The following is a 105,532-nucleotide window of genomic DNA, read 5'->3' on the forward strand; positions in this document are numbered from 1 at the left end:
GACCGCCACCCTCACATGGTGGGCCTCCTCCAGGGCACGGTGGACCGCCACCCTCACATGGTGGGCCTCCTCCAGGGCACGGTGGTCCACCGCCCCAACATGGTGGACCGCCCCCAGGGCATGGTGGACCACCTCAGGGGCATGGTGGTGGTGGACATCCCTCCGGACCACCGCCCTCACATGGCGGTGGCGGCGGTGGTGGTCATTCCGGACAGCCGCCTCCCCATTAAGTACGCCAGGTAACCGGCCGCTCCCGCGTCATCCGCGGGAGCATGCGTTACAGGACCCGAAACCCGTTCAACCGGAATCGGGCAAACCGGGAAAAAGACTCGATCCGTCTTTCTCTTCCACGTCGGAGAGGTTGTATTCAGCGCGAACTGCCTTGAGCACCGTTTCGATGTCGCGTTCGTAGCCGATCGCGCCGCCGAAGTGTTTCATGGTCCAGTTGCAGCCGGACGCATCGGGCTCCGTCTTCTGCGGACGCGGCACGCGGATCTTCACGCCGTCCTCGACGATTTCATGAATGCGATGAATGCGCCGGCTCACTTCCGTCTGCAGGCGCGACGCATTGAGCAGCTTGCGTATCACGACACCCTCCTTCCGGTTTCACCCAGGTTCGGTTCAGTACTCGTTCAACGGCGGAAGCGGTGGTTTCCCCGCACGCTTCTTGCGGGCCTTTTTCGTCTCGGGACGCAGCCCCAATGCCGTCTCGTTCCGTTGCAGCGAAGCGACCGCGACGCATGGCAACGCGATATCGGCAACGTCATGCATGCGGACCCGGATAATCCTTACTATCGCTGGTTCGTCGGCGGCGCCGGCTGACGGTTGTAACGATAACAGCACACATGCGGTGGTGTTACTACGATAAAGTATCGCAGCGCAGCACCAACCTGTTCGGGAGGATAACTTGAACCAGCGCGATCAGATCGACATTGCCCGCACACTGCTTGTGATCGTTATCCTGGTTGCACTGACGGTCGGAAGTATCTACGTACTGAGTCCGTTCATTCCAGGCCTGATCTGGGCGACCACGATCGTGGTCGCCACGTGGCCGTTGATGCTCGCCATCCAGCGACGCTGCGGCAACCGGCGGTGGATCGCCACCTTCGTGATGCTGCTCTGTCTGCTGATCGTGATCGTGCTGCCGTTGTACCAGGCCATCTCGACGCTTGCGTTGCACGGCGGCGAGATCATGGCGGCCATCAAGAGCCTGCCCGACTACGCCCTGGCGCCGCCGCCCGACTGGATCAAGGACATTCCGCTGATTGGCGCGCGCATCGACACGGAATGGCAGGTGCTTTCGGATGCGGGCCCGGGCGGCCTGCTGGCCAAGGTTGAACCGTATGTGAGCATCGGTGCGCGCTGGATGCTCGGCCATGCGGCCGTCGTCGGCGTGTTCGTGATTCACATGTTCATCACGATCATCATCTCCGGCATTCTCTACATGAACGGCGAACAGGCAGCGGCATTCATGATGCGCTTTGCCGGCCGCATCGCCGCGCAACGCGGCGAAGGCGCGATCAAGCTCGCGGGCCTCGCGGTTCGCGCCGTGGCGCTCGGCATCGTGGTCACCGCGGTGACGCAATCCGCGCTCGGCGGCATCGGTCTGTGGGTTGCCGGCGTGCCCGGCGCGGGCATCCTGACGGCCCTGATGCTGATGCTGTGTCTCGCGCAGATCGGGCCGCTTCTGCCGCTGCTCGGTTCGGTCGCGTGGCTCTTCTTCCATTCGTCGCATCTGGTCGCGATTCTGCTGCTTGTCTGGTCGATCATGATCGCGATGCTCGACAACGTGCTGCGCCCGATGCTGATCAAGCGCGGCGTGAACCTCTCGATGCTGCTGATCCTGTCGGGCGTGCTGGGCGGGATGTTCGCGTTCGGCATCGTCGGCCTGTTCATGGGGCCGGTGATTCTCGCCGTCACGTCGACGCTGCTGAACGCGTGGATCAACGAAAAGCCGGTGCCGCCAGGCGTTCAGGCCACCGACGATCCGGCTCACGTCAAGGGAGAAATCTAGCGCGCGACAGCTGTGCGCCTGTCACGCTCGCTGCATCGAATCAGGACGACCCTTACGCGTAACGCAGGTGTTCGTCCTTGAGCGCGGGCGAAGCGGCGATCGCCGCTTCCAGTTTCCTGCATAGTTCGTCGGCGTGGCGGATGCCTGGCAGGCGACGCATCGGGCGCCGTCCGTCACCCGTATCGAGCACGATCGAACCCGTGCCGAACGCGCGCTGCCACCGCGGATAAACCACCGTCACATTACGGATGCGCGCGAGTTCGAGACTCGAGGTGCGCCGGTTGAAAATGCCCTGCGTCCAGGTAATCCGCTCGGTATCGATCACGATTTCGGTTGACGCCGTCTTGAGGAATGGCAACGCGACGCCGATCATGATCGCCGCGGCCTGCACCAGCACGAGCGACCACTGGAATGGAAAATCGCCCGCCGTGACAAGATCGATCGCGCCCACCAGTGCCATGACAACGCCGCCCTTCAGAAAGGCCGGAATATTGATGACCTGTGAAGGCGCGCCGCGGTAAATCACCTGCCTTGTCATCACGTCTGTCCTGTTGGTGATCGCTGTTGATCAACTGCCGTGGTTTTCTGCCGAAAACGGCAACTCGCCCTGAACCGGAGCCGGTGCGACAGGCTCGCTGCCCGCGGGGGACAACGCCGAAACGCGCACACCGAGCAGACGCAATCTTCGATCGAGCGGCACACGCCTCAGACATTCTGTTGCAGCGCGGCGAATTTCGGTTGCATCCGCCGTTGGGTGCGGAATGGTCAGATCGCGCGTGACGGTCTTGAAGTCGTCGTACCGCAACTTGATGCCTACGGTCCTTCCAGTATAGCCTTTGCGCCGCAGGTCGTCCGCGACCCGCACGCACAGCCCGGTGAACGCCTCGGAGAGCGCAGCCCTGTCGCGGCGAGGGTGCAGGTCGCGCTCGAACGTCGTTTCGCGGCTCATCGAGCGCGGCTCGGAACTCACCACCACCTGCCGCGTGTCGATCCCCTGCGCGACGTCGGCGAGCCACGCGGAATAGCTCCGGCCGAAGTGCGACTGCAGCAGTTCCGGCGCGGCCGCCGCCAGATCGCCGACCGTCGCGATGCCGATGGACGCGAGTTTTTCGCTCGCTTTCGGGCCGATGCCGTTCACCTTGCGCGCCGGCAACGGCCAGATCCGCTTTGGCACATCGTCCATGGTCAGCAGCGTGAGGCCGTCCGGCTTGTCGAGTTCAGAGCCGATTTTCGCCAGCAGCTTGTTCGGTGCAATGCAGATCGAACACGTGAGACCCGTCGCCTCTCTAACCGCCGCCTTGATGCGCGTGCCGACGTCGGCCGGCTCGCCCGGCACGTCAGTGAGGTCGATGTAGATTTCGTCGATGCCGCGATCCTCGATCTGCGATGTAAAAGCAGCCACGGCCGTCTTGAAGAGGCGCGAGTAATGGCGGTAGGAATCGAAATCGGTGGGCAGCAGGATCGCGTCGGGCGCCAGTTGCGCCGCCTTCATCATCCCCATCGCGGAGAACACGCCCAGCGCGCGCGCTTCGTACGTCGAGGTCGTCACGACGCCACGCCCCGCGTAGTCGCGCAGCTTTCGAAAGCGCCGGGTGCCGTCTTCGAGCATTTCGGGCATGGCATTGCGCCCACCGCCGATCACGACCGCCTGACCGCGCAGCTCGGGATAGCGCAACAGTTCCACGGACGCGTAAAACGCATCCATGTCCAGATGCGCGATACGGCGCGTGCCAGAAGAGGCGGGAACGGAAGCGTCAACAGAAACGGAATTCATCGTCCGGATATCGTACCTGAAGCCGCGAGCGCAGGCGCCCCGGCGCGCCTGCGACCCGGCCGGGCGCCCACCACCGGATCAGACGTTGCTCAGGGCTGGTCGCCCGACGCTGTGCCGGAGGTTTCGCCTGTGCCCGGGGATGGCGCATCGGGCGTCGGCGTCGGTGATGAGGCAGGCTCGCCGGTGTCGAATCCGCCGGTTTCCTGAGGCGCGCTGGCGATGATCGGCGGCAGAAGCGGCGGTAGCGCCCTCGGTGCCGCCACCGTCGCCGATGCGGACACCGAAGCTGAAGCCGAAGCCGGCGGCGACGCTGTAATCACCGGACGCGGACGTGGCCTGTGACGCGTGCCGCTCGCCACTTCAGGTTTCGGCTTCGCGGAAAAAAGCTGTCCGGCCCATTCGCGCGCCTTGGCAAACCACACGGAAACCGTGCCCGGCTCTTCCTTCGGGAAACGCGCCTGCGGATCGATCACGCGTGAGCGCAACGCACGCTGGTAGAAATCGCCGACGATCGGCAACGCGCTGTGCGCACCCTGCCCCCAGTAATCGCTGCGCAACGTCACGCGGCTGTCGTTGAACCCGACCCACGCGCCCGCGACCAGTTGCGGATGCATCAGGATGAACCAGCCATCGGCGTTGTCCTGCGTCGTGCCGGTCTTGCCCGCGACGTCCGCGCGAATGCCGAAGCGCGAGCGGATCGTCGAACCGGTGCCGCGATTGACGACGTCACGCATGACGTCGAGCAGCGTCTGGTCTGCATCGGCCGACAACGCCTGGCTGCCGGCAACCGGCGCGAAATCAGCCAGCACGTCGCCGTTGCGGTCCTCGATGCGCGTCACCATCACCGGCTCGATGTAAGCGCCGCGATTGGCGATCGTCGCATAGGCGGAGACCATTTCCTTCAGCGTGACGGGGCTCGTGCCAAGGCCGAGCGACGGCACGGCGTCGAGCCTGCTGTCGCGCACGCCCATCGCGCGCGCGAGACGCGCGACCTTCGAAGGCCCGACTTCCTGCATCAGCTGCGCGGTGATCCGGTTGCGCGAATACGCGAGCGCATCGCGCAGGGTCATCGGGCGGCCGGTGGGCGCTTCGGCATCGGAAGGTTTCCAGATCTCGCCGCCCGCCAGTGAAATTTCCACGGGCTGGTCGATGAACGTGTCGTCGGGTGTCGCGCCGTCTTCGAACGCCGCGCCGTACACGAACGGCTTGAACGTCGAGCCTGGCTGGCGACGCGCCTGCTGCACGTGATCGAACGGATCCTGGCCGAAATCGCGGCTGCCGACCCACGCCCGGATCTGGCCGTTGCGCGGATCGATGGCGAGAAAGTCGGCCTGCACACGGGTCTTGCTGTCGCACAGCGCCTGCATGAAGTGCCGGTCGGACGCGAGATGTTTGAGCGCGTCCCCATCGTCCAGTCCTGAGCCTCTCGCCGCGCGATAATCGGGCGTTTCACGCACGAACGTCTGCATCAGGTCGCGCCCGTTCGCGCATCCCGCACGCGTACCCCACGCCGAATTCGCGATGCCCTGCAGCGAATTGCCCTGCAGCACGACGGCCTGGGTCGCCATGGTCTGAAGCCGCGAATCGATGGTCGTACGCACGACGAGGCCGTCGGAATACACGTTGTAATCGTTACGATCGGCCCACGAAATCAGCCATTTTCGCAGCTGCTGTGCGAAATGCGGCGCCGGGCCGGGCGACTCGATCTGGCGTTCGAAATCGATCCGCAACGGGCGTTTGACGAGCGACGTATAAGACGCCTGCGAAAGACGCCCGTATTTCACCATTTGGGCGAGCACGATATTGCGTCGCTGCAGCGCGCGCTCGGGATTGATGACCGGATTGTAGTAGCTGTTGCCTTTCAGCATGCCGGTGAGCGTCGCGCTTTGCAGCACGTCGAGATCATGGGCGGATTTGTCGAAGTAGGTGCGCGCCGCCATCTCGATGCCGTACGCGTTGTAGAGAAACGGCACCGTGTTGAGGTACGTCTCGAGAATTTCGGGCTTCGTGTAGACCGCTTCGATCTTGAACGCGGTGATCGCTTCCTTGAGCTTGCGCGTGAGCGTGGGCGCGCGGCCTATTTCGTCGGGGTACAGATTGCGCGCGAGCTGCTGCGTGATCGTCGAGCCGCCCTGGCGGTCGCCCGAGAACGTATGCAGCGCGGCCGAAGCCGTGCGCCGCCAGTCGAGGCCGTGGTGCTCGTAGAAGCGGTGGTCTTCTGTCGCGATCAGCGCATCCACCACGTGCGGCGAGATGTCGGCGAGTTTGACCCATTCGCGGTTGCTCGGCTTGAACTCGGCGAGCAGCTTGCCGTCCGCGGAAAACACGCGCGCCGGCTGCTCGACCTTCGCCTTGCGGATGTCGCCGATACCCGGCGTGAACGGAATCAGCACCAGCACATACAGCAGCATGAGGGCCGGGAATGCGGCGAGCGTGAGCGCGACGCCGCGCAGCGTCGGATGACGCATGCGTTGCAGCCGGTCCGTCACGACCGGCTTGATCCGGGCGAATTGAGCCAGGCAATAGTCACGAACGAATGACGTGTTTCTACGGTCCACGCGGGCCTGCCATCAGCTTGAAAAGGCTGAATCGTACCAAATGCCGTGCGAAGTCAAGGCTCAAGGCCGAAAATGGCGTGGTGAGGAAGGTGCTGCGGTTCGTCTGCTATAACAAAAAACCAGGCATTCCAGCGATGAGAAAAACCATCGGCCAGGAACCCCGGGGAGACCATGTCGCACTGGCGATGGCATTTGCAACAGCTGTCATGGCACTCAGTCTCCTGCGCTCCTGCGTCGTTAGCGGACGGGTCGTTCCTTTGCTACATCGTTCGACGCGACGAGTTCACGATCGATCAGATCGAGCTTGAGCGGTGCATCGGCTGAAAGGTTCTTCTTTGCAATCACGCGTCGCCATCCTCCGTCGGTGCCTGGATCGCGATAGAACGCGACGATGGCGACGTATCGTGGATCGGGTTGCATCGGTTGCGACAGGCTTGCGGACGCGCCCGGATTCACCACGGTGGCGATGCTGGTCTGCAGGTCCTGCGCCAGTACGGTTTTGTCGTTCTTTATCGGATCGCCGTAGGACGCGGCGTCAAAGAGCTTGCGGCCCTTGAGCTGATACACACGCACCGCGACCGAGGTCGAGCGGTTTGTCTCGTCTGGATTGAGGGATGCACGCGCCGTCAGGTCGACGTTCAGCGTCTTGACCTGTTTGTAGAAGACAGCGCGATACGCACTGGAAGTGCCGTCGGACACAGCCTGCCAGGCGCCGCAGGCAGAAAGCAGCAGGCCGGATGCGAGGGCGGTCTGTTGTGTGCCGGCCTTCTTTTCGCCGGTCCCTGCCGGTTCGCCTGCAGCGGGCCTGCTTTTTCTGTAACTCGCGGACCAGCGTTCTGCCGCGTCCCATGACCGGGCTCCACCATGACCATGCGTGACGACCATCGGAAATCCCCGAGGAATTCCACTCATCTGCTTCGCAAGCTCAACCCGCATTGCTCGGTCGCCCTCGAGGCGGCTGCGAACCTGTTGCAGGCGATCACGGATGCACCGCATCTGCTGCGCGCGGCTAACGCCTGGCCGCTGCTGTCGGTCAGCGCGATCACATCGGAGAATCCGGTCATCTCGCAGGCCGAACTGCTCGAAGCCATTCATCCGACACTCGTTGCACACTTCCAGCCGGCGCTGCTCGCGCGCCTCCAGACGCTCGTCTACCGGTCGCTCGACGCCGCCGCGCTCGCGTCGCTTGTGCGTCTGAAGCTTGCGAAGGTCGCCGAACGTCTGCGCCATCAGTACGACATCGCGCTCACCCTGGATGACGCGTTGACAGACTCGCTCGCGCAGTTGTGCCTTGCACGCGGGTCTGGCGCACGCAGTGTCGACGCGTTCCTGAACCAGCGCATCCTGCCGGCTGTGTCGCGTGAACTGCTCTCGCGAATGGCGAAGGGTTCCACGTCCGAAGGAAGTCCCCGCGGGATACCTGCTGGAATTCCCCTGTCGATGTCCCCCAAGGGGACTTCCTTCGACCAACGGAAGTCCCTGTGGGACGGCGCGCCCCTGGAAGGCAGCCTCGTAATCGATTTGGTCGATCACGACGTGCGGGCAGCCGCCAGCGCGACCACCGGCCATCCGGTTTCAGTCGGCATCTAAGGGACCAGACGATGCCCGCTGGCCCTTCCCTGTATGACATGTTGCTCGGCCACATCGATGGTGAGCCGCTCAGCGCCCACGACGACAAAACTCTCGAGGTCCTGAGCGTCCAGCAGAATATCCGCCGCATCCTCAATACGCGCGCGGGAGCGCTCAAGCACCCGCCCGATTTCGGTCTGCCAGATCTCACGAACATCTTCAAGGCCCTGCCTGCGTCGTCGCATCTGCTGAAAAAGGAGATGGAGGCCACGCTGCTGAAATACGAGCCACGCGTTCGTGCGATCGATGTCGACATCATCGACAACGACGATCCCGGCGTCACCGTGAGCTACGTGATGACCTGTCATCTGAAGAAGGCGGGGCTCGTGCGGTTCGGTACGTATTTCGAGCCGCCGGGCCGCATGCGCATCGAGCGGCGAACGGAAACGAAGTAGCACCTTCAGGCGTGGCGATCTGCGCGGACGCACCCGGTATTTCCGTCGGTGCCCGCGCAGACCTGCGACATCGCTTTGAAGGCTCACGGCCGCGAGTTACTCGACCGTCTCAATGGAGGTTGACCCTCCGCTTAACGTTCAGTTCGAACGTGGCAATTGTGCGCCCGTCTGCTAATGCGCCGAACCACGCGCATCGGCATAGGTATCGCCGACCATCAGGCGCACGATCTCGTCGCCATTCGTGCCTGCGACGAGCCGTTCGCCCGCCACCTCGCCACGCCGCAGCACGACGATGCGATCGGCAATCGCGAAGATATCGTGCAGATTGTGCGAGATCAGGATGACGGCCACGCCCTCTGCCTTCAGCGCGGCGATCAGCTCCATGACCTTGCGCTGCTCGGGAACGCCGAGCGCCGCTGTGGGTTCGTCCATGATCAGCACGTGCGCGTTCCAGTAGATCGCGCGTCCGATCGCGATGGCCTGGCGTTGCCCGCCGGAGAGCATCTTCACCGGGCCGCCCAGCTTGCGCTCGGGGATCACGATATCGAGGCGTTCCAGCACTTCGCGCGCGACCTGCGCCATGCGTTCCCGGTCGATCACCTGGATGCCGAATTGCCGGCGCACCGGTTCGCGTCCGAGAAAGATGTTGCTGCCGACGTCGAGATTGTCGGCAAGCGCGAGATCCTGGTAGATCGTCTCGATGCCCTGCGCGCGTGCGTCCTGCGGATCGCGTAACTGCATCGGCGTGCCGTTGAACAGCAACTGGCCCGCGTCGGCATGATAGACGCCCGAGATGATCTTGATGAGCGTCGATTTGCCCGCGCCGTTGTCTCCGGCAAGTGCCAGCACTTCACCCGGCATGACGTGCAGCGAAACGCGCTTGAGCGCCTCGACGCCGCCGAAGCGGATCGAGATGTCGCGCGCCTCGAGAATCGGCGTGCTCATTGCGCGCCTCCGAGCCGTTCCTTGTACTGGTCGATCAGCACCGACATGATGATCACGATGCCCACCACGATGAACTGCCAGAACGCGTTGACGTCGATGAACACCAGCCCGAATTCGATTACCGCGATGATCAGCGCACCGATCAGCGTGCCGATCACATTGCCCGTGCCGCCAAAGAGACTCGCGCCGCCGATCACCACCGCCGCGATCGAATCGAGCAGCATCGGCTCGCCGGCGTTCGCGGCACCTGCGGCAAAGCGTGACGTATAGACAATGCCGCCCACCGCGGCAAACGCCGCGGCGATCAGATAGATCACGACCAGATGCCGGCGCACATTGATCCCCGCGCGAACCGCCGACTGCGGATTGCCGCCGATCGCGTACGTGTACTGCCCGAAGCGCGTTTTCGACAGAATGAAATGCATGACGAGCAACAGGATCAGGGTGAGCACGACTGGTGTCCAGCCGTGCCCGAGCCACGCGAGACCCGCATTGTTCACCGCGACCGTCATGCCGCTGCCCGCCGCGAGAAACCCCACGCCGCGCGCGACGCCATACATGCCGAGCGTGCCGATAAACGCCGGCACGCCAAGCCGCGCGATCAGCACACCGTTGACGAACCCCGGCACGAGACACACGACGATCGTCGCCGGAATCGAGAGCAGCACGATCCACGGCGCGTTGCCGCCGGGAATCGTGAACTGCGCGATGCAAACGGCCGCGAGCCCCATGACAAAGCCGACCGACAGATCGATGCCCGCCGTGATGATCACGAACGTCTGCCCGATGGCAAGCAGCAGCGGCGCACTGGCAGCGAGCCCGATCGACTGCAGGTTGTACGCGTTGAAAATGAACGAACGGTGATCCGATATCCTCGCCCAGACTTCGAAGAACACCAGCAGCGCGCACAGGAAGAGCCAGGGCCAGATCTTGCTGATCAGCGCGAGCCGGTCGAGACGTGAATTGTCCATGAGTTGTCCGGTGGTCCGGGATGGCGAAAGCGGCACCTGTACGCGTGTTGACGCGCACGGGACGTACGATCTGATTCGCTGGCGCTTCGCCAGTCCGGCTAGTTCGAATAGATGTACTGCTTCATCTCCGGCTTGTCGATGTTGCTTTTGTCCAGCACGATGAACCCCGTGCTCTTGAACACCGGAATCTTCTTGCCGCGAATCGCGTCGGCGGCGAACTTCACGCCGTAGTAGCCGATTTCATCCGGACGCTGTGCGATCGCGATATCCACGAGGCCGCTGCGGATCTGTTCGTCGATGCCGGGCACGGCGTCGAACACGACAACCTTCACTACACCCTGCTTGCCTGCCGCCTTGACGCCCTGCGCCGCGCCGCTGCCCGAGAACGTGTTGGCGCCGAACACGCCAGCAAGATCGGGATTGCGTGCAAGCACGGCGGCCACGTGCGATGCAGCCCGGTTCGCGTCGTCCTCGTTGTATTGCGTTTGCAGCACGGTGATGTTCGGATGCTTCTTCATTTCTTCCGCGAAGCCTTCGGCGCGTGCATCGGTGCTCGAGATGCCCGGCTTGTTGTTCTCGCAGTACACGGTGCCCTTGTCGCCGATCGCTTTCGCGAGCGCGCGTGCCGCGACGCGTCCGCCTTCGAGGTTATCGGAAGCGATATAGGAAAGCGGGAAATCCGCATCGCCCTTGCCGGTCTGGTAATGACCGTCGCCGATGTAGGTATCGACGGTAATCACCTTGATACCCGCATCGGCGGCTTCCTTGAGCGGTCCGATCATCTGCTGCTTGTCGACGGGCGAAACCAGCAGGACGTCCGGGTGTTTCGCGATAAACGCCTTGAGAATAGGCACCTGCTCCGTGGTGTTCCATGCCTTGGGCACCTGAAACAGCAACTGGATGTGCTCTTCCTTCGCGGCACGCTCAGCGCCACGGTGCATCGTGAAGTAGAAAGGATCGGTGACGCCGGGCAGCAGCGCGACGACCGGATGAGCGGCATCCGCGTGCGCGAGACCGGTGAATGAACAGCCAACGACGGTTGAAAGGGCAACCAGATAGCGGGATACGATGCGCTTCATACCTGTCTTCCTCCTGTTGAGTCCGACTGACGGTGCCTGGCCATCCTCATCTTCCCCAAGGCTTTTGACGCCGGGCAGTGGGCCAGTATACCCACGCACGCTTCAAGCGGCCCTGGTGTTTTCCTGCATCGATTTCGCATGAAGGCTTTCACTTTCCGACAGACGCGCCGCCGCACCGCGATAACCTTCGTTATCGCGGTGCAGCGTTCAAATCGTGGGATGCGCTAAAGCGCCTAGAAAATAAAGCCCGTATTCACGAACTTCGACTGATGGTCGTTCACGATGGCGTCGAGCAACGCCTTGCTGTCATCGGTCTGCTTCGCGGCGACCATCGAACGGATCGAGAACGCGCGCAACGCATCGGTCACCGAGAGCGTACCCTCCGCCGAATCCTTGCGGCCGGCAAACGGAAATACATCGGGCCCACGCTGGCACTGACAGTTCAGATTCACGCGACACACCTGGTTGACGAGCGGATCGACCAGCTCGCCGATCTGCGCCGGGTTCGAACCAAAGATGCTGACCTGCTGGCCGTGATCGGAGGTGATCACGTATTCCAGCGCGGTTTCGACGTCGCTGAACGTCGTCACTGGTATGAGCGGGCCGAACTGCTCCTCGCGATAGAGCTTCATGCCTTCCGTGACGGGATAAACGACCGCCGGGTAAAACAGCGTCTGGCAGAACGTGCCGCCGCCATCGTTGACGATATGCGCGCCCTTTGCCTTCGCATCGTCGATGGCGTCGGTCATATAGGCGGTTCTGTGCAGGCCGGGCAGCGGTGTGATGTTCACGCCTGCTTCCCATGGCATGCCGACCTTCAGCTTGCCTAGCGCTTCGGTGAAACGCGCAAGGAACGTGTCGACAATCGATTCGTGGACGATCAGCATCTTGAGCGCCGTGCAACGCTGACCGTTAAACGACAATGCGCCTAGCAGGCATTCCTTCACAGTCAGGTCAAGATCCGCATCGGGCAGGATGATCGCGGCATTCTTTGCGTCGAGACCCAGAATCGCGCGCAGACGATGTGACTTCGGATGTTGCTTCTTCAGATGATCGGCGACCTTGCTCGAACCGATCAGCGCGAGCACGTTGATCTTGCCGGTGGCCAGCATGTGCGGCACGACCACGGCGCCAGGCGCATAGATCGTGTTGATCACGCCTTCAGGGAACGCATCGCGGAACGCTTCAAGCAGCGGATAGAACAGCAACGTCCCATATTGGGGCGGCTTGAATACCACCGTGTTGCCCATCAGAAGCGCCGGGATCAGCGTGGCGAACGTCTCGTTCAGCGGATAGTTGTAAGGCCCCATGCACAGCACGACGCCAAGCGGCGTGCGACGGATCTGGCCGATGGTGCCTTCCGCGATGACAAAGCGCGAATTGCTGTTGTCCTGCTCCTTGAGCGCCTCGATGGTGGCCGCCATGTATTCGACGGTGCGGTCGAATACATGGCGCGAATCGGCAAGGCTCTTGCCGATTTCCCACATGATGAGGTTAACAATCAGCTGACGCTGCGCAACCATCCGTTTGATGAAATCCTGCATGCACGCGATGCGCTGCGCGACGGCCATCGTCGGCCATTCGCCGCGACCGGAATCGTACGCCTTGACCGCTGCATCCAGCGCGGCCTCGCTTTCGGTGTCGCCCATTACCGGATAGCTGCCGATCTCGACCTGTTGCACCGAGCCGTCCGGCTGTTTCACGCAAATCGGTGACAGTACGGTCTTGCATGTGCCGTCCCATTTGACGAACTCACCGTCGACGAGCGAAATGCGCTGATGGATCGGCGCCGCGAGACGAAACTCCTCAGGAATATCGCCGGACACGGGGAAGCGTTGCTTCAGCGTTTCGAAATCGATGGTGGACATGGCCTTACTCTCCGTTCGTTCGCGTGAACGGCCATTATCACGTCAAAGATCGATTATTTGCTGTCTCGACAGGCAGGAAATGACGGCCTCTCTCTGCTGCAGAAGTGTCGAAGCACGAGCCGGGCCCGCGTAACCGACGCAATGTTATGATCGGCAACACATTTCGCCTAAGAGCGCGCTTTCTGCATCGTTACATGGATACCCACACTCTCAAGCCGGCCGAATCGCCCACCTCCGATCTCGGACGGCGCGTCCGTGCCGCGCGGGTCGCACACGACCTGACGCTGGAGAACGCGAGTCGCCTGTGCGGCGTCTCGCGCTCGACACTGTCGAAAGTCGAAAACGGCCTGATGTCGCCGACGTTCGACGTGCTGCAGAAAATCGTGAACGGCCTGAAGATCGATCTGGGTGAACTGTTCGGCTCGACGCCGAAAGTCAGCGCGAGCGGGCGGCGCGCACTCACGCGCAAGGATGCGGGGCAACGTCACGCATATCGCGGCTATCAGATGGAACTGCTCGCCACCGATCTCGCGCACAAGGCGATGCTGCCTTTTCGTATCCGCATTTCCGCGCACACGCTGGACGCGTTCGACGACTGGGGTCGTCACGAAGGCGAGGAATTCCTGTATGTGATCAGCGGTAGCGTGTGCCTTTATTCCGAACTGTATGCACCCACGCATCTGAACGCTGGCGACAGTCTTTACTTCGATAGCCGCACAGGGCACGCAGCGGTGTCGACCAGCGAGGAAGATGCCGAAGTGCTATGGATGGCAACGGGATCGGATGTCCCGCAACCGCCCATCGAAGCCGCGGCAAGGAAATAAGGCGCCGCGCTTTAAGCCACCTTAAGGGTCCTGGCGCGCTTCGGCAAGCGCCTTAAGATTGCCTTCACCGAAACCGTGATGGCCACGCCGCTGCACGATTTCAAAGAAAATCTCACCCGCGTTGCGCCGGACAAAGGTCTGGAAGAAAAGCAGCGGCACGCCATCGGCACCGATCTCGCCATCGACGAGAATGCGGCCGCGCCGCAGCCGTCCGATATCGAGTCCATGGCCAGGAAGCCGCGCGTCGACCTGCTCGTAGTAGCGCGGCGGCGGCTCGACGAACGTCAGACCGTTCGCGCTCAGCGCCTCGACACACCCGAAAATATCGTCGGTGGCGAGCGCGATGTGCTGCACGCCTTCACCCGGATGATCGGGCAGGTAGTCGTGCATCAGGTTCGTACGCGGTGTGCCTTCCTCATAGAGCGGAATGCGGATCGCGCCGCATGGCGACACCATCACGCGCGAATCCGCCGAAACGTGCCAGTTCGCGTGCAATTCGTGAATCTCGCGGAAGTTGAGCAGCCCGCGATAGAAGTCGAGCCATTCCTGCATGCGGCCTGCGCCGACGGTCTGCGTCAGATGGTCGACCGCGACGAGCCCGGTTCCCGCGTGGCTCAGATCGGCATGCGCGGTGTCGACGTCGACGGGACGAAAGTCGATATCGAAGATCGAGATATCGCCAAGGCCGCCCTGCTGGCCACCCCGACCGCGCCAGCGGTCGACGAAATAAATGTGTGAATCGCCGATGCCCTGAATGGCGGGAATCCACAGTTCGTTTCTGCCGACGCTCTCGCCTTCGAATTCCCACGCACCGAACTCGATCGCGCGATCGAACGCCTGCTGCGCGTTCGCCACGCGAATGCCGATCGCGCACACGCCCGTGCCGTATTCCTCCGCGTAGCGCGAAGCGAACGAATCCGGCTCGGCGTTCAGCAGGAAATTCATCTCGCCCTGCCGGAACAGCGTGACATCCTTGCTGACGTGGCGGGCAATGGCCTTGAAGCCGAGTTGCGTGAACGTGCGGCCAAGCGCCTGCGGATCGCGCGCGGCGAATTCCACGAACTCGAGGCCGGCCGTGCCGAGCGGATTGTGTTCGACGTCGGCGATGGCGCGCCTGGCAGCGGTCGGACTGGGCAGATCGCTGGACATGGTTTTCTCCTTGACTGATACGGTAACGCCTGACTCTCGTGCGCGCCGGTGACCCATCACGCCCGGCGCCTTGTGAACCGTGTTTGTACACCGTTCGCGTGATCTCCCGCAACCCGCATTTTGTACCGGACGGTTCACGCCCGTCCAGATTCGCCAACGCCGTGCTGTTATGACAATCAAAAGCGATCAGCGCGCCGGACCGCCGCGTTTGCGCGCCCGCGGCGGCGTGGCGGCTGGCGCGATGCGCTGCCGCGTGACGGCGCGCACGGCGTCGATCAGCGCGCGCGCAACCGGCGAAGGCTGCGTATCCGTGCGCAGGACCAGTCCGACCGGCTCTTCTGTTCCCGTGAACGGCAACGCGAGGCGCACCAGCTCACCGCGCGACAGATCGTATTCGACCGCGCTGACGGGCACGAACCAGACCGCGTCGTTCTGGAGCGTCAACGCCCGCCCGACGGACACCGACAGCACCTCCACAAACGATTTTAGCGGCGGCACGCCCCACGCCGCGAGCAGGCTTTCCGCCGATTGCCGGATCAGCGTGCCGTACTGCGGCAACACGACCGGAAAGCCGTCGAGCAGCCCGGCGGGCGGCGCCGTGCGCGTCGCGAGCGGATGACCGGCGCGCACGACCGCGATCAGCGGCTCGCGATACAACTGCTCGAAGCTCAGACCGACCATCCGCTCCGGATCGGCGAGGCGCCCGATCGCGCATTCGATCGCACCCGCCTTCAGCCGAGCAAGCAAATCCGCGTTCGATGCCGTCATGAGCCGTACCACGACCTGCGGCCACTGCATCGCAAAGCGTTTCAGAACCGGTGGCACGAGTGCGTTTGCAACGGTCGGAAGAATACCGACGTCGAGCGTGGCGGGCGCCGCGCCCTCCTCGCGCGCCAGCAAATCAACGCCCTGACGCAGCGCGCTGACGCAGGCGCTCGCGTGCGGCATGAAAAGCTGCCCTTCGCGCGTGGGCACCGCGCCATGCCGGCCCCGCTCGAAGAGCCGTACGCCGAGAATCGATTCCAGTTCGGCGACCGTCTTCGAGACGGCGGGCTGCGTAATCGACAGGCTCTCCGCGGCCTTCTGCACGCCGCCAGACTGCGCGACGGCAAGAAAGCACTGGAGATGACGGAATTTGACGCGGCTGTCCGCGAGACTGCGTTGCATAACGACAGGTTATACGAAAGACGAGAAAACGTCATTTTGCATAACCGCTCAGGTTAGATAAAGTCGCAAACATCCCTAGTCATTAAATCAACATCAGGAGACACCCGATGGACGAGTCCCTCCTTTTAGCGCCGCGCGACTTCGCGTCCCATCCGGCGTATGTTTATCCCGGTTATGGATCTTCCGTTAAGCGTGGGCCGACCCGCCCGCTGATTCCGTTGAAGGAACGGCTACGCGACCAGCACGTTCCCGTCTATGGCGCCGAAGACCTTGGCGCGCTCGACAACGATCTCACCCGCAATGCAGCAAAAAACGGTGCACCGCTTGGCGAGCGCATCATCGTGACGGGCCGCGTGCTCGACGAAGGCGGCCGGCCGGTGCGCAACACGCTGGTCGAAGTGTGGCAGGCGAACGCCGCGGGCCGCTACGTCCACAAGACAGACCAGCACGACGCACCGCTCGATCCGAATTTCCTGGGCGCAGGACGCTGCCTGACCGACAACGACGGCCGCTATCGCTTCATGACGATCAAACCGGGCGCGTATCCGTGGGGTAACCATCCGAACGCGTGGCGTCCGAATCACATTCACTTCTCGCTCTTTGGCGACCACTTCGGTTCGCGCCTTGTGACGCAGATGTATTTCCCCGGCGACCCGTTGCTAGCGTTCGATCCGATTTTCCAGGGCACGCCGGAGCAGGCACGCGAGCGGCTGATTTCGCGCTTCTCGCTGGATGTGACTGAAGAAGGCTTCGCGCTGGGCTACGAATTCGATATCGTGCTGCGCGGCCGCGACGAAACACCGATGGAGCGTTGATCATGACACTCAAACAGACGCCTTCACAAACGGTCGGCCCGTACTTCGCTTATGGCCTGTGCCCGGAGCAATACAACTTCGATCTGAAGAGCCTGTTCGCCACAGCGCTCGTGGACCACGAAACGCCGGGCGAACACATCACGATCGTCGGGCAGGTATTCGACGGCGACGGCAAGCCGATCGGCGACGCGATGATCGAACTGTCGCAACTGGATGCCGCCGGAAACTACCCGAAATCGCAGGCCGATATCGAGCGCACGGGCTTTCGCGGCTTCGCGCGGGTGGGCACGGGAACGGACCCGGAAAAGCGCTTTATCGTGCAGACGGTGAAACCGGGTACGACGGGCAGCGATGACGCTCCGCATGTGAACGTGATCGTGCTGATGCGCGGGATGCTGCTGCACACGTTCACGCGACTCTATTTCGAGGACGAAGTGGAAGCGAACAAAACGGATGCCGTGCTGGCATCAGTACCGGCGGACCGTCGGCATACGCTGGTCGCGCGACGGGAGACCGGCGCGGGCAATACGGTGTACCGCTTTGACATCCACATGCAGGGCGAGAACGAGACCGTATTCTTCGACCTGTGATGAACGTAGCGGCGAGCGGTCAATAAAAACAGGCCGCGAACGCATTCACGAAAATTTCACACGCGCGCATCAGAATGCGGGTGCGAAAACTTCGCGAAACTCCAACGTAACCTTTAGCCCGCCGCGAGCGGGCTTTTTTTCGGGTCTTTGCGCGACCGGCAAAGAAGAACACCTAGCCCCGGTAATCCACCGCCGCGTGATCGACAAGCCGCAACGCCGCCTGCCAGGCAAGCGCGGCGATCCCATCGGAGTCGTCGCGCTGAAACTGGTCGGCGGTAAGCCTGCAAACCGCTTCGGAAGGAAAGCTCAACTCAGCGCCGCCTGCAAGCGCCTGCACCTGGATCTGACATGCCCGCTCGAGAAAATGAATTTCCTGGAACGCGAGCGCGGCGGAACGTCCGCCCACCAGCAACCCATGGTTTCTCAGAATCATCGCGTTACAGGAACCCAGATCGGCAACCAGCCGCTCACGCTCGGCAAGATCCAGCGCGATGCCTTCATAGTCGTGATACGCGAGACATCCGTAAAACTTGAGCGCGTGCTGACTGATCGGCAGCAAACCCTGCTTCTGTGCGGAGACAGCCGAACCGGCAGCCGTATGCGTATGAATCACGAAATGAAGATCGGGCCGCGCGGCATGTACGGCGGAGTGAATCGTAAAACCCGCGGCATTCACGCGATATAAAGCGGGATCGCGCGCGGCGCTGTCCGCATCCACGACGCGCCCTTCGGCATCGATCTTCACCAGATCGGACGCACGCATTTCGTCGAACAGCACGCCATAGCGGTTAATCAGAAAGTGATGCCCGGGGCCCGGCACGCGCGCGGTGATATGCGTGTCGATGAGGTCCGTCATACGAAAATGGGCAATCAGGCGATAAAGCGCTGCAAGCTCACAGCGGGTAGCCCATTCTTCAGCGCTGAAAGCGTGCGAAGGCGCGACCGTTGCCATTTTGTCTCTCCGTTAATCGCGCACTGCCGGCGCGTTTAATTCAGCACCTGAAATGATCGATATTCTGTCCGGCGTGAATGGCGCGCGTCAGCCATTCCGGCCTGTCGCCTTCACCGTCCCAGGTATTTCCGTACGCATCCCGATACATCGGCGCCTTTAATGCGGCTGCGTCGGCTTCAATGGCCGCTGCGAGATCCGTCATTGTGATGCCGTACTCTTCCATGCGGCGGCGTATCCACACGATCAATCGATCGCGCGCTTCTCCGTCGGCGTCGAACATCCGCTGTTCCTCCCGCTCCATCATGATGCACCGCTTTCCTTGCAGAAAAGCGTGCGCTTGAAAGACAAAGGCCTCGCAATTGCCAGCGAAGCCTTTTGTTGGTGTTGACGCGGCCCCGGTGAATTCGATTCACGCGGCTATTCCGGCGAAACCGGGTTCCGGAGCCTCCGGAACGGTAGTGGGCCAGTCAGCATGTCAGAAAAAATCCGGTCGGCGTGGCGGAACCGGATGACCCCAGCGCTGCAATTGTAAAGCAACGCGCGCCGCGCCGCCGTTTCCGGCGTCACTATCGTTCCGGCGCGCGCCGCGCGGCACGCTTTCGTTCGATATAGCCGCGAATCGCGCGCGCCATCCGCGAATAATGGTACCCCGGCACCGCGAACAGCACGAGCGCGCCCAGCGCCAGCAGCCCGCAAAACACAAACGTGCCGCGATAACCGAACGTTCCGACGAGCAGCCCCGACAATACGCCCGACAAAATCGACCCCAACCGCGCCGCATTGAAGAACAGCGCAGTCGCCTTGCCCGGCGAGGCGGGCATCAGATCCTGCACGTAGGTCATGCCAAGACACGACGTGACGGCGACGACAAACGCGTTGAGCAGTTGCATCGGGATCAGCACGTTCACGTTGCCCGCGAGCGCCATCGCGACGAAATACACCGCATGCACCGCCGCGCACGCAGCCAGCCAGTTCAGCTTGTGCAACGTGGACGAGCGTGCGCCGAGCGCGAGCATCATTGGAATTTCGCTCAGCGCGCCGAGCCCGAGCATGATCGACACATCCAGCCGCGAGCCGTTCAGACCGTGCACGATATAGAGCGGCAGCACGATCATGGTCGCGTTCGCAGCGAGCCCGATCAGCGTCAGCGCGACGACCGCGCGCCAGATATCGTTCTGCGAGGCGACGGCGATTCCCGCTTCGTGGGCATCGTCGGCGGGCGCCTTCAGCGGTGGCACGGTAATCGAAGAGGCCGGCTCGGCCGCCGTATCCTCGACCGTATGATCGCCGAGGTGCCCGGTCGGCTCCTTCGTGCGCGAGACGATCGCCGCACAGGCCGCGAAGCTCGCGGCGGCGAACAGAAAGAGCCCGTAAAAGCCGGTGCCCGCCAGCACGAGCGCGCCCACGGCTGGCCCGAACACCCATGCGGCCGACAGGATCGTCCGTAACGACGCGCTCGCGAATGCCCGCCCGGCGTCGTCGGCCACGGGTAGCGCGGCGCGGCTGAACGAGAACACCAGCGAAATCGCCGAGCTGCCCGCGCCGATAAACACGACGCCCACCACCAGCAGCAGCCGGTAGTCCCGCACCACGCACAGGCACAGGTAACCGAGCGTCGCCGCGGCGAGCGAGGCCAGCAAAAGTGGCCGGTGGCGCCCGCTTGCATCGCTCCAGCGGCCCGCGAGCGTGCTCGCCAGCACGCCGCTTGCCGCGATCAGCGTCATGAAAAGACCGAGGCGAAGCGGCGTCATACCTGCACGTTCGATACCGAACAGCGACAGATACGGGGCGGTAAACGACATCGCCACGCCGAGCATCAAGGTTGCGCCCGCAAGCGGTTTGAAACCGGGGATGCGCAACAGATCGAAAAAACGTGAGTTCTTCAGCACGGCGCGAAGGTCAGGTGAAGGCACAACAAAGGGCTCGGCATGGGGGCGACCGTCTGGAATACAGCGTCGACATGATCATCGCGGCACGGTGGCCACGCTCGATGACGAAGCATTATCGGGTGTACCGGTCCGATCGGTAAACCCGTATTCAATGCTCCCAACATGCGCGGTTGCGCGATGAATACATGTCGCGTCGAAGCGTCAGCGGGCTCGCCCGGCTGCACGCAGGCAACGGGCGGGTGCGTCATAATCCCGTGGGACGTTGCAGGCGCCCCGGATGGCGGCCGACTGGCACAGATTCCGCGGCACGGCCTCGATCATCGAACCTCAACCGGACTCACCATCATGCCAACATCATCTGTCAGCCGCCGCGCTGCGTTCCGACGCAGCGTGAATGAACGCCGGGGCCTCCTCGTACCCGGCGCGTTCAATGCGATGAGCGCACGCATCATCGAGGACGCCGGCTTCGAGGCCCTCTACCTCACGGGCGCGGGCGTCACGAACATGTCGCTCGGGTTGCCCGATCTGGGCTTCGTCGGACTGAACGAAATCGCCGAACACACGGCACGGGTGCGCGATGCGGTCTCGTTGCCGCTGATCGTCGATGCCGATACGGGCTTCGGCAACGCATTGAACGTGCGGCACACAGTGCGCACGCTGGAGCGCAGCGGCGCCGACGCGATCCAGTTCGAAGACCAGGTGATGCCGAAGAAATGCGGCCACTTCTCCGGCAAGGAAGTCGTCCCGACGGGCGAGATGACCGGCAAGATCCGCGCGGCCGTCGATGCGCGCGAAGACGGCAACCTGCAGATCATCGCGCGCACGGACGCAGCCGCGGTGGAAGGTATCGAAGCGGCGATCGAGCGCGGCCACCGGTTTATCGAAGCCGGTGCGGACATCCTCTTTATCGAGGCCACCGAATCGCTCGCCGACATCGAACGTCTGCCGGGTCTCTTCACGAACACGCCACAGCTCGTCAACATCGTGATCGGCGGCAAGACGCCGGTGCAGTCGCGCGAGGTGCTCGGCAAGCTCGGCTACGGCATCGTGCTGTACGCGAACGCCGCGCTTCAGGGCGCGGTGCTCGGCATGCAGCGCGCGCTCGGCGCGCTCAGGGAAAACGGCCGGCTCGATGAGGATCCTTCGCTCGTCGTGCCGTTCAACGAGCGCCAGCGGCTCGTCAACAAACCGCTCTACGACCAGCTCGACAAGCAGTACGCCGCCGACGACAAATAAGACTCGCTTCACGACATGACCCACACGACCCCACCCGCTTCACCGGTTTCGCACGTTGGCTGGCTGCCGTACATCGTCGCGGCGACGTTCTTCATGGAGTACCTCGACACGACGGTGATCGCCACGGCGCTGCCGCAGATGGCGCACTCGTTCGGCGTCGGGCCGAACAGCCTGAGTCTCGGCATGACGGCCTACATGCTCGCGCTCGCGATCTTCATTCCCGCGAGCGGCTGGGTGGCGGACCGGTGCGGCTCGCGCACCGTGTTCTTCAGCGCGATCGTCGTGTTCACGCTGGCTTCGGTGCTGTGCGGGGTATCGCAAAACGTGGTGCAGTTCACCGCGGCGCGCGTGTTGCAGGGTATCGGCGGCGCGATGATGGTGCCGGTCGGCCGGCTGATCGTCGTGCGCAGCACTGAGAAAAGCCGCCTCATGCAGGCGATTTCGACGATCACGTGGCCCGCGATCGTCGCACCCGTGGTCGGGCCGCCAATCGGCGGCTTCATCACGACTTACGCATCGTGGCGCTGGATCTTTCTGCTCAACGTGCCGTTCGGTCTTGCGGTACTGGCCGCCGTGGTCGCGCTCGTGCCGAACCTGCGTGGCGGCGAGAGGCGTCCGCTGGACGTCGTCGGGCTCGTGCTGAGCGGCACGGCGCTCACCGCGATCCTGTATGGCGCCGAGCTTGCGAGCCAGCCCGGCGACAACGCGTGGCAAGCCGCGGGGCTTGTCGTCGCGGGGGTCGTACTGGGATGGATCGCATTCCGGCACGCGCGCAATCATCCGCATCCGCTCATCGACGTGTCGACGCTGAAAATCCCGACGTTCTCCGTGACGATCGTGACGGGTTCGCTCACGCGTATCGGCATCGGCGCGGTGCCCTATCTGATGCCGCTGCTGTTCCAGATCGGCTTTGGGCTCTCCGCGTTCAAATCCGGGCTGCTGCTGCTTGCAAGCGCACTGGGCAATCTCACCATGAAGGCGCTCACGACGCGCATCCTGCGACGCTTCGGCTTTCGCTACGTGTCGATTGTCGACGTCGCGGCGGCGGGTCTTTTCGTCATCGCGATCGGCCTGCTCACGCCCGCTACGCCGCTCGCGCTGGTGCTGATCGTTATCTTTGTCTATGGCGTCGGGCGTTCGATGCAGTTTTCGCTGCTCGCGACGCTAGCCTATGCCGACGTCCCGCAACCGCAGATGAACGCAGCGAGCACGCTGTGGAGCGCGGCCGCGCAGATGACCATCGGTCTCGGCATCGCGTTTGGCGCGGTGTCGCTACGGGTCGGTGCGTTGTTGAACGGCGAAGCGAGCGGGCATGCGTTCACGCTCGACGACTTCCGCCTCGCCTTCCTGTTTGCCGGTGTCGTGACGCTCGTTTCCGTCATTGGCTATATGCGCATGGCACACGATGCAGGCCAAAGCGTCGGTGGCGGTACGCTCCGGCAGAACGCGTCATGATCGCGATAGCATGGCGACCGGCGCGGCGACAACCAGGAATAAGCGAATGGCGTTCGATGAGCGGGTGCTGAACGGAATGGGCGTGTTGACAGCGATCGTCGACACCGGCAGTTTTGCCGCGGCGGCCGAAACGCTCGATATGTCGCAGTCCGGCGTCAGCCGTTCCATCGCGCGGCTCGAAGCGCGGCTCGGTATCCGTCTCTTCGATCGCACGACGCGCGCGGTCACGCTCACCGACGAAGGCCGGCGCTTCTACCAGCAGATCATGCCGCTGCTGTCGGGTCTCGAAGAAGCCGCGGCATCGGCGGCGCTCGGTGCGACTGCCGTGCGCGGCCGTTTGCGTATCAACGTTGATCCGTTTTTCTCGCGGCTCTTTCTTGGACCGCGTCTCGGTGCGTTCATGGAACGCTATCCGGATCTGCACGTCGATCTCGTGACACGCGATCAGCTCGGCGATATGGTGGCGGACGGTTTCGATCTCGCGATCCGTTTCGGCGAGCCGCGTGCGTCGACACTGATTGCCCGCAAGTTGCTCGACACACGTATCGTCACGGTCGCATCGCCCACATACATCAAACGACACGGACGTCCGCTAGCGCCCACGGATCTCGAACGCGAACCGCATGTCTGCATCAAGTTTCGCGAGCCTGAAACGGGACGGCCGTTCCCGTGGGAGTTTCATCGCGGCAAGAGGAAGGTAGTTATCGAAGCACGCGGACATCTCACGATGAACGATGGCGGCACGCTGCACAGCGTGTGTCTCGCGGGCTATGGCATCGCGCAGATTTTCGCGCTGGGTGCGGAACAGCTGATAGCGAGCGGCAAGCTCGTCGACCTGTTTCCCGACTGGGCCGACGAATCGTATCCGCTCCATGCGATCTATCCTTCGCGTCAGCACGCGCCCGCCAGGGTGCGGGCGTTCTTCGAATTCATTTCCTCGCTGACGGGCGGCCCTTTCGATACGCCCGCGACGTAAACCCGGTGTGATTCACGTCGCGCGCGCCGCGGGTCAGTTCGTGCTCTTCGCAGCGGAAGCACCCGAGGGCGCGGTTCCGTCGGCCGTCAACTGCGCATACACATCATGCGACAGTTCAAGCAGCGTCTTGCGGTCGATCGCGCCCGACACCGCATAGCCGAAGTCGCCATCCACCCAGTAGAACACGTTCACCGATCCGTCCTGATAGAGCTTGAACGCGGTCGTATCGGCGCTCACCTTGCGGTGCGAAATGCACAGCGTGATGCGCTCGCCCTTCGCGTCGTGATACATGAACTGCGCAACCGGGCCATCGGCGCCCGGCAGCAGACGCCCGCCCATCAACTCGAAGCCAGTCCGCGTGAGAACCGGCGGGCGCACGTTCGTGCCTATCCGGTTCGACAGCCACGTCACCAGTTCCTGTTCACGGTCCGCGCCCACTTCCACCGGCCGCGTCACTTCGGGCGCGTACAGCACATGCGCGATCGCGGACTGCCGCGCGAACGATTCCGCGCCGTCCATACTCACCCGATGTCCGGCCACATTGCCGGCGTCGCCGGTCACGACGATGGCGGCCTGCCGGCCCATATTCGTCCCCACGCCGATGCCGACGCCAAGAATCAGCGCAGCGGCCATGCCGGCGAACTGCGGCCAGTTCAATGCGTCGCGCCAGCGCCGCTTCACTGCCAGACGCAGTCGCGCCGGCACCGGTTCGCTGAGCACGCGGTCATAGCGCTCATGAAACATGTTGTTCAGCGAGAAATAGTCGCTGACGCGCGCGGCCAGTTCGTCGTTCGTTTCGAGCAGCCGGTCGATTTCCTCGCGACGATGTGCGGCCAGCGATCCGTCGACGTAAGCGTGCAGTTCTTCTTCGCTGATCTGACGTGGATCGTTCATCGCACCACCTTCAATTTCGCACCCGGCTGTTTGCCCGACATCAGCGCACGCAACCGCTCGCGTCCCCGCGAAAGGCGCGACATCACGGTGCCGATCGGCACGCCGAGCGCCAGCGCCACATCGGCATAGCTCATTTCTTCCAGCCCTACCAGCAGCACGACTTCGCGCTGATCGTCCGGCAGGCGCTGCAATGCGAAGTCGAGATCGCGCACCTCCAGCGACTGCGACTGGTTGCCCGTCACTGCGAATTCGCTTTCCGGCAGTACGTCATCGTCGACCGACACATGGACCGCGCGTGCGCCAGCCTTGCGGACCTGGTTGATGAACACGTTGTGCATGATCGTGAAAAGCCACGCGCGCAGGTCCGATCCGGGCCGGAATTGTCCCGCATTGCGCAGCGCGCGCTCCAGCGTGTCCTGCACCAGATCGTCGGCCAGCTCGCGATTGTTGATCAGCGCGCGCGCGTAACGACGCAGCCGCGGCACCTGATCCATCAAACCATCACGGACGCTCATCGCGCTTCCTTTTCCTTTCAGTCCCGGCGCTGCGGGCTCGAACGCAAGATCCACACAGAGCAAACAGCGTATTCAGCACTTTATTCCGGCACGTTGCATTTTTTCTTCCCGATGCCTGCGCGCCTCATCGCGAAACCAGCAGATCGGCTGCGCGCATCAGACCGTGCGTCCTCGCGCCACCTGCAAGCGCGTACCGCCGGTGCCCCACGCTCCACTCCAGCACGCGGTTTTCGCCCACCCGGCGCGCCCGCCACTGCGGTTGCGCAGCCGCGGTCATATCGTGCACCGAAAGCAGTACCGCCCGCTCGCCCGCTGCATTGCAATAGACAAAGCCACGTGCCTCCACAAACCCGCCGACCGGCAACGTCGTGACCGCGACCGGCCGGAAACCGGCGCGGGAAAGATCGGGCGCCACGCCCAGTAACCGCGCGTCGCTTCGACCGTCGACGGACATATGCACGACGTTTGCCTGTTCGAGCGCCATGATCGCACCCGCTTCCAGTGCCGCGTCCGGCACGTGCATCGCGCACAGCACACCCGTTGCAACGACGCCAGCCAGAAGCAGACCCACTGCGATCCTGCGGGCGTGCTGCCGCAACCACCCGCTAAACGAGGCCCGGTACAGCGTGAACCTGGCGCGCCGCGAACGACCGCTCTCGTCACCCGCCTGAAACGTCGAATGCATGCGCCAGTTGAGTTTTCCGTAAAACGCCACGCGGCGCGCTTCGTCCGGCCGCTCCTCAAGATAGCGCCGGATTTGTGCGGCACGATCCGGCGCGAGCAGGCCATCGACGAACGCCTGAATGTCGGCTTCGGACACGACAGCATCGGAGGAATGTTGAACGGAGTACATACGGATTTCGAAAGAGGCATGGAGTCTTCAACGCACGAACACGCACGGGTGCCGTTTTATTCCATCGGCAAGCTGCTTTTTTTCGAGGCGCGGCGCGCTGGATATCGTCCAGGCCGCAGAGCGCTAACACCCGCTCCATCAGGTTTATTTCCAGTCAGTTCGACATCCTCTACAGATTCTTATTTTTTCTATTCGACGCGTTTTACCGCGCTTTTTCGGGAATTTTCGAAAGAGTATGCGTGTTATCCCGAGTGCATCCCGCACAACCCACTCAGGAGTTGAACATGAAAACGCTTGTCATGATGTCTTTCTCGCTGGCCCTGCTCGCATCGTCGAGCGCATTTGCCGAAGGCAAGACGCGCGCCGAGGTTTACCAGGAACTGATCGAAGCACAACAGAATGGTCTTGCCTTCGTCACCGATGCATCGTATCCCGATGTCAGTCCCGTCTTTGCAGCGACCGTCGAGCGGATGAAGGCCGGGCGTCTCGCGAAACACGGAAAGACGACGGATATGGCGAGTAGCACCAGTGCCGTGCCCGGCGTGCAGTGAGCGTCGGGAGCACCCGACCGGCACGCTAACTGCAGGCGTTGCCCTTCCAGCCAGAAGGGCGATCTGTTCACTATGTGGTCAAGTCGCGACTGCAACAACAGGACGATATGTTCAGCCACGTGGCATTGCGCCATGAACCGTGGCATTGCGCGGCAGTCCGGTGCGGGTTTTCGCGCCGTCTGCCCCCGCACCTGCGCCTAACGTCCGCCGCCGGGCGGATGGCGCAGGTTATCGCGCACGCGTTTCGCGACGAGGACCGGAAGAAAGTCGCGAATCCGTGCGCCATCGTCGTACTGTGCCCACGTATCGGCGAACATCTTCGAGACGGTTTCGGGCGGCGTGCGGGTCTCTTCAGCGATTGCGTTTACAACTTCCTCGACGTTGGGTTGGGCCATGATCAGTGCGCGCTCCGGAACAGTGACGGAAGAAGGGAGAAGACAGGCAGAGCGTCCATTACAGGACGCTGCCGTGAATGTTGCAAATTGAATCCCTCTATCAACCGGCCGGTTGGCTTTTTGTGTTCCATCTGATGAAACAGACCTTACGAATACGCAAGACTTACATCTGCGGCGCTGCCGGAAAGTCGCGCCCGGCGAGCACGTCCTTCGCGGCGAGCGCGGCGTTGATCGCACGTGGAAATCCGGCATACACGGCGATCTGCGTGATCACTTCGACGAGCTGTTCGCGCGTTCCACCGACGTTGAGCAGGCCGTGCATATGGACCTTCAGTTGAGGCGTCGCCGAACCGGTTGCCGCGAGTGCAGCGACAGTCGCGAGTTCGCGCGACAGCAGGTCGAGACCCGGCCGCGTGTAGATGTCGCCGAATCCGAACTCGATGATGAAACGCCCCAGATCCGGCGCGATATCGCGCAGCGAATCGATCACGTGTTCACCTGCCGCGCCGTCGATTTCCCGCAGTCTCGTGAGACCGTCGTCATAACGCGACGTGCCTGGCGCGGCCCGTGTAGTGTCCGCGACGACGCCCTTTTCGCCGAACACGGCCTTTGCCGCGAACACGCCGTTAAGCGCTGCGGGGAAGCCCGCATAAACGGCAAGATGCGTCATCAGTTCGATGACTTCTTCGGGCGAGGCGCCCGCGTTCAACGCACCTGCAATGTGGAACTTCAGTTGCGGTTCCGCGCCGCCCATCGATGCGAGCGCCGCGACCGTCACGAGCTGGCGCTGACGCAAATCGAGGCCCGGTCGCGAATAAACCTGGCCATACGCGAAGCTGATCGTCAGGCCTGCGAGATCGGGCGCGATATCCCCGAGTGCATCGATGATAGAAGGATGCGATGCACCTTCGATCATCGCGAGATAGTGAAGACCGACAGCCGTCGTGGAAAGTGCGTGGTTCATGGTGTCCTCGGAGCAAGAGGCCGAGCGTGATTGCCGGCCCGCTGAACACACGATATCGATCGCGCTTTCATCGCGCCAATTCATTCGGCGTGATACCTTTGGCGTATCAGAACGGGCAACGGACTTCACGAATGCAGACACGCGTCGAACTCTGGCAGTTGCAATACTTCGTCGCCGTCGCGGAAGAGTTGAGTTTTCGCCGCGCGGCAGAGTGTCTTTCGATCACGCAGCCGCCCCTCACGCGGCAGATCCAGGCGCTGGAGGAAACGGTCGGCGCGCGGCTGTTCGAGCGTGACCGCAGCGGCGTGATGCTGACGGCAACAGGCACGCATCTGCTGAAGGAAGCGCGCAAGCTGCTGGGCGACGCCGACGCGATGCTCACCCGCATACGGCAGCGCGCGGAGCAACGGCTTGAACTCCGGCTCGGCATCACGACCGTGCTCGATCCCGCGCTCTTCACGTGGCTCGAAGGCGAGCTGAAGAGCCGCGATCCCGCGTTGCAACTGGCGCAAAAGCGCCAGTACTCGAAGCAGTCGGTAGCGGACCTGCGACGCGGCGCACTGGACGCGGCCCTGATCGGCCTGCCTTCCGAAGTCGCGGACCTGAAAGTGCAGCGTCTTTTCGTCGATCCACTCGTGGCGGCGTTACCGCGTGGACACGCGCTCGCCCGGAAAAAACGCATTTCGCTCCTCGACCTCTCCGCCGACACGCTCTTCTGGCCGCAGCGCCGCGCCAATCCCGCCTGGTTCGATCACTACGAGAAGCTGTTCAAGGCGTGGCAATTCGATCCTCCGCGCGCGGCGGAACCCGCCGATCATCATGTGCTGCTCAGCCTGATCGCCGCTGGCGAGGGTGTCGCGTTGATTCCGGCGTCGCTCAAGTCGATGGCGCGCGAGGGTGTCGTGTATTGCGAGCTGAAAGAGCAGGCGGATCTGCGCATCGATGTCGCGCTCGCGACGCTGCCGGATGCGGTGAACCCGGCGCTGTCTTTATTGATGACGGTCCTGCGGGCGCATTACGGCCAGGCGGCAAAACCGGCTTCCGGCAGGCGCTGATTTCAAAGCACCAGCCGTGTCGCGAGAAAATCGAGGAATGCACGCGCTCGTCCCGACATCGCCGCGCTCTGATAAAACACCGCGCTCACCGGCTGACGCACATCGACGAGCACGTCGTCCAGTATCGTCCGCAACCTGCCCTCGCGCACATCCGTGGCGGTCATGAACCCGGCCAGACACGCAATGCCACCGCCCGCAACCGCCAGTTGCCGGATCGTTTCGCCACTGGACGCCTCGATTGCCGGTTCGATCTTGATGAAGCCGCGGCCCGCTTCCCGGAGCGGCCAGTCGTTCAGGCTTTCCGGCGCTGTAAAGCCGATCAGCCGGTGACCCGCCAGTTCCTGAATCGTGCGCGGTTCGCCGGATTGCGCGAGATACGCGGGGCTCGCCATCACGCGCAACCGGCTGCTGCCAAGCGAGCGCGCATGCAGCGTCGAATCCTGCAGCGCGCCGATGCGGATCGCGATGTCCACACGCTGTTCGAGCAGATCGACGATCCGCTCGTTACTGCTCAATTCAAGGGATATTTCCGGATACAGCGTGGCGAACTCCACCACGTGCGGCACGATGCAATGAAGCATGAACGGTGAAGCCGCGTCTACCCGTAACCGGCCGGCAGGCCGCTGACGCTGGCGAACGATCAGCTCTTCGGCGTCTTCCATCGCGGCGAGAATCGCACGCGCGCGCAGCAGGAACAGTTCACCCTCGTCGGTGAGCTGAAGGCGGCGTGTCGTGCGATGTATCAAGGTCGCGTCGAGCTTCTTTTCCAGACGCGTCAGCGCGCGGCTCACGCCCGAGACGGTCTGCTGCAACGTCTCCGCAGCCGCGGTAATCGAGCCGGCATCGATCACCGAGACAAACGCCAGCAGTTCTTCCGTGGTGGTTTTCATTGTCGATGCGCGATTCGCGACAGTCGTTTTATTGATGCGTCGCTGGAAAGCTGGCGCTGTAAGAGCAGACTATAAATGAATGTCTGCTGGGTTTACGCGTGTCCTTCTGATCCGCTGGCGCCGTGGCACCCGGGATTGTTCGGTCTTTGTGGCACACTCTCACAAGAAAGATGGGAGTTTCATTTTGAAACCACGCTCCGGCGAAGGTTCACAATCGTGCCGATTGTTGCCACTGGAGCATTCCCAACCGGCGTGGCTCGACGGCTGGTCCATGCCGAAACCTGCGGACAGGTAACGGGACCTCTCGGCCGATGCCGTTGCAGGTGGCTTTCGTCAGAATCTGTTTTCGATTCTTCTATTCGTCTATTACCGGAGGCGAACGTGCCAGGTTTACTCCCCCATGTCGACCGCGAGGGACTCCTCGAATATTCGGTCGTGTACACCGACCGATCAATCAATCACATGTCGCAGCGCTTTCAAGGAGTCATACGCGATATTTCCGGCGCCCTGAAAAAGGTCTACAACGCGAAGTCGGCGGTAATCGTCCCGGGCAGCGGGACTTTCGGCATGGAAGCCGTCGCCCGGCAGTTCGCGACGAACAGGAAGTGTCTCGTCATCCGCAATGGCTGGTTCAGTTTTCGATGGTCGCAGATTTTCGACATGGGCAGCATTCCGTCTGAATCGATGGTGTTGAAGGCGCGCCCGGTCGAACAAGGAAGGCAGGCCGCGTGGGCACCGGCTCCGATCGAAGAAGTGGTCGCTGCAATCAAGGAGAACAAGCCGGATCTGGTCTTTGCGCCGCATGTCGAAACCGCATCCGGAATGATGCTGCCCGATGCCTGGCTGCGTGCCGTGGCCGACGCTGTTCACGCCGTCGGCGGCATGTTCGTACTGGATTGCATCGCCTCCGGTACGATCTGGGTGGACATGCAGGCCAGTGGCATCGATGTCCTGATCAGCGCACCGCAAAAGGGATGGAGCGCGTCACCCTGCTGCGCACTGGTCATGCTCAGCCCTCTCGCTCGCGAAAGAATCGACGCAACAACCAGCACCAGTTTCGCCTGCGATCTCCGCAAGTGGCTGCAGATCATGGAAGCCTACGAGAACGGTGGGTTCGCGTACCACGCCACGATGCCCACGGACAGTCTCGCGACGCTGCGCGACGTCATGAAGGAAACCGGGGCATATGGCTTCGACAAAGTGAAAGCAGAGCAGCTTGAACTCGGCACGCGCGTTCGCTCACTCCTGGTTGCCAGGGGTTTCAAAAGCGTGGCGGCCGAAGGTTTTCAGGCTCCGGGCGTCGTGGTCAGCTACACGGACGATGACGGCATACGATCCGGCAAGAAATTCGCCGATGCCGGCTTGCAGATCGCGGCCGGCGTTCCCCTCCAATGCGACGAGCCTGAAGACTTCAAGACCTTCCGCGTCGGATTATTTGGTCTGGAAAAACTGCATGACGTCGAAGGCGCGGTCGCCAGACTCGCCAGGGCGTTGGACAGTATCCTTTAGGGCGCTTTTCCGGGGCATGTGCGCATGGCTCGCCCCCGCAACCGCATCGGCAGGAGGGTCCTGGGAACCTGCCGGAATAGCGATGCGCACGCTTCGGCCTTTGAGGACACTGGATGACTCCGGGCTTTATTGAGCGTCGCTGGACGCTACACAACATCGGTCCGGTCTGTTAGCGGTTCGGGTCAGGGCTCGTGGCCTGACGTTTGTCCACGGCGGTTTGACCATTTAACCGTTGCCCAATGACGATGGGAAAAACCCGTGATATCTGAAAGTTTTATCTGTGATGGACTGGTCGGGGCAAGCAACCGCGCCCACGGATGCGAGCGTCTCCATAGTGGTGGAACGATTGGAAACGAACGTCCATTGCGTCGGTTCGTCATCCGGCAGCGGTGACGCATGGCACCGCTCCAGGGCAGCTAGCAGGGCTTCGCGGTCCGGTGTATGAATCACGAACCCCTCGTTCGCCAGCGCCGCATGGTCGAGTCCGAGCTCGCGGCAAATCTGCATCCGCAAGGGCGTTTCCGACTGACTGGCAAGCCGCGACCGCTGGACGAGTTGATAGATCGTCGCATCGACAAGGACGCCTTGCTGTTGTAGTGGCGTCGTTTGCCACGCCTCCGGTGGACAGGCCTTGTTTTCCGGCACCCATGGTACGAAGGGGTTGATTTCAGCCGGATAGATCCTGCAGACCAACGGACGTTCATCGTAAATACCGCACAGCATGTCGGCGCGCAGGTTGGGACACGCGCCAGCGAACGCCGCAGTGAGAATGACCGAGACGCGCACCGGTAACGTTCCGCTCAAGACGGCTGACGAACGCGCCCGTTTGTACGCCGCCTGGACATTGCTGGCTTCTGGCTCGACCGGCCACGGAATTGCTTCGCAGAGGATCTCCAGTTGTCCGCCACGTTTTAGCCAGTCGATCGACTCGGCGATTGTTAGCGGCAGGCGCAAATCGTGGCAGCACTGGCCACATGTCGTACAGGCGAAATTGATATCGTTCACGCTGTTTGTCCCTTCAGGTTCGGTTGTGTCGTGCCTGGTCGGGCCAGCGCCGAAATTCTTACAGGGACACAAGAGAAATAGGTGAGGCGTTGTCGTGATCCAGTGGGCCGTGTGCGCTACGTCGGTTCTGTGGGTGATATAGCGTCCGCGCCTGGATCGAACCGCGCGTATTTCCGTCGAACAGGCCGGGGCTCGGGCCTCTTGTGAGACCTCGCTCGAAACCCTACAAATCCATGACGCAAAACCTTCCTGAAAGATCCCGTTTCTTGACTCCGGTGAATTGTGCTGGCTCCTTGTGCTATCCGAAGGCGGATTTTCAGTTTTCGGGGCAAAAATGGCCAGGATCAAACACTTCAAGACCAACGGCTTCCGGGACTCCACCTGGAGTTACCGCGGGCTAGCATCTATCCTTTGTCTTACCCCTTTGGTTGCCAGTGGCGCCGACGATATCTTCCGCATTCGTCGATGGTGGCTACCGTCCAGCAAGGGCAAACCCAAAAAGGAGAAAATCAGATGTCACGATCCATCTCGCGGCGCGCTTTCATGGTATTCGCTGGCCTGGCCCTGATGGGCACGTTGAGCCTGGCGCAAGCTGCGCCGGTTTCATTTACGGTGCCGTTGACGGGCGCCCAACAGGTCCCGCCGGTGCAGACCTCAGGCACTGGCAGCGCTGACCTCACATACGACCCCAGCACGCGGGTCGTAACCTGGAACATCAGCTTCAGCGGATTGTCGAGCCAGGCCACGATGGCGCATTTCCACGGCCCCGCCCCGGCCGGCAAAAACGCCGGCGTGAAAGTCTGGCTCTCCCGGAAAGGCAGCATGGAGATGACGAGCCCGATCAGCGGCCAGGCCACGCTGTCCCCGGACGACGTCAAGATGTTCGAAGCCGGTGATATGTACATCAACGTTCACACAAAGAACAATCCGAACGGCGAAATCCGCGGCCAGGTCGTGCCGCCGAAGAGCAACTGACGCAACCCGTGAAGCGGCGCCCTGAGTTCACGTTCGCGGCAAGCTCAGAGATAAGCCGCGAGCAGCATCACCACGGCAGCGCCGACGCCGAGCGGCAGCAGCGCCAGCAGCGCTGGCGTCTGCCGCGGCGCGTCGATGGATGACGGCAACAGCTTGTAGCCGGTCAGCATCGGACGCAGCAGGTCGTGTCCCTTCGCTATCGCGTAGAGCGCGATCACGAGCACGTGCAGCGCCACCGCGGCGAGCAGCATATCCCAGACAAGCCCGTGCAGCGTCGAGATAGCGTTGGCGAGCCACGCGGGCACCACTTCGCTCAACGGCCCTTCGTCGGCGATGTCGTTGTTGATGTAGATCCCGCTCAGCGTCTCGACCAGCAGCAAGGCAAGCAGCAGCAGGACCATCCAGCCGCCGGCCGCATTGTGGCCCACCTGCACATCCGGCTCGCGGCGAAACAGGTGCCGCAGATGACGAAGTGCCGCCGCGGGCGACGCCACGAAACTTCGAAACCGCGCGGTCTCACTGCCAAAACAGCCCCACAGCAGCCGGAAAATAACCAGCGCGAGCAGCGTCTCACCGACCCGGATGTGCCAGTCAATCCGGTTCAGCTTCAAGGTGACATAGGCCGCCGTGACCAGCATGACCACCAGCCAGTGAAACAGTCGCACCGACGCATCCCAGACCAGCACGGGGCGGCGGACAGGCTGTGTCGGCGGCGTGACCGGTTCGTGAGCGTCCATGTGTCGAGCCTCCGTCCACAAGCGGCCAGGCAGGCCCGCGATGAGCACCACGCCCGGGAATAGCAAAGCGATGACGCAATAGCCCAGTGTTCGGCCGAGCTGGATTGAAGCGGCCAGGAGGGTCCTTCACCAGCATGACGTCCATATAAAGGGAACATCACCCTCTTTTCCCCAACCGGCACGCCAGGCGTCATCTGGTACCCGGAACTTTGTCATGGCCTGCCGGGTGGCTCTTTACATGATCGATGAAGGCGCGCAGCTTCGGCATGACCTGCCGGCGGCCTGGATAGTAGAGAAACACTCCCGGTATCACCGGCGCGAACGGCTCCAGCACGTGCACCAGTTTTCCCGCTCGCAACCCTTCGACGACCATCGGTTCAGGTAGCTGTGCAAGCCCTGTGCCTTCGACTGCCGCGCCCAGCATGGTGGGAAAATCATGGGCGATGAGAGGACCCGATACGGCGATCTCGATCGCACGGCCGTCGTCGTTGAATGACCATGACGCGAGCGCGCCGCTGGATCGCCGCCATCGCAAGCATGCGTGCTGGCGCAGATCGTCCGTGCATCTGGGCCGGCTGCGCCCTGCGAAGTAGGCTGGGCTGCCGACGACGACGAGACGAAACGGTGGCGTCAACGGTACGGCGACCATGTCGGCATCGACGAACTGGCCCAGCCGGATACCGGCGTCGAACCCTTCCGCTGCAAGATCGATCAGCTCCTTGCTTGTGGCGATCTCCAGTTCGACCTCGGGATAAGCCTGGCAAAAGGATGCGATCAGTGGTTCCAGCAGGATTGGCACTACCGCGCGCGGCACTGAAAGACGCAACAATCCGGAGGGCCGCTGGCCGAGTCCACGCGCAACCTCACTCGCGGCGACAAGCTCCTCGAAGGCTGGCTTTGCGTGCGAAAGAAACCGTTCGCCAGCTTCGGTCAGGCCGACACTACGCGTGGTGCGTATGAAAAGCGCTGCGCCAATGCGCGCTTCAAGTACACGCACCGTCTGACTGATGGCCGACGGCGTGACCCCGAGTTCCGCGGCTGCCCGGCGAAAACTGCGATGCTGGGCAACGCTCAGGAACACCTCCACGCCATCGAGCGCGCCCTGCCTGACTGTGAAGTTCTGCTTCATAGCCCGTCAACATTGTGATGAATAGTCGCTCGCGAGAGGCCATGGTACATCTACGCCTGCAGATGAGGCGTCACGCCGACGTCGACTCGCAAGCCCTGAACAATCCGCCAGGACCGTGGAGGAACCGCCGATGACCGCCGCCCCTGTTCCTGCTGGTATCGCCTCGCCGCGTCCCGCCTGGCGCGGCCTGCTCTGGATTGTCCCGCTGACGGTCCTGTGGATTGTGTTGATCTACTGGCAACCGGTTATCCCGGCTAGCGGCGTTCCAACCACGGTCCACCAACTGGCGGCCCATGGGCTTATCGCGGTCGGGTTGTGGCTGGGCCTCGAAAGCACCGACCTGACGCGGGACCAACGCCGCACGACCTGGCTGGCGGTCATGATCCCGGACACGCTCTGGTTCGCTGTCGCCTGGAGCGCAGCGATCAATGGCGTCTTCCGCTCGGGCGTCTCACCCTTGCCGTTGTTGCCGCTGGCGATCTTCCTGCCGGTGATGACCGGCGCGCCGCTGTTGCTGCTGTCGAGACGGATGGGGCAGGTACTCGATGCGATGCCGGCGACATGGCTTGTCGCTCTTCAGCTTTACCGGGTATTCGGCAGCTGGGCTCTCGCAGCCTGGCTGCATGGGGCGCTGCCCACCGTGTTCGCGTTACCGGCGGGAATTGCCGATGTGTTGACCGGCCTGTTCGCCGTGCCGGCGGCAATCGCCGTGGCGAGCGGTACGGATCAGGGGCGGAAGGCGGCGATAGCCTGGAACATCTTTGGCCTCGCCGACTCCGCCGTCGCGATTACCTTGGGGATGATCACTTCGACCGGCCGGTTCCAGTTGATCGTTCCGGGCGTGCCGGGCATCGGCGCCGGCGCTTATCCGGATGTGCTGACTCCTGCTTTCGTGGTGCCGGGCTCGATCCTGCTGCACGCGCTGTCGCTGCGCCAGCTGATCCGACGACGCGCCGGCTGATCTCGTTCCTGTCCTTCAATGCGCCAGACCACACGTAACAGGAGGCAACATGTCAACGGAACGTCTCTTCCAGGTGCATCTCGTTCTGGGGTATCTCGCGTGGCTGCTTTGCCTGCGCGTATATGTCTGGCCCAGGCTCAAATCGATGGACCCGTTCGAAGCACAACGCGCCATCGCCACCTTGCACAGCTTCCGTTTCTTCGGGCTGGTCTTCATCCTGCCGGGCGTCGTCAGTCCCCATCTGCCTGCCAGCTTCGCCGTGTTCGCCGCATACGGTGACTTCGCAACGGGAGTTCTGGCGATGCTGGCGCTACTCACAGCACGGATACGCCCACTCTTCTGGTTGTTCGTCGTAGCCTTCAATCTTGTGGGAGCGACCGACCTCATCCTCGACTACTACCACGCTATCCAGTCCGGTCTTCCCGCGCGTGCGGGAGAGTTCGGCGCCACGTACGCGATTCCGGTCATCTACGTGCCTGTGCTGATGATCACGCATATTGCCGCCTTCTATCTGCTGCTGCGCCCTCAGCCCAGGCCGGCCCGGAGCTATTTATCCTTCCGCAAGCCATGACATGACCAAAACGTGGCTTGCTGCCAGCAGGCGGCGATGACCGAAAGACGTTTCTGCATGCTCTTGAGCATGTTGAGCGCGGGCAGCGTTCAATCCGGTGATGCTGCCCGGGCGGAATGCCGGGCGTCGCGATATCGGCCAGCCCCGCACGGATCGTCAGCGCGACTCACAGGCATGCGAGTGCGTGACCATCCAGCGGATGCGATGATGTTATGTCCGATGGACCGCAATGGCCGATGAGCGGAAGACCTGGGGCGTACGCGAATGGCGAATCGACTGTGCGGATTCAGCCGGTCGATGCAACACACTTGAGGCTGCGGCCTCGTGGGCGGTAGTGTGTCGGGTTGGGGCAATGATCCAGTTCAGTACACCGGCAACGAGTCAAAAAGAAGCGGGCGGCATGTCTGATCGACACGCCGCCCGCGCTCTTTCACCGCCCGGCTTCCAGGAGATGGTTCACCCGGACCGGCTTTGTATCACTGCCACCAACTTGACAGAACAACTGCTATTGCATGCCAGACGACTCGTAACTCACATCAGTGACTAATCCATTCGGATCGACCGTCACGATCAAATCACGCCTGGAGAATTTCAGGCTAAACGCCGACCCGCTTGTCGTATGGTATGAATACACCAATGCCTGTCCATTCTTGTCCTTGATGACTGGGTAAATAGCGTAGCCCGCTGGTCTCCCCAACAGCTCGATGACTTGTGCACGGGTCGTCTTGCCTTTGACGATTGCCGTGCGCTTCGATGCATCGAAGGCACTGGCATCGTCCTTGAATGAAGAGTTAAAAACGTTAGACACCAGAGCGTCCTTCCAGAAGGCCAGTTCCAAAGATCGAGCTGGTATGGCGCCAGTGTCTAGTGGCGTGCCGCCCGTCGATGCGTAAGCGTAAGACAACAGCTTTACGTCCTCATCGTTCCTGGTGACGTTGCTCTCGCGAAACGGGTCGCCGTATTTCACCCGGACCTCAGCGAGGGTGGTCTTGCCATTTTGCAAATCCGCATCATTCGGACGTACGAAGTTCGTGCCCGCGCAGCCGCTCAAAACTCCGACTAGCACAGCACCAAGGAATATTGCTGCAATCTTGTTCATCAGATCCCCATATACACAAAATCAGTTCGGTTCCGCGTTTCCTGCAAAATCTGTTTGCGACGCGTTCGGTTTCCATATCCCTTTGAATGGTTAATATCGGCAGCATCGCGAAAATCCTTAGAAAATTTTTCGGTGCGGATTGGCGCGGCGCAATAAATCGCCCGAGACAGTCGCCAACTTCAACATAACCTTCCATGCCGCCAACTCGATGTGACGTGCGCGCTGAAGGTCCGCTTTTACGCCGCACGGTTGTCTGCGCGGTTGCCTCCTTCGGGTCGAGCCCGGCCAGGCCAGCTACCAGCGGACCGTTGGCAACCAACCTCGAACGGGCACCGTCATAACAGCCGCAAGCCGCCGTCGCACTCGATCACCGCGCCCGTCATGAAGGTGTTCTCCATCAGGAACTGCAGCGCATGCGCGATGTCCTCGGCATGGCCGACGCGTCGCACCGGCAGGGTTTCGGCCTGCTGGCGGAACAGGTCCTCCTTGACGTCGGTGGGGAATCTGTCCCACCAGGCGGTATCGACCACGCCGGGTGAAACGGCGTTGACGCGCAGCGGCGACAGTTCGCGCGCAAGCGTGCCGATCATGCTTTCGAGCGCGCCGTTGATCGCGCCCAGTCCCGCAGTGCCGGGATTGGCAATACGCGCGGACATGGCGGTCAGGAATGTCAAACTGCCGTCGCGGCGCAGGGCCGGCAGGCCAGCTTGCGCGGCTTCGATCTGCGGCCAGAACTTGGCCTCGAAGCCGCGACGCAAGGAAGCCAGATCGAGTGCGTTGAACTGGCCTGCGCCCTCGCCGCCGGAGAGCGTTAGCACCAGATGATCGATGCGACCCAGGCGGTCGAAGAAACGGTCGAGCGCAGCGCGGTCGGTGCAGTCGAGCGCTTCGCCGGTGACACGCCCACTTCCCTGAAGGCCGGCGAGCACCTTGTCCAGTTTGACCCGGTCGCGGCCGACCGCCACGACGTGCGCACCCGCTTCCTTCAGCCGCGCCACCGTCGCCAGCCCCATGCCCGACGACCCACCCAATACGACGACTTTCTGATCTTGCCAATCCATGTCGTTGCTCCTGTCGATGAAAGGAGGGGCGTCTGTCAATGTGCCGTCACATGTCTTGCAGCGCACCTCATGGCGATAGAATGCGTGTCAGACTCATATCATTCAAATCGTTTATATCGATGCCAAACATCATTGAAAATGATTTCAGGCGCTTCGACCTGAACCTGCTGCTGGCCTTTCGCGCGCTGCTGGAGGAGCGCAGCGTCACGCGCGCCGCGCAGCGGCTCTTCCTCGGCCAGCCGGCGGTGAGTGGCGCGCTCAAGCGGCTGCGAGAGGCATTCGGCGACGAACTGTTCGTGCGCACCCCGCACGGCATTACGCCGACGTCCCGCGCACTCGAACTGGCGCGACAGATCGAGCCCTTCCTTCAATCGCTGCATCAGGCGCTCACGCAGCCACCGGCGTTCGATCCGGCATACGCGCAGCGTGTGTTTCGCATTGGCTTGAGCGATTCGCTTGAGGTCCTGTTGACGCCGGAAATCATGGACCGCCTGGCCACCACGGCGCCCGGCGTGAAGCTGATCGCGCGCTCCACCGACTCAACGCGCGCGGCAGCGATGCTCGACGAGGGCACGATCGAACTGGCGATCGGTGTGTTCCCGGAATGCGTGCAGTGGCAGCGGCGCCAGCCGTTGTTTCAGTGGCGCTTTGTGAGCGTCTACAATCCGCGCCTCGTCAAGACCCGCCGCAAGCACCTGTCAATGGATGAATTCCTGCGATACCGGCACGTGCTGACTTCGTTCAGCGCGGGCCTGCACGGCTTTATCGACGAGCAGCTGGCAATACAGGGCCTCAAGCGCGATGTGGTGTTCTCCAGCTCGAATTTCGCGACCAGCCCGTTCATCGTGCGGCGCACGCCGGCGATCGCCACGGTCCCCGACTTCATCGGCCGCGTCTGGCGCGACACATTGGACCTGGCGATGAGTCCACTGCCATTCGATGTGCCGCGCTATGAGGTCTCGCTGATGTGGGCTGCCGCGCGGGACCAGGATCCGGGACTCGCGTGGCTGGCGGCGGAGTTCATGAACGCGTTTGGTGTGGACAGAGCAAGAGCGGCCCATTCTTGATGCAGGCGTTATGCGACAGCGCACAGCGTTCCCCGGAATTCCGCGATGAACTTTTTCGCGAATGGCCGTTTTAAGTCGACAGGGAAGCTCGTCGTCGGATCGCGTTCGGCCATCTTCGGTCCCTGGTCACTGCATCTGCACCGACATTCGAACGTCGACTATGCGTTGCACTGCGGACATCAACTTGTCTATCGTGTTTGCAGTCTCGTTGGGTTCCTGTGAAGAAGGGGAGTTACAAGAGACAATCGCCCACCCAATTGGACATCACCTGATAGACGCGCATTTAGTCCAGAGCTGCTCGCACCTCACGAAGAATCTCTTCCGAAAGTTCAGGGTCATCAACCGCGCGAGCCAGAATGATGGCTCCGACGATGCTCGAAAGCGTATGAATCGCATCGCGACGGGCATTTTTCTTTTTTGCCTTTGCAAGTGGCTCGGCTAGACCTCTGAGCGTACCCTCCACATGCCGCGTGAATGCGGGTTGAGCCGCAGGCTCGCGCGCAATCTCGCTCCCCAATGCTGCGATCAGGCATCCGTTTCCCCTCTCGTCGCGGTGTTGTTCAGTGAGATATCCGTCGACATATTGAGTCATTGACCCACCAGAGGCCGCACTTTCCTTCATGAAGTCGAGCGCTTTGGCCGATGCATCTTCAATGCTCTCCGAAATCAGATTCTCCTTCGACTCGAAGTGATTGTAGAAGGCGCCGTGTGTAAGCCCCGTCGCCTTCATGATCTCGCTGAGGCTGACCCCGGAAAATCCGCGCTCGCGAAAGAGAATGGAAGCTTGTTCGAGGATGCGGGCATGCTTCTCCGCGGTCTCCTCTGGTGGGTAACGCATACGTCCTCCGGAAAAATGGCAAGAAAGGTGTTGACGACAAACAGTATATCCATCATGCTTCATTATCGAAAGCATGATGGTTGTCATGTTTGAGTGTTGCCCTTTCGGACGGACCGTCGATCGTGCGCTTTATAACATGATGACCATACTGCTTGAGTGGCAATTGCGGCATACAGGCTTTGGCCAGGTTCCTTAAACTTTCGAGGTCTATATGAAGAAATTTCTCGTCACGGGTTCCACTGGCGCTACGGGCGCTCCCACCGTTCGCTTCCTGCTGGAGAACGGCCACCAGGTCGTCGCTCTTGTTCGCCGCGAAGACAACCGCTCGAAGGCACTGAAGGAACTGGGCGCGGAAATCGTGCTCGGTGACATGCTGAAGATCGAAGATGTCCGTGGCACGATGAAGGGTGTCGACGGCGCGTACTTCTGCTATCCGCTGACCCAGGGCGCAGTCGAAGCAACGGCGATCTTTGCTCAGGCTGCCAGCGAGCACAATGTGAAGCAGATCGTGTACATGTCGCACCGGCAGTCGCGCTCGCACGCACGCAGTCCGGCAACGATGAATCACTGGCTCTCCGAGCAGATCCTCGACCGCTCGGGCGTTCCGACCGCGCATCTGCGAGTCAACTTCTTCTCCGAATGGATGCTGTACACGGCGGCTGAAATCCGTGCCGGCCGTTATCTGACGCCGTTTGACCCGGAAAGCCGCTTCGTGCCCATCGCCGCTGTCGACATCGCACGTGTCGTTGTAAAGATTCTCGAGAATCCCGACGCGTTCGGTAGCAAGGTCATCCCGGTCACGGGCTCGCGTGAAGTGAGCCACATCGAACTGGCAGGCATCCTCGCGACCACGCTTGGAAAGGACGTGCGCTTCGAGCAGGTCACGCCGGACGAATTCGTCAAGATCCTCGGCTGGGATGGCGATCCTTCATTTGCGATCCATTTCAAGGCGATCAAGGTCGATCAGCAGGAACAGTTGCTGGCGGGCGTCGACAACAGCGCGGCTGAAATCGTTGGTCAGCCGCTGACGACGCCGGAACAGTTCATCGAACAGCATCGTCAACTCCTGGCGTAAAGGGTGATACGCCGTCAGTCTCGGGTGGGCATCGCGTCGTAAAGAGCGGGACGAGCGCCTCGTATCGGGAGGATTCTCCCTTTTGCGGAAGCGTGTGTCTTTGCACTCGCAACGACGGATCAGGGAATGTCGCCGTTCCTCTCGCCGCATTGGGCATGTCCGGAACAGGAACAGGACGGCCAGATATGGCCGTCGCCACAATCATGTCGATTCTCACCCTAAACTCCTCTGTCGAAGTCTTTCGTCACGCGAACGCTGAACCGGGGACCGCTGCTCGCCACGACGTGACGGTCCGCCAGAAGACTCCTGACCGCCGAGCATCGTCTTCAAGTCGTTCGATATTTTCTGGATCCAGATTGTCTACGTCTCCATTGATCCATGCGGCAGCACCCCAGCAGTCGTGACTATCGCGCCGGATGACCCGTGACACTGGCACCCGCCTGTCTGCGCCGGTAGCCGCTGTCCCGCGACGCAAGCCAGTAATACAGCGGCGACGTCAGAAGCAGCCCGATGACCCACGAGAGATCCGCGCCATCGAGATACTTCGGCACGGGACCTGCATACATCGGCGTGTTCATGAACGGAATCTGCACGACGATGCCGATCCCATAGGCAATCAGCGCCTGTGGATTGAAGCGGCCGTAGATGCCGCCGTCTGCCAGGAAGATCGACCGGATGTCGTATTTCCCCTTGTGAATCACGTAGAAGTCGATCAGGTTGATCGCGGTCCACGGCACGAGCACGACCAGCAGCGCAAGCACGAGATCGACCAGATTGCCCACGAAATTGGTCGAAGCGCCGATCGCTCCGTAGCAGCACGCGAAGAGTATCGCGATCGACAGCACGGCACGCGCCCTGGCAGTGGGAATCCAGCGCCAGGCGAATGTCTGCAGCGACGTGATGGCCGCGAGTACCGCGCCGTAGAGATTCAGTGCGTTATGGCTGATCACGCTCAGCAGGAAGAGGACAAGCATCGGCAGTCCGAGCGGTCCGGTGGCCTGCCTGACGGCGTCCATCGAGTCGGCGCCGGGCGGGACCGCGAGCACGGCCACCGCACCGAAGACGAACGCGAGCGTAGAGCCGATCGTGCAGCCGAGGTAGGTCGCCCAGAACGTCGATGCGACACCCACGTTCTCCGGCAGATAGCGCGAATAGTCGGAAACGTACGGGGCAAAAGCAATTTGCCAGAGGGCCGACAGCGAAACGGTCGCGAGCCAGCCGGCGACGTTGAATCCGCCCCGGGTCAGGAAATCGTCCGTGGAGATATGCGTGAGGATGTAGCCGAAACCGATGAAAATGCCAATGCCGAGCACCCAGGTTCCGATGCGGTTCAGGATATGGATGACCCGGTAACCGATAATCCCGATCAACCCCGATCCCATCGCGCCGATCACGATGCCGACCGGAACCGGGACGCTGTTGTTGATGCCATGCAAAGACTTGCCGGCAAGCACGATGTTGGATGCGAAGAAGCCCACGTACATCACGCCTGCGATCACTGTGACGAGCAGCGCGCCCCATGAACCGAATTGCGCGCGGCTCTGGATCATCTGCGGGATGCCCATCTGCGGGCCCTGCGCCGAATGCAACGCCATCAGCACGCCGCCGACAGCCTGGCCGACGACGATCGCCACGATGCCCCACAACACATTCAGGTGGAAGATCTGCACGCCGAGCGCCCCGGTGACGATGGGCAATGGAGCGATGTTGCCGCCGAACCATAGCGTGAAGAGATCGCGCACCTTGCCGTGGCGATCCTCGGGCGGCACATAACCGATGGTGTGTTTTTCGATCAACGATGAAGCGTTGCGTTCCGACGTATTCAAGTTTGTCTCCTGTATCGACCGGAGTTAGCGCGTTACTCCGGTCCCATGTGTGATCAGGCGTGTTCGGCCTGCTGAATCGCGATGCCTCGCGTTCAGGAGTATTTAAGTTGCGTGGTCTTGCGGATCGTCTTGCCCTGGCACGAGACAACGGCCTCGCTATTAGAAGGCCTGCCGCTACGGCAACACCCTCGATGCATACGTCTTACGACGCAGCCGAGAGGTAATCCGCCAGACGAGCCAGCATCGCATCGCAATTGTGCAATTGCTCGACCGTGACGAATTCGTCCGGCTTGTGCCCCTGGTCCATGCTGCCCGGTCCGCACACCACCGTGGGAATGCCCACCTGCTCGAAGAGCCCGCCCTCGGTGCCGAACGCGACCGTGCCGAAGTCGCTGGAGCCGCTGAGCAACGCCAGAAGACGCGCCGCTTCGCTGTCGGGTGAAGTAGCCAGTCCCGGATAGGTGGAGAGCGGCTGAAGGCGGATGTCGGTATCGGACTTCACTGCGCGCATCTTCGGCAGCAGCTCAGCCTCGACGTAGTGCTGCAAGTCGTCGGCGACCTGGCTGGCATCGAAGCCCGGCAGCGCGCGCACTTCGAAGTCGAATTCGCATTCGGCCGGCACGATGTTGAGCGCCCGCCCTCCCCTGATCACGCCTGTCTGCACGGTGGAAAACGGCGGATCGAATCGCTCGTCGTGATGCTCGGGCTGCGCCAGCTGCTCGCCGATCTCTTCCAGGCGACCGATCATCCGCGCCGCGTATTGAATCGCGTTGACTCCATACGGCGCATAGGCCGAATGGCAAGGCGCGCCTTTCACCTGGCAGCGCATCGCCAGCTTGCCCTTGTGGCCCAGCACCGGCTTAAGCCCGGTCGGCTCGCCAATCAGGCAAAGGGCCGGCTTGTGCGTGCGCCGCTCCAGTTCCGCCAGCATCGGCCGCACGCCGAGGCATCCCACTTCCTCGTCGTACGAAAAAGCGAGGTGCACGGGCAGCTTCAGATCGCACTCGAGGAACGCCGGTACCGCCGCCAGTACCGAAGCGATGAAGCCCTTCATGTCGGCCGTGCCGCGACCATACAGACGCCCATCGCGTTCGGTGAGACGGAATGCATCGACGGTCCACGGCTGGCCATCGACTGGCACCACGTCCGTATGACCAGACAGCACGATGCCGCCTCGCTCACGCGGACCGATGGTCGCGAACAGATTCGCCTTGGTGCGCTCGGCGTTGTAGAACAGCTCGCTTTCGACACCGAGTTCGTCGAGGTAGTCGCGAATGAATTCGACCATCTCAAGATTGGAGTCGCGGCTAACGGTGGCGAAGCCGATCAGCCGTTCAAGCAGCGCACGGCTGGATCTGTCATTCATTGCCGGGCACGCCGTAGCTGGGCGCGGCAGTCGGATTCAACGCCCGCGTCAGGTAGTCCTGCATCTGCGGCCGATACGCCTGCCACAGACGGTCGAGCTGGCCGATGGGATTGTCATCAGCCCAGTCGACCCGCAGATCCGCGATGGGCCAGATCACGTCGCCCACGATCCTGAGCGCCGCCGAATGCACGGGCCCCGCTTCGCCGCCGGCAGCCATCGCGGCATGCATGGCCGCGAGCAGGCGGTCGGCAAGCGTGCCGGATGCCTGCTCGAACGCCGGAACCATTGCCTCGATCACTTCGACGCCGGTCAGCATGTTGCCCGCAGCTACGCATTGCTTGCCAGCGACGGCGTGATACGTGCCCAGCGCTTCCTTGCCGCTGAAGAACGCCGTGCGACCCTGGCCGTCGATCACCGTCACCTGCCGATACTCACTCCACTCGCTCGCGCCGAGCACACGGTCCAGCGCTGCGGCGGGATCGAGTTGCCCGCTCTCCAGAAGATCGAGAATCCGCGGGCCGAGCGCAGGCAGCGTGACGTTCTGCGTCGCCACCGCGCCCACACCTGCACGCAGCCATGGGCATCGAGCGCCTACCGCGATGCTGGACGAACTGATCGCGATTCCGAGCTGCCCGGATTCCTGACAACGTCCGACGATAGAAAATGTCATGTCCCGCTCCTCAGGCTTTCGGCGACGTCCATCCATCCGGAATGACCGCGATAACGTCGATCTCCATCAACCACTGCGGCTGACCCAACGCGACCACGACGAGGCCCGTGGAAATGGGAAACACGCCCTTCAACCACTTGCCGACTTCCTGATAGACCGGCTCACGGTAGCGGATGTCGGTCAGGAACGTCGTCGTCTTGACGATGTGAGACAGGTCGCTGCCCGCCTCTTCCAGCAACTGCTTGACGTTCTTCATCGCCTGTTCGGCCTGGGCGCGTGGATCGCCGAGGCCGACGAGGCGGCCTTCGAAATCCGTTGCCACCTGACCGCGCACATAGACGGTATTGCCAGCGCGCACGGCCTGACAAAGATCGTTGTCGAGCGTCTGGTTCGGATATGTATCCTTCGTGTTGAACATGCGGATACGGGTATGCGTGGGTTGGCTCATCAGTGCACCTTAATGCCTGGAAGAAATGGATTGCGGATCAAGGAAGCGTATGCATCAACTGACGCTCATCTCGCTGACTTTATGGGGGCGTGGACCGGTGGACGTGTCTTCAATGTTTTCCTCGCCGCGGCGATGTGCCTCGCGTTGCGATTCATCGTAATACGCCAGGTATTTACGCTGCGTAACGATGTGATCGGCGATGTGCCTCGCGTCGTGCCACACGCCCCAGATAAATGCTGAGCCGCGGCGCGACAGCCAGGGCAGACCGAGGAAATAGATGCCAGACTCCTTCGACACGCCGCGCTGATGTTTCGGCTTGCCTTTCTCATCGAAGGCGTCGACGTTCAACCAGCTGAAATCGACGGCATACCCGGTCGCCCAGACAATCGACGTCACGCCGGCTTTCGCCAGATCGAGATCGTGCAACGGGTTCGTCACGCATTCCGGGTCCGCGGGAATGATGCGGGCTTCGGGTTCTTCGGGGAGATCGAGACCGTTGCGCCCGGCATACGCGTCGGCTGCGTCCAGCAGCGACAGATAGTTCTCGTCGCCCCGCGCGATGTTCTCCGCAAGATCCGCTTCGAAGGTCACAACGCCATCGTGGAACGATTTCGTCAGACCAACCAGCGTGATGCCCTGATGTGCAAGACGCCGGAAGTCCACGGTATGGCCGCCACGCGAACCGCTCACCGCAATCGTGACGTGTTCCCTGCCGGGTTTCATGACCTCCGCGTCCCATTCGCCGAGCACGCCCAGCCACCAGCAGAAATCGCGACCGCGATAGGCGCGCGGCGGGCGATCATGCGCACCGACCGACAGATAGACGCGCTTGCCCGCGCGTTGCAACTCGTCCGCGATCTGCACGCCCGACGATCCTGCACCCACTACCAGCACGCCGCCTTCAGGTAATTGCGCGGGATTGCGATAGTCGGCGGAATGAATCTGCGTGAGGCTCGAATCCTGCGGTGCGATCGGTGGAATGACGGGGCGCTGGAAGGGTCCCGTCGCGACGACCACGCGATCAGCCTCGATCGTGCCCTCCGATGTTTCGACGGTGAAGCCCTGCCGCCCCGCATTGCGCACGACCTTCTTTACTTCCACGCCGGTACGGATCGGCGCTTCAAACTTCTTCGCATAGGCGACGAAATAGTCGGCGACCTGTTCCTTCGAAGCGAATGCGTTCGGGTCGAAATCCGCGAACTCGAGATTCGGGAATCGATCGTGCCACGCGGGGCCATTGGCAACCAGCGAATCCCAACGCCCCGTGCGCCAGCGCTCGGCGATCCGGGCGCGTTCCAGCACGAGATGCGGCACGCCGAGCCGGCTCAAATGTTCACTCATGGCGACGCCGGCCTGACCGGCGCCGACCACAAGCGTATCGATTGACGTTACGTCCACTGTCATGGCTGTGTCCTTGAAAAGGCGGAATGTTTCGATCCGGTTGCGGCCTTGCGGTCTTTGAGCGCTCGCGGCCGTTGCGCGGACCCAGTCGTGTTTCCCGCAGCGCGCTGCTGCCCGGTCCGTTCGTCTGGATGAAAATCTACGCGCCCCTTCAGAATCTGAAAAATATATTTAAAAAATGCATGGCATCGGATTTACCTATGCAAGCCTTTTTGACCGCTCCACAATGCCGCTCATCAATGCGGTCCAATGAAGGCCTTGAACATGGAGCGTCGTCGATGGAAAGTCACCTGTTGCGGTACTCGTTGCGACAGTTGCGTTATTTCGTGGTCACTGCGGAAGCGCTGTCCTTCACTGCCGCCGCGAAGCGTCTGCACATCTCGCAGCCATCGATTTCGACGGCGCTCGCAGACCTCGAAGTGTCGTTCGGCGTGCAACTCTTCATACGACATCACGCGAGCGGTCTGTCGCTCACGCAGGCCGGACGCGATCTGCTCGGGCAGGCGCGCAATCTGCTGAAGATGGCGGAGGAATTGCAGACGACCGCCAAGGAAATGGACGGCGGCATGACGGGCACCATCACGCTCGGCTGCCTCGTGTCGCTCGCGCCGCCGCTCATGCCGGGGCTCATCAGCCGCTTCACGGACGAGCACGCAGGCATCTCGTTTCGCACTGTCGAGGCGAATCAGGATGGTCTCTTGCGCGGCCTGCACGACGGCTCGCTCGACATCGTTCTCACCTACAGCCTCGACCTGACGGAGGACATCGCCTTCACGCCGCTGCTCTCGCTGCCGCCGTATGCGATCCTGCCGAAGACGCATCGTCTCGCGCGCGCCCGCAAGGTATCGCTCGCGGATCTCCTCCCCGAGCCGTACGTGATGCTCGATCTGCCGCACAGCCGCGAGTATTTCGCCGCACTCTTCGATGCGGTGGGCAGCCGCCCCGTACCGGCCTTTCGTTCATGGCAGCCAGAGGTCGTGCGCGGCATGGTGGCCAATGGCCTCGGCTATAGCATCCTGAACTTTCCGCTTAAATCGAATCGCACCGTGGATGGGGAAGAGTTCGTCATCAGGCGCTTCAAGGACAACGTCAACGCAACGATGCTCGGCATCGCGCAATCGCGAACGATGAAGCCGCGCCAGGTCGTGCAGCGCTTCGCGTCGTTCTGCGAAACCTATATCCAGCGGCTGCATATCGACGCATGATCAGGCAAGACGCAATCGTCTGCACCAGGCCTGCGCGCGCTGCATAGGTAAAAACTTTGCTTTGTATCTAAAAACAATATTCTGGCTTGCAATTTGGCTTGATAGATTGGTGTCCATGTTGAGCGCTACGCTGCAATACCTGGCGTTGGCGTTCCCACCGTGAGAAATCAAGGAGGACGCATGGCCAGTCCAGCAGGGACGATCGCAGTGCAAGCGCTTGTTGACGCGCTACAGACGGGTTGCGAACGACCATTCAGCGATGCGCATGCGATGCCGCCTGGTGTCTATACGTCGCCCGAATTCCTTGCGCTCGAGGAGCGCGCTATCTTCGAGCGTGAATGGCAATGCATTGGCCGCGCAAGTGCGCTCAAGGCGCCCGGCGATTACATGACGGCGCGCATTGGCGCGCAACCGGTCGTCATCCTGCGCGACGAACAGATGCAGCTGAAGGCGATGTCGAACGTGTGCCTGCATCGCATGTCGGTGCTGCTTGAAGGACGCGGCAACGTGCGTCGCATCGTCTGCCCGTATCACGCGTGGAACTATTCGCTGGACGGCGCGCTGCAAGGCGCGCCGCTCATGGACCGGCAAGAGGGCTTCTGCAAGGAAAGCTACCGGCTGCCCGCCGTGCGCTGCGAAGAATGGCAGGGCTGGCTTTACGTGACGCTCGACGAAAACGCGCCGTCTGTGCAGACGCAACTCGCCGCGCTGGGCGAACTCATCGGCGCGTACGGCATGTCGGACTACATCGAAACGTTCCATGAGGAGCACGTGTGGGACACGAACTGGAAGATCCTCGCGGAAAACTTCATGGAAAGCTATCACCTGCCCATGCTGCATCGCGCGACAGTAGGACCTCATTCGCGACTCGATGAAATGGAATGCCCGCCGGGCCACCCAGCCTTTAACTATCACTGGATCACGAAGGAAGCGTCCTTGCCCATCGGCAACGCGCATCCGGACAACTCGCGTCTCACGGGACACTGGCGCAAGACCACGGCGTTGCTCGCGATCTACCCGACGCATCTCGTCACGCTCACGCCGGGTTACTTCTGGTATCTCGTGCTGCAGCCTCAAGGCGTGGACCGCGTGCATATCCGCTTCGGCGGCGGGCTTGCGCCGGAGTTCATCGCGGATCCTGAAGCCAACGCGCACATGACGACGTTGAAGAAGCTGCTCGACGAAGTGAACGCGGAAGACAAACGCGGCGTGGAAACCGTCTTTCGCGGCGTGCACGCGCCGCTCGCGAAGCCCGGACACTTGAGCCCTCTCGAACGTCCCAACTATGACTTCGCGCGCTATGTCGCCAGCAAACTCGTCGCGATGCAACCCCCCACGCATTGATTACGACGCACCGTAAACAGGACGCGATCACGATGTCGAACCCTTCCTTCATCTCATTCTCGGGCGTGAGCAAGTCGTACGACGGCGCGCAATACGTCGTCGATGGCCTGAACCTCGACGTGCGCAAGGGAGAATTCCTGTCGCTGCTGGGTCCATCCGGTTCGGGCAAGACGACGACGCTCATGATGCTCGCGGGATTCGAATCGCCCACGCACGGCGAGATACGCCTCGACGGACGGCGGCTCGACGACAAGCCTCCGCATCAGCGCGACATCGGCATGGTGTTTCAGAACTACGCGCTCTTTCCGCATCTGACGATTGCGGAAAACGTCGCGTTTCCGCTCTCTGTTCGACACGTAAGCCGCGCCGAACAGAAGATGCGCGTGAAGCGCGCGCTCGAGATGATCGAACTGCCGCATCTGGCGAACCGGCGGCCCGCGCAGCTCTCCGGCGGGCAGCAGCAGCGCGTGGCGCTCGCGCGCGCGCTCGTGTTCGAGCCGAGCGTCGTGTTGATGGACGAACCGCTCGGCGCGCTCGACAAACACCTGCGCGAAACCATGCAATACGAAATCATGCGTCTGCATCGCGAACTGTCGCTCACGGTCGTCTACGTGACGCACGACCAGGCCGAAGCGCTAACCATGTCGGATCGCGTGGCCGTGTTCTCCGATGGCCGTATCCAGCAGGTCGCGACACCAAGCGAACTCTATGAGAACGCGCAGAACGCGTTCGTCGCGAACTTCGTCGGCGAGAACAACGGGCTGACTGGACGCGTCGTCAATGCGGGTGAGGACTGGGCGACGCTCGCGCTTTCGGACGGCAGCGTGATTCGTGGCCGTTGCGAACCCGGCCTGCGCGCGGGCGACGAAGCGATGCTCGCGCTGCGCCCCGAACGTGCGCATATCCCGAGCGCCGAAGGCGCGCACGTCGACGAACACAGCAACGTGGTGCGCGCACGCGTCGAGGAACTGGTGTACTGCGGCGATCATCATCGCGTGCATCTCGCGCTCGGTTCGCGCGATTCCTTCGTCGTGAAAGTGCCTAATACGCAGCGCCATGCGCTGCCCTCGCCCGGCAGCACGATCGAGATCGCCTGGCGCCACGATGACTGCAAGATTCTCGCGATGAGCGTGCCACGCAGCGCGCCCACGCTTCACGTATCCACGCCGCCCTCACCTTCCCTCATCACGACCGCACCTGCAGGAGCCAACTGACATGCGCACCCACATCAAAGCACAAAGCGCCGCCCTCGCTGTACTCGCCGCAACCGCATTCACCACCGTGACCACGCAGGCAGCGGAGACGCTTTCCGTCGTGACCTTCGGCGGCGCGTATGAAGCTGCGGCCAGAAAGGCCTATTTCGAACCGTTCACGCAGGCCACGGGCATCGGCTTCTCGACCGAATCGTATGACGGCGGCCTCGCGAAACTCTCCGCGATGGAGCAGGCGAAAAACACCACGTGGGACCTGATCGACCTCGAGACGAACGACGCGATCACCGCCTGCGACGAAGGTCTCCTGCAGAAGTTCGACAGGAAGACGATCGGCAAGACGAGCGATTTCATCCCCGGCTCGATCAGCGATTGCGCGGTTGCGAGCATGGTCTGGTCGACGATCTATGCCTACGATGCGAGCAAGCTCAAGACCGCGCCAACGACCGTCAATGACTTCTTCGATCTGAAGAAATTCCCCGGCAAGCGCGGCCTGCGCAAGTCGCCGAAGGTGACGATGGAATGGGCGCTGATCGCCGACGGCGTCGACCCGAAGGATGTCTACAAGGTGCTGGGCACGCCCGCGGGCGTGGATCGCGCGTTCAAAAAGCTCGACACGATCAAGCAGAATATCGTGTGGTGGGAGTCGGGTGCGCAGGCGCCGCAGCTGCTCGCGGACGGCGCGGTCGTGATGACGCAGGCCTACAACGGCCGCATCGACGACGCCGCGAAGAAGGACAACAAGCCGTTCAAGGCCGTCTGGGACGCGCAGGTCTATGACTACGACTGGTGGGGTGTGCCGACGGGCGCGAAGCACACCGACGCCGCAATGAAATTCATCGTCTCTGCCTCGCAGCCAAAGGCCTATGCGGACCTGTCGAAGTACATCGCCTATGCTCCGCCGCGCAAGGACGCGATCGCGCTCATCGACAAGCAGCGCCTCGCCGATCTGCCGACCTCGCCCGAAAACTTCAAGCGCGCGTTACAGATCAACGCGAACTTCTGGGCCGACAACGCGGACCAGATCAACAAGCGCTTCCAGGTGTGGCTGACGCAGTAACACCTTCGTCCGACGAGAGCCCAACTTGACTACTCACATGCCCGCTTCGGCCCCCACCAGGGGCCCGGGCTCTCCGATGAGAGCCGACGGCCGCGCGTCGTTTCAGAAGGCACACCGACGCGCATCGATGCAGGCTCTGTTGCTTGCACTGCCGCTACTTGTGTTTCTGCTTTCGACGTTCATCGCGCCGATCGCGCTCCTGCTCGCGCGCAGCGTGGAGAATCGCGAAGTGTCCGACAGCATGCCCGCGCTCACGCGCGCGCTCGATGCGTGGGATGGACGCGGCGTGCCGGACGAGCGCACGTTCGCCCTGCTCGCCACGGGGCTCCGGGAGGCGCAGCAAAGCGGGCAGCTCGGCACTGTCGCGCGGCGGCTGAACTTCGCTCAGGCCGGGTTCCGCAGCCTGTTGATACGCACCGCGCGCCAGTTGCCCACCGATGCACCGCCCGCGTGGAAACCGGCGCTCGTTGAACTCGATGAACGCTGGAATTCGCCGGAGACGTGGCGCCTGCTGAAGCGGGCCGCCGCGTCGCCGACACCGGACTTTCTGCTCGCCGCCGTCGATGCGCAAGTGACACCACAAGGCTCAGTCGCGTTCGTACCGGACAACGCTTCCGTCTATCGGCAGGCGTTCGCCCGCACCATCTCGATCAGCGCGACCGTCACGCTGCTGTGCCTCGTGCTCGGCTATCCGGTCGCCTGGCTGCTCGCGAATCTGCCTGCGAAAAGCAGCAACCGGCTGATGCTTCTCGTGATCGTGCCGTTCTGGACTTCGCTGCTCGTGCGCACGACCGCATGGTACGTTCTGCTGCAACCGGGCGGCGTCATCAACAGCCTGCTGATGGGTCTCGGGCTCGCCACGCATCCGCTGCCGCTCATCTTCAACCGCACGGGCGTGCTCATCGGCATGACACACGTACTCCTGCCTTACATGATTCTCGCGATCTACTCGGTGATGAAAAGCGTATCGCCCGTGTACGTACGGGCCGCGCAATCGCTTGGAGCGCACCCGTTCACCGCGTTCGTGCGGGTCTACATTCCACAGACGCTGCCGGGCGTGGGTGCGGGCTGCTTCCTCGTGTTCGTGCTCGCGCTCGGCTACTACATCACGCCCGCGCTGCTCGGCGGCGCCGGCGACGAGATGATCAGTCAGCTCATCGCGATACAGACCAACACGCAACTGAACTGGGGCCTCGCCGGTGCGCTCTCGGCGTATCTCGTGATCTTCACGGCGATCTTCTATTTCCTGTTCAACCGCATCGTCGGCATCGACCGCCTGCGCTTCGGTTGAATCACGGCTGAAACCAGGTCGAAACACGCGGACGCGACGAAGGAACGACATGCAGGGTCAACGCAACAGAGTACTGACGGAACGCATCGCCGCGCGCTGGGTATGGCTGCATGCAGCGCTTGTGCTGTTCTTCCTGATTGCGCCGATTCTCGCGATCATCCCGCTCTCGTTCAATTCGGGATCGTACTTCTCCTACCCGTTGCAGGGCTTTTCGCTGCGCTGGTATGAGCAGGCGCTCACGAGCCCGGACTGGCAACGGGCGCTGCTGAACAGCATCGGCATCGGCTCGGCATCGACGCTGATCGCCACGTGTCTCGGTACGCTCGCCGCGCTGGGCATTTCGCGCGCGCAGTTTCCGCTGCGCTCGCTGATCATGCCGATCATCATCTCGCCGATGATCGTGCCGATCGTCGTCGTGGCCGCGGGCTTTTATCTGATCTTCGCGCCGCTCGGCCTCGTGAACTCGTATCCCGGCGTGGTGCTGGCGCATGCGGCGCTCGGCACGCCATTCGTCGTGATCACCGTGACGGCATCCCTGCTTTCGTTCGATCAGAGTCTGTTGCGCGCCGCTTCCGGGCTCGGCGCGACGCCCTGGATCACATTCAGGCGCGTGATCTTGCCGCTCATCACGCCGGCGGTCGCGACCGGCAGCGTCTTCGCCTTCGCGACCTCGTTCGACGAAGTGATCGTCATTCTGTTCATCGGCGGCCCGGATCAAACAACCGTGCCGCGACAGATGTGGAGCGGCATTCGCGACTCGATCGACCCGTCGATCCTCGCCGTGGCGACGATGCTGATCGTGTTCGCAGTGCTGCTCTTCGCGAGCATTAACTGGCTGCGTGGGAGCAGGGTAACGGGATGAAGCGCCCACGCTGGTAAATTCAGCCTTACGGGTGTTTTCACGCTGTAGTGCCGGACCGCTCCCCCCATCCATATCGGGTCGCCCCCGAGACCTTCAGAGACGCATTCGCGTCGGTTCATTACCCACGCAGTTGTAAAGCCACATCCCTGCACTAGCCGCGAAGACATGCTTTCAGTTTCGGCCAGGCTGTTCATGCCGCAGCTGCCATTCCGGCCCGGCTGCCGCAAACCCCCTCCCGCGCGCCACCAGCGTCGACCATGCCTCAAAGGCATGACCACAAGCCTGGAAAGTCTTTTCCACTGCCATGATAACCAGCTAGATTACGCTTCAAGGCAGCGGCAAAAGACAAACAGCGCACTTCGTCCCGCCGGCTGCTGGCACACCACCATCATGCATTTCATCTATGCCAGAAAGGGATCCAAAATGAGCAAACCCGTCGTTTTGATCACAGGCGCACTGACCGGAATCGGCCGCGCCACCGCCTTCGCGTTTGCCGACAGCGGCGCGAAACTCGTCATCTCGGGCCGCCGCGAAGCGGAAGGCAAAGCGCTCGAAGCAGAACTGCGCGAACGCGGCGCCGATGCCGTCTTCATCCAGGCCGACGTTCGCCGTGACGAAGAAGTCGCGAGCCTCGTCGATGCCACGGTTTCGCGCTTCGGCGGTATCGATGCCGCCGTCAACAACGCCGGCACGGAAGGCACGCCCGGCCCGATTACCAGCCAGAACGCGGAGAGCTACGCCGCGACATTCGACACCAACGTTCTGGGTACGCTGCTCAGCATGAAGCACGAACTGCGCGTGATGCTCGAGCAGAAGCGCGGCAGCATCGTGAACGTGTCGTCGACGTACGGTCACGAGGGCGCTGCCTTTGCATCCGTGTACGCGGGCAGCAAGCACGCCGTCGAAGGCATGACGAAGTCGGCGGCGCTGGAAACGGCCGGCGCGGGCGTGCGTGTCAATGCGGTCGCGCCGGGTCCCACCGATACCGGCATGCTCGACCGCTTCACCGGCACGGCCGAACGCAAGGCGGCGCTCGCTTCGACCGTGCCGCTCGGACGGGTCGGCAAGCCCGACGATGTGGCCCGCGCGATTGTGTTTCTCGCGTCGGAAGCGGCATCGTTCGTGACGGGCCAGATCCTGACCGTCGACGGCGGCAAGACCGCGGGCTGAAGCCGCGCCATCCTGGCGGTGACAGCGTGCGCGCGCTGACGGTCCAACCCGGCCGTCAGCGAGAATCCCGCAGCGGCTTTATGCTCACGGAACGCGCACTTCTGTCACGCGGCGGGACACATGCCGGCATGCCCGACCGCGCTGCCGGCCAGCCGGCTTTAATGCAAGCTCCTGATCCTGATTGATCCACCTTACGAGGTCGACATGTCGAACACTACGCAGCCCGCACGCACCGTGAAAATTCCGGGTCCCGATCACCCGATCACCATCGAGCGCAACGCCACGCGCGTGGTGGTTTCCATCGCGGGCCGCACGCTCGCCGACACGCGTCGCGCGATGAAACTGCGCGAGGCCAGCTATCCTGCTGTGCTGTATATCCCGAGGGAAGACGTGGACATGACGCTGCTCGAACGCACCGATCACGCCACTTACTGCCCGTACAAGGGCGAATGCGCGTACTACTCGATTCCGCTCGGCGGCGAGCGCTCGGTCAACTCGGTATGGACGTACGAGAATCCGTACGATGCGGTCGCGTCGATCAAGGACCACGTCGCGTTCTATCCGGACCGGGTCGACGCGATCGAGGAACTGGATTCCGCTGCCTGAGCACGCCAACCCGTGCCACTCCGCCCGATCAAAGGCGCGCCGCGAGTTGCGCTTTCCAGTCGTCGGGCATCATCTGACCGCGCCGCGCGTAGTAGTCGCAGCGTGCCCATTCGATATGCTGGTAGTCGAACGCGATATCGAAGCGCCGGCTGACCGCGTCGAGCGCGCGCAACGCTTCTGGCATCACGTCCTTGCCGATGCCGTCACCTGGGATCACAGCGATGCGGTATGCAGTGCGGGGCATGCGAGTCTCCCTATATCGCTGTTTCGGTCCGACATTCAGTGTGGCAAGCCATGAATGGCTGCCACACTGAATCATCCTGCAAGATCAGGCAGCGGGAACGTCTCGCGCATCAAGTCGCTATAAGCGCGCTCGATCAGCGCAATATCGCGCGCCTGATTGCTCGCGTGGATACCGCACAGTTGCGGTAACGACAGTTCGACCGCGCGGCACGCCGGATAATCGCGCACGCGCAGCGCAGGTTCGATCGTCGTAAAGAATGCGGTCGTGGGCACATCGAAGCCCGCTGCGGCATGCACGGCCGCTGTGTCGCAGGTCAGCACACAGCGCGCGCCCCGGATCAGCGCGAGAAAATGCGCGGTATCGACGGCTGCGGACTGCACATCGACATAACGTGCGTGGTCGACCGGACCAAATCCGAGTACCGGCAGATCGTATCGCTGCACCAACCGGTCAACGAGATCCGCGCGAACGTGCCGGGGAATGCTGCGCACCGGCGTGCTCGCGGACGCGCAGAACAGGACGTATGGCTGGTTCCGCCATTGAGCTGGCAACGCCGGCAGCGATACACCGGCAAGCCAGCGGTTTGCTTTCTGGCTCGACGGGACACTCGATGCATCGACGCCCAGCGCGCCCAGAAAAAAATCGATCATGGGCAGTGCGGCGAAGTCCGGCCAGAAGAGATGATTGCCGACATCGATGACGGTGGCGCTGTCGGGAACTTCGCTCAGGGAAAACGGCAGCATGATGCGCGCCGACAGCAAAGGTCCCGCGAGCGCATACAGTTCTTCCACGAATGCAGGCGCGCGGCCTGGGCGGTAGAGCGTGAACTTCACGCCGGGGAACGCGTGCTTCACGGCCGACATCGCCGTTAGCCCGATAATCGAATCGCCGAGCGTCACACCCATTCCGTTGACGACGTGAACGTCGGGTGTCGTGCGGTAGTCGATACTGAAACGCTTTATACCGGCGTTGAAAATCCCTGGCTGATACGCCACTGCCCGGTAGCCCTCGATGCTGTCCTCGCCCGTTTCCAGATCGTACGAAGCCACGAGGCGTCCGTCCGGAGAAAAAAGCGAACCGGGAAACGTCAACGCATCGGCTGGGCTTAGAGGTTTCATGCGTCGATTCGCCTTGTATGTGTCAGCAGGGAAGAGCCAACATGATAAGGCACGACATCAAGACCGGAATGTCCGGCGACTACCCGCGGTTACAGCCGGTTACGGAATACCGGCGTGCGTCGCGATTACCGTGCTCAATCAGGGATCAGTAGTACGGGTACGGGGCGTACATGACCGGCGGCGCCACGTAGCGCGGCGGCGGTGCCATGTACATCGGTTGCGGTGCGTAGACCGGCATCTGCGGCTGCGCGATGGTGTTGCCTTTGGACGTCATGCACTGCGCGTAGGCCGCGTCGTAACGCGCCTGCAGACCGGCCGCGGAATACTGCGCGCCGTTTGCTCCCGCCGCGCCGCCGACCAGCAGGCCGCTGCCCGCGCCGATCGCCGCGCCGGCGCCAGGATTGCCCGCCGCCGCGCCCAGCAACGCGCCCACGGCAGCGCCGCCGAGCGTGCCGACCGCGGCGCTGCCCACGCCGTTCGCCGTTGCGTTCTGCGACGCCGCGGCGGCGTCGCTGGAGCGGAACGCGTAGTCGCGGCACGCGTAATCGTCCTGCTGGAACTGGTTGAGCGACTCGCCGCTACGCGGCAGCGCGACGATGCTCGGGCCGCTCGGCGGCACCACCGCGCAGCCGCCGAGTGCCAGTGCGACGAGGACCGCCGGGAGTGCGACGCGATTCATTTTCGGGCTGTGAATCATGTTGGCCTGGATGGAGTGACTCAGAGTCTCCACGTTAGGCGAATCGCCGCGATTTGTGGTTACCAGATCGTTACTGAAAGTTTTTTCGCTTACATTTGGCCGCTGCCGCCCGCGTGCGGAAATGCCGGTAGCACTTCACGCGCTCACGCCAGGATCTTGCGGTACTGCACGAATCCCGAGCGGTCCGCGATACGGTCGTACAGTTGCATCGCGTCCTGATTTGTTTCGTGCGTCAGCCACCACACGCGCGAGCAATGCGCCGCGGCCGCCCTTGCATACACTTCCTCGATCAGCTTCCGGCCGATTCCGGCACCGCGCACGTCGCTTTCCACGAACAGGTCCTGCAGGTAGCAATAGTCGCCAGCCGTCCAGCAGGACCGGTGCATGATCCAGTGCACCATGCCAACCGCCCGGCCATCGAGCAGCGCGAGCGCGCCGAATACCGGCTCCGCGGGATCCAGAATCCGGTCCCACGTGAGCTTCGTGGTTCCGGCGGGAATATCGGTTTTATAGAACGCCTGATAGCCGCGCCACAGCGGCAACCACGCATCGAAATCTTCCGGCGACAACAGTTTGATCTGCGTTTTTTCTTCGGATGTCATAGGGCGTTTTCCCGTGGTTGAATCCATGCGTGAAGTGCATGGATGCAAGGCAGGTTACGCGCGTCGTGACGACAGGAACAGTACCAGTGGACGCCATTTCATGGTGCCACCGTATTCACAACCGGGCGGCTGCGGCATGCGGATGAAAAGAGCGGCGCCCGCCCGTTGCGGCCGGGCGCCGGATAACATTACTTGCCGATGCTGATCAGCTCGACTTCGAACGTCAGGTCGCTGTTCGGCGGAATCGTGCCGACACCGCGGTCGCCGTAAGCGGTTGCCGCCGGGCACGTAAGCTTTGCCTTTTCGCCGACCTTCATCTTTTGCACGCCTTCCGTCCAGCACGGAATCACGCGGTTCAGCGGGAAGCTCGCCGGGCCGCCGTGTTTCGACGAAGCATCGAACTCGGTGCCGTTCGCCAGCGTGCCGCGATAATTGACCGTCACGACATCGGTGGCCTTGGGTTGCGCGCCATTACCTGCTGTCAGGTGCTCGACGACCACGCCCGAGGGAAGCTTTTCGGTGGTGCCCGCCACGGCGGGTGCTGCGATGAAAGCCGTCGAAGCGAGAACGGCGGCGGCGAGTGTGACGACGATAGATTTCAAATGAACCTCCAGTTAGATGCGTCGCTATTGTAAAAGACGTCGCACGGCAATTCTGTGAGCGGATGTTGCAGGCTGCCGCCCGATAGCGGCAGCCTGCAAGCCAAATCCGGCGGACAGTGTAGAGGATCACATGCCATCGCCCCGAAAAAACGCCGAAATCAGGCGATTTTTGCGTCGGACAGGGTCTGCTCGCGCAGCCGCATGTAGTCGAGCTTGTCGACCGGCGTGGCGCTTCGTTCACCCAGATCGTTCAGGTGAATCCGGTACGTTTCCCTCACGCTGTATGCGGCGATCGCGGAGATGACCGTGACGCCGAGCGTGATCGAGCCGATCATCACTGGAACGTTAGTCGATCCCGGCGGCGCGACGGTTGCGAACAGGGCCGGCAGCAACGCGGTAATCGTCGTGCCGATGTTCTGCGCAATCGCCATCGCGGAAACCCGCGAACGCGTCGGGAAAAGCTCCGGATAGAAGCTCGGGAAAATCGCGTTGTACCCCTGATAGACCACGCCCCACATGAGCAGCGACATCAGGATCGCAAGCGGCACACTGTGAATACTGATGGCGTACAGATAGCCGAACGACAGCAGCCCTGAACCCAGCGCGCCACCGATGATGAGCGGCCGGCGGCCGATTTTGTCGGAGAGGTTGCCGACATACGGGATCACGAGCACGGCCAGGATGTTGCCGAGCACGGGAATCCACAGATAAACGCTCTTGGGAAAGCCGATCCCGTACGACGGTTGCACTGCGTAGGCCCCACCGAAAACCGTCGCGACCACCGGAATGACGTTCATCAGCGAGCAGCACGCGACGGCGATCATCTCCTTCCAGCCGAACTTGAAAGCCTCGATGATCGGCGCGCGCGGTGCGCCACCTTCGGTCTCGAAAGCCGGTGTTTCCTTGACGTCGCGACGGATGATGTAGCCCGCGATCAGAACCAGTGCGCTCAGCAGAAACGGAATGCGCCAGCCCCACGCGTTGAACGCGTCTTCAGGCATGAATCGCGCGAGCGGCAGGAACACAGCGGCCGCGAGAATCTGACCGGCCTGCACGCCCTGCAGCGTAAAGCTCGCGTAATAGCCGCGCCGCCCGAACGGAGCGTGTTCGAGAATCATCGAGCTCGCGCCCGAAATCTCGCCAGCCACCGCGAAGCCCTGGATCAGGCGCAGCACGACCAGCAGCACCGGCGCAAGCATGCCGACCTGATGGTAAGTCGGCAGCAGACCCACGGCCATCGTCGAAAAGCCCATCATGAACATGCAGACCAGCAGCACGTTCTTGCGGCCTTTGGTGTCGCCCCAGTGTCCAAGGAAGAACGCACCGATGGGTCGCGCGACATAACCCACGCCATACGTCGCCAGTGAAGCGACGATCGCGATCTTCGGATTGCCCGAAGGAAAGAACAGCTGCGGGAAAATCAGTGCCGCCGCGGTCGCATAGATGAAGAAGTCGTAGTATTCGAGCGCGGAGCCAATCCAGCCGCTCGCGGTCGCCTTTCGTGTCTGATGTGTGCCGTGAGGCTCATGCTCGGTCGTGCTGCCAGCCATTTCTGTCTCCCATATTGATATGTAACCACGGTGATTCCATACTGCAACGTCAGCTAAAGCCAGAACTAAAACTAAAGCAAGAACAAAAGCCAAACCACGCTTAAAGCTCCGCGTCCGGTCAGTAATGGTGGATATGCATGCCGCCATCCACCTGAATCGCGGTGCCTGTCGTGAACGGCAGGTCGCCGGCGGCCAGCGTCGCCACCGCGCGGCCGACGTCTTCCGGCATGCCCCAGCGGTTGATCGGCGTGAAGCCCCCGGCAAGCAGATTGTCGAAGCGCTCCTGAGCGACCTGCGTCATCGGCGTACTGATCAGCCCTGGTCGCACTTCATACACCGCAATCCCGTGCGCCGCAAGCCTGAGCGCGTAAAGCTTCGAGGTCATCGCGATGGCGGCCTTCGACATGGCGTACTCGCCGCGCTCGGGCGCCGCGATCGCCGCATTCGACGACGACACGAAAATGATCGACCGCGCGCTTTCCACACCGGCCGGTTCCACTTCGAGCATCCGGCGGCTGACGGCCTGCGTGAGAAAGAACGTGCCGCGCGTGTTCACGCTGAAGTTCAGGTCGTAACTGTCGGGCGACACGTCCAGCAGATCGCCCCGCGATAAAACCGACACCCCTGCGTTGTTCACCAGCACATCGAGACGGCCGAACGTGTCGAATGCCGCATTCACGAACCGCGGATGATCGTCGAGATCGGCAAGATCGCCTTCGACGAAAGCAACGCGCGCGGACGCGGGAAACGCCGTCCGCAATCCGTCTGCGCGAGCCGGGTCGATGCGGCGGTCGGCGACCACGACATCGAAGCCGCGCGCGGCGAGCGCAAGCGCGATGCCCTTGCCGATCCCGCCCATGCCGCCGGTTACCAGCGCAACCCGTGAATCCGAATCCTGAATATCCATGACGTGCAATCTGTAGAACATCTGGGATGACCTTCCCTCGCCTGCTGCTTCGACCGTGCTTCGAGCGGGAAGATGAATCTGCACGGTTAGCGTTCGTGCAGCGCATGCCGGGAAATTACGCTTTCGGCCCGTGCACGACAACGGCGCCCAGCATAAAATGCGCGCTATTCGCGCACGGCGCGCGAACTTCGCCCGTAACCCGGGTTTCTACGGAGCAGCACCGTGAACGACAAAGACCGAATTGCAGGTGCGACGAAGGCGCTGGCTGTCATTGAAGCGTTCGATGAGGATCATCCCCGCATGAATCCGGCGGGCGTCGCGGAGCTGACCGGGCTGACCCGCACCGCCGCGCGCCGCTACCTGCTGACGCTCGCCGAGGCCGGTTACGCGGAGACCGACGGCCGGCTCTTCTGGCTCGCGCCGCGCGTGCTACGTCTCGGTACGGCCTGGTTCTCGTCGGCACGTCTGCCGCGTATCGCGCAGCCCTTCCTGCAGCGCATCACCGCCGCCGTGCAGGAAAGCGCATTGCTGGCGGTGCTCGATGGCGACGACGTCGTCTACGTGGCGCGCAACGGCAGCAGCCGGGTCACGACAGTCGGCTTCGTGCTCGGCTCGCGGGCGGCTCCGCCGCTTTCGTCGGCGGGCATGATCGTGCTCGCCTACCAGCCACCCGAGCGCGTGACGGCATTCCTCGAACGATACGAACCCAAGGTGTTCACGCCGCACACGATCGTCGACAAGGCGCGCCTGCGAGCACAGATCGACCAGGTGCTTCAGTATGGCTACGCGTTGTCGGAGGAACAGCTCGAAGTCGGCATGCGGGGTGTCGCGGTGCCGCTGCGCAATCACAACGGCGTCGTGATCGGGGCGATCAGCGTCAGCATGCAGACAGGCAAGGAGTCAGGCAGCGAAGCGCTCGCGCGCGTGCTGCCGGTGTTGCAGGAAACCGCTGCCCTGTTGCGCGCCGTGGTCTAGGCGCGCGACGCCAGGGAACGCTAAAGCGCCGCGTCCATGCCGATCGCCTCGACGGCCTTGCGCTGGTAACCGCCCGTCGCCAGCAGCAGGCTGCGCGTGTAATCGTTGTCCACCTGCTGCGCGCGAATCGCTTCAATACCCAGTTCCTCGACGATCTCGCCGTTGCGCATCACCGCCACGCGCGAGCAGAGAAAGCCGATCACCGCGAGATTGTGGCTCACGAGGATCATCGTCAGGTTGCGCTCGCGGTGCAGCCGTCGCAGCAGGTTGAGAATTTCGGCCTGGACAGATACGTCGAGCGCGGACGTCGGCTCGTCGAGCAGCAGCACGCGCGGCTCGACAATCAGCGCCCGCGCGATCGCCACGCGTTGCCGCTGGCCGCCCGAAAGCTGATGCGGATAGCGAAACCGGAACGCCGCGCCGAGCCCCACCTCCTGCAACGCAGCGACGATCCGGTCGTCCTGCCGGTCGATGCCGTTGATCGCCAGCGGTTCGCGCAAGGTCTGGTCGACGGTGAAGCGCGGATGCAGCGAGCCGTACGGATCCTGAAACACCATCTGCACGTCGCGGCGAAACGCGCGGCCAGCCTTTTCGCCGGACACATGCGCGCCGGTCTTCATCGTGCCCGAAACAGCGGGCACGAGACCCGTCAGCGCGCGCAGGATCGTCGACTTGCCCGAGCCCGATTCGCCGACGATCCCGAACACTTCGCCTTCGCCCACATGGAAGGTCGCGTCGCGCACGGCGTCGAAGTAACCGGTCTTCGTCTTGAAGCGGACCGTCAGGGCGCTGACATCGATCATTCGAACACTCCCGGCGATTGTGCGAGCCACGCCGGGTCGCGCTTCAGCACCGCCAGTTCTTCCGGCGGATTCACGAGTGGCGGACTGGCTGCCAGCAGCCCGCGCGTATAAGGGTGCTGTGCATGCACGAGATCGCGCGCCGCGCACGTTTCCACCACGCGCCCCGCGTACATCACCACGACGCGGTCGCAGAACGACATCACGAGCGGCAGGTCGTGACTGATGAAAAGGAGCCCCGTATCGTGCTTTTCGATCATCTCGTCGAGAATGCCGAGCACCTGCATCGAGACGAGCACGTCGAGCGCGCTGGTCGGTTCGTCGGCAACCAGAAGGCGCGGCCCGGACGACACCATCATCGCGATCATCACGCGCTGCCCCATGCCGCCCGACAGTTCGTGCGGGTAAGCATCGGCGACACGCTCGGGCGCGCGGATATGCACCGCTTCGAGCGCGGCGACGATCTTCCCGCGCATCTCGCGACGGGAAACCTTCGGGCCATGCAGCGCGAACGCTTCGGCCATCTGCTGCGCGACGGTCATCACCGGATTCAGCGAGTATTTCGGGTCCTGCAGGATCATGCCCATCTGCCGGCCGCACAGCTTGCGGCGCTTCGCTGCGGACATCGCCAGCAGGTCCTCGCCGTCGAACCTGAGCGCCTTCGCGGTGCAGTGCGCGGCAGGCGGCAGGAGGCCGAGCAGCGCCCGCCCCGTCAGCGATTTCCCGGAACCCGATTCGCCGACGATGCCAAGCCTCTCGCCGCGCCTGAGCGACAGCGACAGGCCGCGCACGGCGTCGACCGGCGTGCCGTCGTGCCCGCGAAAACCGATGCGAAGATCGTCGATTTCGCACAGGGGCTGCGTGGTACCGGATTGCATGTCAGCTTCCATGATGCGGGTCGAAGACGTCGCGCAGACCGTCTCCAAGCAGATTGAACGCGAGGCTCACCAGCAGGATCGCGAAGCCGGGAATCGTCGCGACCCACCACGCGTCGAGCAGCACGTTGCGGCCCGACGCGACCATGAAGCCCCACTCCGGCGCGGGCGGCTGTGCGCCGAGCCCGAGAAAGCCGAGACCGGCGACGGTCAGGATGATGCCGGCCATGTCGAGCGTCGCGCGAACGATCACCGACGACGAGCACAGCGGCACGATATACCTCAACAGGATGCGCAACCGCGACGCGCCCTGCAGACGCGCAACGTGGATGAAATCGGCCTCGACGAGCCGCAACGTCTCGGCACGCGAAAGACGTGCATACGCCGGCCACGCGGTAATCGAAATCGCGATCACCGCGTTGATGACGCCCGGCCCGAGCGCGGCGGCGAACGCCAGTGCCAGCACGATCTTCGGAAACGCGAGTGCGACGTCGGTGATCCGCATCAGCACGTTATCGACCCAGCCGCCGAAGAAACCGGCGGTGGTGCCGATCATCAGGCCCACCGGCACGACGATGACCACCACCAGGATCGCAATCGAAAGCGTGAGACGCGAGCCGTAAACCAGGCGCGAGAGAATATCGCGCCCAAGCTGGTCCGTGCCGAACCAGTGGAACGCGGAGCCCGGCGGCATGAGCCGGTCGGAAAGCACCTGCTGCAACGGATCGTGTGGCGCGATCAGCGGGCCGATTGCCGCGATGACGATCAGCACCGCGAGAATCACGAAGCCGAATACCGACAGTGGATTGCCTGCAAAACGCTGCCAGCGTCGATACGCGAGGCCGAGCGCGGCCTGCTTGCGGGAAGCCGGCGTATCGGTCAGCAGCCAGCTTTTCCAGTGTCGGGGTGCAGCGTTCATCGAAAATTCCGGGGTTTCTGTAGCGTGATCGGAAGGCGGCGGCACGAAAGGGATCTCCGGGTCATCAGCGGATCAGCGGGCGCGCGGATCGAACACGCGATACAGCGCGTCCGTGAGCAGGTTGAGCGCGATGAACGTGGCGCCGATCACGAGCGTGCTGCCGAGCACGGCGTTCATGTCGGCGTTCAGCAGCGCGCCCGTCAGGTATGACCCGATGCCGGGCCACGCAAAGACGATCTCGGTCAGCACCGAGCCTTCCAGCAGATAGCTGTACGTGAGCGCGATCACCGTCAGAAGCGGCACCGCGATATTGCCGAACGCGTGACGCCAGATCACGCGCCGCTCGGGCAGCCCTTTCGCGCGCGCGGTCGTGATGTATTCCTGGCTCAGCTGTTCGAGCATGAACGAGCGTGTCATCCGGCTCAGATACGCAACGGAGTAGTAACCGAGAATCGCCGCCGGCAGCGCGATGTGCGAGAACGCGTTGAAGAACACGTCCCACTCGCCGGCGATGATCGAATCGATCAGCAAACTGCCGGTGTGCGTATCGACCATCCCGTCGAACATCGGATCGATACGCCCTGGCCCCGACACCCAGTGCAGCTTCGCGTAGAACAGCAGCAGCCCCATCAGGCCGAGCCAGAATACGGGCACCGAACTGCCCACCAGACCCACGAAACGCGCGACGTGATCGATCCACCGGTTATGACGCACGGCCGCGATCACGCCGAGCGGCACGCCGACCAGCACGCCGAGTATCGTCGAGAGCGTCGCGAGTTCGAGCGTCGCCGGGAATACGCGCCGGATGTCTTCGATGACGGGATGCGCGGTCAGCAGCGACATGCCGAAGTTGCCATGCAGCACATCACGCGCATAGATCAGGAACTGCACCACGAGCGGCCGGTCCAGACCAAGCTGAAGACGCGCGGCCGCGTAGGCGGTCGCCGACGCGCGATCGCCGAGAATCGCCAGCACCGGATCGATCGGCACCTTGCGGCCGATCACGAACGTGACCGCGAGCAGGCCCGTGAACGTGATCACGAGCGTCACGATCCAGCGCAACAGGCGCAGCGTCCAGCGGATACCGGGGCTTCGCGCGGAAAGCGCACGCACGCGCGCGGGAGTGGTGGCAGGCGTCGACATAGGGATTCCCCAGGCAAAGGAAACGAACCGGCGAAGCCGCGGCGGCTTCGCCTTCGTACCCCTTCGCCCGATACGTTACTGCTTCTTCAGGTTCCGGTACGACACGAGGTCGTTGATCGGACCCACTTCAAGACCCGTCACGCCCGGGCGCGCCGCCACCTGTGAAACCTGCTGGAACATGATCACGAACGGCGAGCGGGCCAGCATCTGCTTTTGCATCGTCTGGTACATCTCAGCGCGCTTTGTCGGCGACGATTCGGCCAGCGCCGCGTTCGTTTCCCTGGTCAGTTCGGGGATGTCCCACGAATTGCGCCACGCGAGCATCTTGTAGCTCGACTTGTCGGAGTTGTCCGGATTCCACGCGAAGCCCTGCGCGTTGCTGTGCGGATCGATGTAATCCGCCGACCATTCGCCGATATAAATGTCATGCGAGCGCGAGCGGTATTTCGCCAGCGTCTGCTTGTTGTCGCCCGGGATGATCTGAACCTTGATGCCGCCCTGCGCCAGATTCGCCTGCACCGCTTCGGCGATTTCGCTGTACGGATAGCCGTTGCGCACGTCCATCGTCACGGAGAAACCGTTGGGGAGGCCGGCCTTGGCAAGCAGCGCCTTCGCCTTCGCGACGTCCTGATGATACGGATTCGAATTGAGCGCGCCGAGGAAGCCTTCGGGGAGGAACGTTTGGTGCACCTTGTACGTCGTCTTGGCGATGTTGGTCTGGATGCCCTTGTAGTCGATCAGCCATTTCATCGCTTCCTGGACTTCCGGCTTCGCGAGATTCGGGTTCTTGACGTTCAGTCCGAGGTACAGCAACGTCGCCTGCGGCACGGCGCTCGTATGCGCCTTGCCCGACTTCGTCAGCGCGGCGAGATCGTCCGGGCTCAGGTTGCGCGCAACGTCGACGTCGCCGTTTTCAAGCAGCAGACGCTGGCTCGATGCCTCCGGCACGTGACGCAGCACGATGCGCTTCATCGCGAGCGGCACTCGGTAGCCGTCAAAACGCTGCAGCACGATGCTGTCGTTCGCGGTCCATTTCACGAGCTTGTAGGCGCCGGACCCCGCCTCGTTCGTACGCAGCCAGTCGTTGCCGAAGTCATTGCCCTTCTGGTGCGACATCAGCAACTGCTTGTCCAGCACCGATGCCGGCCACGCGCCGAGCACGTTCAGCACGAACGTCGGCGCATATTTCTGGTCGGTCGTGACGCTCACGGTGGAGTCGTCGACCTTCTTCACGTTGCGAAGCGCGTTGTCTTTAGTGAGGCCGATACCTTGCAGCACGGCCGCCGCACCCTTGTCGAGCAGAACCGTCCGCTGGATCGACCACGCGACGTCATCCGCGCTCAACGGGTTGCCCGAGTGGAATTTCAGGCCCGGGCGAATCTTGAACGTGAACGTCAGGCCGTCAGGGCTAACCGTCCACGACTGCGCTACGTCACCGTTGAATTTCGACGGGTCTTTCAGATCGACGCGCACGAGCCTGTCGTAGGTATTCGCCACGTACTCCTCGGGCACCAGTTCGTACACCTCGCCCGGATCGAGCGTGGTGAACTCGTCGAGGAACGTGGCCATCACAAACATGTCCTTCGGCGTCGCGGCCGCCGCGGGACCCGCCGTCATAACCGACACCGCGAGGACAGAAGCCACCGTCGCCGCTGCCAGCGCATTGCGCAAGACCAGTTTCATACTCGCTCCGTGAGAAGTGTTGGAGAGTCTTTAAGCGAACTGCGGATGCTGGAAACCGCATCCATTACATGAGACGCAACGGGCCGCTCTCGCTGTTATCGATCAGCCGCAGCGAACGGGAACCGGGCAGCTCGTAATGCCACCATTCGCTCTTGATGTGCGTGAAGCCCGCGGCATGCATCACGCCCAGCAGCAGCAGGCGATTGCGCTGCACATGCTCGGGCAGGCCGGGATGAAAGTGTCCGGATTCGACGGTCATCGCGTCGAATCCGGTGCCCATGTCGAGTGCGTTGCCGCTCGCGTCGAGCAGCGTCAGATCGATCGCCGTGCCGCGGCTGTGATTCGAGCCGAGGCCAAGATCGGCGATATAAGCCGGATCGGGCAGGAAATCCCACAGCACCTGCTGCGCCTGCGGCGGCCGGTACGCGTCGAAAATCCTCAGCTTCAGGCCGACGGTCCGCGCGATTCCGACGGCTTTGCGCAAACCCGCTTCGGCAGGCGTAAGCAGCAGGCAATGCGCGGCCTTGTAGATCGGCTTGCCGGTCAGGTTGCGGTCCGTGGCGTAGACGAGGTCGATGTCGACATCGTGCGTTTCGGGTGTGATGGGGATCAGTCGGTGGGCTTCTGTCATGGGGTGCGCGTGGATGGTTTCAGCCTGAACATGGCAAAACGGGCTAAAGGTCGAATTGATCGAGCTCGCGCTGCAATTCACGATTGCGCGCGACGTGTTCGTCGATGGCCGGGCCGAGCCGCTCGACGACCGACGTGATCAACAGGTTGAACAGGCACGTGAGCGGCGCGAGCGAATCCCAGAACTGGCCGACGTCGGTCCGGGCCTGCAGCAGGTCGCACGGGAAATCGCGGGCCCACGGGCAGTACAGGTCGGTGACCAGTGCGAACGGCAAGCCGCGCCGCGTGGCCGCCTCGCAGTAGCTGCGCGCGATGCGCGAGTAAGCGCGGGTATCGGTGACGACAAGATACGGCGCCGCAAAGCCGGAGTTAAGCGAATCGACGTACGAACCTGACATACCGTCTGAATAGAACACACGCGGACGGATGTATTCGAGGTAGCTCGAAAACGCGTTGCTGATCCCGCGAGTCGACTGGATGCCGAGGATGTACACCGCGTCGGCGTTCGCCAGACGTTCGGCGATGCGCGCGAATGCGGGCGTCCGCGCAAGCTGGTAGACGTACTGGACAGCGTCGAGTTCGAGATCGAGGGACCGCCCGAGCGTGCTGCCCGCGCCGCCGCCCGCGCCGGTCGCCACGCCGTCGGGTCTGACAGCCGGCTCCCGCGGCAGGATATGCCGCGCCTGATCCGATAACCGGCGATATTCCTCCAGCCGGTCCGTGATCATCCACGGACGCTCCTGCACGCCGCGCAGTTCGCGCTTGAGGTCGTCCAGGTTGCGATAGCCCACGCTGCGCAGGAAGCGCCCCACGGAAATACCGCTGGTGCAGGTTTGCCGCGCGATCTGGTCGGCGGTTTCGAGCCCCAGCCGCTCGAGATTCGCCAGCATGTAGCTCGCGATACGCTTCGCGGTCGGGGTAAGCCCGGCGTAACGCGACTCGACAGTCTGTGCAAACGCGCTCGGCATCGTGGCTGGCGACATGGGTTAGTTATCTGTCATTCTTTTCTCGATTGACATCCATCTGACAAAACCAATAAAGTCAGCGCCAGCTTAAAAAATCAATCGGAAGAGATCTCCCGATAGCGTACCGCCTCGCCGCAGGCCTTTTCGACCGTATCGGCATCGCACGAACCGCCCATCCGGCCGGGCGTCCGATGCGTGGAGAGTCCCCCGGCATTCAGGAGGTATTTAGTTATATGTCATCGTATAACTATCTAACGGACTGAAATATTCGCCACGTATTCAACGCTCCCGCCTTGCGGCGCGTGGCATCGCCCCGTTTTCCCGGATTCTCGCGGGCGAAAAAGGAACGCGGCGTGAGCGAATCTTCAGCGCGTTCGCTCACGCTATACGGGTAATTACCCGGTGTACATCCGGTATCTCATATCGATAGACTCTCGCAGTCATAGGACAACATACAAATCCAACCAGCTTTTTGCCTCGTGCAAGGCCGGATGGCCGAATGACCGGAGACCACGCCATCTCCAGCGCCACATTCCCTGTGGCGGCTGGTCGAGGAAACGACGGTGGGGATACGGGCGATGACCGTATCGCAGCATTCGCAATCGATCGATGGTTTATTTTCAGAGGAAATAGCGCGATGAAAAACAACTTTAACCTTTCCCGTATTTCGATGATCGCCGCGGCGTCGGTGCTGGCCCTGAGCACGGGTGCCGCACAGGCGCGCGTGTTCCGCTCGGCCGACGTGCATGGCGACACGTTCCCGACCAACATGGCCGTGAAGTTCATGGGCGACGAGATCTCGAAGGCGACCAACGGCAAGGATTCCGTGAAGGTCTTCGGCAACAGCTCGCTCGGCTCTGAAAACGACACGATCGACCAGGTCCGTATCGGCGCGCTCGACATGACCCGCGCGAACGGCGCGGCGTTCAACGAGATCGTGCCGGAATCGATGATTCCGTCGCTGCCGTTCCTGTTCCGCGACATCAACCATTTCCGCAAGGCGATGTACGGCCCGGCAGGCCAGCAGATCCTCGACGCCTTCAAGGCGAAGGGCCTGATCGCGCTGACCTTCTATGAAAGCGGCGCGCGTTCGATGTACGCGAAGAAAGCCATCCATTCGCCGGCCGACATGAAGGGCCTCAAGGTCCGCGTCCAGCCGTCCGACCTGATGGTCGACGAAATCCGCGCGATGGGCGGCACGCCGACGCCGATGCCGTTCGCCGAGGTCTACACGGGCCTGAAGACGGGTCTCGTCGATGCAGCGGAGAACAATCTCCCCTCCTACGACGAAACCAAGCATTTCGAAGTCGCACAGGTGTACTCGGAAACCGATCACGCGATGACGCCGGAAGTGCTCGTGTTCTCGAAGAAGGTCTGGGACACGCTGACGCCGCAGGAACAGACCATCATCAAGAAGGCCGCGGACGACTCGGTGCCCTACTACGAGAAGCTGTGGACGGCGCGTGAAGCCGAGGCCGCGAAGACCGTGACGAAGGGTGGCGCGACGATCGTTCCGGCGTCGCAGATCGATCGCGCGGCATTCGTGAAGGCCATGCAGCCGGTCTGGGCCAAGTACGAAAAAACGCCGCAGATGAAGCAGATCGTCGACGAAATCCAGGCAGTCAAGTAAGTCTCACCCCGCTGGTGATGGCGGAATGTCCCGCAGAGCGTTCTTTCTGCCGGCATTCCGCCGCAAGCATTTCCTCGTGAACCGGCAACCGGCTGGCGAGGCAGTCTGAATGGGCAGGACAAGTCCGTTGTATGGAAGGATGGAATAGATGACCTTCATGAAACGCCCGAATGATTTTCTTTCCCGCGTGCTGGCCATAGTGGCGTCGATCAGCCTTGCCGTGTTGACCGTGCTGGTCTTTTACGGCGTGGTCATGCGCTATGTCTTTAACGATGCACCCGATTTCGTCGAGCCGATCGCACTTTTGCTGGTGGTCGTCATCGCCATGTTCGGGGCCTCGCTCAAGGTTCGCGAGAGCGGTCATATCGGGCTCGATTCGCTCGTCAAGAAACTGTCGCCCAAAGGGCAGATCGTGGCCGAAGCCTTTCAGCATCTGTGCCTGATCGCGCTTTCCATCGCGATTTTCGTGGGCTGCATGCAAATGGCGGAAACGACGATGGACGACCGGATTCCGATTCTCGGCCTGCCGGAAGCCCTCCGCTACTTCATTCCGGTCGCAGCCAGCGTCTGCATCATTTCTTTCTCGTTCGAACATCTGCTGAAGCTGTTCGCGCGGAAGCATACCTAGAGCAATCATGGAACTTGCCATTCTCTTTGTCAGTTTTATCGTGTTCCTCGCTCTCGGGGTTCCGGTCTCGTTCGGGTTGGGGCTCTCGTGCGTCCTGACCTATCTGTATGAAGGCCTGCCAGCGGCAACGGCCATGCAGTCGATGATCTCGGGCATGAACGCGTTCTCGTTTCTCGCGGTCCCGTTCTTCATCTTTTCCGGCGAACTGATGCTCCACGGCGGTATCGCCGACCGCATCCTGCGTTTCGCCCAGGCGACCGTCGGGCATTTCCGCGGCGGTCTCGGCATGGCCAACGTCGTAGCGTGCACGCTGTTCGGCGGTGTGTCCGGTTCGCCGACCGCCGATACGTCGGCGATGGGCGGCGTCGTGATTCCGCTGATGAAGCGCGAAGGCTATAGCGCGGCGTATGCGGTCAATGTGACGACCCACTCGTCGCTGGCCGGCGCGCTGATGCCGACGTCGACGAACATGATCATCTATGCGTTCGCCGCACAGGGGATCACGGGCACGTTGAACGGCCAGACGCTGAGCGGCGTCTCGATCGGCGACCTGCTGTTCTCCGGACTGCTGCCGGTGCTGTGGGTGATGGGTTTCGTGCTGATCGCAGCCTACTGGCAAGCGGTTCGTTTCGGCTACCCGCAGCGCCCCGACGGTTCGACGGGCGTGCAGAAGTTTCCCGGCTGGTTCGCGGTAGGCAGAACGTTCCTTGGCGCATTGCCCGGCCTGATGGTGATCGCGATCATCCTGGTGTGCGTGGCAAGGGGCATTGCGACAGCGACAGAAGCCGCGGCGATCGCGGTGGTCTATTCGCTGGTGCTGACACTGGTCGTCTATCGCTCGATGACGAGAAAGAAGCTCTTCGTGGCGCTTTCAAGCGCGACCAAGACAACGGGTGTGGTGCTGCTGCTGATCGCCGTGTCGAACATGCTGCGCTTCCAGATGGCTTATCTGGAGATTCCCGACGCGATCGAGCGCCTGCTCGAACATGCAACGACGCTTCCGTGGCTGATGCTGCTGTATATCAACGTCCTCCAGGTTTTCCTCGGCACGTTCGTCGACATGGCCGCGCACATCCTGATCACGACGCCGCTGTTCCTGCCGCTCGCGATGCATGCCGGTGTGGGCCCCGTGCAGTTCGGCATCATGATTCTGCTGAACTGCTCGCTGGGTCTGGTTCACCCGCCGATCGGCTCGGTGCAGTTCGTCGGTTGCGCGATCGGCAACGTCTCGATCGGTGAAACGACGAAAATCGCGTGGCCGTACTATCTGGCCATCTTCAGTGCGATCAACGTCGTCACCTATCTGCCGTTCTTCTCGACCTGGTTGCCGAGCCTGATTAACGGACACCCGGTGTATTGAGATTCAGGGTCTTCCCATGCAGGTATGAGCAGTCCCGCATGTGCGGGGCTGCCGGCTAACCCCACGTTTTCCGGAACGTGGGGTTTTGTTTTTCAGGCGAGGCAAGTGTTGACGTGAGGTGATCCAGGTAGAAGAAACTCGCGGGCCTGTCATCGCGAACGGTTTGTAGCGTGAGAGAACTAAGGTCTCGCCGCTTCACCCGCTTTAAGAAAATCGACAAACGCGCGCAGCGGTGCGGGCAAATGACGGTGCCCGGGATAGTAGAGAAACGGGCCCGAAAAGCGTTCCCACCACGGCTCCAGGATCGGTTCGAGTGCGCCGCTATCGAGATGCGGGCGCAGCATGTCCTCGAAAAGATGAACGATGCCCACGCCTGCCATCGCTGTGCTGACGGCAAGATCGACCGCCGCGCCGGGCCTGACCACGAGTGGCCCCGGCGGGTCCAGCTGGACGCGCTCGCCGTCGCGCTCGAAGTTCCAGGTTGCCATGGCGCCGCCCGCGAACTGGATGCGCATGCACGCATGCCCGAGCAGATCACGCGGGTGTCCGGGCCTGCCGTGCGTGTCGAGATAGTCCGGCGTCGCAGCGGTAGCGAAACGCTGCACACGCGGCCCGATCGGAATCGCGATCATGTCCTGCTCAAGACGCTCGTCGTAGCGAATGCCTGCGTCGCAACCGATCGAAAGCACATCGACAAAACCATCCTCGACGACGACTTCCACCCGGATGTCGGGATAAGCCTTCAGAAACGACGCGATCACGCCTGGCAGGTCAATGCGCGCCACGCTCGCAGGCACGTTGAGTTTGAGCGTGCCCGACGGCTTGTCGCGAAAGCCGTTCAGGACGTCGAGCGCCGCTTCCATTTCGCTGAAGAGCGGCGTGAGCTTTTCGATGAGACGCAGCCCCGCTTCGGTCGGCGCGACGCTGCGTGTGGTCCGGTTGAGCAGGCGCAGACCCAGCTTCGCTTCCAGCCGGCGCACCGCAATGCTGAGGCTCGATGCGGAAACACCGCTGATCCGGGCGGCATCGCGAAAGCCGCCTGAGCGTGCGACCGAGATGAATGCGGAAAGATCGTTCAGTTCCATGGCGATTGTGCAATTTTTTGAACAACCCGTACAACTTAAACCGGATTATTTAACAGCGCAATCGCCGTCATACTGGCGTTCAATCTTCTTCGAGGAGCACGTCATGTCAAAGTCCACAGCCGCGGCCACCTACTCTCTCGCCGGCCACACGGTGCGCCGGATGGGCTACGGTGCCATGCAACTTGCCGGCCCCGGCGTATTCGGGCCGCCGAAGGATCGTGAAGCCGCGATCGCCGTTCTTCGCGAGGCGGTGGCGTCGGGCGTCAATCACATCGATACGAGCGACTTCTACGGACCGCACGTCACCAACCAGATCATCCGGGAAGCGCTCCATCCCTACCCGGACGACCTCGTGATCGTCACCAAGGTCGGCGCCGTGCGGGGCGACGACGCTTCATGGCTACCCGCGATGGAGCCGCAGGACATCGAGCGCGGCGTTCACGACAACCTGCGCAATCTCGGGCTCGACGCGATCGAAATCGTCAATCTGCGGATCATGGGCAAGGTCCACGCGCCATCCGAAGGAACGATCGCGAGACAGGTCGAGGCACTCGCCGGGCTTCAGCGCAAGGGACTCGTGCGCCACATCGGTCTGAGCAACGCGACGTCGGCCCAGGTCGCCGAGGCACAGGGGATCGTGGAAATCGTCTGCGTGCAGAACCATTACAACCTGGTCCAGCGGGAAGACGATGCGCTCGTCGACGAACTCGCCGCCAAAGGCATCGCTTATGTGCCGTTCTTTCCGCTTGGGGGATTCACGCCGCTGCAGTCGTCGGTGCTGTCAGAGGTCGCCAGGAAGCTCAGCGCCACGCCGATGCAGGTGGCGCTTGCCTGGCTTCTGCATCGCTCGCCTAACATCCTGCTGATTCCGGGTACGTCGTCGTCAGGCCATCTGCGTGAAAACATGCAGGCGGCGCAATTGAGCCTGTCTGAAGCAGTGCTTGAAGAACTTGAAGGGATCGGGCGGGCTGCTTAAGGACATTGAGGGTTGGGCGATTGTGACGGCATTCGCCCCAGACACCTCATTCGCGAGCCATCGCGTTCCCTACGTTCGTGTCGGACTCGTGTGTTGCCTGGCTGTAGAATTTCAACACGTCTATTTTCAGCCGGAAGGTCATTGCCATGAACAGGATCGATCTCTCCAGTGTCTACCGGAACTACATTGCCTGCCTGAACAGGCAGGACTGGCAGAAGCTGGAGCAGTTCGTTCATGACGATGTACGCTACAACGATCAGCGGACTGGATTGCCGGGTTATCGCGAGATGCTGGAGCGGGACTTCAATGAAATTCCAGACCTTCATTTCAACATCCAGTTGCTGATTGCCGATTCGCATTACGTAGCCAGCCGGCTGGCCTTCTCCTGTTCGCCAAAGGGAACGTTCCTTGGGCTCGCTGTGAACGGGAAGAAGGTTTTCTTTACGGAAAACGTCTTTTATCGATTCCGCAACGACAGGATCGAGCAGGTATGGTCGGTCATCGACAAGGCAGCGATCGAAGCCCAGCTTTAATGCAGGTTCCATGCAGGAAGATCCCGCGCATAACACCTTGAGAACACGGGCAGAACGTCTCACCCGCGGTCGCAGGGTCGCCAGAAAACCAGATATTCACTTTGCCGTTAATCCGGAATACACTGAATTCACCATTTTCCTCCACCTTACCTCCGCCACGCTTCGGTAACAGATGCTTTTGTCGTGCTCCGCGAGCCGAAGCAAGCCGGGTCGGTTCGTGCCCAACACTATTTGAACGGGACGACTCATCATGGCTGATACGAGCTACATGGCACGGAAATCCGTCGCCGATATTGTAGGAAGCGCAGGCGAGGAGGGGAGCCAGGCGCTATCGAAAACACTTGGCGCCACCAGCATCACGGCGATGGGCATCGGCGCCATCATCGGCGCCGGCATCTTTGTCCTGACCGGCACGGCCGCGGCGCAGTTCGCCGGCCCAGGCATCGTACTGTCCTTCGTACTCGGCGGCATCGCGTGCGCGTTCGTCGGGCTTTGCTATTCGGAACTGGCAGCCATGTTGCCCGTATGCGGCAGCAGTTACACCTACACCTATGCCACGCTGGGTGAGATTTTCGCGTGGATCATCGGCTGGGATCTGATACTCGAATACGCGATGGGCGCCGCCACTGTCGCGGTCGGATGGTCCGGTTATATCGTGAGCCTGCTGCATAACGTGGGAATCAATATCCCGCCCATTCTGGCCGCCGCACCCGGCACCGTCGTCAAGCTGGCCGACGGCACCACCGCGACGGGCCTCATCAATCTGCCCGCGGTGTTGATCATCGCCATTCTGACCACCCTGCTCGTACTCGGTACAAAGGAATCCGCGCGGCTCAACAACATCATGGTGGCAGTCAAGCTGACCGTGGTGGTGGCCTTCATCGCGCTCGGTGTGTTTTTCATCAAGCCGGCAAACTGGCATCCGTTTATTCCGGCGAATACGGGTGAATTCGGTAACTTCGGCATGAGCGGGATTCTGCGCGGGTCGGCCGTGGTGTTCTTCGCGTTCATCGGTTTCGATGCGGTTTCCACTGCCGCGCAAGAAGCGAGAAAACCGCAACGGGACATGCCGATCGGCATCCTGGGATCGCTGATCATCTGTACCGTGTTGTACATCCTCGTCGCGGGGGTTCTAACCGGACTCGTACCTTATGGTGAGCTGAATGTTCCTGATCCGATCGCCAAAGGCGTCGACGCGATCGGTCTCACCTGGTTCTCCATCCTGATCAAGATCGGTGCGCTGACGGGACTGACCACTGTGATTCTCGTGCTGCTGTACGGACAGAGCCGCATCTTCTTCACGATGTCGAAGGACGGCTTGCTGCCGCCTCTTTTCGCACGGGTTCATCCGCGTCTTCAGACGCCTCATCTGAGTCAGATCCTGATCGGAACCGTCGTCGCGATCGTCGCGGCCCTTACGCCGATCAGCGTACTCGGGGAGATGGTCAGCATTGGTACGCTGTTCGCGTTCATCCTCGTGTGCGGCGCCGTGATCTATCTGCGGCGCAGCGACTCCGATGCCTCACGCCCTTTCCGGGTCCCCGCCGTACCGGTCGTGCCGGTCCTCGGAATCCTGTTTTGCCTGTTGCTGATGGCGGGACTGCCGCTCGTCACCTGGGTACGGCTCGTGGTATGGCTGGTGATCGGGTTGATCATCTATGTTTCCTACGGCCGGCATCATTCGGCCCTGCGCTTCCCCGAGCGCCGGTGAAAACAGGTAGCACCGGATTGACGCTACCGCAATTTTTCTCACATCCCGACGAAAAATTCTCGTTTTGACGTCTGGTTCCACCCACCTAAACTGGGACGTGAACTGTAGCCATGACGCAGCGGCGCTGCGTCATGGCTACTCGCGGACGATGAGGAGTTTCCCGTGAACATGATCTTGTTTGAGATTCCAGCTGTAGTGGTTATTTTAGGTATCGTTTGTATCGCAATGGTCAGGGCGTTTGTGCCGTCACGGTCGGATAACGTCGATCTTTTCGTGAGGCGGGACATGACGGGTGGCCAGGGAAGAAATTTTTAGGGAATGCCTGCATCGGCGTGACATTTCAATCCGACGATCCAGATTAAAGCGCGCCGCCCAGATGAAGCAGGACGAATAACGTCGCAGCGCCCGCGATGAGGATCAGCGCGTTGATTCTTGTTGTCATGACGATCACGGTCGCGACCAGGGCGGTGACCTGAGCAATCCAGCCGCCATCCAGCTCTTTCACCAGCACATAGACGGCTGCCAGGATCAGTCCCGCCGCCACGGGGCGAAGACCCGACTGCAACGCGTTTTGCCAGCGTGCGCCACGATGCTTCGTCCACAGATGCGCGACGCCGTACATCATGAATGCAGTCGGACCAAAGAGCGCAAGTGTCGCGACAACCGCGCCCGAAAGTCCGCCAACCTGCCAGCCGATCAGGGTCGCGAGCAGCGAGCCTGGCCCCGGTGCCAGCCGTGCGATTGCGAAGTCGCTGACAAACTGTGCATGCGTCATCCAGTGATGCACGTCGACGACCTGTCTCTGGAGATCCGCGATGATCGACTGGCCGCCCCCGATCGTCACGATCGACAGCGGCGCGAAGACGGAGAAAAGCGCGATGAGTGTTCGGGACAAGGGTTATCGCTCGTGGAAAGACAAGGGCCGTCGATTACTCGTGTCGGGACAAACGCACATATTCCAGGCCGACGCCAAGTGTTCCTGCTACCAGCACAGTCCAGACGAGTGGCACGGCGAGGATCGCGACCGCAATGAACGTTACGACGAAGATCAGAATCGGAACGACGCGCCGCGGCAACCGGCGCACCGCGGTTATCGCCATTGAGAGGGAAAGGCCGATTGCGCCGGCCGCTGCGCCAGCCAGTGCAAAACGCGTCAACGGGAAACCCGCCATCGCCGAGAAAAAGACACCCAGGATGACGATCGACACCGCTGGCGGAAAGATGATGCCGCAAAACCCGGCCACCGCGCCTCGCCAGCCAAGCAGACGATGCCCAATCCAGATCGCCAGGTTTTTTATGTTGACACCCGGAAGCGCCTGCGACAGCGCGAGTCCATCAAGGAACTCTTCCTCCGTGAGCCAGTGCCGCTCGTACACAAACTCACGCAAAAACCATCCGCTCAGTCCGCCACCAAAACTCGTGAGCCCGATCCGCGCAAAAATCAGAAAGAGTTCGAGCGTCGTCGGCATTGCAGCCGGGCGCGCAGCCGGCTCGCCCATCGTTCCATTTGATGGACTCCGTTCATCTGGCGCTCGCGTGTCAACATTCCTGGTCAAGGCTAATCCTCCCGCACGCATCGGTCGCGCTCAAGACATGACATCCGGGCGCCGCCGTGCCGATCGAAGAAGTATCCCACAGTGACTGATCCAATGACCGGAGCAATGGCGAGACGATATGCCAGCATCACGTCTTTTAGCCTTTCTCCGCTTTAGTCCGGGTATTCGCGGACGCTTTCTTCTTCAGTTTGCTCTGATTGAAATCAATAGCGGCACGGACGAGATTTTTTAGCGCACGGTCATTAATCCTGTCGCCCTCGAAAAAATCGATTGCGCGTCTCGCGTTGCCTTCGAGGCCCGCATTGAAGAGTCCGTCAGGATCCGGGATGCTTGCCCCATGGACAAACGTAAGCTTCACCTTCCCTTTGTGCGCGTCGGCGACCGCGATCATTCCGTCGCGAGACCACACCGGGCTTCCCATCCACTTCCATTCCTCGACGATCTCCCGGTCCGCCTCAAGGATGCACTTGCGGATGCCGGCAAACGTCTTGCCACGCCAGTCCGTGAGTTTCCCGATCAACTGGTCAATACTTTCCGATGGATTCACTGGATCTCCATGCCTCGAATTCGTGTTCAGTTTCAGGCGATCACGACAACCCGACTATTGTAGCCACCCGTATTCCCCAAAATAAGGACACCGCACGCCACGCATAAACGGATATCCAGGCAACAGGCATATTCAATCACAAGAGACCGGATTGAAATTGCACTTGCGATACAGCGCAGCCATACTATGGTTCAGATCGAACAGACTGGCGCATGACCTCCCCCTTTATCAGCACCGGCAAACTCCGCGGACCTCGCGCTCAGCAACTGTGGCAGCCCGCATGTCGGCCTTTTTTGCATCGATAGTCAGGGTACATATGTTGAAAAAATCGAAATTCGCAGCGGGCGTGATTTTATTTTCATCGACGATAACGATATTGGGCACGGCAATCGAAGCCAACGCTCAAACCACTGATCCGCATGGCTGGGCCGGGACAGGATCGATTACCTCGCGTTATGGAAATCTTGATTTCGTCGGCGGCTATCCGACGGCGGACACGGGACGCAAGCTGGACGAGTTGCTGATCGTGAACCGCGCGATTGAAGCCTATCTGACGCAAATGCCCACTGTGTCCTGGTACCGGGTCTGGAAGGGCGTTGCGGAAGCGGGCCCGGCAACGCCGAATCAGATGGTCGTGTGGGAGAGCCTGATGAACGCGCAGACGCTGCTCCTGACGGGCAACACTGAAACGGTCTACGCCATGAGCGCGCTGGATTTGAAGCGCGACGGCCCGACGGTTGTCGAAGCGCCACCCATGCTGCTCGGTGGCGTATCGGATCTCAGGCAAAGCGAACTGGTCGGCATTGGCCCGACTGGAGCCGACAAAGGCAAGGGAGGCAAGTTTCTCTTTCTGCCGCCCGGCTACACAGGCACTGTTCCCAAAGGTTATATCGTCGCCCGATCCCCCACCTACAAGGCAGTGTTCGGCGTGCGCGGCTTTCTCGTGGACGGCAAACCCGACAAAGCTGTCGCCTTGATGAAGTCGACGAAGATCTATCCTTTGGCGCAGGCCGCGAAGCCACCCAGAACGACATTTGTCGATGGCTCCACCTCGCCTGTCGACACGGTTTTCGACGACAACTATCAGTACTTCGACGACCTCGCCAACATTATTGCCTCGGAGCCTGCGGGCATCATTTCGTCGAGTGACCGCTTCACGCTCGCCAGCATTGGCATCGCGAACGGGACGCCCTTTTCCCCCGATGCGAACCGCAAGGCACTCCTTGGCGAAGCCGCGCGTCTTGGCGGCGCTATTGCGCGTGAAAATACCTATGCATCAAGCGATCCCGCGCGACTCGTCTATCCTGATCGTCGCTGGGAACTGCTGTTTGTCGGCGGTAGCGCGACCTGGGATTCGCAAGGTTATCTGAACACCGACCGGCGCGCGGGATTCGCCTATGCGGCGATCGGCATGTCGCCCGCCATGGTGGACAAAGTGGTTGGCAAAGGATCGCAGTACATCTGGACGCCACGGGACTCGAACGGCGCGTGGCTCGACGGAGCAAAAAGTTATCGGCTGCACCTGCCACCCGATATTCCCGTCAAGAACTTCTGGTCCGTCGTTGTCTACGATGCGCAAAGCCGTTCAATGCTGCAAAACGGAGAAAAATTCCCGAGTATCAGCCAGTACACGAATCCCGTGATCAATGCCGATCGATCGGTCGACATCTATTTCGGGCCGGCTGCGCCAAAGGAACAGCATGTGAACTGGATCAGGACGGTACCCGGCAAGGGATGGTTTCCGATCATCCGCTTCTATGGTCCTTCGCAGGCCTTCTTCGACAAGACCTGGCAGCCCGACGACATCGTTCCTGCGCAATGAATGGCGGTCGGAAAACATACGGGTAGCTAAGTATTCGCTACCAGCAGTTCTTCCGCATTGTCTGGCGGGCGCAGATCATCGGTCCTGCCCGCGAAGTAGCACCGGGCAAGGTCGGCCGCCGGGACGTGCCGTGCTTCTTCAAAACCCGCTTCGTGGGCTAGCGCCAGGATTTCCCGCGGGGTGAAGAAGCTGAGAAAAGGTGTTCCGCCTGCTCGCGCGCCCTTCTCCGCCATCTCAAGCCCGGGACGCACCTCGGGGTCCGCCAGTTCCAGCGGCAGCAGGAACGTCATGGCGAACGTCGACCCCGGGGCGAAGGCCGCGACCTCGCGCAGCGTGGCCGCGTTCGCGTCCCGGGTGAGATACATGCTGACGCCCGTGGAGACCACGATTGCCGGCTTGCTGTCATCGAAGCCGGCCGCCACGAGCCGGTCCCGCCAGCGCTCCCCTGCCTCGAAATCGACCGGCACGAAACGCAGCCAGTCCGGGACGCCGAAGCCAAGTTCGATCAAACGCCGACGCTTCCATGCCTGAGGACCTGGCCGGTCGATCTCGAACACCCTGAGGCGGCACGCGATCTCCGGCCTGCGCTGCGCGAAGCTGTCAAGGCCGGCGCCGAGGATGACGTACTGACTCACCCCGCGGGCGGCCTCCTCCACGACCAGGTCTTCAATGAAGCGGGCACGCGCCACGATGGAGGCGCGAAAGGGTCGCGTGAACTGCGGGTCCATGTCGCCGCGGTGGCGCCAGCTCTCGTCCGGAGACAGCAGCCTGAGACCGACTTCGTCTTCCAGTACATGCGGCGGAGGGTCGGCCTCGACATGCAGCGCGCGCCACAAGGCGACTCGCGCTGCTGTGCTGTCTGGCACTTCATCTCGCTTGTCGTTCATGACTTTCAATCCTGTTTGTCCGTCTTCGCCTGAAGCTGACCTGCCGGTACTGTGCCGCGCTACGCAAGAAAGAAAGAGTGGTCGCTTTGGCCTCTGGCAATTGACGGAAAACGCTTCACACAGCATCCGCATGTAGACATGCGCCGAGCAGGAAGAATATCAAATGTTGCATGGGAGACACCGCATCGCAGCTTGCGAGTCAGACCGATTTGACTTCCCCGCCATCCATCCTCAACGCCGAGCCTGTCATCCAGCGGGCGGCAGGCGACACGATGAACGCCATCAGTTCAGCGATCTCCTCCGGCGTGCCATACCGCGCGATACCCGCTTCAACGGGAAATTTCGCCGTCGCCTCTTCAACGGTCATGTTGTGCAGCGGCGCCCAATGTTCCAGATAGGACTGTCGCCGGCCGGTCATCACGGGCCCTGGCAGCACACTGTTGACCTGCACGCCGTCGGCGATACCGCGGTCCGAGAACGCTTTCGCGAGCGCCATGATCGCCGCGTTGATCGTGCCCACAGCCGCATAGGGTGCTTTGGGAAACAGCGCCGAATTGCCCGACATCAGCACGACCGACCCTGACGTCTCCTTCAACGACGCCCACGCCGCGACCGTCAACCGTCGCGCGCCGTGAAGCTTCAGCGCGAGACCGCGGTCCCATTGCTCGTCGGTCATTTCAAGTACGTCGATTTGCGGCACCGCGCCCGCGATGTTGAGCAACGCGTCGATCTGCCCGAACGCCGCGAGCGTCTCATCGACGACTTGCTGTGCGGCATCGGGTTGAGACAGATCGACATCGATAACAAGAGACTCCGCACCGGCCCTCTTCACCTCGATTGCGGTCTGTTCGAGGTTCCCGCGGTCGCGCGCGACGAGGACGAGCAAATCAAAATCCCGCGCGAGCCTGATGGCGGTCGAACGACCGATCCCCTGGCTCGCGCCTGTGACGATTGCGACTTTCCTGGACATTTCAGATCTCCTTGTATTGCAGATTGACGACGGGTCAATGCACGCCCATCCTCTTTCCACCGGCCGCACCGGCTTCCATCACGCGATGTCGATGTCGACCCTGGACGCGTCAGCGAATGAGAAAATCCGCAATGGCCGCCGCGATCTCCGCCGCATGCGTCTCCAGCGCGAAGTGGCCGGTATCGAAGAAGCGCACAACGGCGTCCGGCATGTCGCGCCTGAATGCGTCGGCGCCCGCGGGCAGGAAGAACGGATCGTTCTTTCCCCACACAGCGAGGAACGGAGGCTGATGCGTGCGGAAATACTGCTGGAACGCGGGGTATAGCGCGACGTTGCTTCGATAGTCGCCGAACAGATCGAGCTGGATGTCGTCCGCACCGGGCCGGCTCAGATAGAAGTCGTCGAGCGAGTAGCCGTCTGGCGAAACGGAAGCCGTGTCCTGAACGCCGTGGGTGTACTGCCAGACCGTTGTCTCGTGCGTGAGCAGCGCACGCAGCGCTTCACGATTGACCGACGAAGCGTCTTGCCAATAGGCGCGGATCGGATTCCAGCCGTCGCTCAATCCTTCTTCGTAAGCGTTGCCGTTCTGCGAAATGATCGCGGTGATCCGCTCGGGATGCCCGAGCGCAAGCCGGAAGCCGGTTGGCGCGCCGTAATCGAATACGTAGAGCGCAAAGCGATCGAAACCGATCGTCCCGGTGAAGCGGTCGATGACATTGGCGAGATTGTCGAACGTGTACGCAAAACTGCTCCGGCTGGGCATGTCGGACTGCCCGAATCCGGGCAGATCCGGCGCGACGATATGAAAACGGTCGGCAAGCATCGGAATCAGGTCGCGAAACATGTGACTCGAAGTCGGAAAGCCGTGCAGGAGCAGCAGCTTCGGAGCGCCAGGGCGGCCGGCTTCGCGATAGAACACCTTGAAACCGTCGACGTCGGCATGGCGATACGCAATTGAACTCATGATTTGCCTCCACAGGAGAAAAAGATCTGGCGAGTGATGAAAGGCACCTTGCGATTCACGGCATCGCAGGCGACAGGCACGGCTAGCGTGCGGAAACCGACTGGACCGCTTCGACAATCACATCGGTCACGGCGTCCGGCGCCGTGACCAGCGGCGTGTGATCGACCTGGTACGACCGCACGTTTGCATTCATGCGACGTGCCATGAAGCGCTGGGTGTCGGGGTTGATCATCCGGTCCTGGCCGGCGATCAGGAACCAGTTCGGGCGGTCTCTCCACAGCGGACGCCCGACCGCTTCGCCGATGCACGACACCGCAATGGGACGCTGCACCGCAGCAAGCACCGCCAGCTCCCGCGGTGTTCCATCCTGCGCAAACGCAGCAGCGAACGCGTCGTGCGGCAGCCATATCAATCCGTGCAGATCCGGAGCGAGTTGCGGCGCCTGCGGGTGCGCCTCGTCGCGGTAGAACACGTCGCCAACGGTCTCCCCTTCGTCGGGCGCGAGCGCCGCCACGTAGACCAACGCCGCGACGCGGTCTGAACGGGTCGATCCGATCACGGCGCCCGCATACGCATGGCCGGCCAGCACCACCGGACCTTCGATCCGTTCGAGCGTCCGGTCGAGCGCGGCCACGTCGTCACCCAGCGAAGTGAGCGGCAGCGGCGCCGCGATTGCATCGATACCCCGCTCCTTCAGGCGATCGATCACCTTGCTCCAGCTTGATCCATCCGCCCATGCGCCATGCACAAGCACCGCGCTCACGTTGCCAGAAGACATGTCTTGCTCCTTTCAGGAAAGTAGATGTCACCTGTGATGTAAAGCTCTCTTACATCACACCATGTAACCCGTCTATCAATATTTTATAGGTTACTCATCGAATAGGTAACTTGTCAACAGCATTTTTAGTGGTTACAGTGTGGCTATCGTCATTCACTTTCGTCACGACAGATGGACTACCGTCAGATTCCCGCGATATTTCTGGCCGACGCGCCGGGCCTCGATTTCCTGAACTCGGTGGCGACGCCGGTAGATGAAGAGGTCGACTGGATCAGCGATGGAGAAGGCCTGCTGACCTGGCTGGAACAGGCTGAACTGGTGCCTCGCGCCACGCTCGCAGCGATGCGGTCGCAGTCCACGCCGGCCGAACTCGACGCGGTTGCGGCACAGGCACGCGCACTGCGCGAATGGTTCAGGGGATTTGTCCAGAAGAGAAAAGGACGTCCGCTGTCCGCCAGGGATTTGCGCGAGCTCGAACCGCTGAATCAACTATTCGAGCGGGACGAACAATATGCAGAAATCGTCGTCGATGCCACGGGCGGGACGTCGATCCTTGAATTGCGCGCGAACCGGCGCTGGAAGTCGCCGGAGTCGCTGCTGATGCCCATCGTCGAGGCGCTGGCGAAACTGGTGTGCGACGAGGACTTCACGTACGTGAAGGCATGTGAAGGTCCGCGCTGCACGTTAATCTTTGCCGATCACACGCGGGGGCATGCGCGCCGGTGGTGCAGCATGGCGATCTGCGGTAACCGCGCGAAGGTTGCGGCCCATCGGAAGCGGCTCAAGGAACGTGAGCGTTGACGTGACGTCCGCGGAAACCCGGCCATTGTGGTGATGTTTTTTCTGGAGAGACGATATGGATCACATCAAGGCAATTGCATTCGATCTGTACGGCACACTGTACGACGTCCATTCGGTTGTTGCCCGATGCGATGAGCAATTCCCAGGACGTGGACGTGAAATCAGCGCGATCTGGAGACAGAAGCAGCTCGAATATACGTGGCTGCGCAGCCTGATGAACCGTTACGTCACATTCGAGCAGGCGACGGAAGACGCATTGCGCTTTACCTGCCGACACCTGCGGCTCGATCTGGATAACGATGCATGCAAGGTGCTCTGCGAAGCGTACCTGCGACTGCAGCCGTTCCCTGAAGTGGCCGATACGCTGCGTGAATTGCGTCGGCGCGGACTGAAGCTGGCGGTGCTGTCGAACGGTTCGCCGCATTCGATCGGCGCCGTGGTGGGAAACTCCGGACTTCGCGCCGAATTCGATTATCTGCTTAGCGTCGATCCGGTGCGCGTGTACAAACCGGACGATCGCGCCTACCTGCTTGCGGAAGCGGCCTTCGGAGTTACGCGATCGTCGATACTGTTCGTGTCGTCGAATGCGTGGGATGCGACGGGGGCGCGTTATTTCGGCTTTCCGACGTGCTGGATCAATCGCAGCGGCAATGTCTTCGAAGAAATGGGCCAGACGCCGGACTGGCAGCTGGGCGGTCTCGACGAATTGTTGCCGCTATTCGATAGCCGTGGTTCTGCCCTCAGCCGAACGTGAACGAGTACGCCTCGACGCCAGGGTCCAGAAACTCGATCGAAAACGTGTGGTCCTTGATGTCGCCCGTTTGCCGCACCAGTTGATAGAGCCGTTGCTCCGTCACCGTGCCCATGCCGTCGGCGCTCACATCGCTGCCGTGCGCATTGCCCGGCGCGGCGCCGTCGATGCTGACGCGAAACCGCACGGGTTTGCCGTCCTTGTCCGGGCCCAGCACCAGATGCAGATCGCGAGCGTGGAAGCGGTAGACGATCTCTCCCGACGGCGCCGCGAGCGTCGCGTGTTCGGCACCGACGCGCCACTTGCCGGCGAGGCCCCAGTCGTTCAGCGCAGGCTGCGTGGGCGCGGTGTACGTATGGAGCCTGTCACCGGTTTCGCCGCCGGGTGAGGCGAAGTTCCCGGCACGTGCATAGCCGATGTAGGTTTCCGGTGACTGCATGTCGTGATTGTCGGCAGCCGCCTCCACGCCTGTCACGCTGGTACGGGTGAGCCCTGTCGCGATCTTCGCCGCATCCGCGTGACCTGCTTCCGTCAGCAACTGCTGGATAACCTTCTCCGACTGCGCGTAGTCGCCTTCGCCGAAATGGTGGTAGCGGATACGCCCCTGAGCATCGACGAAATAATGCGCCGGCCAGTACTGGTTGTTCAGTGAGCGCCAGATGGCGTAGTTGTTGTCGATCGCAACCGGATAATCGACACCCAGGTCGTGTACCGCCTTCTTCACGTTGTCGATATTGCGCTCGAAGGCGAACTCCGGCGCATGCACCCCGATCACAACCAGCCCCTGATCCTTGTACTTCTCCGCCCACGCCTTCACGTACGGCAGCGAACGCAGGCAGTTGATGCACGAGTAAGTCCAGAAATCGATCAGCACCACCTTGCCGCGCAAGCTTTGTGCACTGAGCGGCGGCGAGTTGAGCCATTGAACCGCGCCGTTCAGCGACGGCAGCACGCCCTCGACCGGCAGCGGCGGCACATTCCCGGGCACGACTTGCGCCGCACGCATCATCGCGCCCGACGAAACAGCCATCGCGCCGCCCGTGCCTTTATCCGCGTCAGCGGAAGTGCCTGAACCCGCGGCATCATTCGCCGCCATCATGGCGCCGCCGTTCGCCGTACTGTCAACCGTGCTGCTCGACGAAGCGACGCCAGCCGGCGTCGCACCGGGCGACAGCCTGTCGACCAGCTTCTGTTCGATGCCGCCGGTCGCAACCGTCGAGATCCGCGTGAGAACCCCCGTGTCGAGTCCGAACGCGATCGCCACCACTCCACCCAGCATCGCCGCGCCGATGCCACGGCGAATCCACTCGCCGGCGCCCAGCGAACGTTTCATCGCCGTGAAGACGCGGCCGCCGATCAGCAACGCGATCGCGAGCGAGGTTGCCGCGCCGGCCGCATAGGCGACCAGCAGCAGCGTCGTGCCGACGCTCGCGCCACGCAGCGCGGCGCCGGTCAGCACCAGACCCAGAATGGGACCGGCGCACGGCGCCCACAGCAAGCCCGTGGCAATGCCGAGCAGAAACGACGAACCCGCGCGCACCTGCTGGCCGTCGGCCTGGGCGAAGTTCGAAAGCCGGTTGCCGGCGCTCACCAGGGGCCGCATCAGATGGTCGGCAAAGCGCGGGAACAGCAGCGTCAGGCCGAATACGGCGAGCAGCGCGATGGCGAGCCAGCGGCCATACTGGTTGGCCTGCGTGACCCACCCCCCGCCGACGGCAGCGAGCGTCGCCACGAGGGCGAACGTCAGCGCCATGCCGGCGAGCAACGGCAGCCCGCTGCGGACGAAGGGCTGATCGGCGCGCGCGAAGACGAACGGCAGTACCGGCAGGATGCAGGGGCTGAGAATCGTCAGGGCACCGCCAAGGTAGGCGAGAACGATGAGTAGCATGACTGTTCCAGTGCGTTATTTCAGGGGTTATGGGGGTGTCGCCAGGATTCGGATTCAGACTCAGGCTGCCGCCGGTGTAAAGCGCATGGCGAGCCCGTTCATGCAATAGCGCAGGCCGGTGGGTTTCGGACCGTCGTCGAATACGTGCCCGAGGTGGCCGCCGCAGCGCCGGCAATGCACTTCCGTGCGTGACATGCCGAATGAGCCGTCTTCGCGCGTCGCCACCGCGTGCTCGAGCGGCGCCCAGAAACTCGGCCAGCCTGTGTGGCTCTCGAACTTCGTGCGCGACGAAAACAGGTCGAGCCGGCAGCCGGCGCATGCGAAGACGCCCGCGCGATGCTCGCTGTTCAGCGGACTGCTGTAAGGCCGCTCGGTGCCTTCATCCCGCAGAACGGTGTACTGTGCCGGCGTGAGCAACTGGTGCCATTGCTCGTCCGTGCGCGTGAATTCGAAGCTTTGAGCGGGCTTGCCGGCCTTTGCCGGCGCCGCGGCCAGCCGCGGCCAGAGGCTCACGGCAGCCAGCGCCGCCACGGCCGCGCCGCCCGAAAGCAGGAAGCGTCTACGACTTTGCATGATGTGCTCCTTGGTGCCAGTCTGCGGATAGTGGCCACATGCTAGGGCGCGGGCGGTGTCAAAGTCCTCACGAAAAGTTAAATTAAATGTGATAACTCGCCGCCCGGAAATTTTGCACAATGGCGCAACGGCCGCTTTCCGGCGTTAATTCCCGCAACGACCCTGAACCACCCCGAACCGCTCGAGACCGCGACTTCCATGGATCATCAAAAGCGCATCCTGATCGTCGAAGACGATGTCGACATCGCCAACGTGCTGGCCCTGCATCTGCGGGATGAACGCTATGATGTCGTGCACAGCGCCGACGGCAACGAAGGGCTTCGGCTGCTTGAACAGGGCGGCTGGGATGCACTGATCCTCGACCTGATGCTGCCTGGCGTCGACGGACTGGAGATTTGCCGGCGCGCCCGCGCGATGACGCGTTACACCCCGATCATCATCACCAGCGCCCGTTCGAGCGAAGTACACCGGATACTCGGTCTCGAACTCGGTGCCGACGACTACCTCGCCAAGCCGTTCTCCGTGCTCGAACTGGTCGCACGCGTGAAAGCGCTGCTGCGCCGCGTCGAAGCGATGGTGAAAGATTCGCGGATCGACGCAGGCACCCTGCAGACAGCCGGCCTCACCATCGATCCGCTGACACGCGAGGCCGCCGTCGAGGGCCGGCGAATCGAGCTGACGCCGCGCGAATTCGATCTGCTGTATTTCTTCGCGCAACAGCCGGGCAAGGTGTTTTCGCGGATGGACCTGCTCAATGCGGTGTGGGGTTACCGGCACGAAGGATACGAACATACCGTGAACACCCACATCAACCGGTTGCGCGCGAAGATCGAAGCCGACCCGGCTGAGCCCACGCGGATACTGACCGTCTGGGGACGCGGCTACAAGTTTGCCGCGCCTTCCGACGGCACCCCGGCGCAGGACATCCCGTCCACGGACGCGCCATGAACCTCACCCTCACCCAGCGGCTCTCGATCGTGTTCTCGGTGCTGCTGCTTGCGTGCTGCGGCGCATCGGCATGGCTGCAAATCCGCTCAAGCGACCTGCACGACAAGGAAGTGATCCAGGGCCTTTCGCGCGGACTGGCCGGTCACATCGTCCGCAGCACGCCGTTGATGGATGGGAACGGCCTGAGGCCCGACGCCGTGCGGCAACTGTTCGGCCAGTTGATGGTGGTCAATCCGAGCGTCGAGGTGTATCTGCTCGACAATCAAGGACGCATCAAGGGCGACGACGCGCCCGCAGGACATGTGAAGCGCGAGCAGGTGGACCTCGCGCCGGTTCGCCGCTTCATCGCCGGCGACGCGCTGCCGATCCTCGGCGACGATCCGCGCAGCACCGACGCGCGCAAGGTGTTCAGCGCCGCGCCACTGCAAGCGGACGGGCAGGCACCATCGGGCTATATCTACGTGGTGCTGCTCGGCGAGGCACACGACGCACTCGCCGCACAGGTGAACGCCAGCTCGGTATTGCGCACCACGCTGTGGTACATGGCGCTCGTGACCCTGCTTGGGCTACTCGCGGGTCTCATGGCATTCGGGCTGATCACGCGTCCCCTGCGACGGCTGTCTGCCGCGATGCTTCGCTTCGACGTCAACGGTGAACCGGATACGCAGCCGAAGGTACCGCGCTCGTCTTCAGCGGGAACGCGTGATGAAATCGCCGTGCTGGAGACCGCCTTCGCGCAGATGGCAGAACGGATCGGCGAACAGTGGCGCGCGCTGACGCGGCTGGACCAGCAGCGGCGCGAGCTGCTTGCCAATATTTCGCACGACCTGCGCACGCCGCTGACGTCGCTGCACGGCTACCTTGAAACGTTGTCGCTAAAGGCCGACACCCTCGGCGAAACGGAGCGCAAACGCTATCTGGCAATCGCGCTCGCGCAAAGCGTCAAGGTTGGGCGGCTCGCTCAGGCACTGTTCGAACTGGCGAGGCTCGAACATGGCAACGTGCAACCGGCGCTGGAAGAATTCTCGATGGTGGATCTGGTGCAGGACGTCTTCCAGAAATTCGAGTTGCCGGCCGAAGCGCGGCATATCCATCTGCGCGCCGGGATTCCGCAGCGCCTGCCCGCTGTCTTCGCCGATCTCGGGATGATCGAGCGTGTGCTGACCAACCTGCTCGACAACGCGATTCGCCATACGCCCGCTCATGGCACGATCGGGGTCGATCTCGCGTATCGCGACGCGAACGTGTCGGTCACTGTCAGCGACAGCGGCCCAGGCATTCCGGCGAATCTGCGCGACGGGCTGTTCGAGCGGCCTTTCAGCACCGGCGGTGCGCACCGTGGCGGCGGGTTCGGGCTGCTGATCGTACAGCGCATGCTGCAACTGCATCACAGCCAGATACGTCTGGTCGAACACGCGGGCACGGGGGCGACATTCTGCTTCGAGCTTCCGGTGAGCGGAGTTTCGCAGGCGGCCGGGGCGGCGGGTTCGTCGCAGTCGTCTTCGTGGATGACCGGGCGGCGACAAAAATAGAGCGGAACGCGGTCTGCTCACCCATCCCTCGCTGAATACGATGAAGGCCGGCTACAGCGCAAATAACCGCCCACGATGCGGCTCGCGATCTTCCACGCCGGCAAGCCGCAACGCGTGCCAGGCCATCGCGAAGTTGCTGGATATCACCGGTTTGCCGATCCTCGCTTCAAGCGCTGAAACGCGTTCCGCGATGCGCAAGCTTGTGCATGACACGAACACTGCTTCCACGTCGGGGTTCTGCCCGAGGCGCTCGACGGCGGCTTGCAGCGAGGCCGTGTCAATCCGTGCGACCTCGTTGTCGTTCGCATGCTCGAACGAGGCGATGCGTGTGACGCGCACGCCACGTGCCTCGATGTAACTTCGCATGTAGTCGTTGATCGAGCGCACATAAGGTGTCAGCAGCGCGGCGCGCTGGACGCCAAGGGCGCGTAGCGCGGCCAGCGCAGCGGTAATCGGCGTGGTACACGCGACGCCCGGGCGCGCCTCGCGGATACGCGCGAATACGTTTTCCTCGCCGATTACCATCGACGCCGACGTGCAGCCAAACGCCACCACATCGATTCGCTCGGCAGGCCGGATCAGTGCGACCGCCGGCGCGATGCGCCCATCCATCTCCGCCAGACGGTCGGGCGTGATGTCCGGCGAATTGAGGATGCGGCTCTCGTAGAAGGCCACTCCGTCCTGCGTCAGCAGTTTGCGCCATTCGTGTTCGATCGTGTGATCGGTGGCGAGCACCACCAACCCAATGGCGGCACGCCGGCAGATGCCGTCGTCCAGCGTGAAATCCAGCCTGGCGTACGCGTCACCCTGCAATGAAATCGTGCTCATTTCAGTGTCATCCCTGTCATGTCGAGTTCAGGCTGGCGACCGGCCATGATGTCGACCAGCAGTTTCGCGGTTCCACACGACATGGTCCATCCCATGTGTCCGTGGCCCGTGTTCAGATACAGGTTCCTGTGCCGCGTGCGACCAATCAACGGCGTTCCTTCGGGCGTCATCGGACGCAGGCCTGCCCAGTAAGACGGGCGGCCATAGTCGGCGCCGTTCGGGAACAGCTCGCCGGCCACCTGCAGCATCGATTTGAAGTCAGCGGGGGTATGGCGGGTGTCGTAGCCGGTGAATTCGGCGGTCGCGGTGAAGCGCAGCCGTTTGCCAAAGCGCGCCCAAGCGACGAGATTGTTCTCGTCGACGCCGCCCAGCTCCGGCGGACGGTGGTCCGGCCCAACCGGAAACGTGGCGGAATAGCCCTTGACCGGATACACCGGCAGCCGGTAGCCCAGTTGACGCGCCAGAACCGGCGACCAGGAACCGAGCGCAAGCACGAACTCGTCGCCGCGAACGAGTCCGGCCGGCGTGCGCACCCCGATGACCCGATCGCCAGACGCCTCGATCGCGCTAATGGCGGCATCGAAATCGAAACGCACGCCAAGACGCTCGCACGCCGCTTTCAGCGCGCGGGTGAACAGGTGGGCATCGCCGCTTTCATCGGTCGGACAATAAATCGCTCCAGCGAGGCTGTCGCGCGCATGGGCAAGCGCCGGCTCACGCTCAATCGCCTGCGCCGCGTCGAGCGTTTCGAGCGACAGTCCGTTGGCCACGAGGATCGACATATTCTGTGTGCCCCGCGCGAAAGAAGCTTCGTCGCGATAGAGATACAGCAGGCCGCTGCTGATGCGGTCGTACTGCAAACGCTCGGCTTCGGTCAGCTGCTGCAATTGACTCTGTGCGTAGCGGCAAAGCCTCACCTTGCGCGTGGTGTTCTGGCGGGAGCGCTCCGCCGTGCAGTTGCGCAGGAACTGGAAACACCACGCCCACATGTGCGGGTCCGCGTTGAGCTTGAGCCTCAGCGCCTGCCCGTCGACGAAGAGTGATTTCAGCAGGATTTTCGGCGCTCGCGGAGACGCCCACGTGTATGAATGCCCCGGCGCGACGAGACCGGCGTTGGCAAAGCTGGTCTCGAGCGCGACACCTGGCTGACGGTCGATCACGGTGACCTCGCGGCCCTCTCTGGCAAGGTAATACGCGGCCGTGACGCCAGCGATTCCGCCTCCCAGCACAACGCTTTTCATACGTGACTCCCGTGTCGACCAGAGTTAGCGCTTTAGCGCTTACTCGGGTCCCATGCAATCTGCGGTCGACCAGAGTTAGCGTGTCGGCTGGAGTTGGCGCTTTAGCGCTTACTCCAGCCCCATAGCGCTTACTCGGGTCCCATGCAATCCCCGCCCATGCAAAGCTGCTTGCCGTTCAGGAAATGCAAACCCGCTGACGCTTTGGGTATGACGTTCTATAAGCGCATACCCTATACCGCTCAAATGTGCGGCGAGACCTATCATGAAAAAACACTTTCATAGTAGCGCTGCGATGCGTCCGATACCGGGTTGTTGAACTGACAGATTACAACTTGTATGCGACGTACGTTTTCAACCGTTTTCCGATGTCATCGGTTCAGTCGTGTGGCGGATCGCTCCAGTCCTTTTCACAATAAGGAGTCACAAACATGATTGTTCAGAAAAATAGCTCGCCGGACGCAGGTCGCGTCTTGCGGCAGACAACAATCGCGGCACTGGCCGCGCTGGCCGTGCTCGCTGGCATTGTCCCGGGGTCGGCGCAAAGCCAGACCATCAAGATCGGCGTGCCCGCGCCGCTGTCGGGCAGCAGCGCCAATGCCGGCATCGACATCGTCAACGGCGCGAAGCTTGCCGCCGCCAGAATCAATGCGGCGGGCGGCGTACTCGGCAAGCAGATCGAACTGGTGCCGGAGGATGACGCCTGCGACGCGCAGACCGCCGTGCAGGCGGCACAGAAACTCGTCGATGCGGGGGTCGTCGCCGTGGCCGGCGGCTACTGCTCCAGCGCGGCCCTGCCGGAATTGACGACGTTTCATCGCGCCGGAATTCCCTACGTGATGGACGCCTCGACCAATCCCAAACTGACCGAGATGGGCTACGACAATGTGTTCCGCACGATCGGCCGTGATGACGAGCAAGGTCCATTTGCCGCCGGATTCATGAAGAATTCGCTCCATGCCCGGCGCGCCGCCGTGATCCACGACAACACGACCTATGCCAAGGGCCTCGCCGACAACACCGTGGAAGCCCTGAAAAAGGATGGCGTCGACGTCGTCTACAACGACGCGATCACACCGGGGCAAATGGACTATTCGCCAACGCTGACCCACGTCGCCTCGCTGAAGCCTGACGTCATCTACTACACCGGCTATTTCTCCGAAGCCGGCCTGCTGGTGAAGGAGGCACGGCAACTGGGCCTGAAGATGACCCTGATGGGCGGCGACGGCACCAACGACCCGACACTGATGAAAACAGCCGGCCCGGCTGCCGAGGGCATGATCATCACCACGGCGCCGCTGGCGCAGTTCCTGAGCGGCGCGCACGATTTCGTCGACGGTTATACGAAGGCCTACGGGCAAGGGCCAGGGCCGTATTCGGTCTACGAATACGACGCCGTCGGCGTCACCGCGAAAGCGATCGCAGACGGGAAGTCGGCGACGCCCGCCGCGATCACGGCCGCCTTGCACAAGATGTCGAACTATCAGGGCGCGACCGGAACGATCGGTTTCAACGCGAAGGGTGACCGCAGCAAGGCGGTCTACATCACCATCATCGTGCACGGCGACAATTTCACGCCCTATCAAAGGCAGGATGCCAGCGGACACTGGGTGGCGATGAAATAGCATCCGCCGCGCCGCGCGCCGCCATGAGCACCTTCTTCCAGTTCGTTATCGAAGGGCTGACGACCGGCTCGTTCTATGCGCTCGTCGCCCTCGGCTACACGATGGTCTACGGGATCATCCGGCTGATCAACTTCGCCCACGGCGACCTGTTCATGGTCGGCGCGTTCATCGGCTGGACCAGTCTGACAGTGCTTGCTGCAGCGCACATACCGCTCGCCCTGGCGCTGCTGATCGCACTGGTGGCCGCCATGGCGGTCACTGGCGCACTGGGCCTCGCGATCGAACGGCTCGCCTACCAGCCGCTGCTGCGCGCGCCGCGGCTGTCGATCCTGATCACGGCCCTCGGCGTTTCGCTGGCGCTGGAGAATGGTGTGCTGCTGATCTACGGCGCCGGTTTCAGCACCTATCCCCACGTCCTCAGCCAGGCAGGGCTCGAATTCCACGACGTTCAGATCACGTTCGCACAGATCGGCATCATCGTGACCAGCCTTGTGCTGATGCTCGCGTTGTATTTCTTCGTTCACGGCACCTTCATCGGCACCGCGATGCGCGCGCTGGCGATCGATCAGGACGCAGCACGTCTGATGGGCATCGATGTCGAGCGGCTGATCCAGCTCACCTTCTTCCTGGGCTCCGCGCTGGCTGCGGTAGCAGGGGTCATGGAAGGCATCTACTACACGCAGATCAATTTCTTCATGGGCTTCGTGCTGGGCCTGCGCGCCTTCACCGCCGCGGTCCTCGGCGGCATCGGCAACATTCCGGGCGCGATGGCCGGCGGCATCCTGATTGGTCTGCTGGAATCCTTTGGCGCTGGCTATGTCTCCTCGCGATGGACCGATGTGTTCGTGTTCGGCGTGCTGATCGGCGTACTCGTGATCAAGCCGACCGGGTTGTTCGGCGAACGCGTCGTCGAGAGAATGTAGCCCATGAGCACGACGGGGTTGTCATCGCGTTGGTCCTGGCCTGCCGGCGTCGCGCTTCTTGTCGCTGCCGCCGCACTGCCCGCGCTCGCCAGCAACTATATTGTCGATGTCGGCCTGACCATCGCCACCTATTCGATCCTGGGCCTCGGGCTGAACGTGGTGGTGGGTTATGCCGGGTTGCTGGATCTCGGCTATGCGGCCTTTTTTGCTATCGGCGCCTATACCACGGCACTGCTGGAAACATTGCTGCATTTCCCGTTCTGGGAAACGCTGCCGTTCAGCCTGGCGTTTGCGGGGGCTTCGGGTATCGTCATCGGCTACCCGACCCTTCGCCTGCGCAGCGACTATCTGGCGATTGTCACGCTTGGCTTCGGCGAGATCACGCGCATCATCGCCACCAATCTCGACATCACCGGCGGCCCGAACGGTATTTTCGGCATCGAAAGTCCAAGCCTGTTCGGGTATGAAATCAGCTCTCCGAAGGCGGTCTACGAACTGGGCGTCGCGTTTCTCGTGCTGGTGCTGGGGTTCGCGATCCGGCTAGGCCAGTCGCGGCTCGGGCGCGCCTGGACCAGCATCCGCGAGGATGAGGCGGCCGCCGAGGCGGTCGGCGTGCCGACCCTGCGCGTCAAGATGCTCGCCTACGTCATGGGTGCGCTGATCGGCGGCTTTGCGGGCAGCCTGTTCGCCGCCCGCTTCGGCACCATCGATCCGACCGGCTTCACGTATCTGCAATCCGTCACCATCCTGATCGTCGTCGTACTCGGCGGCCGGGGGAGCATTCCCGGCGTGATACTCGGCGCTGTCATCGTGGCCGGCCTGCCCGAATTGCTGCGCTTTCTCAACCTCTGGCGCATCTTCGCCTTTGCGATCGGACTCGTGATCCTGATGCTGCTCCGGCCGCAAGGGCTATGGCCGGCACCGCTGCGCCGCGTGACACCGCCGCGCGAGGATGCCGGCCGTGCTGAAACATTCGCGTCCCGGGCGATGGCCGGCGACGCGATCCTGCTCGATGTGCGCGACATGCAACGCCACTTCGGCGGTGTGCGGGCGGTCGGCGGTATCAGCTTCACGGTGCGCAATGGTGAGATCCTCAGCCTGATCGGCCCCAACGGCGCCGGAAAGACAACGGTGTTCAACTGCCTGACCGGCGTGATCCGCCCGACCGGCGGCAAGGTGCTCTGGCGCGGCACGTCGCTCGTCGGAGGCGCACCCCATCGCATCGTCCATGCCGGTATGGCGCGCACCTTCCAGGGTATCCGCCTGTTTGCCAACATGACGGCTTTCGAGAACGTATTGACCGGCATGGATCACCGGCTGCGCACGCTGCTCGTCGTCGAACTGCTCGGGTTGCCTTCGGCGCGTGCCGAGGCTGCCAGTCACGCGGCAGAAGGCCTGCGCTGGCTTGGCTTCGTCGGTCTCATGGCGCGTGCGGGGGAGCGCGCAGCCGACCTGCCCTATGGCGATCAACGCCGGCTGGAGATAGCCCGTGCACTGGCCAGCAACCCGCAACTCCTGCTGCTGGACGAGCCGGCCGCGGGGATGAACCCGACCGAAAAGCACGCGCTGATGGAATTGATCCGGCGTATCCGGGATCTTGGCGTGACGGTGCTGCTGATCGAACACGACATGATGCTGGTGATGGGCGTGTCGGACCGGATCATTGTCATGGACCATGGCGTCATCATCGCCGCGGGAACGCCCGCCGAAATCCAGGCCGACCCGCACGTGATCGACGCCTATCTGGGTACGGCTGAAACAGACGAAGCGGCTGACGATGCCGCCGGGGAGAAATCGTTGTGGGACTCCTAGAAATCCGCGACCTGCAGGTGAGCTACGGGAACGTGGAGGTCCTGCATGGCATCTCCCTCGATGTCGCCGGGGGTGAGATCGTGGCGTTGCTCGGCAGTAACGGAGCGGGCAAGACAACGACACTACGCGCCATTTCCGGCCTGATCCGCCCGCGCGCGGGACAAATCACGCTGGACGGACACCCGCTCATCGGGATGCGGGCCCACCAGATTGTCGCGCTGGGTCTCGGCCACGCGCCGGAGGGCCGTCGCATGTTCGGATCGCTGACGGTCGAGGAAAATCTGCGCCTCGGTGGCTACCTGATCCGCGGCGACCGTGCCGTGCTGGACCAGCGGATGGCCGGGGTCTACCAGACTTTTCCGCGCCTCGGTGAACGGCGCAGCCAGCTGGCAGGGACGCTCAGCGGCGGCGAACAGCAGATGCTGGCGATCGCACGCGCCCTGATGTTGCGGCCACGTATCGTCGTGCTGGATGAGCCGTCCATGGGACTGGCGCCGAAACTGGTTCGCGTGATCTTCGGCATGATTTCCGACATCTGCGCAGACGGCACGTCGGTCCTCCTTGTCGAGCAGAACGCGCGCCAGGCGCTTCGCATCGCGCATCGGGCCTACGTGCTGGAAAGCGGGCGCATCGCGCTAGCCGGCCCGGCCCACGAACTGGCACGGGATAGCCGGGTTCGCGCGGCGTACCTGGGCGGCAGCGCTGTCGCCACGGACTGACACCGCCTGATGAACTGCCTGCGCGTCAGGATGGTTGACCCGCGCCAGAACCGCCGGGTGCTGTTGGAGGCGCGGTCAGGTCGTCGTCTGAAGACGGGTATGCCGCCACCTTGCCAGGCGGCATACCGCCTGACTCCGCAATTTCAACCCGCAGGCTCCCGTGATTATTCCAGTACGCCCAGCTGGCATCGTTAGCAAAGCAATACAGATAACCCGAGCATGGCGCCTTGATCTCCACTTCCCTGCCAATCCGGAAGTAGAAGGGTTGAGGTGGCACACCTGCCTGGCCCTGTTGCCCTGGCGTTGAGATCGCTCCGCAGAGTTCGAACCAGTTCGCCCCCCTGACCCGCCGGGACCAGGCAAACAGACGTTGTATCCAGGTACCAGGTGTCCCCTCCGCGCCCCATGCACTGTCCCCATCCAGCCACGTTTGACCTTCAGGCACCTTGAAGCGGTAGCTCACACCCTCATTCATGAAAATACCGGTCCAGTTCCACAACGGGCTGGCGAAAACCCGCACCTCGACAGTCACCGCAGGGTCTATGTTCGGTCGATAGGGCGCCTGAAAGATTGGCGGATTAACCTGTCGTGCCAATGCCAGATCCGATATCGATTCAGAACATCTTCGTGAACCCTTCGCCAGATACGGAAAGGACCGGGGACGAAAGCCGGCTTCCCTGTAAAAACCGGTGAGTGAGTTGTGAAGAACACCGTGTATTGCAGAGGGCGACGACTGATCCGCGTGGGCCAGCTGGTTCAACATGTCCGACTCGAACACCGCACCGCACTTCGCAGCCTCGCCAATCATCCATTTGAGCGTGGCATCAGAAAGTCCGGTCTCTTTGTAGCCGCCCCCAACGTCAGCGTGAACACCAGGGAACCACACCTGCAACACGCGTGTCAGGTCGCAACCATCCGAATCCGTCCACAACGTTGGAAAGAAGTTATTCCGCTGCTCATCGATTGCAAGGGCCTGTACCGCGCGTTCAACTTCTGGCGGAAGTCTTGTGTCATGAAATTCGAAGCGCTTTCTGCCGAAGCCGAACAAGTCCACGATTTCGGGAATGCCGAGCGCGCCCACCGTCTCCCACACCCCCAGGAAGCGAATGGGCGGAGGTTTGCCATGCGCGTCGCGGAACCGTTCCTGCTGGCTGACGCTTTCCGGCATCTCCGGGTCAAGCCGGTACAGGTTCCATGCCTGCCTTACCAGCGCCCAGGTTGCCTCGTGAGGAAGTCCACAATGGTGAAGCATGCCGACCAGGCTGCGAGCCGTGAACGCGCCACGAGAGAAGCCAATGACAAAGATTTCGGAACCTTCTTCGTAGTGGTCGGACAGCCACTTGTACGCGGTTCGAATGTCACGGGAGAGGCCTAAACCTAGCGCACCGTCGATGAAGCCACGCACCCGGCCTTCGTTAGCGCCGATGCCGACGTGATAGTACCGAAGCTGCTCGACGCCATCGTCGCCGCGCTCACTCAATGCGTTGAAAAAGCGAACGACATTGGTTGGAACGGGCACCCCCTGAAACTGGTCGCTATCCGAGTTCCATGTGCCATCACAGCAAACGAAAAGTCTCTTCATGTTTTTGGCCCGTCTCGTTCCGCGAGATTCTCATCATGCAGTGGAGCAACTGCGCCCTCGACTCCTGCGAGTCACCCGTTCATATGTCAGCGTGGTCCGCCACATCAATAAAGTGCACGAAAGCATTACCATGTTACCCAGATCCGGGGATGCTCAACGTACGCCCGAATTCCTGTCATAAGCGTTCCAGGCGTGGTTCAGAACCGGCAGAATCCGGGTGACACGCACAGGCAGCATCGTCCCGCCCGTCAAGGCAAGGTTAGTGAACGATGCCGTTCAAGTTTCAAGCGGTGGTCAGGAACCTCCACGCGTCAGGTCTTCACGCAGCACCCGCCCACACTGTCACTCCATCTGGATCGATGGCGAGCCGGCACTGCCCGTTTTCACGAAAACCGCCGTCCTGGCTGGCAAACTCGAAGCTCACCCCTTTGACCTTTGCGTTGACATAGCGCTCACCGTGACGCGTGCCGATTGCACTGATGGTTCCCGTATGTGGCCCGCTCACTGACGGCGTTATCGAGCGCGAACCAACACGCCACATCACCTGTTGTCCGGGGTGAAAGGACCGGTCCGATGTTTGCAGCGTGAATCCTTCGGCGATCTCGATCTCGCCTGGCGTTTTGACGATCCCCGTCCCGACATTGTGCAGACCCAGCAGATCAGCAACCCGCATCGTGCACGGCCGCTCGAAAACTTCCTCGACGGGTCCGGTTTGCAGAACGCGCCCCTGTTCGATCACCAGTACCTCATCAGCGAGCAACGCGGCTTCGTCAGGATCATGCGTGACGATGACTGTTATCGCGGCGATCTCGCGCTGCAGGTCCCTGAGCGATTGCTGCAGGCGGCGACGGCGCGGCGTATCGAGCGCGGCGAAGGGCTCATCGAAGAGCAGCAGTTGACTATGGCGCGACAGCGCACGCGCGAGCGCGACCCGCTGGCGCTGACCGAACGATAGCTGCCGCGGAAGACGACCGGTCAGCGTCGCAAGGCCCAGATGCTCGACCCAGAAACGCGCGCTCGCCCGGTCCGCGCCTACAGGAAACGCAAGCTGCTGGTCCACCGTCATGTGAGGGAACAGACCATAATCCTGCGGCATATAGCCAATCTGGCGCCGCTCCGGTGGCAGCGTGCCGAGATCCAGCTGGCCGAGCCTCACCGCGCCACGCTCATTGGATTCCAGGCCTGCGATCAGCCGCAGCGCCATTGACTTGCCGGAACCCGACGGGCCGATGATCGCGAGCCGTCGCGAAGAAGGCGCCCAGGCGATGTCGAGACTGAATGTGCCGATATGTCTCGCTAGCCGTATCGCAAGCGTCAGACCGGCATCGGCGGAAAGCGTGGTGCCGGCCGTTGCGACGACGGCGGGTTCGTCGCCATTGTCTGGCGGCTCGCTTGCAACAGCACGGGCGCCGCGGCTATAAACCGAAAGCGCCGCGCACACCACGGCGATGCCGAGCGTCGGCAGCAGAAGCGGCATCATCGCAGGCAGACCCTGTCCACCGAATACGACGTAGGTGTACACCGGCAGCGAATACGGGTGATAAGCGACCATCACCGTCGCGCCAAATTCGCCGAATGCGCGCAACCACGCTAACGCAAGGCCGGCCCGGATGGCCGGCCATGCAATCGGCAGTGTCACGCGAAAAAAACGGCTGCCCGGATGATGTCCGAGCGTCGCGGCAACGTCGTCGAAAACCGGATCGACCGACAGAAACGCGGAGCGCGCGGCGACGATCAGAAAAGGGGCGGCGACGAACGTTTCGGCGAGCACGATGCCCGCGAACGAATCGGTCAGCGTACCGCCGACCGCGCGGCCGATCCAGCTATAGGGCCCAAGCAGGAACAACAGCAACACACCGCTCGTGAGCGGTGGCAGTGCGAGCGGCAACTGGACCACAAAGCCAAGCAATGCTGTCCAGCGCGACGATGAACGGGCGAGCCAGTAGCCCAGTGGCACACCGCCCACGAGTATCACGAGCGCGGCGACGCTTGCACTGCCTATGGAGACGCCAACCGCCGACCAGGTGGCGTGCCAGTCGACACCCGCCCAGTCGGCATGACTGATCTGCGGGATACTCGCGAGAAACGGCGCGCACAGATACGCTGCAAGCAGTACGGCGAGCCAGAGCAGCGGCTGCGCCGCTGGCTGCTTCATTGGGCTGCGTCGATGACAGCATGCAATGACGACGGTACGGCTTGCGCATTGCCGGTCACCGTCGGTTTGATCACGTCGACGCCATGCTCCTTAAGCAACGCACGCCCGCTCGCGCCAAGCAGAAAATCGGCGAAGCGCGTTGCGCCGTTAGCGTTCGGCGCATCGTTAAGGATGGTCAGCGTATAGCTCGCCCTGGCCTGCAGTTCAGGCGCGGGGCGGAACGCAGGAATCTTCAGATCCGACGTTTCTGTCGAGTAGAAAAAGCCCGCATCAAGCTGGCCTGACTGAAGACGCCCAACCAGCGTCTCTTCCGGCAGCACCTGCTCGGGATTGTCGGGCGCGCCGAGCGTCTTCTGGACGAGGTCGGGCTGATGATAGAGCTCCGCTGCCTTCGTCATCATCTGGACGGTGAATGCGCCCTTTGGATCGAGCTTCGGATCGGTGCGGCCGATACGGATACCCGGCTCCTGCAGTACCTGATCCCAGCGCTTCTTCTTGAAATCGGCGGCAAAGCGGCTTTGCGGGTTGTAGCCGATCATCAGCGGCGATTCGGCGAAGTTGACGTACCAGCTCACATGATCACCGTTTGTCGCACCCATCAGGGCGGTGTTCACCTTCGGACTCGCGCTGATGAACACGTCGCCGCGGCGCAGCTTGCCTTTGATCTCATTGGCGATCTTGTTCGATCCGGCAGCGTAGCCCTGAAAATGCAGACCCGTCTCCTTCTCGAACGCCGGTCCGACACTACGTTCCATCAGGTTGACGAGCGAACCCGCATACAAAACGTTGACGGTGCCCTCATCGGCAGCACAGAGGTTTGCGGTCAACAGGCCTGTCAGCACGGCACCCGACACCAGAAGCTTGCGCAACATGTGATTCCCCGAATCGTTATAAAGGCCCATATATTACGATGTGCGCTTCAACTCCGCATCGATTTAAAAAGTCGCACGCGCAAAACGTTCATGCGCAAACCATGCGCGCTACACGAGCAGATCTTCGTAAAACGCACCGAATGGCCGCGTCGGATGGGCCAGCTGTATTTCGAGAATCCAGAGCCCCGCGTCCGGACAGTCGGCGAAGTCTCCAAGATCGCCTGCCTTGTAGATCGCATGCGGAAAATCGCTGACACGGTGGCCCTTGATATCCAGATTCAGACGCCATCCGAGCGCCGATGCACGCTCTTCGGCGAAGTCATAGAGTGCTTTGCCGCCCGCGCCAGATGAACGCCAGTGCTGCTCCACTTCGGCGAACACGGTCTTCGCGGCATCGGCACACGCCTTCATATCCACGTCGTCGCCGACCACAAAGGTGGCGCCCGCATCGCCTTCGTGCCGGTTCCAGACGACACCAAGATCGACGAAGTAAATGTCGTCCTCCTTGAGTCGCGGGTCGCCAGCCGACGGCTGCTTGAATGTCTTCAGCGTGTTCTCGCCGAAACGGACCAGCACCGGATGCCAGATCCGGTCCATGCCGAGCTGCGTCAGGAGGCGCGTGCATTCCGCTCTCGCCTGCGACTCGAGCATGCCCGGCTCAATCCGCTCCCTGATCTGCCCGACAGCCTCCCAGGTTCTGTCACGGGCGAGCTTCATCGATTCGAGCACGTAGACACTGCCAACCGCCTGATTCATCGCTGCTTCCATCAATCCTCTCCAGTTATATCCCGGTGAATATAGCGTCCGGAAACCTGAGTGTCCATGCCACACCGTGAATCCATTTGTGTCAGAAAGACGACAATTCCCCAACAGGAGTGTTTACGAATATATAACGTGTCGTTATATTTCGCACGATACAACGAAACAGGGCACTTCATCCTGTTCGAAGTCGACCCTATGCCAGGAAGACTCTCACTGACCGGCACCGTTCTCACGAAGCGACGGATGCTGCGTCCTGCGATTTTCGCCTCAACACGCGTTTGATCGCCCGATGCTGACATTGACCTGCATGCCACGCGTGACGCTGTACGGGTTGATCGATGCCGGTATCAGTTACGTGAACAATGCCCGTTCCGGCACGAGCCATGACAGCCTCGTCAAATATGACGACGGTGTAGCGTCTGGCAGCCGTTGGGGCCTGCGTGGCACCGAAGATCTCGGTGGCGGCCTGAAGGCGA

101 protein-coding genes and 3 pseudogenes are annotated in these 105,532 nt (G+C 62.2%); 43 read left to right on the forward strand and 61 right to left on the reverse strand.

The features are described from left to right. On the forward strand, positions 1–243 hold a 243-nt coding region (locus LPA37_RS16640), incomplete at its 5' end, for a hypothetical protein (protein WP_229013140.1). 54 nt (positions 244–297) lie between these two features. Here the strand turns inward: LPA37_RS16640 and LPA37_RS16645 are convergent. Beyond that, positions 298–588 (reverse strand): hypothetical protein, encoded by a 291-nt coding sequence (locus LPA37_RS16645; protein WP_228979332.1) that lies wholly within the window; start codon positions 586–588, stop codon positions 298–300. A gap of 319 nt (positions 589–907) precedes the next feature. Between LPA37_RS16645 and ydiK the strand changes: the two genes are divergently transcribed. Then, positions 908–2,014 (forward strand): AI-2E family transporter YdiK, encoded by a 1,107-nt coding sequence (ydiK, locus tag LPA37_RS16650; protein ID WP_228979333.1) that lies wholly within the window; start codon positions 908–910, stop codon positions 2,012–2,014. 52 nt (positions 2,015–2,066) lie between these two features. On the opposite strand, the gene LPA37_RS16655 is transcribed toward ydiK, so the two are convergent. The 4 genes and pseudogenes from LPA37_RS16655 to tssJ all read right to left on the reverse strand — a co-directional run. Next, complete coding sequence (locus LPA37_RS16655) at positions 2,067–2,552, reverse strand: PH domain-containing protein (RefSeq protein WP_228979334.1); 486 nt, start codon at positions 2,550–2,552, stop codon at positions 2,067–2,069. A 30-nt stretch (positions 2,553–2,582) separates the two neighbouring features. Next, positions 2,583–3,788 (reverse strand): DNA polymerase IV, encoded by a 1,206-nt coding sequence (gene dinB / locus LPA37_RS16660; protein ID WP_229013141.1) that lies wholly within the window; start codon positions 3,786–3,788, stop codon positions 2,583–2,585. Between the two features lie 89 nt (positions 3,789–3,877). Next, the gene (locus LPA37_RS16665) at positions 3,878–6,256 is read right to left on the reverse strand and encodes a penicillin-binding protein 1A (RefSeq protein ID WP_229013189.1); all 2,379 of its coding nucleotides are present in this window, start codon (positions 6,254–6,256) and stop codon (positions 3,878–3,880) included. A gap of 327 nt (positions 6,257–6,583) precedes the next feature. Further along, a pseudogene (tssJ, locus tag LPA37_RS16670) lies at positions 6,584–7,087 on the reverse strand (type VI secretion system lipoprotein TssJ); the annotation flags it as partial. Positions 7,088–7,378: 291 nt separating this feature from the next. On the opposite strand from tssJ, the pseudogene LPA37_RS16675 reads away from it, so the two are divergent. After that, positions 7,379–7,936, forward strand: a pseudogene (locus LPA37_RS16675) (hypothetical protein); the annotation flags it as partial. A gap of 11 nt (positions 7,937–7,947) precedes the next feature. Next, a complete protein-coding gene (tssE, locus tag LPA37_RS16680) occupies positions 7,948–8,370 on the forward strand; it encodes a type VI secretion system baseplate subunit TssE (protein ID WP_229013143.1) in 423 nt (140 codons plus the stop codon). 171 nt (positions 8,371–8,541) lie between these two features. Here tssE and LPA37_RS16685 read toward each other — a convergent pair whose 3' ends face one another. From LPA37_RS16685 to LPA37_RS16700, 4 genes are all read right to left on the reverse strand, one after another. Beyond that, positions 8,542–9,315, reverse strand: coding sequence for an ATP-binding cassette domain-containing protein (locus LPA37_RS16685; protein WP_228979343.1), 774 nt, complete (start codon positions 9,313–9,315; stop codon positions 8,542–8,544). After that, positions 9,312–10,286, reverse strand: coding sequence for an ABC transporter permease subunit (locus LPA37_RS16690; protein ID WP_228979345.1), 975 nt, complete (start codon positions 10,284–10,286; stop codon positions 9,312–9,314). Before LPA37_RS16690 ends, LPA37_RS16685 begins: the two co-directional genes overlap by 4 nt. Positions 10,287–10,384: 98 nt before the next feature. Next, the gene (locus LPA37_RS16695; protein WP_228979346.1) at positions 10,385–11,365 is read right to left on the reverse strand and encodes an ABC transporter substrate-binding protein; all 981 of its coding nucleotides are present in this window, start codon (positions 11,363–11,365) and stop codon (positions 10,385–10,387) included. Between the two features lie 233 nt (positions 11,366–11,598). Beyond that, positions 11,599–13,233: an NADP-dependent glyceraldehyde-3-phosphate dehydrogenase gene (locus tag LPA37_RS16700; protein ID WP_229013144.1), complete on the reverse strand. Its 1,635-nt coding sequence runs from the start codon at positions 13,231–13,233 to the stop codon at positions 11,599–11,601. A 194-nt stretch (positions 13,234–13,427) separates the two neighbouring features. Between LPA37_RS16700 and LPA37_RS16705 the strand changes: the two genes are divergently transcribed. Continuing rightward, positions 13,428–14,057: a helix-turn-helix domain-containing protein gene (locus LPA37_RS16705; RefSeq protein WP_228979350.1), complete on the forward strand. Its 630-nt coding sequence runs from the start codon at positions 13,428–13,430 to the stop codon at positions 14,055–14,057. A 21-nt stretch (positions 14,058–14,078) separates the two neighbouring features. Here the strand turns inward: LPA37_RS16705 and LPA37_RS16710 are convergent, their stop codons facing one another. Both LPA37_RS16710 and pcaQ read right to left on the reverse strand, forming a co-directional pair. Next, complete coding sequence (locus tag LPA37_RS16710; protein WP_229013145.1) at positions 14,079–15,206, reverse strand: 4-hydroxyphenylpyruvate dioxygenase family protein; 1,128 nt, start codon at positions 15,204–15,206, stop codon at positions 14,079–14,081. Between the two features lie 186 nt (positions 15,207–15,392). Then, positions 15,393–16,373, reverse strand: a complete 981-nt coding sequence (gene pcaQ, locus LPA37_RS16715; RefSeq protein WP_228979354.1) for a pca operon transcription factor PcaQ — start codon at positions 16,371–16,373, stop codon at positions 15,393–15,395. A gap of 107 nt (positions 16,374–16,480) precedes the next feature. On the opposite strand from pcaQ, the gene pcaH reads away from it, so the two are divergent. Together pcaH and pcaG are read left to right on the forward strand one after the other, a co-directional pair. Then, positions 16,481–17,188 carry a protocatechuate 3,4-dioxygenase subunit beta gene (gene pcaH / locus LPA37_RS16720; protein WP_228979356.1) on the forward strand — a complete coding sequence of 236 codons (708 nt, stop codon included), beginning with the start codon at positions 16,481–16,483 and terminating at the stop codon, positions 17,186–17,188. Then, positions 17,188–17,778: a protocatechuate 3,4-dioxygenase subunit alpha gene (gene pcaG, locus LPA37_RS16725; RefSeq protein ID WP_228979500.1), complete on the forward strand. Its 591-nt coding sequence runs from the start codon at positions 17,188–17,190 to the stop codon at positions 17,776–17,778. The genes pcaH and pcaG overlap by 1 nt, the downstream gene beginning before the upstream one ends. Before the next feature lie 172 nt (positions 17,779–17,950). Here the strand turns inward: pcaG and LPA37_RS16730 are convergent, their stop codons facing one another. The 3 genes from LPA37_RS16730 to LPA37_RS16740 form a co-directional block, all read right to left on the reverse strand. Next, a complete protein-coding gene (locus tag LPA37_RS16730; RefSeq protein ID WP_228979358.1) occupies positions 17,951–18,730 on the reverse strand; it encodes a class II aldolase/adducin family protein in 780 nt (259 codons plus the stop codon). Positions 18,731–18,770: 40 nt separating this feature from the next. After that, on the reverse strand, positions 18,771–19,034 hold the full coding sequence (locus LPA37_RS16735; protein WP_228881430.1) for an H-NS family nucleoid-associated regulatory protein: 264 nt from the start codon (positions 19,032–19,034) through the stop codon (positions 18,771–18,773). A 262-nt stretch (positions 19,035–19,296) separates the two neighbouring features. After that, positions 19,297–20,619, reverse strand: a complete 1,323-nt coding sequence (locus LPA37_RS16740) for a sugar efflux transporter (protein ID WP_229013190.1) — start codon at positions 20,617–20,619, stop codon at positions 19,297–19,299. Between the two features lie 345 nt (positions 20,620–20,964). Here LPA37_RS16740 and LPA37_RS16745 point away from each other — a divergent pair, with 345 nt between their 5' ends. Genes LPA37_RS16745 through LPA37_RS16755 form a run of 3 tightly spaced genes read left to right on the forward strand, consistent with a single transcriptional unit; the run spans position 20,965 to position 24,286 of the window. Next, positions 20,965–21,855 (forward strand): isocitrate lyase/PEP mutase family protein, encoded by an 891-nt coding sequence (locus LPA37_RS16745; RefSeq protein ID WP_228979361.1) that lies wholly within the window; start codon positions 20,965–20,967, stop codon positions 21,853–21,855. A gap of 15 nt (positions 21,856–21,870) precedes the next feature. Beyond that, complete coding sequence (locus tag LPA37_RS16750; RefSeq protein WP_229013146.1) at positions 21,871–23,310, forward strand: MFS transporter; 1,440 nt, start codon at positions 21,871–21,873, stop codon at positions 23,308–23,310. A gap of 46 nt (positions 23,311–23,356) precedes the next feature. Then, positions 23,357–24,286 carry a LysR family transcriptional regulator gene (locus LPA37_RS16755; protein ID WP_228979365.1) on the forward strand — a complete coding sequence of 310 codons (930 nt, stop codon included), beginning with the start codon at positions 23,357–23,359 and terminating at the stop codon, positions 24,284–24,286. A gap of 33 nt (positions 24,287–24,319) precedes the next feature. On the opposite strand, the gene LPA37_RS16760 is transcribed toward LPA37_RS16755, so the two are convergent. From LPA37_RS16760 to LPA37_RS16770, 3 genes are all read right to left on the reverse strand, one after another. Beyond that, a complete protein-coding gene (locus LPA37_RS16760) occupies positions 24,320–25,180 on the reverse strand; it encodes an anti-sigma factor family protein (protein WP_228979367.1) in 861 nt (286 codons plus the stop codon). Beyond that, positions 25,177–25,695 (reverse strand): RNA polymerase sigma factor, encoded by a 519-nt coding sequence (locus LPA37_RS16765; RefSeq protein ID WP_229013147.1) that lies wholly within the window; start codon positions 25,693–25,695, stop codon positions 25,177–25,179. Before LPA37_RS16765 ends, LPA37_RS16760 begins: the two co-directional genes overlap by 4 nt. Before the next feature lie 124 nt (positions 25,696–25,819). Next, positions 25,820–26,548 carry an anti-sigma factor family protein gene (locus LPA37_RS16770; RefSeq protein ID WP_228979370.1) on the reverse strand — a complete coding sequence of 243 codons (729 nt, stop codon included), beginning with the start codon at positions 26,546–26,548 and terminating at the stop codon, positions 25,820–25,822. Between the two features lie 284 nt (positions 26,549–26,832). Between LPA37_RS16770 and LPA37_RS16775 the strand changes: the two genes are divergently transcribed. Further along, the gene (locus LPA37_RS16775) at positions 26,833–27,099 is read left to right on the forward strand and encodes a DUF4148 domain-containing protein (RefSeq protein ID WP_228979503.1); all 267 of its coding nucleotides are present in this window, start codon (positions 26,833–26,835) and stop codon (positions 27,097–27,099) included. A 197-nt stretch (positions 27,100–27,296) separates the two neighbouring features. Here LPA37_RS16775 and LPA37_RS16780 read toward each other — a convergent pair whose 3' ends face one another. Both LPA37_RS16780 and LPA37_RS16785 read right to left on the reverse strand, forming a co-directional pair. Then, positions 27,297–27,494, reverse strand: a complete 198-nt coding sequence (locus tag LPA37_RS16780; RefSeq protein WP_228979371.1) for a DUF3562 domain-containing protein — start codon at positions 27,492–27,494, stop codon at positions 27,297–27,299. Between the two features lie 163 nt (positions 27,495–27,657). Then, positions 27,658–28,458 (reverse strand): carboxymuconolactone decarboxylase family protein, encoded by an 801-nt coding sequence (locus tag LPA37_RS16785; protein WP_229013148.1) that lies wholly within the window; start codon positions 28,456–28,458, stop codon positions 27,658–27,660. A gap of 131 nt (positions 28,459–28,589) precedes the next feature. On the opposite strand from LPA37_RS16785, the gene LPA37_RS16790 reads away from it, so the two are divergent. Beyond that, a complete protein-coding gene (locus tag LPA37_RS16790) occupies positions 28,590–29,513 on the forward strand; it encodes a LysR family transcriptional regulator (protein ID WP_228979373.1) in 924 nt (307 codons plus the stop codon). 2 nt (positions 29,514–29,515) lie between these two features. Here LPA37_RS16790 and LPA37_RS16795 read toward each other — a convergent pair whose 3' ends face one another. Then, complete coding sequence (locus LPA37_RS16795) at positions 29,516–30,403, reverse strand: LysR family transcriptional regulator (protein ID WP_228979374.1); 888 nt, start codon at positions 30,401–30,403, stop codon at positions 29,516–29,518. 381 nt (positions 30,404–30,784) lie between these two features. On the opposite strand from LPA37_RS16795, the gene LPA37_RS16800 reads away from it, so the two are divergent. Then, complete coding sequence (locus LPA37_RS16800; protein WP_229013149.1) at positions 30,785–31,912, forward strand: aminotransferase class V-fold PLP-dependent enzyme; 1,128 nt, start codon at positions 30,785–30,787, stop codon at positions 31,910–31,912. Positions 31,913–32,137: 225 nt separating this feature from the next. On the opposite strand, the gene LPA37_RS16805 is transcribed toward LPA37_RS16800, so the two are convergent. Further along, positions 32,138–32,917 (reverse strand): YkgJ family cysteine cluster protein, encoded by a 780-nt coding sequence (locus LPA37_RS16805; RefSeq protein WP_229013150.1) that lies wholly within the window; start codon positions 32,915–32,917, stop codon positions 32,138–32,140. A 513-nt stretch (positions 32,918–33,430) separates the two neighbouring features. Between LPA37_RS16805 and LPA37_RS16810 the strand changes: the two genes are divergently transcribed. Then, complete coding sequence (locus tag LPA37_RS16810; RefSeq protein ID WP_228979505.1) at positions 33,431–33,892, forward strand: CHRD domain-containing protein; 462 nt, start codon at positions 33,431–33,433, stop codon at positions 33,890–33,892. A 44-nt stretch (positions 33,893–33,936) separates the two neighbouring features. On the opposite strand, the gene LPA37_RS16815 is transcribed toward LPA37_RS16810, so the two are convergent. Together LPA37_RS16815 and LPA37_RS16820 are read right to left on the reverse strand one after the other, a co-directional pair. Next, on the reverse strand, positions 33,937–34,629 hold the full coding sequence (locus tag LPA37_RS16815) for a cytochrome b/b6 domain-containing protein (RefSeq protein ID WP_228979380.1): 693 nt from the start codon (positions 34,627–34,629) through the stop codon (positions 33,937–33,939). A 190-nt stretch (positions 34,630–34,819) separates the two neighbouring features. Further along, positions 34,820–35,758: a LysR family transcriptional regulator gene (locus LPA37_RS16820; RefSeq protein WP_228979383.1), complete on the reverse strand. Its 939-nt coding sequence runs from the start codon at positions 35,756–35,758 to the stop codon at positions 34,820–34,822. 130 nt (positions 35,759–35,888) lie between these two features. Between LPA37_RS16820 and LPA37_RS16825 the strand changes: the two genes are divergently transcribed. Then, positions 35,889–36,719 (forward strand): MFS transporter, encoded by an 831-nt coding sequence (locus tag LPA37_RS16825; protein ID WP_229013151.1) that lies wholly within the window; start codon positions 35,889–35,891, stop codon positions 36,717–36,719. A gap of 49 nt (positions 36,720–36,768) precedes the next feature. Then, a complete protein-coding gene (locus tag LPA37_RS16830) occupies positions 36,769–37,290 on the forward strand; it encodes a hypothetical protein (protein WP_228979388.1) in 522 nt (173 codons plus the stop codon). A 505-nt stretch (positions 37,291–37,795) separates the two neighbouring features. On the opposite strand, the gene LPA37_RS16835 is transcribed toward LPA37_RS16830, so the two are convergent. Together LPA37_RS16835 and LPA37_RS16840 are read right to left on the reverse strand one after the other, a co-directional pair. Continuing rightward, positions 37,796–38,389, reverse strand: a complete 594-nt coding sequence (locus LPA37_RS16835; protein WP_229013152.1) for an outer membrane protein assembly factor BamE — start codon at positions 38,387–38,389, stop codon at positions 37,796–37,798. Between the two features lie 335 nt (positions 38,390–38,724). After that, positions 38,725–39,489 (reverse strand): SDR family oxidoreductase, encoded by a 765-nt coding sequence (locus LPA37_RS16840; protein WP_229013153.1) that lies wholly within the window; start codon positions 39,487–39,489, stop codon positions 38,725–38,727. Between the two features lie 80 nt (positions 39,490–39,569). Here LPA37_RS16840 and LPA37_RS16845 point away from each other — a divergent pair, with 80 nt between their 5' ends. Next, a complete protein-coding gene (locus LPA37_RS16845; protein WP_229013154.1) occupies positions 39,570–40,517 on the forward strand; it encodes a LysR family transcriptional regulator in 948 nt (315 codons plus the stop codon). Positions 40,518–40,800: 283 nt separating this feature from the next. On the opposite strand, the gene LPA37_RS16850 is transcribed toward LPA37_RS16845, so the two are convergent. After that, positions 40,801–41,355, reverse strand: coding sequence for a TetR/AcrR family transcriptional regulator (locus LPA37_RS16850; protein ID WP_229013155.1), 555 nt, complete (start codon positions 41,353–41,355; stop codon positions 40,801–40,803). Between the two features lie 211 nt (positions 41,356–41,566). Between LPA37_RS16850 and LPA37_RS16855 the strand changes: the two genes are divergently transcribed. Continuing rightward, positions 41,567–42,430, forward strand: a complete 864-nt coding sequence (locus tag LPA37_RS16855) for an NmrA family NAD(P)-binding protein (protein WP_228979397.1) — start codon at positions 41,567–41,569, stop codon at positions 42,428–42,430. Between the two features lie 404 nt (positions 42,431–42,834). Here LPA37_RS16855 and LPA37_RS16860 read toward each other — a convergent pair whose 3' ends face one another. From LPA37_RS16860 to LPA37_RS16880, 5 genes are all read right to left on the reverse strand, one after another. Continuing rightward, positions 42,835–44,256 (reverse strand): purine-cytosine permease family protein, encoded by a 1,422-nt coding sequence (locus tag LPA37_RS16860; protein ID WP_229013156.1) that lies wholly within the window; start codon positions 44,254–44,256, stop codon positions 42,835–42,837. Between the two features lie 202 nt (positions 44,257–44,458). Next, positions 44,459–45,622, reverse strand: coding sequence for an acetylornithine deacetylase (gene argE, locus LPA37_RS16865; RefSeq protein ID WP_228979400.1), 1,164 nt, complete (start codon positions 45,620–45,622; stop codon positions 44,459–44,461). Continuing rightward, complete coding sequence (locus LPA37_RS16870) at positions 45,615–46,292, reverse strand: DUF1028 domain-containing protein (RefSeq protein ID WP_228979401.1); 678 nt, start codon at positions 46,290–46,292, stop codon at positions 45,615–45,617. Before LPA37_RS16870 ends, argE begins: the two co-directional genes overlap by 8 nt. A gap of 10 nt (positions 46,293–46,302) precedes the next feature. After that, entirely contained in the window at positions 46,303–46,740 is a 438-nt protein-coding gene (locus LPA37_RS16875; RefSeq protein WP_090536120.1) for a RidA family protein, read from the reverse strand. A gap of 54 nt (positions 46,741–46,794) precedes the next feature. Then, entirely contained in the window at positions 46,795–48,144 is a 1,350-nt protein-coding gene (locus LPA37_RS16880) for a flavin-containing monooxygenase (RefSeq protein WP_229013157.1), read from the reverse strand. 275 nt (positions 48,145–48,419) lie between these two features. Here LPA37_RS16880 and LPA37_RS16885 point away from each other — a divergent pair, with 275 nt between their 5' ends. The 8 genes from LPA37_RS16885 to LPA37_RS16920 all read left to right on the forward strand — a co-directional run bounded on the left by LPA37_RS16885 (position 48,420) and on the right by LPA37_RS16920 (position 56,890). After that, the gene (locus tag LPA37_RS16885; RefSeq protein ID WP_228979403.1) at positions 48,420–49,346 is read left to right on the forward strand and encodes a LysR family transcriptional regulator; all 927 of its coding nucleotides are present in this window, start codon (positions 48,420–48,422) and stop codon (positions 49,344–49,346) included. Positions 49,347–49,526: 180 nt separating this feature from the next. Further along, positions 49,527–50,690 (forward strand): aromatic ring-hydroxylating oxygenase subunit alpha, encoded by a 1,164-nt coding sequence (locus LPA37_RS16890; protein WP_229013158.1) that lies wholly within the window; start codon positions 49,527–49,529, stop codon positions 50,688–50,690. 32 nt (positions 50,691–50,722) lie between these two features. Next, a complete protein-coding gene (locus LPA37_RS16895; protein ID WP_229013159.1) occupies positions 50,723–51,904 on the forward strand; it encodes an ABC transporter ATP-binding protein in 1,182 nt (393 codons plus the stop codon). Between the two features lies 1 nt (position 51,905). Then, entirely contained in the window at positions 51,906–52,961 is a 1,056-nt protein-coding gene (locus tag LPA37_RS16900) for an ABC transporter substrate-binding protein (protein ID WP_229013160.1), read from the forward strand. A 37-nt stretch (positions 52,962–52,998) separates the two neighbouring features. Next, positions 52,999–54,252: an ABC transporter permease gene (locus LPA37_RS16905; RefSeq protein ID WP_229013191.1), complete on the forward strand. Its 1,254-nt coding sequence runs from the start codon at positions 52,999–53,001 to the stop codon at positions 54,250–54,252. 49 nt (positions 54,253–54,301) lie between these two features. Then, a complete protein-coding gene (locus LPA37_RS16910; protein WP_229013161.1) occupies positions 54,302–55,114 on the forward strand; it encodes an ABC transporter permease in 813 nt (270 codons plus the stop codon). Between the two features lie 423 nt (positions 55,115–55,537). Further along, the gene (locus LPA37_RS16915) at positions 55,538–56,284 is read left to right on the forward strand and encodes an SDR family NAD(P)-dependent oxidoreductase (RefSeq protein WP_228979410.1); all 747 of its coding nucleotides are present in this window, start codon (positions 55,538–55,540) and stop codon (positions 56,282–56,284) included. Positions 56,285–56,488: 204 nt separating this feature from the next. Next, positions 56,489–56,890, forward strand: coding sequence for a DUF427 domain-containing protein (locus tag LPA37_RS16920; RefSeq protein ID WP_229013162.1), 402 nt, complete (start codon positions 56,489–56,491; stop codon positions 56,888–56,890). A 40-nt stretch (positions 56,891–56,930) separates the two neighbouring features. Here the strand turns inward: LPA37_RS16920 and LPA37_RS16925 are convergent. From LPA37_RS16925 to LPA37_RS16955, 7 genes and pseudogenes are all read right to left on the reverse strand, one after another. Further along, positions 56,931–57,134: pseudogene (locus LPA37_RS16925) on the reverse strand (isocitrate/isopropylmalate family dehydrogenase); the annotation flags it as partial. A gap of 71 nt (positions 57,135–57,205) precedes the next feature. Further along, complete coding sequence (locus LPA37_RS16930) at positions 57,206–58,252, reverse strand: glycosyltransferase family 9 protein (protein ID WP_229013163.1); 1,047 nt, start codon at positions 58,250–58,252, stop codon at positions 57,206–57,208. 145 nt (positions 58,253–58,397) lie between these two features. Next, positions 58,398–58,949 carry a glycine zipper family protein gene (locus tag LPA37_RS16935; RefSeq protein ID WP_228979508.1) on the reverse strand — a complete coding sequence of 184 codons (552 nt, stop codon included), beginning with the start codon at positions 58,947–58,949 and terminating at the stop codon, positions 58,398–58,400. Between the two features lie 143 nt (positions 58,950–59,092). Beyond that, the gene (locus tag LPA37_RS16940; protein WP_229013164.1) at positions 59,093–59,551 is read right to left on the reverse strand and encodes a GNAT family N-acetyltransferase; all 459 of its coding nucleotides are present in this window, start codon (positions 59,549–59,551) and stop codon (positions 59,093–59,095) included. Positions 59,552–59,739: 188 nt separating this feature from the next. Then, complete coding sequence (locus tag LPA37_RS16945; RefSeq protein WP_229013165.1) at positions 59,740–60,153, reverse strand: FKBP-type peptidyl-prolyl cis-trans isomerase; 414 nt, start codon at positions 60,151–60,153, stop codon at positions 59,740–59,742. Positions 60,154–60,311: 158 nt separating this feature from the next. After that, entirely contained in the window at positions 60,312–61,703 is a 1,392-nt protein-coding gene (locus LPA37_RS16950; protein ID WP_228979418.1) for an MFS transporter, read from the reverse strand. 118 nt (positions 61,704–61,821) lie between these two features. Next, on the reverse strand, positions 61,822–62,631 hold the full coding sequence (locus LPA37_RS16955) for a 3-ketoacyl-ACP reductase (protein ID WP_229013166.1): 810 nt from the start codon (positions 62,629–62,631) through the stop codon (positions 61,822–61,824). Positions 62,632–62,832: 201 nt separating this feature from the next. Between LPA37_RS16955 and LPA37_RS16960 the strand changes: the two genes are divergently transcribed. Beyond that, complete coding sequence (locus LPA37_RS16960; RefSeq protein WP_228979421.1) at positions 62,833–63,585, forward strand: IclR family transcriptional regulator domain-containing protein; 753 nt, start codon at positions 62,833–62,835, stop codon at positions 63,583–63,585. 20 nt (positions 63,586–63,605) lie between these two features. Here LPA37_RS16960 and LPA37_RS16965 read toward each other — a convergent pair whose 3' ends face one another. From LPA37_RS16965 to sapR, 7 genes are all read right to left on the reverse strand, one after another. Continuing rightward, entirely contained in the window at positions 63,606–64,388 is a 783-nt protein-coding gene (locus tag LPA37_RS16965; protein ID WP_228979423.1) for an ABC transporter ATP-binding protein, read from the reverse strand. Next, positions 64,385–65,263 (reverse strand): ABC transporter ATP-binding protein, encoded by an 879-nt coding sequence (locus LPA37_RS16970; protein WP_229013167.1) that lies wholly within the window; start codon positions 65,261–65,263, stop codon positions 64,385–64,387. Before LPA37_RS16970 ends, LPA37_RS16965 begins: the two co-directional genes overlap by 4 nt. A gap of 1 nt (position 65,264) precedes the next feature. Beyond that, on the reverse strand, positions 65,265–66,179 hold the full coding sequence (gene nikC / locus LPA37_RS16975) for a nickel transporter permease (protein ID WP_228979426.1): 915 nt from the start codon (positions 66,177–66,179) through the stop codon (positions 65,265–65,267). 72 nt (positions 66,180–66,251) lie between these two features. Further along, entirely contained in the window at positions 66,252–67,322 is a 1,071-nt protein-coding gene (locus LPA37_RS16980; protein WP_228979428.1) for an ABC transporter permease, read from the reverse strand. Positions 67,323–67,397: 75 nt separating this feature from the next. Beyond that, entirely contained in the window at positions 67,398–69,005 is a 1,608-nt protein-coding gene (locus tag LPA37_RS16985; protein WP_229013168.1) for an ABC transporter substrate-binding protein, read from the reverse strand. Positions 69,006–69,069: 64 nt separating this feature from the next. Continuing rightward, a complete protein-coding gene (gene ddpX, locus LPA37_RS16990) occupies positions 69,070–69,636 on the reverse strand; it encodes a D-alanyl-D-alanine dipeptidase (RefSeq protein WP_229013169.1) in 567 nt (188 codons plus the stop codon). Between the two features lie 43 nt (positions 69,637–69,679). Continuing rightward, positions 69,680–70,618, reverse strand: coding sequence for a sap1 transcriptional regulator SapR (gene sapR, locus LPA37_RS16995; protein WP_407672544.1), 939 nt, complete (start codon positions 70,616–70,618; stop codon positions 69,680–69,682). 619 nt (positions 70,619–71,237) lie between these two features. On the opposite strand from sapR, the gene LPA37_RS17000 reads away from it, so the two are divergent. From LPA37_RS17000 to LPA37_RS17010, 3 genes are all read left to right on the forward strand, one after another. After that, positions 71,238–72,230, forward strand: coding sequence for a TRAP transporter substrate-binding protein (locus LPA37_RS17000; RefSeq protein WP_228979432.1), 993 nt, complete (start codon positions 71,238–71,240; stop codon positions 72,228–72,230). A gap of 148 nt (positions 72,231–72,378) precedes the next feature. Next, on the forward strand, positions 72,379–72,858 hold the full coding sequence (locus LPA37_RS17005; RefSeq protein WP_228979434.1) for a TRAP transporter small permease: 480 nt from the start codon (positions 72,379–72,381) through the stop codon (positions 72,856–72,858). 7 nt (positions 72,859–72,865) lie between these two features. Continuing rightward, on the forward strand, positions 72,866–74,218 hold the full coding sequence (locus LPA37_RS17010; protein ID WP_228979436.1) for a TRAP transporter large permease: 1,353 nt from the start codon (positions 72,866–72,868) through the stop codon (positions 74,216–74,218). Positions 74,219–74,397: 179 nt separating this feature from the next. On the opposite strand, the gene LPA37_RS17015 is transcribed toward LPA37_RS17010, so the two are convergent. After that, complete coding sequence (locus LPA37_RS17015; RefSeq protein ID WP_228979438.1) at positions 74,398–75,303, reverse strand: LysR family transcriptional regulator; 906 nt, start codon at positions 75,301–75,303, stop codon at positions 74,398–74,400. 103 nt (positions 75,304–75,406) lie between these two features. On the opposite strand from LPA37_RS17015, the gene LPA37_RS17020 reads away from it, so the two are divergent. The 3 genes from LPA37_RS17020 (at position 75,407) to LPA37_RS17030 (ending at position 78,523) form a co-directional block, all read left to right on the forward strand. Then, positions 75,407–76,279, forward strand: a complete 873-nt coding sequence (locus LPA37_RS17020; protein ID WP_228979440.1) for an aldo/keto reductase family oxidoreductase — start codon at positions 75,407–75,409, stop codon at positions 76,277–76,279. A gap of 146 nt (positions 76,280–76,425) precedes the next feature. Then, a complete protein-coding gene (locus tag LPA37_RS17025; protein WP_228979442.1) occupies positions 76,426–76,812 on the forward strand; it encodes an ester cyclase in 387 nt (128 codons plus the stop codon). A 250-nt stretch (positions 76,813–77,062) separates the two neighbouring features. After that, positions 77,063–78,523: an amino acid permease gene (locus tag LPA37_RS17030; protein WP_228979445.1), complete on the forward strand. Its 1,461-nt coding sequence runs from the start codon at positions 77,063–77,065 to the stop codon at positions 78,521–78,523. A 358-nt stretch (positions 78,524–78,881) separates the two neighbouring features. On the opposite strand, the gene LPA37_RS17035 is transcribed toward LPA37_RS17030, so the two are convergent. The 3 genes from LPA37_RS17035 to LPA37_RS17045 all read right to left on the reverse strand — a co-directional run bounded on the left by LPA37_RS17035 (position 78,882) and on the right by LPA37_RS17045 (position 80,626). Next, positions 78,882–79,418, reverse strand: a complete 537-nt coding sequence (locus LPA37_RS17035; RefSeq protein ID WP_228979448.1) for a chromate transporter — start codon at positions 79,416–79,418, stop codon at positions 78,882–78,884. A 34-nt stretch (positions 79,419–79,452) separates the two neighbouring features. Further along, positions 79,453–80,022, reverse strand: a complete 570-nt coding sequence (locus tag LPA37_RS17040; RefSeq protein ID WP_229013170.1) for a chromate transporter — start codon at positions 80,020–80,022, stop codon at positions 79,453–79,455. Positions 80,023–80,215: 193 nt separating this feature from the next. Continuing rightward, positions 80,216–80,626 carry a DUF1801 domain-containing protein gene (locus tag LPA37_RS17045; RefSeq protein WP_229013171.1) on the reverse strand — a complete coding sequence of 137 codons (411 nt, stop codon included), beginning with the start codon at positions 80,624–80,626 and terminating at the stop codon, positions 80,216–80,218. A 151-nt stretch (positions 80,627–80,777) separates the two neighbouring features. On the opposite strand from LPA37_RS17045, the gene LPA37_RS17050 reads away from it, so the two are divergent. After that, positions 80,778–82,448, forward strand: coding sequence for a DUF1254 domain-containing protein (locus tag LPA37_RS17050; protein ID WP_229013172.1), 1,671 nt, complete (start codon positions 80,778–80,780; stop codon positions 82,446–82,448). Positions 82,449–82,474: 26 nt separating this feature from the next. Here the strand turns inward: LPA37_RS17050 and LPA37_RS17055 are convergent, their stop codons facing one another. The 4 genes from LPA37_RS17055 to LPA37_RS17070 all read right to left on the reverse strand — a co-directional run bounded on the left by LPA37_RS17055 (position 82,475) and on the right by LPA37_RS17070 (position 86,047). Further along, a complete protein-coding gene (locus LPA37_RS17055; RefSeq protein ID WP_229013173.1) occupies positions 82,475–83,335 on the reverse strand; it encodes a class I SAM-dependent methyltransferase in 861 nt (286 codons plus the stop codon). A 199-nt stretch (positions 83,336–83,534) separates the two neighbouring features. Beyond that, positions 83,535–84,305 carry an SDR family oxidoreductase gene (locus tag LPA37_RS17060; RefSeq protein ID WP_229013174.1) on the reverse strand — a complete coding sequence of 257 codons (771 nt, stop codon included), beginning with the start codon at positions 84,303–84,305 and terminating at the stop codon, positions 83,535–83,537. A 109-nt stretch (positions 84,306–84,414) separates the two neighbouring features. Continuing rightward, a complete protein-coding gene (locus LPA37_RS17065; RefSeq protein ID WP_229013175.1) occupies positions 84,415–85,269 on the reverse strand; it encodes an alpha/beta fold hydrolase in 855 nt (284 codons plus the stop codon). An 82-nt stretch (positions 85,270–85,351) separates the two neighbouring features. Continuing rightward, positions 85,352–86,047: an alpha/beta fold hydrolase gene (locus LPA37_RS17070; protein ID WP_229013176.1), complete on the reverse strand. Its 696-nt coding sequence runs from the start codon at positions 86,045–86,047 to the stop codon at positions 85,352–85,354. Between the two features lie 171 nt (positions 86,048–86,218). On the opposite strand from LPA37_RS17070, the gene LPA37_RS17075 reads away from it, so the two are divergent. Further along, positions 86,219–86,848, forward strand: coding sequence for a CGNR zinc finger domain-containing protein (locus LPA37_RS17075; RefSeq protein ID WP_229013177.1), 630 nt, complete (start codon positions 86,219–86,221; stop codon positions 86,846–86,848). A gap of 55 nt (positions 86,849–86,903) precedes the next feature. Then, positions 86,904–87,602 carry a haloacid dehalogenase type II gene (locus LPA37_RS17080; RefSeq protein ID WP_229013178.1) on the forward strand — a complete coding sequence of 233 codons (699 nt, stop codon included), beginning with the start codon at positions 86,904–86,906 and terminating at the stop codon, positions 87,600–87,602. On the opposite strand, the gene LPA37_RS17085 is transcribed toward LPA37_RS17080, so the two are convergent. Both LPA37_RS17085 and msrB read right to left on the reverse strand, forming a co-directional pair. Next, a complete protein-coding gene (locus LPA37_RS17085) occupies positions 87,589–89,487 on the reverse strand; it encodes a cytochrome c biogenesis protein DipZ (RefSeq protein WP_229013179.1) in 1,899 nt (632 codons plus the stop codon). The two genes, LPA37_RS17080 and LPA37_RS17085, sit on opposite strands and share 14 nt — an antisense overlap. 60 nt (positions 89,488–89,547) lie before the next feature. Continuing rightward, on the reverse strand, positions 89,548–90,060 hold the full coding sequence (gene msrB, locus LPA37_RS17090; protein WP_229013180.1) for a peptide-methionine (R)-S-oxide reductase MsrB: 513 nt from the start codon (positions 90,058–90,060) through the stop codon (positions 89,548–89,550). A 198-nt stretch (positions 90,061–90,258) separates the two neighbouring features. On the opposite strand from msrB, the gene LPA37_RS17095 reads away from it, so the two are divergent. Both LPA37_RS17095 and LPA37_RS17100 read left to right on the forward strand, forming a co-directional pair. Further along, positions 90,259–91,008 carry a response regulator transcription factor gene (locus LPA37_RS17095; RefSeq protein ID WP_229013181.1) on the forward strand — a complete coding sequence of 250 codons (750 nt, stop codon included), beginning with the start codon at positions 90,259–90,261 and terminating at the stop codon, positions 91,006–91,008. Further along, positions 91,005–92,540: a sensor histidine kinase gene (locus tag LPA37_RS17100; RefSeq protein WP_229013182.1), complete on the forward strand. Its 1,536-nt coding sequence runs from the start codon at positions 91,005–91,007 to the stop codon at positions 92,538–92,540. Before LPA37_RS17095 ends, LPA37_RS17100 begins: the two co-directional genes overlap by 4 nt. Before the next feature lie 51 nt (positions 92,541–92,591). Here LPA37_RS17100 and LPA37_RS17105 read toward each other — a convergent pair whose 3' ends face one another. Both LPA37_RS17105 and LPA37_RS17110 read right to left on the reverse strand, forming a co-directional pair. Next, a complete protein-coding gene (locus LPA37_RS17105; protein ID WP_228979476.1) occupies positions 92,592–93,368 on the reverse strand; it encodes a maleate cis-trans isomerase family protein in 777 nt (258 codons plus the stop codon). Further along, a complete protein-coding gene (locus tag LPA37_RS17110; RefSeq protein WP_229013183.1) occupies positions 93,365–94,609 on the reverse strand; it encodes a D-amino acid dehydrogenase in 1,245 nt (414 codons plus the stop codon). Before LPA37_RS17110 ends, LPA37_RS17105 begins: the two co-directional genes overlap by 4 nt. Positions 94,610–95,118: 509 nt before the next feature. On the opposite strand from LPA37_RS17110, the gene LPA37_RS17115 reads away from it, so the two are divergent. The 4 genes from LPA37_RS17115 to LPA37_RS17130 are packed head-to-tail and all read left to right on the forward strand — an operon-like array spanning position 95,119 to position 99,685. Continuing rightward, complete coding sequence (locus LPA37_RS17115; RefSeq protein WP_229013184.1) at positions 95,119–96,231, forward strand: branched-chain amino acid ABC transporter substrate-binding protein; 1,113 nt, start codon at positions 95,119–95,121, stop codon at positions 96,229–96,231. A 23-nt stretch (positions 96,232–96,254) separates the two neighbouring features. Further along, a complete protein-coding gene (locus LPA37_RS17120; protein WP_228979479.1) occupies positions 96,255–97,154 on the forward strand; it encodes a branched-chain amino acid ABC transporter permease in 900 nt (299 codons plus the stop codon). Between the two features lie 3 nt (positions 97,155–97,157). Beyond that, the gene (locus tag LPA37_RS17125) at positions 97,158–98,966 is read left to right on the forward strand and encodes a branched-chain amino acid ABC transporter ATP-binding protein/permease (RefSeq protein ID WP_229013185.1); all 1,809 of its coding nucleotides are present in this window, start codon (positions 97,158–97,160) and stop codon (positions 98,964–98,966) included. Next, on the forward strand, positions 98,954–99,685 hold the full coding sequence (locus tag LPA37_RS17130; protein ID WP_228979483.1) for an ABC transporter ATP-binding protein: 732 nt from the start codon (positions 98,954–98,956) through the stop codon (positions 99,683–99,685). Before LPA37_RS17125 ends, LPA37_RS17130 begins: the two co-directional genes overlap by 13 nt. A 25-nt stretch (positions 99,686–99,710) precedes the next feature. On the opposite strand, the gene LPA37_RS17135 is transcribed toward LPA37_RS17130, so the two are convergent. From LPA37_RS17135 to LPA37_RS17150, 4 genes are all read right to left on the reverse strand, one after another. After that, on the reverse strand, positions 99,711–101,267 hold the full coding sequence (locus LPA37_RS17135) for a DUF2235 domain-containing protein (RefSeq protein ID WP_229013186.1): 1,557 nt from the start codon (positions 101,265–101,267) through the stop codon (positions 99,711–99,713). A gap of 319 nt (positions 101,268–101,586) precedes the next feature. Continuing rightward, positions 101,587–103,422: an ABC transporter ATP-binding protein/permease gene (locus LPA37_RS17140; RefSeq protein WP_229013187.1), complete on the reverse strand. Its 1,836-nt coding sequence runs from the start codon at positions 103,420–103,422 to the stop codon at positions 101,587–101,589. Continuing rightward, entirely contained in the window at positions 103,419–104,294 is an 876-nt protein-coding gene (locus LPA37_RS17145) for an extracellular solute-binding protein (protein WP_229013188.1), read from the reverse strand. The genes LPA37_RS17140 and LPA37_RS17145 overlap by 4 nt, the downstream gene beginning before the upstream one ends. Before the next feature lie 108 nt (positions 104,295–104,402). Beyond that, positions 104,403–105,062, reverse strand: a complete 660-nt coding sequence (locus tag LPA37_RS17150) for a M24 family metallopeptidase (RefSeq protein WP_228979490.1) — start codon at positions 105,060–105,062, stop codon at positions 104,403–104,405. A 283-nt stretch (positions 105,063–105,345) separates the two neighbouring features. Between LPA37_RS17150 and LPA37_RS17155 the strand changes: the two genes are divergently transcribed. Continuing rightward, on the forward strand, positions 105,346–105,532 hold a 187-nt coding region (locus tag LPA37_RS17155; protein WP_324251889.1), incomplete at its 3' end, for a porin.

This window comes from Paraburkholderia gardini, assembly GCF_907164545.1.
GTDB classification, from domain to species: domain Bacteria; phylum Pseudomonadota; class Gammaproteobacteria; order Burkholderiales; family Burkholderiaceae; genus Paraburkholderia; species Paraburkholderia gardini.

What these genes read in the sequence shown, in the direction of transcription:
- LPA37_RS17060 (WP_229013174.1), bottom strand. Translation starts at nt 84,305, where the DNA reads ATGTCCAGGAAAGTCGCAATCGTCACAGGCGCGAGCCAGGGGATCGGT.
- LPA37_RS16685 (WP_228979343.1), bottom strand. Translation starts at nt 9,315, where the DNA reads ATGAGCACGCCGATTCTCGAGGCGCGCGACATCTCGATCCGCTTCGGC.
- argE (WP_228979400.1), bottom strand. Translation starts at nt 45,622, where the DNA reads ATGAATGACAGATCCAGCCGTGCGCTGCTTGAACGGCTGATCGGCTTC.
- LPA37_RS16810 (WP_228979505.1), top strand. Translation starts at nt 33,431, where the DNA reads ATGTCACGATCCATCTCGCGGCGCGCTTTCATGGTATTCGCTGGCCTG.
- LPA37_RS17015 (WP_228979438.1), bottom strand. Translation starts at nt 75,303, where the DNA reads ATGGAACTGAACGATCTTTCCGCATTCATCTCGGTCGCACGCTCAGGC.
- nikC (WP_228979426.1), bottom strand. Translation starts at nt 66,179, where the DNA reads ATGAACGCTGCACCCCGACACTGGAAAAGCTGGCTGCTGACCGATACG.
- LPA37_RS17065 (WP_229013175.1), bottom strand. Translation starts at nt 85,269, where the DNA reads ATGAGTTCAATTGCGTATCGCCATGCCGACGTCGACGGTTTCAAGGTG.
- LPA37_RS16985 (WP_229013168.1), bottom strand. Translation starts at nt 69,005, where the DNA reads ATGAAACTGGTCTTGCGCAATGCGCTGGCAGCGGCGACGGTGGCTTCT.
- LPA37_RS16700 (WP_229013144.1), bottom strand. Translation starts at nt 13,233, where the DNA reads ATGTCCACCATCGATTTCGAAACGCTGAAGCAACGCTTCCCCGTGTCC.
- LPA37_RS17030 (WP_228979445.1), top strand. Translation starts at nt 77,063, where the DNA reads ATGGCTGATACGAGCTACATGGCACGGAAATCCGTCGCCGATATTGTA.
- msrB (WP_229013180.1), bottom strand. Translation starts at nt 90,060, where the DNA reads ATGCAAAGTCGTAGACGCTTCCTGCTTTCGGGCGGCGCGGCCGTGGCG.
- LPA37_RS16970 (WP_229013167.1), bottom strand. Translation starts at nt 65,263, where the DNA reads ATGCAATCCGGTACCACGCAGCCCCTGTGCGAAATCGACGATCTTCGC.
- LPA37_RS16905 (WP_229013191.1), top strand. Translation starts at nt 52,999, where the DNA reads ATGCCCGCTTCGGCCCCCACCAGGGGCCCGGGCTCTCCGATGAGAGCC.
- LPA37_RS17020 (WP_228979440.1), top strand. Translation starts at nt 75,407, where the DNA reads ATGTCAAAGTCCACAGCCGCGGCCACCTACTCTCTCGCCGGCCACACG.
- LPA37_RS16750 (WP_229013146.1), top strand. Translation starts at nt 21,871, where the DNA reads ATGACCCACACGACCCCACCCGCTTCACCGGTTTCGCACGTTGGCTGG.
- LPA37_RS16870 (WP_228979401.1), bottom strand. Translation starts at nt 46,292, where the DNA reads ATGACATTTTCTATCGTCGGACGTTGTCAGGAATCCGGGCAGCTCGGA.
- LPA37_RS16755 (WP_228979365.1), top strand. Translation starts at nt 23,357, where the DNA reads ATGGCGTTCGATGAGCGGGTGCTGAACGGAATGGGCGTGTTGACAGCG.
- LPA37_RS17075 (WP_229013177.1), top strand. Translation starts at nt 86,219, where the DNA reads ATGGACTACCGTCAGATTCCCGCGATATTTCTGGCCGACGCGCCGGGC.
- LPA37_RS16795 (WP_228979374.1), bottom strand. Translation starts at nt 30,403, where the DNA reads ATGAAAACCACCACGGAAGAACTGCTGGCGTTTGTCTCGGTGATCGAT.
- LPA37_RS16710 (WP_229013145.1), bottom strand. Translation starts at nt 15,206, where the DNA reads ATGTCCAGCGATCTGCCCAGTCCGACCGCTGCCAGGCGCGCCATCGCC.
- LPA37_RS17110 (WP_229013183.1), bottom strand. Translation starts at nt 94,609, where the DNA reads ATGAAAAGCGTTGTGCTGGGAGGCGGAATCGCTGGCGTCACGGCCGCG.
- LPA37_RS16950 (WP_228979418.1), bottom strand. Translation starts at nt 61,703, where the DNA reads ATGGCTGGCAGCACGACCGAGCATGAGCCTCACGGCACACATCAGACA.
- LPA37_RS17080 (WP_229013178.1), top strand. Translation starts at nt 86,904, where the DNA reads ATGGATCACATCAAGGCAATTGCATTCGATCTGTACGGCACACTGTAC.
- LPA37_RS16695 (WP_228979346.1), bottom strand. Translation starts at nt 11,365, where the DNA reads ATGAAGCGCATCGTATCCCGCTATCTGGTTGCCCTTTCAACCGTCGTT.
- LPA37_RS16895 (WP_229013159.1), top strand. Translation starts at nt 50,723, where the DNA reads ATGTCGAACCCTTCCTTCATCTCATTCTCGGGCGTGAGCAAGTCGTAC.
- LPA37_RS17150 (WP_228979490.1), bottom strand. Translation starts at nt 105,062, where the DNA reads ATGGAAGCAGCGATGAATCAGGCGGTTGGCAGTGTCTACGTGCTCGAA.
- LPA37_RS16780 (WP_228979371.1), bottom strand. Translation starts at nt 27,494, where the DNA reads ATGGCCCAACCCAACGTCGAGGAAGTTGTAAACGCAATCGCTGAAGAG.
- LPA37_RS16930 (WP_229013163.1), bottom strand. Translation starts at nt 58,252, where the DNA reads ATGAAACCTCTAAGCCCAGCCGATGCGTTGACGTTTCCCGGTTCGCTT.
- LPA37_RS16835 (WP_229013152.1), bottom strand. Translation starts at nt 38,389, where the DNA reads ATGAACAAGATTGCAGCAATATTCCTTGGTGCTGTGCTAGTCGGAGTT.
- LPA37_RS17140 (WP_229013187.1), bottom strand. Translation starts at nt 103,422, where the DNA reads ATGAAGCAGCCAGCGGCGCAGCCGCTGCTCTGGCTCGCCGTACTGCTT.
- LPA37_RS17025 (WP_228979442.1), top strand. Translation starts at nt 76,426, where the DNA reads ATGAACAGGATCGATCTCTCCAGTGTCTACCGGAACTACATTGCCTGC.
- LPA37_RS16885 (WP_228979403.1), top strand. Translation starts at nt 48,420, where the DNA reads ATGGAAAGTCACCTGTTGCGGTACTCGTTGCGACAGTTGCGTTATTTC.
- LPA37_RS16745 (WP_228979361.1), top strand. Translation starts at nt 20,965, where the DNA reads ATGCCAACATCATCTGTCAGCCGCCGCGCTGCGTTCCGACGCAGCGTG.
- LPA37_RS17085 (WP_229013179.1), bottom strand. Translation starts at nt 89,487, where the DNA reads ATGCTACTCATCGTTCTCGCCTACCTTGGCGGTGCCCTGACGATTCTC.
- LPA37_RS17070 (WP_229013176.1), bottom strand. Translation starts at nt 86,047, where the DNA reads ATGTCTTCTGGCAACGTGAGCGCGGTGCTTGTGCATGGCGCATGGGCG.
- LPA37_RS16775 (WP_228979503.1), top strand. Translation starts at nt 26,833, where the DNA reads ATGAAAACGCTTGTCATGATGTCTTTCTCGCTGGCCCTGCTCGCATCG.
- LPA37_RS16910 (WP_229013161.1), top strand. Translation starts at nt 54,302, where the DNA reads ATGCAGGGTCAACGCAACAGAGTACTGACGGAACGCATCGCCGCGCGC.
- LPA37_RS16940 (WP_229013164.1), bottom strand. Translation starts at nt 59,551, where the DNA reads ATGACATCCGAAGAAAAAACGCAGATCAAACTGTTGTCGCCGGAAGAT.
- LPA37_RS16760 (WP_228979367.1), bottom strand. Translation starts at nt 25,180, where the DNA reads ATGAACGATCCACGTCAGATCAGCGAAGAAGAACTGCACGCTTACGTC.
- LPA37_RS17055 (WP_229013173.1), bottom strand. Translation starts at nt 83,335, where the DNA reads ATGAACGACAAGCGAGATGAAGTGCCAGACAGCACAGCAGCGCGAGTC.
- LPA37_RS16705 (WP_228979350.1), top strand. Translation starts at nt 13,428, where the DNA reads ATGGATACCCACACTCTCAAGCCGGCCGAATCGCCCACCTCCGATCTC.
- pcaH (WP_228979356.1), top strand. Translation starts at nt 16,481, where the DNA reads ATGGACGAGTCCCTCCTTTTAGCGCCGCGCGACTTCGCGTCCCATCCG.
- LPA37_RS16790 (WP_228979373.1), top strand. Translation starts at nt 28,590, where the DNA reads ATGCAGACACGCGTCGAACTCTGGCAGTTGCAATACTTCGTCGCCGTC.
- LPA37_RS16655 (WP_228979334.1), bottom strand. Translation starts at nt 2,552, where the DNA reads ATGACAAGGCAGGTGATTTACCGCGGCGCGCCTTCACAGGTCATCAAT.
- LPA37_RS16935 (WP_228979508.1), bottom strand. Translation starts at nt 58,949, where the DNA reads ATGATTCACAGCCCGAAAATGAATCGCGTCGCACTCCCGGCGGTCCTC.
- LPA37_RS16770 (WP_228979370.1), bottom strand. Translation starts at nt 26,548, where the DNA reads ATGTACTCCGTTCAACATTCCTCCGATGCTGTCGTGTCCGAAGCCGAC.
- LPA37_RS16890 (WP_229013158.1), top strand. Translation starts at nt 49,527, where the DNA reads ATGGCCAGTCCAGCAGGGACGATCGCAGTGCAAGCGCTTGTTGACGCG.
- pcaQ (WP_228979354.1), bottom strand. Translation starts at nt 16,373, where the DNA reads ATGCAACGCAGTCTCGCGGACAGCCGCGTCAAATTCCGTCATCTCCAG.
- LPA37_RS16830 (WP_228979388.1), top strand. Translation starts at nt 36,769, where the DNA reads ATGTCAACGGAACGTCTCTTCCAGGTGCATCTCGTTCTGGGGTATCTC.
- LPA37_RS16850 (WP_229013155.1), bottom strand. Translation starts at nt 41,355, where the DNA reads ATGCGTTACCCACCAGAGGAGACCGCGGAGAAGCATGCCCGCATCCTC.
- LPA37_RS17000 (WP_228979432.1), top strand. Translation starts at nt 71,238, where the DNA reads ATGAAAAACAACTTTAACCTTTCCCGTATTTCGATGATCGCCGCGGCG.
- LPA37_RS16815 (WP_228979380.1), bottom strand. Translation starts at nt 34,629, where the DNA reads ATGGACGCTCACGAACCGGTCACGCCGCCGACACAGCCTGTCCGCCGC.
- LPA37_RS17005 (WP_228979434.1), top strand. Translation starts at nt 72,379, where the DNA reads ATGACCTTCATGAAACGCCCGAATGATTTTCTTTCCCGCGTGCTGGCC.
- LPA37_RS17100 (WP_229013182.1), top strand. Translation starts at nt 91,005, where the DNA reads ATGAACCTCACCCTCACCCAGCGGCTCTCGATCGTGTTCTCGGTGCTG.
- LPA37_RS17135 (WP_229013186.1), bottom strand. Translation starts at nt 101,267, where the DNA reads ATGAAGAGACTTTTCGTTTGCTGTGATGGCACATGGAACTCGGATAGC.
- LPA37_RS16955 (WP_229013166.1), bottom strand. Translation starts at nt 62,631, where the DNA reads ATGTTCTACAGATTGCACGTCATGGATATTCAGGATTCGGATTCACGG.
- dinB (WP_229013141.1), bottom strand. Translation starts at nt 3,788, where the DNA reads ATGAATTCCGTTTCTGTTGACGCTTCCGTTCCCGCCTCTTCTGGCACG.
- LPA37_RS16965 (WP_228979423.1), bottom strand. Translation starts at nt 64,388, where the DNA reads ATGATCGATGTCAGCGCCCTGACGGTCCGCTTCAAGACGAAGACCGGT.
- LPA37_RS16690 (WP_228979345.1), bottom strand. Translation starts at nt 10,286, where the DNA reads ATGGACAATTCACGTCTCGACCGGCTCGCGCTGATCAGCAAGATCTGG.
- LPA37_RS16915 (WP_228979410.1), top strand. Translation starts at nt 55,538, where the DNA reads ATGAGCAAACCCGTCGTTTTGATCACAGGCGCACTGACCGGAATCGGC.
- LPA37_RS16855 (WP_228979397.1), top strand. Translation starts at nt 41,567, where the DNA reads ATGAAGAAATTTCTCGTCACGGGTTCCACTGGCGCTACGGGCGCTCCC.
- LPA37_RS16820 (WP_228979383.1), bottom strand. Translation starts at nt 35,758, where the DNA reads ATGAAGCAGAACTTCACAGTCAGGCAGGGCGCGCTCGATGGCGTGGAG.
- LPA37_RS16765 (WP_229013147.1), bottom strand. Translation starts at nt 25,695, where the DNA reads ATGAGCGTCCGTGATGGTTTGATGGATCAGGTGCCGCGGCTGCGTCGT.
- tssE (WP_229013143.1), top strand. Translation starts at nt 7,948, where the DNA reads ATGCCCGCTGGCCCTTCCCTGTATGACATGTTGCTCGGCCACATCGAT.
- LPA37_RS17145 (WP_229013188.1), bottom strand. Translation starts at nt 104,294, where the DNA reads ATGTTGCGCAAGCTTCTGGTGTCGGGTGCCGTGCTGACAGGCCTGTTG.
- LPA37_RS17125 (WP_229013185.1), top strand. Translation starts at nt 97,158, where the DNA reads ATGAGCACGACGGGGTTGTCATCGCGTTGGTCCTGGCCTGCCGGCGTC.
- LPA37_RS16875 (WP_090536120.1), bottom strand. Translation starts at nt 46,740, where the DNA reads ATGAGCCAACCCACGCATACCCGTATCCGCATGTTCAACACGAAGGAT.
- LPA37_RS17010 (WP_228979436.1), top strand. Translation starts at nt 72,866, where the DNA reads ATGGAACTTGCCATTCTCTTTGTCAGTTTTATCGTGTTCCTCGCTCTC.
- LPA37_RS17120 (WP_228979479.1), top strand. Translation starts at nt 96,255, where the DNA reads ATGAGCACCTTCTTCCAGTTCGTTATCGAAGGGCTGACGACCGGCTCG.
- LPA37_RS16880 (WP_229013157.1), bottom strand. Translation starts at nt 48,144, where the DNA reads ATGACAGTGGACGTAACGTCAATCGATACGCTTGTGGTCGGCGCCGGT.
- LPA37_RS16845 (WP_229013154.1), top strand. Translation starts at nt 39,570, where the DNA reads ATGCCAAACATCATTGAAAATGATTTCAGGCGCTTCGACCTGAACCTG.
- LPA37_RS16730 (WP_228979358.1), bottom strand. Translation starts at nt 18,730, where the DNA reads ATGGCAACGGTCGCGCCTTCGCACGCTTTCAGCGCTGAAGAATGGGCT.
- LPA37_RS16785 (WP_229013148.1), bottom strand. Translation starts at nt 28,458, where the DNA reads ATGAACCACGCACTTTCCACGACGGCTGTCGGTCTTCACTATCTCGCG.
- LPA37_RS17040 (WP_229013170.1), bottom strand. Translation starts at nt 80,022, where the DNA reads ATGGGCGAGCCGGCTGCGCGCCCGGCTGCAATGCCGACGACGCTCGAA.
- LPA37_RS17095 (WP_229013181.1), top strand. Translation starts at nt 90,259, where the DNA reads ATGGATCATCAAAAGCGCATCCTGATCGTCGAAGACGATGTCGACATC.
- ddpX (WP_229013169.1), bottom strand. Translation starts at nt 69,636, where the DNA reads ATGACAGAAGCCCACCGACTGATCCCCATCACACCCGAAACGCACGAT.
- LPA37_RS16920 (WP_229013162.1), top strand. Translation starts at nt 56,489, where the DNA reads ATGTCGAACACTACGCAGCCCGCACGCACCGTGAAAATTCCGGGTCCC.
- LPA37_RS16665 (WP_229013189.1), bottom strand. Translation starts at nt 6,256, where the DNA reads ATGCGTCATCCGACGCTGCGCGGCGTCGCGCTCACGCTCGCCGCATTC.
- LPA37_RS17105 (WP_228979476.1), bottom strand. Translation starts at nt 93,368, where the DNA reads ATGAGCACGATTTCATTGCAGGGTGACGCGTACGCCAGGCTGGATTTC.
- LPA37_RS16900 (WP_229013160.1), top strand. Translation starts at nt 51,906, where the DNA reads ATGCGCACCCACATCAAAGCACAAAGCGCCGCCCTCGCTGTACTCGCC.
- LPA37_RS16825 (WP_229013151.1), top strand. Translation starts at nt 35,889, where the DNA reads ATGACCGCCGCCCCTGTTCCTGCTGGTATCGCCTCGCCGCGTCCCGCC.
- LPA37_RS16980 (WP_228979428.1), bottom strand. Translation starts at nt 67,322, where the DNA reads ATGTCGACGCCTGCCACCACTCCCGCGCGCGTGCGTGCGCTTTCCGCG.
- sapR (WP_407672544.1), bottom strand. Translation starts at nt 70,618, where the DNA reads ATGTCGCCAGCCACGATGCCGAGCGCGTTTGCACAGACTGTCGAGTCG.
- LPA37_RS16735 (WP_228881430.1), bottom strand. Translation starts at nt 19,034, where the DNA reads ATGATGGAGCGGGAGGAACAGCGGATGTTCGACGCCGACGGAGAAGCG.